Annotated in this window: 99 protein-coding genes and 4 tRNA genes (2 of these 103 cut by a window edge); 38 read left to right on the top strand and 65 right to left on the bottom strand. The window is 68.5% G+C overall.

All coding sequences use genetic code 11. The features are described from left to right. Window positions 1-812, bottom strand: partial view of a 3-isopropylmalate dehydratase large subunit gene (gene leuC, locus AB4Y91_RS05310; protein WP_441417449.1) — the 5' portion only. Its footprint begins 643 nt before the window's first position; only the first 812 of its 1,455 coding nucleotides appear in the window; its start codon is at window positions 810-812; its stop codon lies beyond the left edge, outside the window. Between the two features lie 159 nt (window positions 813-971). Here leuC and AB4Y91_RS05305 point away from each other — a divergent pair, with 159 nt between their 5' ends. Together AB4Y91_RS05305 and AB4Y91_RS05300 are read left to right on the top strand one after the other, a co-directional pair. After that, entirely contained in the window at window positions 972-1,691 is a 720-nt protein-coding gene (locus tag AB4Y91_RS05305; RefSeq protein ID WP_175322958.1) for an IclR family transcriptional regulator, read from the top strand. A 47-nt stretch (window positions 1,692-1,738) separates the two neighbouring features. After that, window positions 1,739-2,284 carry a DUF1697 domain-containing protein gene (locus tag AB4Y91_RS05300; protein WP_441417448.1) on the top strand — a complete coding sequence of 182 codons (546 nt, stop codon included), beginning with the start codon at window positions 1,739-1,741 and terminating at the stop codon, window positions 2,282-2,284. 9 nt (window positions 2,285-2,293) lie between these two features. On the opposite strand, the gene AB4Y91_RS05295 is transcribed toward AB4Y91_RS05300, so the two are convergent. From AB4Y91_RS05295 to AB4Y91_RS05275, 5 genes are all read right to left on the bottom strand, one after another. Next, entirely contained in the window at window positions 2,294-3,910 is a 1,617-nt protein-coding gene (locus AB4Y91_RS05295; protein ID WP_441417447.1) for a GTPase, read from the bottom strand. Further along, the gene (locus AB4Y91_RS05290; RefSeq protein WP_441417446.1) at window positions 3,907-5,688 is read right to left on the bottom strand and encodes a dynamin family protein; all 1,782 of its coding nucleotides are present in this window, start codon (window positions 5,686-5,688) and stop codon (window positions 3,907-3,909) included. Before AB4Y91_RS05290 ends, AB4Y91_RS05295 begins: the two co-directional genes overlap by 4 nt. A gap of 108 nt (window positions 5,689-5,796) precedes the next feature. After that, a complete protein-coding gene (locus tag AB4Y91_RS05285) occupies window positions 5,797-7,224 on the bottom strand; it encodes a glycosyltransferase (RefSeq protein ID WP_441417445.1) in 1,428 nt (475 codons plus the stop codon). A gap of 2,226 nt (window positions 7,225-9,450) precedes the next feature. Beyond that, window positions 9,451-9,526, bottom strand: a tRNA-Glu gene (locus AB4Y91_RS05280). Between the two features lie 130 nt (window positions 9,527-9,656). Continuing rightward, a tRNA-Gln gene (locus tag AB4Y91_RS05275) sits at window positions 9,657-9,728 on the bottom strand. 357 nt (window positions 9,729-10,085) lie between these two features. On the opposite strand from AB4Y91_RS05275, the gene AB4Y91_RS05270 reads away from it, so the two are divergent. Next, on the top strand, window positions 10,086-11,576 hold the full coding sequence (locus AB4Y91_RS05270; protein ID WP_441417444.1) for a hypothetical protein: 1,491 nt from the start codon (window positions 10,086-10,088) through the stop codon (window positions 11,574-11,576). A 79-nt stretch (window positions 11,577-11,655) separates the two neighbouring features. Here AB4Y91_RS05270 and AB4Y91_RS05265 read toward each other — a convergent pair whose 3' ends face one another. The 18 genes from AB4Y91_RS05265 to AB4Y91_RS05180 form a co-directional block, all read right to left on the bottom strand. Further along, window positions 11,656-12,393 carry an HAD family hydrolase gene (locus AB4Y91_RS05265; protein ID WP_441417443.1) on the bottom strand — a complete coding sequence of 246 codons (738 nt, stop codon included), beginning with the start codon at window positions 12,391-12,393 and terminating at the stop codon, window positions 11,656-11,658. After that, window positions 12,393-13,928, bottom strand: a complete 1,536-nt coding sequence (gene gltX, locus AB4Y91_RS05260; protein ID WP_441417442.1) for a glutamate--tRNA ligase — start codon at window positions 13,926-13,928, stop codon at window positions 12,393-12,395. Before gltX ends, AB4Y91_RS05265 begins: the two co-directional genes overlap by 1 nt. Window positions 13,929-14,047: 119 nt before the next feature. Continuing rightward, window positions 14,048-14,824 carry a fumarylacetoacetate hydrolase family protein gene (locus tag AB4Y91_RS05255; RefSeq protein ID WP_441417441.1) on the bottom strand — a complete coding sequence of 259 codons (777 nt, stop codon included), beginning with the start codon at window positions 14,822-14,824 and terminating at the stop codon, window positions 14,048-14,050. Window positions 14,825-14,870: 46 nt separating this feature from the next. Next, window positions 14,871-15,665, bottom strand: a complete 795-nt coding sequence (locus AB4Y91_RS05250; protein WP_441417440.1) for an MBL fold metallo-hydrolase — start codon at window positions 15,663-15,665, stop codon at window positions 14,871-14,873. A 25-nt stretch (window positions 15,666-15,690) separates the two neighbouring features. Then, entirely contained in the window at window positions 15,691-16,065 is a 375-nt protein-coding gene (locus AB4Y91_RS05245) for a DUF1304 family protein (protein ID WP_441417439.1), read from the bottom strand. A 132-nt stretch (window positions 16,066-16,197) separates the two neighbouring features. After that, window positions 16,198-17,310: a branched-chain amino acid aminotransferase gene (locus AB4Y91_RS05240; RefSeq protein ID WP_441417438.1), complete on the bottom strand. Its 1,113-nt coding sequence runs from the start codon at window positions 17,308-17,310 to the stop codon at window positions 16,198-16,200. A 95-nt stretch (window positions 17,311-17,405) separates the two neighbouring features. Beyond that, a complete protein-coding gene (locus AB4Y91_RS05235; RefSeq protein WP_441417437.1) occupies window positions 17,406-18,458 on the bottom strand; it encodes a 3-isopropylmalate dehydrogenase in 1,053 nt (350 codons plus the stop codon). A gap of 72 nt (window positions 18,459-18,530) precedes the next feature. Further along, window positions 18,531-19,286, bottom strand: coding sequence for a class F sortase (locus tag AB4Y91_RS05230; protein ID WP_441417436.1), 756 nt, complete (start codon window positions 19,284-19,286; stop codon window positions 18,531-18,533). Window positions 19,287-19,367: 81 nt separating this feature from the next. Continuing rightward, window positions 19,368-20,492: a hypothetical protein gene (locus AB4Y91_RS05225; RefSeq protein WP_441417435.1), complete on the bottom strand. Its 1,125-nt coding sequence runs from the start codon at window positions 20,490-20,492 to the stop codon at window positions 19,368-19,370. Window positions 20,493-20,846: 354 nt separating this feature from the next. Next, a complete protein-coding gene (gene metG / locus AB4Y91_RS05220) occupies window positions 20,847-22,406 on the bottom strand; it encodes a methionine--tRNA ligase (RefSeq protein ID WP_441417434.1) in 1,560 nt (519 codons plus the stop codon). A 9-nt stretch (window positions 22,407-22,415) separates the two neighbouring features. Beyond that, on the bottom strand, window positions 22,416-23,183 hold the full coding sequence (locus AB4Y91_RS05215) for an ABC transporter ATP-binding protein (RefSeq protein WP_346960862.1): 768 nt from the start codon (window positions 23,181-23,183) through the stop codon (window positions 22,416-22,418). Then, window positions 23,180-25,969, bottom strand: a complete 2,790-nt coding sequence (locus AB4Y91_RS05210; RefSeq protein WP_441417433.1) for an ABC transporter permease — start codon at window positions 25,967-25,969, stop codon at window positions 23,180-23,182. The genes AB4Y91_RS05215 and AB4Y91_RS05210 overlap by 4 nt, the downstream gene beginning before the upstream one ends. A gap of 202 nt (window positions 25,970-26,171) precedes the next feature. Further along, window positions 26,172-27,767: a phosphoglycerate dehydrogenase gene (gene serA, locus AB4Y91_RS05205; protein ID WP_441417432.1), complete on the bottom strand. Its 1,596-nt coding sequence runs from the start codon at window positions 27,765-27,767 to the stop codon at window positions 26,172-26,174. A gap of 137 nt (window positions 27,768-27,904) precedes the next feature. Further along, window positions 27,905-28,930: a ketol-acid reductoisomerase gene (gene ilvC / locus AB4Y91_RS05200; protein WP_441417431.1), complete on the bottom strand. Its 1,026-nt coding sequence runs from the start codon at window positions 28,928-28,930 to the stop codon at window positions 27,905-27,907. Window positions 28,931-29,016: 86 nt separating this feature from the next. Next, entirely contained in the window at window positions 29,017-29,529 is a 513-nt protein-coding gene (gene ilvN / locus AB4Y91_RS05195; RefSeq protein WP_138768975.1) for an acetolactate synthase small subunit, read from the bottom strand. Between the two features lie 2 nt (window positions 29,530-29,531). Beyond that, the gene (locus AB4Y91_RS05190; protein ID WP_441417430.1) at window positions 29,532-31,430 is read right to left on the bottom strand and encodes an acetolactate synthase large subunit; all 1,899 of its coding nucleotides are present in this window, start codon (window positions 31,428-31,430) and stop codon (window positions 29,532-29,534) included. Between the two features lie 352 nt (window positions 31,431-31,782). Continuing rightward, entirely contained in the window at window positions 31,783-33,504 is a 1,722-nt protein-coding gene (ilvD, locus tag AB4Y91_RS05185; protein ID WP_441417429.1) for a dihydroxy-acid dehydratase, read from the bottom strand. A gap of 128 nt (window positions 33,505-33,632) precedes the next feature. Continuing rightward, window positions 33,633-34,571 (bottom strand): LysR family transcriptional regulator, encoded by a 939-nt coding sequence (locus tag AB4Y91_RS05180; RefSeq protein ID WP_441417428.1) that lies wholly within the window; start codon window positions 34,569-34,571, stop codon window positions 33,633-33,635. Window positions 34,572-34,676: 105 nt separating this feature from the next. Here AB4Y91_RS05180 and AB4Y91_RS05175 point away from each other — a divergent pair, with 105 nt between their 5' ends. The 3 genes from AB4Y91_RS05175 (at window position 34,677) to AB4Y91_RS05165 (ending at window position 36,942) form a co-directional block, all read left to right on the top strand. Then, window positions 34,677-35,594, top strand: coding sequence for a sunset domain-containing protein (locus AB4Y91_RS05175; protein WP_441417427.1), 918 nt, complete (start codon window positions 34,677-34,679; stop codon window positions 35,592-35,594). A 2-nt stretch (window positions 35,595-35,596) separates the two neighbouring features. Continuing rightward, entirely contained in the window at window positions 35,597-36,751 is a 1,155-nt protein-coding gene (locus AB4Y91_RS05170; protein ID WP_441417426.1) for a PQQ-dependent sugar dehydrogenase, read from the top strand. A 118-nt stretch (window positions 36,752-36,869) separates the two neighbouring features. Further along, a tRNA-Lys gene (locus tag AB4Y91_RS05165) sits at window positions 36,870-36,942 on the top strand. A 150-nt stretch (window positions 36,943-37,092) separates the two neighbouring features. On the opposite strand, the gene AB4Y91_RS05160 is transcribed toward AB4Y91_RS05165, so the two are convergent. The 6 genes from AB4Y91_RS05160 to AB4Y91_RS05135 all read right to left on the bottom strand — a co-directional run bounded on the left by AB4Y91_RS05160 (window position 37,093) and on the right by AB4Y91_RS05135 (window position 43,403). Next, complete coding sequence (locus AB4Y91_RS05160) at window positions 37,093-37,974, bottom strand: ABC transporter permease (protein ID WP_441417425.1); 882 nt, start codon at window positions 37,972-37,974, stop codon at window positions 37,093-37,095. Further along, the gene (locus tag AB4Y91_RS05155; RefSeq protein ID WP_441417424.1) at window positions 37,971-38,900 is read right to left on the bottom strand and encodes an ABC transporter ATP-binding protein; all 930 of its coding nucleotides are present in this window, start codon (window positions 38,898-38,900) and stop codon (window positions 37,971-37,973) included. The genes AB4Y91_RS05160 and AB4Y91_RS05155 overlap by 4 nt, the downstream gene beginning before the upstream one ends. A gap of 166 nt (window positions 38,901-39,066) precedes the next feature. Then, window positions 39,067-41,532 (bottom strand): S8 family serine peptidase, encoded by a 2,466-nt coding sequence (locus AB4Y91_RS05150; RefSeq protein WP_441417423.1) that lies wholly within the window; start codon window positions 41,530-41,532, stop codon window positions 39,067-39,069. A gap of 317 nt (window positions 41,533-41,849) precedes the next feature. After that, the gene (locus AB4Y91_RS05145) at window positions 41,850-42,191 is read right to left on the bottom strand and encodes a hypothetical protein (RefSeq protein WP_441417422.1); all 342 of its coding nucleotides are present in this window, start codon (window positions 42,189-42,191) and stop codon (window positions 41,850-41,852) included. Window positions 42,192-42,405: 214 nt separating this feature from the next. Next, window positions 42,406-42,540, bottom strand: coding sequence for a hypothetical protein (locus AB4Y91_RS05140; RefSeq protein ID WP_441417421.1), 135 nt, complete (start codon window positions 42,538-42,540; stop codon window positions 42,406-42,408). A gap of 389 nt (window positions 42,541-42,929) precedes the next feature. Further along, window positions 42,930-43,403 carry a MarR family winged helix-turn-helix transcriptional regulator gene (locus AB4Y91_RS05135; protein WP_441417862.1) on the bottom strand — a complete coding sequence of 158 codons (474 nt, stop codon included), beginning with the start codon at window positions 43,401-43,403 and terminating at the stop codon, window positions 42,930-42,932. A gap of 95 nt (window positions 43,404-43,498) precedes the next feature. Between AB4Y91_RS05135 and bcp the strand changes: the two genes are divergently transcribed. The 7 genes from bcp to AB4Y91_RS05100 all read left to right on the top strand — a co-directional run bounded on the left by bcp (window position 43,499) and on the right by AB4Y91_RS05100 (window position 53,024). Beyond that, window positions 43,499-43,972, top strand: a complete 474-nt coding sequence (gene bcp, locus AB4Y91_RS05130) for a thioredoxin-dependent thiol peroxidase (protein ID WP_441417420.1) — start codon at window positions 43,499-43,501, stop codon at window positions 43,970-43,972. Window positions 43,973-44,082: 110 nt separating this feature from the next. Continuing rightward, a tRNA-Leu gene (locus AB4Y91_RS05125) sits at window positions 44,083-44,164 on the top strand. Between the two features lie 300 nt (window positions 44,165-44,464). Continuing rightward, a complete protein-coding gene (locus tag AB4Y91_RS05120) occupies window positions 44,465-45,151 on the top strand; it encodes a fasciclin domain-containing protein (RefSeq protein WP_441417419.1) in 687 nt (228 codons plus the stop codon). A 265-nt stretch (window positions 45,152-45,416) separates the two neighbouring features. Next, complete coding sequence (locus AB4Y91_RS05115; RefSeq protein WP_441417861.1) at window positions 45,417-47,021, top strand: ABC transporter substrate-binding protein; 1,605 nt, start codon at window positions 45,417-45,419, stop codon at window positions 47,019-47,021. 79 nt (window positions 47,022-47,100) lie between these two features. Beyond that, complete coding sequence (locus AB4Y91_RS05110) at window positions 47,101-48,603, top strand: malate:quinone oxidoreductase (RefSeq protein ID WP_441417418.1); 1,503 nt, start codon at window positions 47,101-47,103, stop codon at window positions 48,601-48,603. Window positions 48,604-48,685: 82 nt separating this feature from the next. Next, window positions 48,686-51,931, top strand: coding sequence for an efflux RND transporter permease subunit (locus AB4Y91_RS05105; RefSeq protein ID WP_441417417.1), 3,246 nt, complete (start codon window positions 48,686-48,688; stop codon window positions 51,929-51,931). Window positions 51,932-52,082: 151 nt separating this feature from the next. Next, window positions 52,083-53,024 (top strand): endonuclease domain-containing protein, encoded by a 942-nt coding sequence (locus AB4Y91_RS05100; RefSeq protein WP_441417416.1) that lies wholly within the window; start codon window positions 52,083-52,085, stop codon window positions 53,022-53,024. Window positions 53,025-53,085: 61 nt separating this feature from the next. On the opposite strand, the gene AB4Y91_RS05095 is transcribed toward AB4Y91_RS05100, so the two are convergent. Continuing rightward, window positions 53,086-54,543, bottom strand: coding sequence for an MFS transporter (locus AB4Y91_RS05095; RefSeq protein ID WP_441417415.1), 1,458 nt, complete (start codon window positions 54,541-54,543; stop codon window positions 53,086-53,088). 198 nt (window positions 54,544-54,741) lie between these two features. Between AB4Y91_RS05095 and AB4Y91_RS05090 the strand changes: the two genes are divergently transcribed. Further along, entirely contained in the window at window positions 54,742-55,845 is a 1,104-nt protein-coding gene (locus tag AB4Y91_RS05090) for an LLM class flavin-dependent oxidoreductase (protein WP_441417414.1), read from the top strand. Next, a complete protein-coding gene (locus AB4Y91_RS05085; protein ID WP_441417413.1) occupies window positions 55,845-56,357 on the top strand; it encodes a MarR family winged helix-turn-helix transcriptional regulator in 513 nt (170 codons plus the stop codon). Before AB4Y91_RS05090 ends, AB4Y91_RS05085 begins: the two co-directional genes overlap by 1 nt. Before the next feature lie 48 nt (window positions 56,358-56,405). Here AB4Y91_RS05085 and AB4Y91_RS05080 read toward each other — a convergent pair whose 3' ends face one another. The 3 genes from AB4Y91_RS05080 to AB4Y91_RS05070 all read right to left on the bottom strand — a co-directional run bounded on the left by AB4Y91_RS05080 (window position 56,406) and on the right by AB4Y91_RS05070 (window position 59,499). After that, window positions 56,406-57,212, bottom strand: a complete 807-nt coding sequence (locus tag AB4Y91_RS05080) for a transglutaminase-like domain-containing protein (RefSeq protein WP_441417412.1) — start codon at window positions 57,210-57,212, stop codon at window positions 56,406-56,408. A gap of 85 nt (window positions 57,213-57,297) precedes the next feature. Beyond that, window positions 57,298-58,116 (bottom strand): hypothetical protein, encoded by an 819-nt coding sequence (locus AB4Y91_RS05075; RefSeq protein WP_441417411.1) that lies wholly within the window; start codon window positions 58,114-58,116, stop codon window positions 57,298-57,300. A gap of 30 nt (window positions 58,117-58,146) precedes the next feature. Then, the gene (locus AB4Y91_RS05070) at window positions 58,147-59,499 is read right to left on the bottom strand and encodes a M20/M25/M40 family metallo-hydrolase (RefSeq protein ID WP_441417410.1); all 1,353 of its coding nucleotides are present in this window, start codon (window positions 59,497-59,499) and stop codon (window positions 58,147-58,149) included. Between the two features lie 84 nt (window positions 59,500-59,583). Here AB4Y91_RS05070 and AB4Y91_RS05065 point away from each other — a divergent pair, with 84 nt between their 5' ends. Together AB4Y91_RS05065 and AB4Y91_RS05060 are read left to right on the top strand one after the other, a co-directional pair. Next, a complete protein-coding gene (locus AB4Y91_RS05065; RefSeq protein WP_441417409.1) occupies window positions 59,584-60,258 on the top strand; it encodes a DUF1684 domain-containing protein in 675 nt (224 codons plus the stop codon). Window positions 60,259-60,262: 4 nt separating this feature from the next. After that, window positions 60,263-60,784, top strand: a complete 522-nt coding sequence (locus tag AB4Y91_RS05060; RefSeq protein ID WP_441417408.1) for a GtrA family protein — start codon at window positions 60,263-60,265, stop codon at window positions 60,782-60,784. 15 nt (window positions 60,785-60,799) lie between these two features. Here AB4Y91_RS05060 and AB4Y91_RS05055 read toward each other — a convergent pair whose 3' ends face one another. The 6 genes from AB4Y91_RS05055 to AB4Y91_RS05030 form a co-directional block, all read right to left on the bottom strand. Beyond that, window positions 60,800-61,951 (bottom strand): cysteine desulfurase family protein, encoded by a 1,152-nt coding sequence (locus tag AB4Y91_RS05055; RefSeq protein WP_441417407.1) that lies wholly within the window; start codon window positions 61,949-61,951, stop codon window positions 60,800-60,802. An 8-nt stretch (window positions 61,952-61,959) separates the two neighbouring features. Further along, window positions 61,960-62,916, bottom strand: coding sequence for a carboxylating nicotinate-nucleotide diphosphorylase (gene nadC, locus AB4Y91_RS05050; RefSeq protein ID WP_441417406.1), 957 nt, complete (start codon window positions 62,914-62,916; stop codon window positions 61,960-61,962). Next, window positions 62,913-64,724 carry an L-aspartate oxidase gene (locus AB4Y91_RS05045; RefSeq protein ID WP_441417405.1) on the bottom strand — a complete coding sequence of 604 codons (1,812 nt, stop codon included), beginning with the start codon at window positions 64,722-64,724 and terminating at the stop codon, window positions 62,913-62,915. Before AB4Y91_RS05045 ends, nadC begins: the two co-directional genes overlap by 4 nt. Further along, window positions 64,721-66,019: a quinolinate synthase NadA gene (nadA, locus tag AB4Y91_RS05040; RefSeq protein ID WP_441417404.1), complete on the bottom strand. Its 1,299-nt coding sequence runs from the start codon at window positions 66,017-66,019 to the stop codon at window positions 64,721-64,723. The genes AB4Y91_RS05045 and nadA overlap by 4 nt, the downstream gene beginning before the upstream one ends. Beyond that, window positions 66,016-66,744, bottom strand: a complete 729-nt coding sequence (locus tag AB4Y91_RS05035) for an NUDIX hydrolase (RefSeq protein WP_441417403.1) — start codon at window positions 66,742-66,744, stop codon at window positions 66,016-66,018. The genes nadA and AB4Y91_RS05035 overlap by 4 nt, the downstream gene beginning before the upstream one ends. 145 nt (window positions 66,745-66,889) lie before the next feature. Then, window positions 66,890-67,363: an Lrp/AsnC family transcriptional regulator gene (locus tag AB4Y91_RS05030; protein WP_441417402.1), complete on the bottom strand. Its 474-nt coding sequence runs from the start codon at window positions 67,361-67,363 to the stop codon at window positions 66,890-66,892. Window positions 67,364-67,536: 173 nt separating this feature from the next. On the opposite strand from AB4Y91_RS05030, the gene AB4Y91_RS05025 reads away from it, so the two are divergent. From AB4Y91_RS05025 to AB4Y91_RS04995, 7 genes are all read left to right on the top strand, one after another. Next, window positions 67,537-68,913 carry an amino acid permease gene (locus AB4Y91_RS05025; protein WP_441417401.1) on the top strand — a complete coding sequence of 459 codons (1,377 nt, stop codon included), beginning with the start codon at window positions 67,537-67,539 and terminating at the stop codon, window positions 68,911-68,913. Window positions 68,914-69,031: 118 nt separating this feature from the next. After that, entirely contained in the window at window positions 69,032-69,442 is a 411-nt protein-coding gene (locus AB4Y91_RS05020) for a YciI family protein (RefSeq protein WP_441417400.1), read from the top strand. A gap of 6 nt (window positions 69,443-69,448) precedes the next feature. After that, on the top strand, window positions 69,449-70,690 hold the full coding sequence (locus AB4Y91_RS05015) for an RNA polymerase sigma factor (RefSeq protein ID WP_441417399.1): 1,242 nt from the start codon (window positions 69,449-69,451) through the stop codon (window positions 70,688-70,690). Between the two features lie 63 nt (window positions 70,691-70,753). Continuing rightward, window positions 70,754-71,791 (top strand): thiamine pyrophosphate-dependent enzyme, encoded by a 1,038-nt coding sequence (locus tag AB4Y91_RS05010; RefSeq protein ID WP_441417398.1) that lies wholly within the window; start codon window positions 70,754-70,756, stop codon window positions 71,789-71,791. Beyond that, window positions 71,784-72,839: an alpha-ketoacid dehydrogenase subunit beta gene (locus tag AB4Y91_RS05005; protein WP_441417397.1), complete on the top strand. Its 1,056-nt coding sequence runs from the start codon at window positions 71,784-71,786 to the stop codon at window positions 72,837-72,839. Before AB4Y91_RS05010 ends, AB4Y91_RS05005 begins: the two co-directional genes overlap by 8 nt. Then, entirely contained in the window at window positions 72,832-73,161 is a 330-nt protein-coding gene (locus tag AB4Y91_RS05000; protein WP_018775751.1) for a biotin/lipoyl-containing protein, read from the top strand. Before AB4Y91_RS05005 ends, AB4Y91_RS05000 begins: the two co-directional genes overlap by 8 nt. Window positions 73,162-73,165: 4 nt before the next feature. Next, window positions 73,166-73,993 (top strand): alpha/beta fold hydrolase, encoded by an 828-nt coding sequence (locus AB4Y91_RS04995; protein WP_441417396.1) that lies wholly within the window; start codon window positions 73,166-73,168, stop codon window positions 73,991-73,993. 90 nt (window positions 73,994-74,083) lie between these two features. Here the strand turns inward: AB4Y91_RS04995 and AB4Y91_RS04990 are convergent, their stop codons facing one another. Continuing rightward, window positions 74,084-75,418 carry an MFS transporter gene (locus AB4Y91_RS04990; RefSeq protein ID WP_441417395.1) on the bottom strand — a complete coding sequence of 445 codons (1,335 nt, stop codon included), beginning with the start codon at window positions 75,416-75,418 and terminating at the stop codon, window positions 74,084-74,086. A gap of 352 nt (window positions 75,419-75,770) precedes the next feature. On the opposite strand from AB4Y91_RS04990, the gene AB4Y91_RS04985 reads away from it, so the two are divergent. From AB4Y91_RS04985 to hpaD, 6 genes are all read left to right on the top strand, one after another. Beyond that, window positions 75,771-76,487 (top strand): IclR family transcriptional regulator, encoded by a 717-nt coding sequence (locus tag AB4Y91_RS04985; protein WP_441417394.1) that lies wholly within the window; start codon window positions 75,771-75,773, stop codon window positions 76,485-76,487. 88 nt (window positions 76,488-76,575) lie between these two features. Then, window positions 76,576-78,072, top strand: coding sequence for a fumarylacetoacetate hydrolase family protein (locus tag AB4Y91_RS04980; RefSeq protein ID WP_441417393.1), 1,497 nt, complete (start codon window positions 76,576-76,578; stop codon window positions 78,070-78,072). Continuing rightward, window positions 78,069-78,755 (top strand): GntR family transcriptional regulator, encoded by a 687-nt coding sequence (locus tag AB4Y91_RS04975; protein ID WP_441417392.1) that lies wholly within the window; start codon window positions 78,069-78,071, stop codon window positions 78,753-78,755. Before AB4Y91_RS04980 ends, AB4Y91_RS04975 begins: the two co-directional genes overlap by 4 nt. A 52-nt stretch (window positions 78,756-78,807) precedes the next feature. Further along, a complete protein-coding gene (dapA, locus tag AB4Y91_RS04970; RefSeq protein WP_441417391.1) occupies window positions 78,808-79,752 on the top strand; it encodes a 4-hydroxy-tetrahydrodipicolinate synthase in 945 nt (314 codons plus the stop codon). A gap of 41 nt (window positions 79,753-79,793) precedes the next feature. After that, window positions 79,794-81,296, top strand: a complete 1,503-nt coding sequence (hpaE, locus tag AB4Y91_RS04965) for a 5-carboxymethyl-2-hydroxymuconate semialdehyde dehydrogenase (RefSeq protein WP_441417390.1) — start codon at window positions 79,794-79,796, stop codon at window positions 81,294-81,296. 60 nt (window positions 81,297-81,356) lie between these two features. Further along, on the top strand, window positions 81,357-82,430 hold the full coding sequence (hpaD, locus tag AB4Y91_RS04960; RefSeq protein ID WP_441417389.1) for a 3,4-dihydroxyphenylacetate 2,3-dioxygenase: 1,074 nt from the start codon (window positions 81,357-81,359) through the stop codon (window positions 82,428-82,430). 70 nt (window positions 82,431-82,500) lie between these two features. Here hpaD and AB4Y91_RS04955 read toward each other — a convergent pair whose 3' ends face one another. From AB4Y91_RS04955 to AB4Y91_RS04930, 6 genes are all read right to left on the bottom strand, one after another. Further along, window positions 82,501-83,826 (bottom strand): MFS transporter, encoded by a 1,326-nt coding sequence (locus tag AB4Y91_RS04955; RefSeq protein WP_441417388.1) that lies wholly within the window; start codon window positions 83,824-83,826, stop codon window positions 82,501-82,503. 89 nt (window positions 83,827-83,915) lie between these two features. After that, window positions 83,916-86,984, bottom strand: a complete 3,069-nt coding sequence (locus tag AB4Y91_RS04950; RefSeq protein WP_441417387.1) for an AAA family ATPase — start codon at window positions 86,982-86,984, stop codon at window positions 83,916-83,918. Beyond that, complete coding sequence (locus AB4Y91_RS04945) at window positions 86,981-88,183, bottom strand: exonuclease SbcCD subunit D (RefSeq protein WP_441417386.1); 1,203 nt, start codon at window positions 88,181-88,183, stop codon at window positions 86,981-86,983. Before AB4Y91_RS04945 ends, AB4Y91_RS04950 begins: the two co-directional genes overlap by 4 nt. A 65-nt stretch (window positions 88,184-88,248) precedes the next feature. Then, on the bottom strand, window positions 88,249-89,202 hold the full coding sequence (locus AB4Y91_RS04940; protein WP_441417385.1) for an MIP/aquaporin family protein: 954 nt from the start codon (window positions 89,200-89,202) through the stop codon (window positions 88,249-88,251). A gap of 94 nt (window positions 89,203-89,296) precedes the next feature. Beyond that, the gene (locus tag AB4Y91_RS04935; protein ID WP_441417384.1) at window positions 89,297-89,635 is read right to left on the bottom strand and encodes a DUF202 domain-containing protein; all 339 of its coding nucleotides are present in this window, start codon (window positions 89,633-89,635) and stop codon (window positions 89,297-89,299) included. After that, complete coding sequence (locus tag AB4Y91_RS04930; RefSeq protein ID WP_441417383.1) at window positions 89,632-89,988, bottom strand: YidH family protein; 357 nt, start codon at window positions 89,986-89,988, stop codon at window positions 89,632-89,634. Before AB4Y91_RS04930 ends, AB4Y91_RS04935 begins: the two co-directional genes overlap by 4 nt. 127 nt (window positions 89,989-90,115) lie before the next feature. Between AB4Y91_RS04930 and AB4Y91_RS04925 the strand changes: the two genes are divergently transcribed. Next, entirely contained in the window at window positions 90,116-91,261 is a 1,146-nt protein-coding gene (locus AB4Y91_RS04925; RefSeq protein WP_441417382.1) for an ADP-ribosylglycohydrolase family protein, read from the top strand. On the opposite strand, the gene AB4Y91_RS04920 is transcribed toward AB4Y91_RS04925, so the two are convergent. Beyond that, a complete protein-coding gene (locus AB4Y91_RS04920) occupies window positions 91,248-91,799 on the bottom strand; it encodes a DUF4395 domain-containing protein (protein WP_441417381.1) in 552 nt (183 codons plus the stop codon). The genes AB4Y91_RS04925 and AB4Y91_RS04920 overlap by 14 nt on opposite strands. A 63-nt stretch (window positions 91,800-91,862) precedes the next feature. After that, window positions 91,863-92,876, bottom strand: a complete 1,014-nt coding sequence (locus AB4Y91_RS04915) for an exonuclease domain-containing protein (protein WP_441417380.1) — start codon at window positions 92,874-92,876, stop codon at window positions 91,863-91,865. 67 nt (window positions 92,877-92,943) lie between these two features. Here AB4Y91_RS04915 and AB4Y91_RS04910 point away from each other — a divergent pair, with 67 nt between their 5' ends. After that, complete coding sequence (locus AB4Y91_RS04910) at window positions 92,944-93,711, top strand: VTT domain-containing protein (RefSeq protein ID WP_441417860.1); 768 nt, start codon at window positions 92,944-92,946, stop codon at window positions 93,709-93,711. A 118-nt stretch (window positions 93,712-93,829) separates the two neighbouring features. On the opposite strand, the gene rdgB is transcribed toward AB4Y91_RS04910, so the two are convergent. The 6 genes from rdgB to clpS are packed head-to-tail and all read right to left on the bottom strand — an operon-like array spanning window position 93,830 to window position 98,141. Next, a complete protein-coding gene (rdgB, locus tag AB4Y91_RS04905) occupies window positions 93,830-94,495 on the bottom strand; it encodes an RdgB/HAM1 family non-canonical purine NTP pyrophosphatase (RefSeq protein WP_441417379.1) in 666 nt (221 codons plus the stop codon). After that, window positions 94,492-95,250, bottom strand: coding sequence for a ribonuclease PH (rph, locus tag AB4Y91_RS04900; RefSeq protein WP_138768925.1), 759 nt, complete (start codon window positions 95,248-95,250; stop codon window positions 94,492-94,494). The genes rdgB and rph overlap by 4 nt, the downstream gene beginning before the upstream one ends. Window positions 95,251-95,298: 48 nt before the next feature. Beyond that, the gene (locus tag AB4Y91_RS04895; protein ID WP_441417378.1) at window positions 95,299-96,096 is read right to left on the bottom strand and encodes an MBL fold metallo-hydrolase; all 798 of its coding nucleotides are present in this window, start codon (window positions 96,094-96,096) and stop codon (window positions 95,299-95,301) included. After that, window positions 96,093-97,178, bottom strand: a complete 1,086-nt coding sequence (gene murI / locus AB4Y91_RS04890; protein WP_441417377.1) for a glutamate racemase — start codon at window positions 97,176-97,178, stop codon at window positions 96,093-96,095. Before murI ends, AB4Y91_RS04895 begins: the two co-directional genes overlap by 4 nt. A 41-nt stretch (window positions 97,179-97,219) precedes the next feature. Then, window positions 97,220-97,780: a DUF2017 domain-containing protein gene (locus AB4Y91_RS04885; protein WP_441417376.1), complete on the bottom strand. Its 561-nt coding sequence runs from the start codon at window positions 97,778-97,780 to the stop codon at window positions 97,220-97,222. Further along, complete coding sequence (clpS, locus tag AB4Y91_RS04880) at window positions 97,773-98,141, bottom strand: ATP-dependent Clp protease adapter ClpS (protein WP_175322893.1); 369 nt, start codon at window positions 98,139-98,141, stop codon at window positions 97,773-97,775. Before clpS ends, AB4Y91_RS04885 begins: the two co-directional genes overlap by 8 nt. Before the next feature lie 154 nt (window positions 98,142-98,295). Between clpS and AB4Y91_RS04875 the strand changes: the two genes are divergently transcribed. The 3 genes from AB4Y91_RS04875 (at window position 98,296) to AB4Y91_RS04865 (ending at window position 100,712) form a co-directional block, all read left to right on the top strand. Beyond that, window positions 98,296-99,624, top strand: coding sequence for a nicotinate phosphoribosyltransferase (locus AB4Y91_RS04875; protein ID WP_441417375.1), 1,329 nt, complete (start codon window positions 98,296-98,298; stop codon window positions 99,622-99,624). After that, a complete protein-coding gene (locus tag AB4Y91_RS04870) occupies window positions 99,625-100,284 on the top strand; it encodes an isochorismatase family protein (protein ID WP_441417374.1) in 660 nt (219 codons plus the stop codon). Between the two features lie 80 nt (window positions 100,285-100,364). Further along, a complete protein-coding gene (locus tag AB4Y91_RS04865) occupies window positions 100,365-100,712 on the top strand; it encodes a hypothetical protein (protein ID WP_441417373.1) in 348 nt (115 codons plus the stop codon). A gap of 96 nt (window positions 100,713-100,808) precedes the next feature. On the opposite strand, the gene AB4Y91_RS04860 is transcribed toward AB4Y91_RS04865, so the two are convergent. From AB4Y91_RS04860 to AB4Y91_RS04825, 8 genes are all read right to left on the bottom strand, one after another. After that, window positions 100,809-102,590 carry a DEAD/DEAH box helicase gene (locus AB4Y91_RS04860; RefSeq protein ID WP_441417372.1) on the bottom strand — a complete coding sequence of 594 codons (1,782 nt, stop codon included), beginning with the start codon at window positions 102,588-102,590 and terminating at the stop codon, window positions 100,809-100,811. 191 nt (window positions 102,591-102,781) lie between these two features. Further along, window positions 102,782-103,093, bottom strand: a complete 312-nt coding sequence (locus AB4Y91_RS04855; protein WP_441417371.1) for a DUF3039 domain-containing protein — start codon at window positions 103,091-103,093, stop codon at window positions 102,782-102,784. A 71-nt stretch (window positions 103,094-103,164) separates the two neighbouring features. Then, window positions 103,165-103,947: a glucosamine-6-phosphate deaminase gene (gene nagB, locus AB4Y91_RS04850; protein WP_441417370.1), complete on the bottom strand. Its 783-nt coding sequence runs from the start codon at window positions 103,945-103,947 to the stop codon at window positions 103,165-103,167. 52 nt (window positions 103,948-103,999) lie between these two features. Then, window positions 104,000-105,571, bottom strand: coding sequence for a transporter (locus AB4Y91_RS04845; RefSeq protein WP_441417369.1), 1,572 nt, complete (start codon window positions 105,569-105,571; stop codon window positions 104,000-104,002). After that, complete coding sequence (locus tag AB4Y91_RS04840) at window positions 105,553-106,326, bottom strand: ABC transporter ATP-binding protein (RefSeq protein ID WP_441417368.1); 774 nt, start codon at window positions 106,324-106,326, stop codon at window positions 105,553-105,555. The genes AB4Y91_RS04845 and AB4Y91_RS04840 overlap by 19 nt, the downstream gene beginning before the upstream one ends. 26 nt (window positions 106,327-106,352) lie before the next feature. Further along, the gene (locus AB4Y91_RS04835; protein WP_441417367.1) at window positions 106,353-107,453 is read right to left on the bottom strand and encodes an NADH:flavin oxidoreductase/NADH oxidase; all 1,101 of its coding nucleotides are present in this window, start codon (window positions 107,451-107,453) and stop codon (window positions 106,353-106,355) included. Beyond that, window positions 107,453-108,463, bottom strand: coding sequence for a co-chaperone YbbN (locus AB4Y91_RS04830; RefSeq protein WP_441417366.1), 1,011 nt, complete (start codon window positions 108,461-108,463; stop codon window positions 107,453-107,455). The genes AB4Y91_RS04835 and AB4Y91_RS04830 overlap by 1 nt, the downstream gene beginning before the upstream one ends. 113 nt (window positions 108,464-108,576) lie before the next feature. Next, on the bottom strand, window positions 108,577-110,400 hold the full coding sequence (locus tag AB4Y91_RS04825; protein ID WP_441417365.1) for a hypothetical protein: 1,824 nt from the start codon (window positions 110,398-110,400) through the stop codon (window positions 108,577-108,579). A gap of 337 nt (window positions 110,401-110,737) precedes the next feature. Here AB4Y91_RS04825 and AB4Y91_RS04820 point away from each other — a divergent pair, with 337 nt between their 5' ends. Next, window positions 110,738-111,913: an AI-2E family transporter gene (locus AB4Y91_RS04820; protein WP_441417859.1), complete on the top strand. Its 1,176-nt coding sequence runs from the start codon at window positions 110,738-110,740 to the stop codon at window positions 111,911-111,913. An 11-nt stretch (window positions 111,914-111,924) separates the two neighbouring features. Here the strand turns inward: AB4Y91_RS04820 and AB4Y91_RS04815 are convergent, their stop codons facing one another. Both AB4Y91_RS04815 and AB4Y91_RS04810 read right to left on the bottom strand, forming a co-directional pair. Next, complete coding sequence (locus AB4Y91_RS04815; RefSeq protein ID WP_441417364.1) at window positions 111,925-112,719, bottom strand: alpha/beta hydrolase; 795 nt, start codon at window positions 112,717-112,719, stop codon at window positions 111,925-111,927. A gap of 62 nt (window positions 112,720-112,781) precedes the next feature. Beyond that, entirely contained in the window at window positions 112,782-113,168 is a 387-nt protein-coding gene (locus AB4Y91_RS04810) for an ATP/GTP-binding protein (RefSeq protein WP_441417363.1), read from the bottom strand. 92 nt (window positions 113,169-113,260) lie between these two features. On the opposite strand from AB4Y91_RS04810, the gene nucS reads away from it, so the two are divergent. Further along, the gene (nucS, locus tag AB4Y91_RS04805) at window positions 113,261-113,956 is read left to right on the top strand and encodes an endonuclease NucS (protein ID WP_175322880.1); all 696 of its coding nucleotides are present in this window, start codon (window positions 113,261-113,263) and stop codon (window positions 113,954-113,956) included. Between the two features lie 34 nt (window positions 113,957-113,990). Continuing rightward, window positions 113,991-114,333 carry the beginning of an N-acetylglucosamine-6-phosphate deacetylase gene (locus AB4Y91_RS04800; RefSeq protein ID WP_441417362.1) on the top strand. It continues 887 nt past the right edge of the window, so 343 of the gene's 1,230 nt are visible here — the first part of the coding sequence; the start codon lies at window positions 113,991-113,993; the stop codon falls past the right edge of the window.

Raw genomic sequence — 114,333 nt, 5'->3', positions numbered from 1 at the left:
CGCAGCGTGTTCCAGTATTCGACGGCGGCGTCCCAGTCCGCGCCCTGGGGCGCGTGCGGGCGGCCGTGCATGTAGTCGTAGGTGGCCTGGTCCGGGGCGACCAGTCCGGCGCGGGCGCCGGCCTCGATGGACATGTTGCAGATGGTCATCCGGGCTTCCATGGACAGTGCCCGGATGGCCGAACCTCGGTATTCCAGGACGTAGCCCTGCCCGCCGCCGGTGCCGATCTTGGCGATGACGGCCAGGATGATGTCCTTGGCGCTCACACCGGGGCGCAGCGTGCCCTCAACGTTAATTGCCATGGTCTTGAAGGGCTTGAGCGAGAGCGTCTGGGTGGCCATGACGTGCTCCACCTCGGAGGTGCCGATGCCCATGGCGAGCGCCCCGAAAGCCCCATGGGTTGACGTGTGCGAGTCGCCGCAGACCACGGTCATGCCGGGCTGGGTGAGGCCCAGCTGCGGGCCGACCACGTGCACGATCCCCTGCTCGGCGTCACCCAGGGAGTGCAGGCGGACGCCGAACTCCTTGCAGTTGTTCCGCAGGGTCTCGATTTGGGTCCGGCTGGTGAGGTCCGCGATTGGCTTGTCGATGGCCAGCGTGGGAGTGTTGTGGTCCTCGGTGGCGATGGTGAGGTCCGGCCGGCGCAGCTTGCGGCCGGCGAGCCGCAGGCCCTCGAAAGCCTGCGGGGACGTCACCTCATGCACGAGGTGGAGGTCAATGAAGAGGAGATCCGGCTGGGCGTTGGCGCCTTCGCCGTCCCCCTTGCGCACCACGTGTGCGTCCCAGACTTTCTCGGCCAATGTCTTTGCCACGGCCTGCTCCCTTCACTGCTGTTTTGCCGCGTGACTGTCTCTATCGCTTCGCGACGGTCCCGTTCCGGCTGGTTGTTGATCTCCACTGAATCAGCACTGCCGTCAAATATGCCAGCGCAATGATTTGCATCTCAGATATTGAGACGGCAATATCATTACATGGACAATTCTAGTGGCGTCGGCGTCATCGATAAAGCGGCCCATGTACTCGACGCGCTCGAGGCCGGCCCCACCACCCTGGCGCAGCTCGTTGCGGCCACCGGGCTCGCGCGGCCCACGGTGCACCGCCTCGCGCTGGCGCTCGTCCACCACCGCCTGGTGAGCCGCGACATCCAGGGCCGTTTCGTCCTCGGCAGCCGCCTGGTCGAACTGGCCTCCGCAGCCGGCGAAGACCGGCTGATCGCCTCCGCCGGCCCGGTGCTGATGCAACTGCGCGACGCCACCGGCGAGAGCGCCCAGATCTTCCGCCGCCAGGGCGACTGGCGCGTCTGCGTCGCCTCCGCCGAGCGGCCGATCGGCCTCCGGGACACCATCCCGGTCGGCACCCAGCTCTCCATGAAGGCAGGCTCCGCCGCCCAGGTGCTGCTGGCGTGGGAAGACCACGACCGCCTACTCGAAGGCCTCCAGGCCGCCCGCTTCACGCCCACCGTCCTGGCCGGAGTACGACGCCGGGGCTGGGCACAGAGCCTCGGCGAACGCGAGCCGGGGGTCGCCTCCGTTTCCGCGCCGGTCCGGGGCCCGTCCGGACGCGTGATCGCCGCCGTCTCTATTTCCGGCCCGATCGAACGCCTGACCCGCCAGCCCGGCCGCCTGCACGCCGAGGTGGTCTGCAACGCCGCCCGGGTCCTGACCGAGGCGCTGCGCAAGACCAACGACTGACGCCCCCTGCGCGGGGGAACGCTGGACATCGCAGTTAGGCTGTGGCCATGAACAGCTATGCGGTCTTCCTCCGCGGCGTCAACGTGGGCGGAATCAATATCAAGATGGCCGAGCTCAAAGAGGCCCTCAAGTCACGTCCGTTTTCGGCCGTGAAAACGCTTTTGGCCAGCGGCAACGTGGTGCTGGCCAGCGAGCTTCCGGCGGCCGGCGTGAAAGCCGAGTTCGAGGCCTGCCTCCGGGAGACTTTCGGCTACGACGCCTGGGTGGTGGTGCTGGAAGCCTCCCGGGTTGCCGAACTCGTCGACGCCTGCCCCTACCCGGCGGACGACACCGCGACGCACAGCTATGTCACCCTCTCCTCTGATACCGGGATACTTTCCGAGCTGTTCGACGCCGGCAGCGCCCTCGAGGGGGTGGCGCTGTCGCGGCTGGGGCCTGAGGCCGTGGCCTGGATGGCTCCCGCCGGCGGCACCCTCGACAGCCCCTTCAGCAAGCTCTCCGCCAAGGCCAAGTACAAGGCCAGCACCACGACGCGCAACCTGCGGACCCTGGTCAAGGTCCGCGACGCCGCCGAATTCCTGGCGACAGGCTGAGCCCGGCCGTCAGCCTGCCGCCGACTTCAAGGCGGCGTTGAAAGACTTGAGCCTGCTGATCTCCAGTTCCACCGGGTCCACCACCAGCTCCTCCGCGACGGCGGCGACCGCGGCTTGGAGCCGCTTCCTGGCGGCCGCCGCACGGGCACGCGCCGCGGCGCCGGCAATGAATTTCGCCGCGAGGGCCAGCACGATGCCCAGCAGCACTCCCCCGGCCACCATGACGGTGGGGACCGGCCAGCCCTCGGTCCGCGGAATCTCCGGCACGGGCAGCTGGAAGTAGCCCAGCGCGGCCAGCACCCCCAGCCAGACCAGGCCACCGAGCGCGACGAGCAGCCCCAGCCACTGGACCACGTTGAAGGCGGTCCACCACCAGGAACTGCGCCCGGCTTTAAGATCAGTGCCGGCGATCGCCTGGTCCAGAGCGTCCGGTAGCTGCTCTCTCCCCTCGCGGGCGGCACCGCGGATGACCGCGCGCCAGGGCCCCGGCGCGCCGTCGGACGCGGCGTCGGCAAACTCCCGCACAGCGGCGTCGGTGCGGGCCCGCTCCGGGGCCCCGGCCGGCGGCAGCGAGGTACGATTCAGCTCCGGGCGCGCCTGGGTCCGTCGCAGGTTCAGCCGCCGCAGCGGATCGGGCCGGAACCGGACCAGCCAGCGCGTCACCGGCCAACCGGTGCGGCGCGTGGCTTCCTGCCGGTAGGACCGTGCCACGGCGTCTACCACCAGCGGCACGTTTGCGGCGACGGCCAACTCCCCGGCCAGCCGCTCCCGGGTGGACCCCTTGACGCCCGCAGCCTCGCCCGCACCGGAGGCCTCGGCAAGCCGCGCCGAGGCCCGGTCGACATCCGCGGCGAGCCGTTGCGAGAGCGCCAGCCGCTGCATGACCACCTGGCGGATGGCGGCCCGGACCTTGTCCACGCCGGTGCCGACCACGGCCGAAGCGCCCAGCACCTGCACCTTGCCCAGGCCGTCCCGCGCCAGGATGCCCTTCAGGGATTCCAGCACCGGCCGGACCTCATGTTCGGGCAGGCGGTCCACCTGGTTGAGCACCACGAGGGTGACGGCCGCGTGCGAGGCGAGCGGGGCCAGGAAGTCATTGTGCACCGCGGCGTCGGCGTACTTTTGCGGATCCAGCACCCACACCAGGACGTCCACGAGGCCCACCATGCGCTGCACGATCTCCCGGTTTTCGGCCCGGGTCGAGTCGAAGTCCGGCAGGTCCAGCAGAATCAGCCCGGTGGTCTCGTCGGCGAATCCGGGGACCGCCGCGGCGTGGTGCCGGGTGCGGACGTCCAGCCAGTCGAGCAGTCCGTCGCTGCCCTCGGCACCCCAGATGCCGGCCAACGGCTCGGAGGTGGTGGGGCGCCGTGCCGCTGCGGTCGCGATTTCCTCGCCGCTGACAGCGTTGAAGAGCGATGATTTGCCGCTGCCGGTCGCGCCGAAAAAGCCCACCACGGTGTGGTCAGCCGAGAGCGAGCGGCGGGAACTCGCCCGTTCCAGGACCCCGAGCACCTCGGCCAGGGTCTCCTCGGGCAGGGCGCCCGCGGCGAGTTCCCGGGCCTCGTTGAGGGCTTCCAGCCGGCGGTGCAGCTGCGAGGCCTGCTTGGCGGCGGTGTGGCGGTTCATGCCGAGGCCGCCAGCCGGCCGAGCGCAGCGGCCTGCTCCGCGAGGACCGCCGGTGGCACTCCGTCAGGCACTTCCAGCCGTGCCAGGAAACGCTGCTGTTCTGCCTGCAACAGCCGCCGGCAGCGCACCTGCAGGTCCTCGCGCGCCGTCTTGGCCAGCCGGCGCACGGCATCCTCGCCGAAGACGGCTTCGAGCACGCGCTGGCCCACGACGGCGGTTCCGCCAGCCACACCGATCTCCAGGCCGGTCAGGCCCGCGGTCATCGAGAAGACCACGATCATCAGTGCCGCGCCGAGACCGTTGATGCCAAAGGAGAGCCAGCGTGCCTGGCTCCGTTTGCCTTGGCCTTCGGTCCGGATCAGCTCCATCAGGCTGCCCTGCCACGCCCGGATCTCGGCGGCCACGGCGTCGGCGAAGCCCTCGCTGGTGCCGGAGAGGTCATCTGTGCCCAGAAGTTGCCGGCCGGCCGGGTCGGAGCGCCAGCGCTGGTCGGCGTCTTCGGCGGCGTTGGCGGCCTCGTCAAGGATGACAGCCTGCAGGCCTGTTTCGATCGCAGTTTCCACCCGCACGGCCGGGGTGGGTTCGCCCCGGAAGAAGGCGCCCATCCGGTCCCGCAGCCGGCCTATGTTCTGCTCCATGACGCGGAAGAACTCGCCCGTGCCCACAAAGTCCTGCCAGCGGGCAAGGACTTCACCGCGCAGCAGGGCGCCGTCCCGGGTTGCGTCGAGGATCCGGCCGACGGCGTCCTCGTAGGCGCTGCTGGCGTCCGTGGCCAGCAGCCCGGCAGCGCGGTGCTGGGCGGCCACAGCGTCCGCGACGGCCTCGACCCGGCCGCCCAGCGCCTTGACCGTGCCGTTGAGCGTCCGGCGGGCAATCGCCGCGCGGCCGGCCGCGTCGGCGGCAAGTTCCTGGAGCCAGCTGCGCAGCGGCGCGACGGCGTCGACGGGCAGCATCCCCATGGCGTCCAGCGCCACCTCGGGCACGACGAAGAGCCGCGCGGAACCCAGGCCTTCGCGGCTGAGCATGGCCTGGAGATCCGCGCTGACCTCCTCCTCTGCCGCCGCCGGCACGCGGTCAAGCACGATGGCCACCATGATGTCGCGAGAGGCGGCGTCCAGCAGCAGGCGCCAAGGGACGGCGTCGGCGTAGCGGTTGGCAGTGGTGACGAACACCCACAGGTCGGCGGCCGCGAGGAGCTGGCCGGCGAGCCGGCGGTTGTCATCCGAGATGGAGTCGACGTCGGGGGCATCCAGCAGAGCGATGCCTTGTGGCACGGCCGGGTCCGCGGCGAGCACCAGGGAGGTGATGGCGGCCGCGTCCGGGGTGGGGCCCGCCTGATGTGCGGGCAGCGGCGCGGCGACCACCGTTCCGCGGATTCGGCTCAGGCTCGGCAGCACGCGCTGGTCATCGAACCATTCGGCGTCGCCGGGGTGGTGCAACAAGATGGGCTGGCGGGTGGTCGGGCGGATCGCCCCTGCCCGGGTCACCGGGTGGCCCACCAGGCCGTTAACCAGCGTGGACTTGCCCGCGCCTGTTGAACCGCCGACGACGGCGAGCAACGGCGCATCCAGGCTGCGGTAGCGGGGCAGGATGTAGTCATCCAGCTGAGCCAGGACCTGGCGGATGTCGAGCCGCGCGGTATCGGCCCCGGGCAACGCCAGGGGCAACGACACCGTGGACAGTTCCCGCCGGAGCGCCTCAAGCAGCTCGACGGCGGCAGCCTGGCGTGCGGCGGGGGTCTGCGGTCCGGGGAGGCCGGTGCTTTCGTTGGAGCTCACTGCATCATCATGCCAGTTGGGCCGGGCGGGGCAGGTCTGCCACGGCTTCAAAGTCCAAGGCACTCCGAATCGTGATTCCAGTGCCGAGAGGTGGCAGCAAGATGCCAACTAGATGGACGGCACGGCTTCGACCAAGTCAGCCCACCGCTGAACGAAAGCGGCTTCACTGAACTTTTCCGCGGAACTGACAGCCTGTTTCGACAAGCGCTCGGCCAGTGCATCGTCCGTCAGCAGGTCACCGAGCCTCGAAGCCATCTCGCCAACACCCCCGTCCGGTATCAGATAGCCATTCCCACCATCTTCGATCATGTCGCTGGGGCCGTAGCGGACATCGAAGGCTAGAACAGGGCACCCGCGGGTAAGGGCTTCCAATATAGTTAGCCCGAAACCTTCCGACTTGCTCGTAAACAGGGCCAGCCGCGCGGTCGCGAACTCGGCGGCGGCGTTTACCAAATGACCGTGAAAAGTGACTTTATCGCCAATGCCCAGCGCGGAGACCAGTTCCTCCAACTTCTTCCGTGCCGGACCGTCCCCGTAGATGTCGAGGTATGCCTGAGGGGAGCGACTAAGCGCGACGTCGAAGGCTTTGATGCTCGCAGCCACGTTCTTACTGTCGTCGAGCCTGGAGACAATCACGCAACGAAGCCCCCGTGCGTCAGGTAGGTTCGCTGCCGCGTCAGCGTGAACCGAGTGCGGGATCACGGCGGTAAGTATGTCGGACGGAAGCTTGCGGACCCAGTCGTCCCGCTGGGCCTCCGTGAGGAACACTGCAGTATCGAAGGGCTCGTGACCGCGGGCGATTTCCTCCCAACGTTCCTTCACTGGACCTAACGGGTCAGCTCCCTTGGAGTGCGCAGAATGAATGACCTGCACCTTTCGGACGCCCGGGCGGGCACCCAGCCCAAGGAACAACGGGTGTTCGTAATCATTTACGATGACAGTAGGTTCGTTTCCTGCTGAGACTGCGCCAATCCAGTGCGCCCACCATGCTTGGTGAGAGCCAAAGGCGCCCACAAACGTGCCTTCGGTGTCGTAAAAACCCACGGGTCGCTCCGGCAACTCCCACTCAGTGACGCCAGGGTTTGACAAAGTGCGCATGAATACGGACCGATCCGGGCGTAAGTATTCCGTGAATCGGTGCTGCTTGGACCCTTCCGGATACCAGAAGCGTTTCATGTTTTTCCCGTCAACGGGGTTTTCGTAAGGACGGAAGCCCATGGGGATTTGCAGCACCTTCGGTTCACGACGCCTGACCGCTGCGCCGGTCAGTAGGTGATGAATGTCCCCCACCCGGTAATCCTCATGGATGTTAAGGATCGTCACACCCTCGGCTGTGACGCCTTCCTCTGCCCATTCCTCGCGGAGAGCTGGGTAACCATACCAGGAATCGACGGTCATTATCGCGACTGGCGTGCCCGCTTCTGCAAACAATTTCGCTCGGCGCATCATTGAAAGCGTTTGCCCGCCATAATTGGCCCTCACCTGCCCGGTGGTGAATAGGTACTGCGCAGCCGGAAGGGCTGTCTTGCTCGCCATCATCATTCCTTCCCCATTGCCCGCCATACCGGGCCCATCAGATTCTAGCCGAGTCCCGCGCGCCGATTTACACGCGCTGGCGGCCCTCATGGGTGTAGGGGCCATTTCCGGGGCTAGTAGGACGAAGTATGCGTACGAACTGAGTGTGCTCCCGCAGCTGCCGGCGAAGTGAGGGGTAGCTTTGCCTTTGCGAGCCTAGGGTGGCTGGGGTGCTTGAAAGTCTGCGGCATGTCCGCTTTGCGGACTGGCGCTGGTCTGGAGCGGGAAGACGGGCCTTGGGCAACTAGCGCTGGCGGCGCCTGGATTGCGGGCGAGTCGCTGCGTGGACGCCCGCATGAGAGCCAGCGTTGAGCTTCCACCGAGGACGGACACATAGCTAGGAAGTTCTTCATTTACTCGTGGTCATCGATCCAGCCAAAACGCAGGGCATTGCTGTCGTTACGCCGCACCTATACTTCCCGTACGGCGACCACACCGGCAATCTAGCATCCCCGTGTACGACTTCACCGCCAGGCGCATGCGGTCAAGGGACTGCGTCAAAGCCAACTTCCAATAAGCACTCAACGTCCTCAAGGGCGTCGGCGCGACGAACCTTGACGGGAAACTCGACAGGGCACCATCTCAATAACAACCCGTCCGTGACCGCGGGGTGGGAAGGCGCTGGTCCTGCAGCACAACCGGGTGGACGGGGCGCACATCGTATCCCGCCCGCTGTCCGGCTGTTTCCGGGACACCAGATGCATTCCGCTACCCCTCATCAATAGCTCCACTGGCGTCTATAGAACGACACCCGTTGCCACAGGATTTCTAGCGAGGTCATCCTCCGAAGCCCTGTCATCAGGAACGTTGCAACGAACAGCGAATCATGCGCGACGCACGCGCCGAGATAGTCACTAAGAGGACGAAGACGTGCGTGGGGACGGCGGACCGGCTCAACTCTAGGCTGAATGACTCGACGGGCAACGCGGAAATGTATTCAAGTGCGGCGAAGTCCGTATCGACGTCGTCGCCGGTGCCCGCTTCTTCATTGTCTAGAGAACCGGGACACGTTCGGGCTCGAAGCACGGGTCCATACTGTCGGCGATGTCGAGGCTGCCTTGTAGGTGTTCGCGGATCCAAACGACGTTTCGACGCTGCACGCCGACGGGCGAACGCACGGCCGGCGAGTTACCAGGGATGGAGCGGCACTCCGTGACTACGCTTCGGAGGCCAACGATGCTCCGGATCCCACCTCAGCGCCGGGCATGAGGATTACGTCAGCCCCGTTCCAGAGATGGTCGCAAACTATGATGGACTGGGTGGGTCGCGATGCTGTCTGATCGCGGTCTCGGGGATTTCGTGCTCCGCTGGCAGGGATGCAATACCGAGAAAAAGCTGCCTGGGCTGCTCTGATTCAACGGTTCCCCGCGCCGCGCGTTGTGATCACCGACCGTCGTTCCGGGATCGCAGCCGCCCTGCCTGACTGCTGGTCGGACACGGCCGTGCAGCGCCGCCTCGTCCATGTCCAAGGCAACGTGCGCACCCACTTGACCGGCGGGCCCAGAACCGAGGCAGGAAATGCCCTCCTGCGTCTTGGGCGGGCCCTGACACGGATCAGCACGCCAGCGCAGGGCGCGTCGTGGCTGGGCCGCCTCAACGACTGGCACCAGGACTACGGAACTGGTCCGGGCCCGCGCTTACCGCCGTACCACCGCCCATGCACTGGCCTGGGTGCACGCGAATCAGAATTGGTGGTTCTCCCACGACAGGCCCCGCAAGGCCTACCGCCTCCTGAAACGGCTCAGCCAGGCCGGGGCGCTGTTCACTTACCTCCGCAACGAGTTCGCCGGACTGGGCGTCGCCGCCACGACCAACGGGATTGAAGGCGGCAAGAACGCCCAGCTTCGCCTGATCCTGCGGGTCCACCTCGGGATGAGCGAAGAACACCGGATCTGGCCATCGAATGGTACCTCTATCTCCACAGCGAGAGCCCGGTCCCGCCCGCCCTGCTCATCCGCCCGGCACACCCCACGCCCACACGCCTCCCGGCTGAGACCGCACCCGACCAATACCAGGGACCCGAGGACTACGGCACAGCAACCACCCCCAGAACAAGCCTCTGGGCCCGCGCAGGATGGGCGGGACGACCCTGACACACCCGGCATTTATACGCGCTACGTTTATGACCCAGGAGGTTGGTCGCGGCAACGGAAAACGGTCCCGGGCTGATGCCCGGGACCGTTTCGATGGTGACCCCAGCGGGATTCGAACCCGCGTTACCGCCGTGAGAGGGCAGCGTACTAGGCCGCTATACGATGGGGCCAAGTACTTTCCAAACAGCATCTCTGCCATTCAAGCCAAGTCAGTATTTCATAAACTCGGCGCGTGTTCCAAATCGGCCAGGCCGCTTCGGAACCCCTGATTCACCGCGGAAACCCGCGGATTATTCAGAGCTGGGATACCAGGACTCGAACCTAGAATGACGGTACCAGAAACCGTAGTGTTGCCAATTACACCATATCCCAATGGAACTTTCGGGCCGGTTCCGCAGGTCGAAACCCGCGCTCCCAGCGCCTCAGCACGAGTAATTACTTTACCCGAGAGTTTTCCCTTGCACAAATCGGTGGCGCCGCCTCGGCCCGCACCGCCGCCAGCACCCCCTCCCGACCCTTCCAAGCGTCGCTTTTTGGGATTCATCCGCAAAAACCCTTGCCAATCCGGCTCCGCCAAGTTTACGCTCGGTAAGTTACCAATGAGTAACAAACCCCTCCCCCACTCAATTGCGGGCAGAATAACGGCCAATTTTGGATGTTAGCTGCATCACAGTTGCGGGGGGCCGGCAGCAGAGCCGTTGCCGGCGAGATCGTCGAGAGGAACAACCCGTGTCACAGAGTCGTGCCGCTACCGTCCCACCCCGCACCCGGGCGCAACAGATCGCCATCGCCATCCTGGCCCTCCTGCTGATCGCGCTACTGGGGTTCTACACCCTGGTAACCGGACGCATCACGGACGGATCCGCGAGGCTCAATGACGGGGCCGGACTGGCCTCTGCCGGGGCACAGCAGTTGAAGGATGGCGCAGGCAAACTTGCCACCGGCGCCGGACAGGCCGACGTTGGCGCCGGCAAACTCTCGGACGGCGCCGCGAAGATCCAGGCCGGGATCGCGGACAAGCTCGCCCCCGGCGCGGAGAAGCTGCAGGCCGGAGCCCAAAGCCTCGCCACCGGGGCCGTCAAGATCCAGACGGACGTCAACAACAAACTGGCACCCGGCGTCTACAAGGTGGACGACGGTGCGCAGAAGCTTGCCGCCGGGGCGGTGCAGCTCTCCGCCGCCCTGACGCCCACCGCTTCCGGCACGGCGCCGAACAACCTCGCCGACGGCGCCTCCCAGCTCGACGCCGGGGCGGCCAAACTGGCAGACGGGACCGGCCGCCTCGCTGCCGGCGCCACTCAGTTGAAAGCCGGGACCGACCAGCTGAAGGCGGGTACCAACCAGCTGAAGGGCTACCGCGGAGCGAACAACAATCCTGAAGCCGGCACCGGAACCGCCGCGCTGGCCCAGGCGCTTGAGCTGTTGCAGGCGGCCGCCAACGACCCGGTCCAGGGGCTCGTGCCGCTGGCTGTGGTCAAGGACAAGATTGCGAAGATCCTCGCCGGCGCCCAGCGGCTGGATGCCGGCGCGTCACAGCTCCAAGGCGGCGCGGGCCAGCTCCAGTCCGGCGCCGGCCAGCTGGAGGCCGGGAGCGCCCAGTTGAACACCGGCGCGGGCCAGCTCCACGCCGGAACCGGGAAGCTAACGGCCGGATTCGCCACCCTGGCCGGCAAACTCAACAGCCGCGATCCCAACAGCCCCGGCGTCGTCCTGGGCACCGAACTGCTGGCGGCCGGCACAGCCAAGATCCGGGTCGGCATGGACGGCGTTCCGGGCGATCCCGAACACCCCGGCCTGCTCAAGGCCACCGCCAGGATGACTGATGGAACCTCCCGGCTGGCGGACGGCACGCAGGCGCTGCACACCGGAATTGCCGGGGACCCCGCGGATCCGGCCAACCCCGGCCTGCTGAAGGGCTCCACGGCCCTCGCCAGCGGAGCATCGCAGCTCTCCGAGGGCAGCACCAAGCTGGCCTCGGGCTCCACCCAGCTGTCCACCGGCGCCGGCAAGCTCGCCGACGGGAACGCCCGGCTGGCGGCAGGCACTGGAACGCTGTACTCCAGCGCAGCTGCGGTGTCGCCGTCGAACATGATCAAGGCTGACGTGGCAGTGGCCCTGGGTCTCGTGGCGCTCCTCGGACTGGGCGCCGTGGGCGCCTACCTGGCGCTGCGGAACCGGCGACTGGCACAGGAACGGCGTCTCGCGCAGGAAGCGGCTTAGCGCGTCACGCAGACGGCCCCGCCGGAGGATTGGATCCTCCGGCGGGGCCGTTTTGTTGTGGCGACAGGCGCCGGCAAGCTCACGCCAGCAACTCCAGCAGCGAACCGATCTCGCGCCCGGAGAAGCCTGCGGCGGGCTCCCCGCCGCGGTTCAGCCACACGCCCAGCAGGCCCGCCGCCGTCGAGCCTTCCGCGTCGAGAAGCCGGTTGTCGCCGACGTACAGCGTTTCGCCGGCCCCGGTTCCGAGCCGGCGCACTCCTTCGAGGTAGATCGCGGGATCCGGCTTGGGCACGCCGACCGTGTCCGTGCCCACGAGGACGCCGATGCGCCCCAGCCCGGCGGCGTCAAGCTTCACCCGCTGGTAGTCGTGCACATTGTTGCTCACCGCCCCGTACGGAACGCCGGCGGCGTCGAGCGCGTCCAGCAGCGGCGCCACGTCGTCAAAGGCACGGATGTAGCTGTGCTGGCGGCTGGCGTAGGAGCTCACCCAGTGGTGGGCCTGCTCGCCCTCCTCGAGTTCGACGCCGAAGTGCCCCAGCGCGGCCCGGCCGCGCAGCAGCCGTTGTTCGTTGAAGCTCAGTTCGCCGGCCAGGTAGCGGTCGTAGAAATGGGTCGTCTCCCGCGTGAAGATCCGCCCGAACCGCTCCCAGCCGGCCTCGTCGAGACCGGGAAGGAGGTGCTCGCTGACATCCCGCAGGGCGGTCGTCATCGCGAACTCGAGGTCCACGAGGGTGTCGTCGATGTCGAATAGCACCCCGCGGATGCCGTCCAGACCGGCGGCGAGGATCCCGCTCCCGGACCCGGACCCGCCGTTCATCAGCCGCGGAACGCGCGCAGGCGGGCCAGGGACGAATCCTTGCCCAGGATGACCATGGACTCGAACAGCGGCGGCGAGATCCGGCGCCCGGAGATGGCCGTGCGGACCGGGCCGAACGCCAGGCGCGGTTTCACGCCCAGGCCTTCCACCAGGGCCTCCTTGAGGGCGGCCTGGATGTTGTCCGCGGTCCAGTCGGCCACGGGTTCCAGCGCTGCCAGGGCCGCGTCGAGCACCTCGGTCAGGTTCTCCGGGAGGCCCTTGCGGGCGTCGTCGGCGACGTCGATCGCGTCGTCGGCCTTGAACAGGAAGGCCAGCATCTCAGGCGCTTCGCCGAGCAGCGAGATGCGCTCCTGGATCAGCGGCGCTGCTTCCGCGAGGATCTCCTCCTCACGGGCGCTCAGCTGCTCCCCGACCAGGCCGGCGGACTGCAGGTAGGGAACCAGGCGGCCGCGGAAGTCCTCCGGGTCCAGCATGCGGATGTGCGTGCCGTTAATCGCTTCGGCCTTCTTGATGTCGAAGCGGGCCGGGTTGGCCAGCACGTCATTGACGTCGAAGTTTTCGATCAGCTGTCCAACGGTGAAGATGTCCTCGTCCGCGGAGAGGCTCCAGCCCAGCAGGGACAGGTAGTTCAGCAGGCCTTCGGGAATGAAGCCGCGGTCCCGGAGCAGGAAGAGGTTGGACTGTGGGTCGCGCTTGGAGAGCTTCTTGTTGCCCTCGCCCATGACGTACGGCAGGTGCCCGAAGACCGGCAGGTAGCTGGCGACGCCGATCTCCATGAGCGCGCGGATCAGGACGACCTGGCGGGGCGTGGAGGAGAGCAGGTCCTCGCCGCGCAGCACGTGCGTGATACCCATCAGGGCGTCGTCGACCGGGTTGACCAGGGTGTAGAGCGGCGAGCCGTCGGCACGGACGATCACGTAGTCGGGGATGCTGCCGGCCTTGAAGGTGATCTCGCCACGGACCATGTCGGTGAAGGTGACGTCCTCGTCGGGCATCCGCACGCGCAGTACGGGCTTGCGGCCCTCGGCCTTGAACGCAGCGAGCTGTTCCTCGGACAGGTTCCGGTCGAAGTTGTCGTAGCCCAGCTTGGGGTCGCGGCCGGCGGCGCGGTGGCGGGCTTCGACTTCCTCCGGGGACGAGTAGCACTCGTAGGCGTAGCCGGCCTCCAGGAGCTTGGCCACGACGTCCTTGTAGAGGTCCAGGCGCTGGGACTGGCGGTACGGCTCGTGCGGGCCGCCCACTTCCACGCCCTCTTCCCAGCTGATGCCGAGCCACTTGAGCGCCTCGAGCAGCTGCTGGTAGCTCTCCTCCGAGTCGCGTGCCGCGTCCGTGTCCTCGATGCGGAACACGAAGGTGCCCTTGGTGTGCTTCGCGTGAGCCCAGTTGAAGAGGGCCGTGCGGATCAAGCCGACGTGCGGGGTGCCGGTCGGCGACGGGCAGAACCGGACGCGGACCGGGGTTTCGGCGGTGACTTCACGGGTCATTTCCGTGGTGGCGGTGCTGGAGGCGGCGTCGGGCGCAGAAGGAGTAGTCATAGTGGTACCAACTTTACCGCGTGCCCGCCGTCGGATTCCGCTGCGGAAACGGACAGCCGCACCGTGGGTCCACGGTGCGGCTGTCCGAAATCGGCGCGGTTTTGTTCCGCGCTGGGCGGTTAGCGGCGGACCACCGGGTTGGAGAGGCGGCCGATGCCCTCGATCTCGACCTCGAACCGGTCTCCTGCCTTGACCAGGCCGACGCCGGCCGGGGTGCCGGTCATGATGACGTCGCCGGGGAGCAGGGTGAAGGCCTGCGAGACGATGGAAACGAGTTCGCGGACGCCGCGGATCATCTGGCTGGTGCTGCCGTCCTGGCGGAGCTCGCCGTTAAGCCGGCCCTGGATCTGCAGGTCCTCGGTGTCCAGTTCGGTCTCGATCCACGGCCCCAGCGGCGCCGAGGTGTCAAAGCCCTTCGCCCGTGCCCACTGCAGGTCGGTCTTCTGGACGTCCCGGGCGGTGAGGTCGTTGCCGCAGGTGTAGCCGAAGACGACGTCGTCGACGCGCTCCTCCGGGACGTCCTTGCAGATCCGGCCGATCACGACGCAGAGCTCGGCTTCGAAGGAGACCTCCTCGGAGAACTCCGGCAGGATGATTGGATCGTTGGGCCCGATCACCGAGGTGTTGGGCTTGAGGAAGAGCAGCGGCTGCGCCGGCACCTCGTTGCCGAGCTCGCGGGCGTGTTCCACAAAGTTGCGCCCGACGCCGATGACCTTGCTGCGCGGGATGATCGGGGCGAGGAGGCGGACGTCCTCCAGCTTGTGCTTGACGGCGGTCCGCTCCACACCGTGGAAGAAGGGGTCACCATTGATGACAGTGACTTCCTCACTGCCGGGCTGGCCCTCAACAATGCCGTACATGGGATCAGAATCGACTACAAACCGGGCGATACGCATGGTTCCTAGCGTACCGTCTCAGGCGGCAAGCCCCGGGCTGCGCGATTCAGGAGGGGCCACGTGAGCGCAGGTAATCGAGTTGGGCGGCGACGGACAGTTCCGCCGCGGGCCGGACAGCCGGGTCGACGGCGGCGTAGACGGCGTCGGCCACTTCTTCGACGCCCGCCTCCGCTCCGAGCCCGGCGAGGGCGGCGCGGATCTGGGCCAAGCGGTCCTGCCGGTGGTCCCGGTAGGCGCGGACGATGCTGTCCAGCGCCGGAAGCATGGGGCCGTGGGCGGGCAGGACGGTGGCCGGACCCAGGCTTTCCAGCCGGTCCAGGGACTCGAGGTAGTCCCCCAGCTTGCCGTCGGGGTAATCCAGGACGGTGGTGCCGACGCCTAAGATCGTGTCCCCGGTGAGGACGGCGCCGTGGGCTCCGTCCTGGGGCAGGTGGAAGCAAACCGAGTCGGAGGTGTGGCCAGGTGTCGCCAGCACACGGATTTCCACCCCGGCGGCATGCAGCACCTCGCCCTCCCGAAGCGGCTCTCCCCCGTGGCAGTGTGCGGGGTCTGCGGCGCGGACGGGGGCTCCGGTGAGTTCGGCGAAGCGTGCCGCGGCCGCGGTGTGGTCGGCGTGGCGGTGCGTAATGAGGATCAGTTCGACGGCGCCGTACTGGGTCAGTTCGCGCAGGTGGTCTTCGTCGAGGGGTCCCGGATCCACCACCACGACGCCGGCCGAGCCGGGGGCGGCCACGACGTAGGAGTTGGTGCCGTGCAGGCTCATCGGACCCGGGTTCGGGGCAAGGCGGAACCGCGTCAGCTCGGTGCTGCGGACCAGGGCGCGGGCATCATCGGGAATCACTCTTCCATCTTCCCACCGGGGACGCTCAAAGGAGCAGCAGGACGACAATGACGGCGGGCAGAAGGGCCTCGGCGAGGGCGCTGGCCCAGAGCCGGCGCTCGGACAGGACCAGAATGATGCCCAGCAGGACGTGGCCGACGGCGGTGAATAACAGGAGGGTTCGGCCGGCCGCCGGCTCCGCACCGGTCAGCATGAGCGCACCGATAATCGCGCCCACGCCCCAGATCATGTTGTAGAAGCCGAGGTTGAAGGTCCACATCCGCACCGCCGCGACGTCTTCCGGTTCGATCAGGAAGAGCCGGTAGAACCGCTGTTCACGGAAGAAAAACGACTCCAGGATGCCGACGGCGATCAGGACGATCCCGAAAACGATGCCCAGAACCTGTATCAGCCCAGTCATGGCTCCAGTGTGGCGCTGCGGCCGGCAGGAAAACAGGGACTTCCGGACCTTAAGGGTGTGTTGGCTGGCGGCCGCAAACTGCGGCGGCCCGCACCCGAAGGTGCGGACCGCCGTCGTACTTGTTGCTGCGGGCTACGCCAGGCGGGTCAGCCAGCCGTGCGTGTCCTCCACGGTCCCGGTCTGGATGCCGAGCAGCTGCTGGCGGATGGCCATGGTGGTCTCGCCGGCCTTGGCGTCCTCGGAGCCGATGAACTCGGTATCGTCCTTGAGCACGCCGATCGGGGTGATGACGGCTGCGGTGCCGCAGGCGAAGACCTCGGTGATCTCGCCGGAGGCGACGCCGTCGCGCCACTCATCCAGGGTGATCTTGCGCTCGGTGACCTCGCGGCCCATGTCCCGGGCGACCTGCATCACGGAGGAGCGGGTGACGCCCTCCAGGATGGTCCCGGACAGCGCGGGGGTCACCAGCGAGCCGTCCTTCATCACGAAGAAGACGTTCATTCCGCCGAGTTCCTCGACGGCGTTGTCGTTGAACTGGTCCAGGAACAGGACCTGCTTGCAGCCGTGCGCCTCGGCTTCCTGCTGCGCAATGAGGGAGGCTGCATAGTTGCCGCCGCACTTGGCGGCGCCGGTGCCGCCGCGGCCGGCACGGGCGTATTCGCGGGAGATCCAGATGGAAACCGGCTTCAGTTCGCCGCCGAAGTAGTTGCCGGCCGGAGAGGCGATGACGCGGAACGACACTTCGCGGGCAGCCCGGACGCCCAGGAAGGCCTCGGTAGCGATCATGAAGGGGCGCAGGTAGAGGGCCTCGCCGTCGCCGGAAGGGACCCATTCCCGGTCCACGGACACGAGCTCGCGGATGGCGGTAAGGAAGTATTCCTCCGGAAGCTCCGGGAGGGCGAGCCGGCGCGCAGACTTGTTCAGGCGCGCGGCGTTTGCTTCGGGCCGGAACGTCCAGATGGAGCCGTCGGCGTGGCGGTAGGCCTTGAGCCCTTCGAAGATCTCCTGGCCGTAGTGAAGGACCGCTGCGGAAGGATCAAGCATGATGGGACCGTAGGGTTCGATCCGCGGATCGTGCCAGCCGCCTTTGCCCTCGGCGTCGACGCTGTAGTCGACGATCGCGGTGTGGTCGGTGAAATGGTCGCCGAATCCCGGGTTGGCCAGGATGGCTGCACGCTCTTCAGCGGACTTCGGGGTTGCCGAGAGCCGCTGGCTGAATTCGACGCCATGGGCAGTCTGGGTCATGGTTCCTCCACGGTCGGCTGCCTGGTGTATGAACGCGGTTCATCCTCGGACCACGGCAGCATTTTGGTGATTCGCAACAAGCTTACGCCCGGGTGTCAGAGGGCGGCGGCGATCGCGTCGCCGATGGCGGCGGTGCTCCGGTAACTGCCGTCCCGGCTTTCGACGTCGGCGGCCACGGCCGCCTCGATCTTCCGTGCCGCAGTTGCGTAGCCCAGGTGGTCCAGCAACAGCGCTGCGGACAGGATGGCCGCGCTGGGGTCGGCCTTCTGCTGGCCGGCAATGTCCGGCGCCGATCCGTGGACCGGCTCGAACATGGACGGCGCGGTGCGGTCCATGTTGATGTTGCCCGAGGCTGCGAGGCCGATGCCGCCGGTGATAGCGGCGGCAAGGTCGGTGAGGATGTCACCGAAGAGGTTGTCCGTGACGATGACGTCGAAGCGCGCCGGGTCGGTGACCATGAAGATCGTGGCAGCATCCACGTGCAGGTAATCGTGGCTGACCTCGGGGAATTCCTGCGCCACTGCTTCCACGGTCCGCTTCCAGAGGTGCCCGGCGAAGACCAGGACGTTGTGCTTGTGCACCAGGGTCAGCTTCTTGCGCGGGCGCTCGTTGGCGCGGCGGAAGGCATCCCGGACCACACGCTCCACACCGTGGGCGGTGTTCAGCGAGACTTCGGTGGCCACCTCGTGCGGGGTGCCGGCCCGCAGCGTCCCGCCGTTGCCGACGTACGGCCCCTCGGTGCCTTCACGGACCACGATGAAGTCGATGTTGCCCGGGTTCGCGAGCGGGCTGCCGACGCCTGCGTACAGCCGGGAGGGGCGCAGATTCACGAAGTGGTCCAGGCTAAAGCGCAGCTTGAGCAGCAGTTCGCGTTCGATGATCCCGGAGGGGATCCGGGTGTCGCCGGGGGCGGCTCCCACCGCGCCAAAGAGAATGGCGTCCCGGGTACGGAGGTCGGCGAGGGTTTCTGCCGGCAGCGTCTCCCCCGTCTCCAGCCAGTGCTGGGCGCCGAGCTTGTAGTGGGTCTGCTTCAGGTCGATGCCTTCGGCGGCGGCGGCCTTCTCCAGGACCTTTAGCGCCTCGGCGGTAACTTCCGGGCCGATGCCGTCGCCGGGGATGACTGCGAGATCAATCGTGGATGCGCTCATGTTTTCAGGGTAGCCAAGGCATCCACATGCTGGTCAAATTGTCTCAATATTCGGAAGGGCGGCGGGGGATCCTCAGCCGGCCGCAACCGGGGACGCGACCACGGTCACGTTCTTTCCCCAGAGGTCCCCGGTATAGCAGGAAATCAGCACCAGTCGATTGGGGACGACGGACCAGATGGGGCTGTCCTTCAGGCCCGACTTGAGGTAGGTGGTCACGGAATCCACCTTGTAGGTGATGACGCCGGTGGCCGTCTGTACAGTCAATTTGTCGCCGGGTGCGGCCATGGTGCTCAGGTGGTTGAAAGGCGCGTCGACGCCCTGCCAGCTGTGGCCGACGACGTAGGTGGTGTTTGTCGACCCGACACCTGGCACGCCGAAGGGGGTGAGCCAGTAGCCGTCCATGGTTTCGGGAGGAACGATGCTCTGGCTTGCAGCTTCACTCTGGCTTGGCTGCAGGGGATGAATCACGACGTCCATCCGTGCTGCGGGATAGGAAATGCGCTGAGGAGCGGCCGCAGCCGGGCCCGGCACCGGCGGGGCGGTGCGTCGGACGGCCGCCTTGGGGGCTGCTTTTTGTGGAGCAGACGAGGTGGGTCCAGGGGCGGACGGAACCGGGCTTTGCGCTGCTGCGGTGGCCGTAGGAATGGGTCCCGCTGCGGGCCCGGCGGCGCCGCTACCTCCGGCATTGAGACCGAAGGCCGCGTAGACCAGCCACGCCGCCAGCAGCCCAACGATGCAGGCGAACAGCACCAGTTTGTCCCGGCCACCCAGCAGCAGTCCACGCGGTGCCGTCTCGACGGAATGATCGGCATTACGGCGAAGGGCCATGAGAGCTCCTGGTGCAGTGCTTGCTCGAGGGCAGTAGCTGTGCGGGCCGGCTGCACAACGGCAACCGGCCCGCATCTTTCCTTAGCTGTTGGCGTTACCGCTCCGGACCATGCCCCGGAGCAGGGCCGTTGCGGCCCCCGCTGTCAGGAGTCCGGTCAGCACGGAGAGCCAAAGCGGAATTCCGGCACTGGGAGTGCCGGCCACCGCCGTCTGGACGTTGAAGCCCATGTTGACCACGGGAGCACCCTGGGCCGCGCCGGTCGGCGGTGCCACAGGCTTCGCTGCGGGCGGCGCTGCGGGCTTCACAGCCGGCGGGTTCTTGGGCTCGTGTGCCGGCGGATCCTCACACTCGTCCTTGTCCCACTTGCCCGGCCAGTCGCAGTCATCGCCGTGGTGATGACCCTTGTCGCCCTTGTCCCACTTGTTCGGCCAGTCGGCGCGGTCTCCCCTGTCTCCATGGTCGCTCTTGTCACCGCGGTCGCCCTTGTCCCACTTGTTCTGCCAGTCGGCGCGGTCGGCCGTGTCGCCATGGTCGCCCCTATCCCACCTGCCCGGCCAGCCGGCGTGGTTTCCCTTGTCGCCACGGTCACCCGGCTCGCACTTATCGTCCTTGCCGGGCCAGTTTGCGTGGTCGCCATGGTCGCCCTTGTCGCCGTGGTCGCCGTGCTCGCCATGGTCGCCCTTGTCGCCCGGCTTGTGCGAGCCGTCCGGCTTGTCACCCGGCTTGTCACCCGGCTTGTGCGAGCCGTCCGGCTTGTCACCCGGCTTGTCACCCGGCTGGTGCGAGCCGTCCGGCTTGTCACCCGGCTGGTGCGAATTGTCTGGCGTTCCGCCGTTTGCCGGCGGGTTGGTCACCGGAACGGTCGGAGTCTCTGGAGTCCCGCCGTTGGCCGGCGGATCGGCCACTGGCGGGATCGTCACGGGCCCCGGCAGGGGGTCCGGCTTCTCCGAGTTGTCCGGCGTACCCGAGGCCACGGGCGGGATGGTCACCGGACCCGGCAGCGCATCCGGCGCCCCCGCGATGTCCGGTGCCCCCGCGATGTCCGGTGCGCCCGGGTTGTCGGGCTGGCCGGCGCCAGGCGCCTGGCCAGGGCCGCCCGTGCCGGGCGAGGATGTCACTTCCCCGCTCCCGGTGTCACCGCCGCCGACAGCAGCGGCGTTGGCCGTGCCCGCTGAACCCAGCAGTGCCAGACCTAAAATCCCCATTGTTGCGATAGTTCGTCTCATTTTTGGTTGCTCCATCACGAGTCGACTTTCGACCTGACGGCACCCAGCGGAGCAACATCGGCGACCGGGTGTGCGAGTCCCGGTCTGGAACATTGAGGGTGAGTGATGAGTTACTCCCCCAAGGGCTTCATCAGACCGCTAACGCCGTAACCGTATGCCGGGGCAACTCGGAGAGTCCCGAGTAATCTCTGCCCGCTTTCACTCCCGGAGCACCCGTTACGAAAGGGAAACTACTTGGGCGCAAGAAAGCGAGGTGACAGTTCACGGCGGTGTTCCGGGCGAACACTGCCGTGAACTGTCACCTCGCGGGGTGGTGCGGGGGATCAGCTGGGGCTACGCCTCTGCGGGCTCCTCGTACTTGGGAAACACCGGGGCCGGGGCGGGCAACGGCGTCCCGGCCTCGATCGGGGTCTCCAGGGCAGCGAAGTCGCGGGCTTCCCCTTCGGACTGGCCCAGGCTGTCAAGGATGGCCGCGGCCGCCGTCGGCATGACCGGCTGGGCGAGGATGGCGACGATCCGCAACACTTCGAGGGTGACGTACAGAACGGTGTTCATGCGTTCGACGTCGGTCTTCCGAAGCACCCACGGAGCCTGCTCGGCGAAGTAGGCATTGGTGTCGCCGAGCACGTTCCAGATGGCTTCGAGCGCGCGGCTGAATTCCTGCTTCTCGAACGCTGCGCGGGCGATGCCCAGCAGGCCCATGGCCTGGCCCAGCAGTGCGGCGTCCTCTGCGCTGAAGCCGGCCGGGACCGGGACGCGGCCCTCGCAGTTCTTCGCCACCATGGACAGGGAACGCTGCGCCAGGTTGCCGAAGTTGTTCGCCAGGTCCGAGTTCATCCGACCGACAATCGCGTCGTGGCTGTAGTTGCCGTCAGCGCCGAACGGCACCTCTCGGAGCAGGAAGAAGCGGACCTGGTCCAGTCCGTACTGCGCCACCCAGTCAGCCGGCGCCACCACGTTGCCCAGCGACTTGGACATCTTGATGCCCTGGTTGTGCAGGTGGCCATGGATCATCACACGCTTGGGCAGTTCCAGCCCGGCGGACATCAGGAATGCCGGCCAGTACACAGCGTGGAACCGGGAGATGTCCTTGCCGATCACGTGGACGTCGGCGGGCCAGTACTTCCGGAAGCTCTCCGAACCCGTGTCCGGGAAGCCGACGCCGGTCAGGTAATTGGTCAGCGCGTCGACCCAGACGTACATGACGTGGTCCGGGTTGCCCGGCACCGGCACACCCCATTTGAAGGACGTCCGGCTGATCGAGAGGTCCTCGAGGCCGCCCTTGACGAAACTGATGACCTCGTTGAAGCGGCTGTGCGGGGCGCCGAAGTCCGGGTGGTCCGCGTAGAGGGCCAGCAGCCTGTCCTGATAGGCCGAGAGCTTGAAGAAGTAGCTCTCCTCCTCGGTCCAGGTCACCTCGGTGCCGGTTTCGGAGGCGTAGCGGAGGCCGTCTTCACGGACCTCGGTCTCGTCCTCGACGAAGTAGCGCTCGTCGCGGACCGAGTACCAGCCGGCGTACTTGGAGAGGTAGATGTCTCCGTTGGCTTCCATCCGCTGCCAGAGCGCCTTGGCCGCCTCGTAGTGGTCCGGGTCCGTGGTACGGATGAAGCGGCTGAGCGAGATGCCCAGATCATCGCTCATCTGGCGGAACGCGGCCGAGTTGCGGTCGGCAAGCTCCTTGACCGGGATGCCTTCCTTTTCCGCCGTCTGCTGCATCTTCAGGCCGTGCTCGTCGGTGCCGGTCATGAAGAACACGTCATAGCCGTCCAGCCGCTTGAACCGCGCCATCGCGTCGGTGGCGATGACCTCGTAGGCGTGGCCGATGTGCGGCACGCCGTTGGGGTAGCTGATGGCCGTGGTGATGTAGAACGGGGTTTTTTCGGAAGGCGTCACGTTATTAACCTAGATCAGTTCGGTCAGGGTATCGCTCTGGCGGACAAGTTCGTGGTCGTGTGAAGCGACCAGGACGGCGATGCCGTCCGACGTCGTGTCCTTGAGGATGCTGATGATGCGGTTGGCCGAGGTGCGGTCCAGGCTCGCGGTGGGCTCGTCGACCACCAGCACGCGGGTGCCGAGGATCAAGGCCCGGGCGATTGCGACGCGCTGGCGTTCGCCGCCGGAGAGCTGGGCGGGACGGTGGCGCATGCGCCGGCCCAGGCCGACGAGGTCCAGGAGGTCCTTGGCCATGTCGCGGCGCTGTTCCACTTCGCCGTCGGGGACGGCCGGAAGCAGCACGTTCTCCAGCGCGCTCATGCCGTCAATCAGGGCGCCGCCCTGGTCGACGTACCCGATCAGCGCACGGCGGCGGTCGGCGATTTCGTCGTCGCCCATGGTTTCGAGCGAGTCGCCTTCCCAGAACACCCGGCCCGACGTCGGCAGGGTCAGGCCCGCGCCGACGGTCAGGATGCTGGTCTTGCCCGAGCCGGAGCGGCCGGCGACACAGTGCATTTCGCCGGCGTGCAGCGTCATGTTGAAGTCGTCGACGACGTTGACCGCCTCCGCGCCGCCCTTGCCGCCGCCGTAGTGGATGGTGATGTTGCTCAGTTCCAGCGGTGTGGCGTGGTCCGTGGCCTTCACGATCGTGTTGGCGCGGGTCTGGTGGCCGCCGTTCCCGGTGCTCTCCGGCATCCGGTTCCGGGCCGCCCTGGTCAGGTTCAGCTCGTTAGTCATTGGACCACTTTCGTTGCAATCGGAATCCAGCAAAGTACAGCCACGAGTCCGGCGATTCCGGCCCAGAGTGCGGCATAGGGGGCGAGGAGCAAGCCAATGCCCAGGGCGCCAAGGACACCCAGCGGCACGGCGATGGCTCCCACCATGGCATTTTCGAAGAAGCGGACCTGGCCCAGCATGTCCGGGTTCCAGCCCATCGCCTGCAGGATCCCGAGATACTGGCGCTTGGCCCCCAGTTCGAAGCGTCCGGTGACCATGGTCAACAGCAGGCCCACGGCGACGCCGGACACGCCCAGGATGATGCTCGGCATCGCGATACTGGCCGCGGCCAGTCCGCTGAGGGCGCTGGCGCCCGCGGCACGCGGAATGTCGATCAGCAGCGCGGCGAGTCCGCCCACCGCGGCACCGAAGACGCCGACGGCGACGGCGAGGGAGCCGGTGTTGAACTTGTTGGTGCTCAGCTGCCGGCTGGCGAAGGTCAGCGGCGAATCGACGGGGATGAGCCGTTCATCGTGCTGCGGTTCCTGGTCGATGACCTCCCGGTGCCGCAGCTGCTGCGCCGCGAAGTAGGCGGCGCCGCAGTAGAGGACCAGGACCGAAGCGGAGACGACCGCGGTGGCAGGGTTCCAGCTGAGCAGGCTCAGGGCGATCCCGGCGACGGCCAGCAGTGCCGCGCCGACGCCGAACTCGGCGAGCACCCAGGACCGGATCTTGCGTTGCGTCCAGCCCATGGCCCGGAGCGTTCCGGCCTCGCGGCGGCGCTTGCGGACATAGCTGACGGTGGAGGCGCCGGTGAGCAGGGCGGCCCCGCACAGGGTCAGGAAGAGCAGGGTGAGGTTGGTGCCGGTCAGCGAGCCGGAGACCGCGTCGGCGGCGTCCTGGCGAACCCAGGACTGCTGCACGGTGCCCAGCGGCGACTCCTTGCCGGCGTCGTCCTTGGAGTAGCCGGGCACGAAGATGCTGGCGTCCTCGCGGGCCGAGCCTGCAACCACGGTCGCCTGCAGGCCCATGTCGCGGATCTCGCTGGCAAGCTTCTCGACCTCGGGCTGGGCCTGCTTCCAGCTGCCGTCGACCTTGGCACGGACGCGCACGGCGTCGATCACGGAGGCGTTCTTCTCGTAGCCGCGGGCCGCGGCCAGGCCGTAGTAGTCGGTGATGGCGCCGGCCGACTGGCTGACCAGGCCGGTACCGCTGAGTGAAGGCTTGAGGGCGGTCTTTTCGACGTCCTTGCCGTCGGCGTCCTTGGTCAGGGTGAACGGGGTCGGGTCATAGCCGCCGAGCGGAAGCCGGTTGACGTCGCCGGCCGCTTCCTGGACCTTGGCTGGATCGAAGGTGCCGTAGACCATGGCCAGCGGGGTGGCGGGCTTCTTCCCGGTCGCAAGGTTTTCGCGGTAGGAGCGCTCGTCGACCGGGGTGCGCTGCGTCTGGTCCACCGGGGCGTCGTTGGCGCCCTTCTCCGGCAGCCGGTTGACGGTGACCCAGTCGCCCGGGACCGCGGACTTGTCGACGGCGCCGTTGCCGGCCGTCTTTCCGTCCTTGTACTTGGGCGCGGCGGCGAAGTCGGTGCTCCAGGTCGCGGGGTTGTAGAGGCCCTGGCCGAAGCTGCCGGTGTCGCCGAGCAGCTTGGAGAGGTCCTTGGATCCGGGCCACTCCAGGGCGAACGGGGACTTGGAGACGAAGGGAAGGTAGTCCTTGTCCAGTGAGCGGGTCACGGTGCCGACGTCCTTGGTGACGTTGCCGGCGTCGTCGATTTCCTCGATCTTGACGGAGTACTTGAGGTCAAGGGAGGTGCCGGACCGGACGATCAGCGGAATCGCCTGCGAATCGTCGGTCAGCTGACCGGCGCGCTTGGCCTGCTGGTACTGCGTCATCAGCGGGGCCCAGTACTTCAGCTTGACGCCAAGGAAGTCGGGGCCTTCCTTGAGCTGTTCCATGCTGATGCCGCTGGTGAAGAGGCTTTCGAAGTGGCGGCCGATCGCGCCGGCATTGCGGGCGTCGGCCGGGGGCGCCTTCTCCAGCGGCGCGAGGAAGTCGCCGGAGCCGCCCAGGAGCGCGCGCTCCGAGACCGGATCGACGGCGACGACGGACTCGGTCACCTGCGGGGCCAGCGGCAGCGAAACCGAGAGGTTGAACAGGTTGTGCTCCGAGCCGCCGGCCGGGGCGGGGAACTTGATTCCGGTCTCGCCTTCCGGGCCCGCGATCCGGACGTTCTTGCCGCCGGCCACTTCCTCTTCGATGAGCTTGGCCTTGCCGAGGGAGCCCTCGGCGGTCGTCTTGAACAGGGTCTGATCGGACGTGCCGTCCGACTTCACGGCACTGGCGGTGAGGCGGTATTTCTTGGCCGTGTCGCTCAGGACAGACTCGGCGGCGGGCCACTTGGACGGATCGGTGGCGCTGGGGTCACCGGCGGTGCCGGCCAGTCCGGCGTTGTAGCCGAGGTAGTCGGTAGCGTCGAGGCGCGGGGTTTCGAGGTTCTGCGAGACCCGGGAAACGAGGCTGATCGGAGCCGCGACCGAGGTGCCGGAAAGCTTGCGGATGGAGTCCAGCTGTTCGAAGCTGATGCCGCCCTGGCCGGTGGCGATTTCGGGCTGCATGAGCCCGCCGTTGTCGTCGGCCTTGGCCTGGACGAGGACGTCGTAGAGCCCCCGGGAGTTCTGGTCAACGGTGCGGTTCAGCGCGGCCTGCGACTGGCCCTGCACCAGCACGGACAGGCACATGGCCACGATCAAAATGGACGCGGTCAGCAAAAGCACTCTGCTTCTGATGAACCTCTGGACGGCGTTCATTGGGCTCCTGAAAGCTGGATTGCGTGCGCACACCGCTGTTCATTCCGCGCGGAAATGAAGGCGTCCCCGGCCGGGTGTGCAAAAGTAAAGGCCGGTCTGCCGGCCAAATCCGAAATTCGGACCTAGCCATTGTACGCAGACCGGCCGCTCATTCGTGGCCGCCTGCGACGGTGTTGCCGCCGCAGGCGCCCACGCTGGGGACCTAGTCCTCGAGGTCGACCTCGCGGACCATATCGGCGCCGATTCCGGCCTTGATCGCTTCCAGCACCTGCTGCGGCACGGAGCTGTCGATGGTCAGGAGCGCAAGCACCTGGCCGCCCTCCGCCTGCCGCGCCACCTGCATGCCGGCGATGTTGATGTTGTTCATGCCGAGGATGTGCCCGATCGTGCCGATCACGCCCGGACGGTCCGAATAAGCCACCACCACGAGGTGTTCGCTGATCGGGATTTCGACCTCGAAACCGTTGATTCCGACGAGCTTCTGGATCTGCTTGGGCCCGGTCAGCGTGCCGGCCACCGAGATCTGGCTGCCGTCGCTCAGGGCCCCCCGCAGGGTCAGGACGTTGCGGTAGGACTCCGTGTCCGGGGTGGTGATGAGCCGGACGTTGATCCCCCGCTGCTCGGCGATCACGGGCGCGTTGACGTACGAGACCTGTTCGGTCACGACGTCGGCGAAGATGCCCTTGAGGGCCGCGAGTTCGAGGACCTTGACGTCCAGCGAGGAGATTTCGCCGGCCACCTCCACGTCGAACTGGGTCAGCGAAGCGTGGGTCATTGCGGTGAAGATCCGGCCCAGCTTCTCGATCAGCGGGATCCCGGGGCGCACGTCCGGGGCAATGACGCCGCCGGCTACGTTCACGGCGTCTGGCACCAATTCGCCGGCGAGGGCCTGGCGGACGGACTTGGCAACGGAGACGCCTGCCTTTTCCTGGGCCTCGTCGGTGGACGCGCCCAGGTGCGGGGTCACCACGACGTTGTCGAGCTTGAAGAACGGCAGGTCGGTGCTGGGCTCCTTGACGAACACGTCGACGCCGGCGCCGGCGATCTCGCCGGACTCCAGTGCCGCGTACAGGGCTTCCTCATCCACCAGGCCGCCGCGGGCGACGTTGACGACGTACGCGCTGCTCTTCATCTTCTTGAAGGCCTCCGCGCCGAGCATGCCGACGGTCTCGGGCGTCTTGGGCATGTGGATGGTGATGAAGTCCGACTGGGCCAGGAGCTCGTCCAGGGTCACCAGCTGCACGCCGAGCTGGGCGGCGCGGGCGGAGGTGATGTAGGGGTCGTACGCGAGGATCTTGGTGTCGAAGCCCTTCAGGCGGGCCGCGACGAGGGCGCCGATCCGGCCGAGGCCGATGATGCCAATCTTCTTCTCGAAGAGCTCCGTGCCGGTGTACTTGGAGCGCTTCCACTCGCCGTCCTTGAGCGCGGCGGAGGCCTGCGGGATGTGGCGGGCGAGGCTGAGGATGTGGCCGACGGTGAGTTCGGCGGCAGAGACGATGTTCGACGTCGGGGCGTTGACCACCATGACGCCGGCCTGGGTGGCGGCCTTGATGTCGACGTTGTCCAGGCCCACGCCGGCGCGGGCGATCACCTTGAGGTTCTTCGCGGCGGCGATGGCCTCGGCGTCCACCTGGGTGGCGGAGCGGATCAGGATCGCGTCGACGTCGGCGATCGCGGAGAGCAGCTGGGAACGGTCGGCTCCGTCGGTCTGGCGGATTTCAAAGTCCGGGCCGAGGGCCTCGACTGTGGCGGGCGAAAGTTCCTCAGCGAGGAGTACGACAGGTTTGGTGCTTGTCACCGGTGACCTCTTTAGCTCTCTTGTATTCAGGTGGGGATTTTGGTGAAACGTCGGTGGTGCAGATGTTGCGGGTGGTGCTGAACGCAGGGGAGCCGGACCCCGGTGCGGGTGTCCGGCTCCCCTGCCGGCCAGTTGCCTTAGCGGGCCACTGATCCTTCGGTGTAGTCGTCTTCGTTCTTGATCCAGGAGAACAGCTTGCGCAGTTCGCGGCCGGTGGCCTCGATCGGGTGGTCTTCACCCTTCTTGCGCAGGGCCTTGAACTCGGGGGCTCCGGCGTCCTGGTCGTCGATGAAGCGCTTGGCGAAGGTGCCGTCCTGGATGTCCTTGAGGACGGCCTTCATGTTTTCCTTCACCTCGGGGGTGATAACGCGCGGGCCGGAGACGTAGTCGCCGTATTCCGCGGTGTCAGAGACGCTCCAGCGCTGCTTGGCGATGCCGCCCTCGACCATCAGGTCGACGATCAGCTTGAGCTCGTGCAGCACCTCGAAGTAGGCAACCTCGGGCTTGTAGCCGGCCTCGGTGAGGGTCTCGAAGCCGTACATGATCAGCTGCGAGGCGCCGCCGCAGAGCACAGCCTGCTCGCCGAAGAGATCGGTTTCGGTCTCTTCGGTGAAGGTGGTCTCGATGACGCCGGCGCGGGTGCCGCCGATCGCCTTGGCGTAGGACAGGGCCAGTTCCTTGGCCTTGCCGGACGCGTTCTGCTCGACGGCGATCAGGTCCGGCACGCCGCGGCCGGCTTCGAACTCGCGGCGCACGATGTGGCCCGGTCCCTTGGGTGCGACGAGGGCGACGTCGACGTCGGCCGGCGGCTTGATGTAGCCGTAGCGGATGTTGAAGCCGTGTCCGAAGAACAGGGCGTCGCCGGCCTGCAGGTTCGGGGCGATGTCCTCGGCGTAGACGTGGCGCTGGACCTGGTCCGGGGTGAGGATCATGATGAGGTCTGCTTCGGCGACGGCGTCGGCGACGTTGAGAACGCGCAGGCCCTCGGCCTCGGCCTTGGCGCGGGACTTGGAGTCTTCCTTCAGGCCGACGCGGACGTCAACACCGGAATCGCGCAGGCTAAGGGCGTGGGCGTGGCCCTGGGAGCCGTAACCGATAACGGCGACGGTGCGGCCCTGGATGATCGACAGGTCGGCGTCGTCGTCGTAGAACATTTCAGTCACTGGGGTGTCTCCTTTGAATGGATTCTTTGGTGTTGTCTGGGGAAATTCAGGGTATTGCTGTGTTGCTGCAGGCTTGGCACGGCCGCCTAGGCGGAGCGCAGGGCCCGGTCGCTCATGGAACGGGACCCTCGGCCGACGGCCAGGGTGCCGGACTGCACGATTTCGCGGACGCCGAAGGGCTCCAGCACCGAAAGCAGTGCGGTGAGCTTGTCGGGGTGGCCCGTCGCCTCAATGACCACCGACTCTGTGGAGACGTCGACCACTGAGGCACGGAACAAGTCGGCTGCCTGGGTTACCTGCAGCCGGGTTGCGGCATCCGCACGTACCTTGACCAGGATGTGGTCGCGCTGTACGGAAGATTCGGGGGTGAGCTCGACGATCTTGATCACGTTGATCAGCTTGTTCAGCTGCTTGGTGACCTGTTCGATCAGCTCGCCGTCGGCGTCGACGACGACCGTCATCCGGGAGATGCCCGGAACCTCGGTCGGGCCGACGGCCAGGGAGTTGATGTTGAAGGCGCGCCGGGCGAAGAGGCTGGCGACGCGGGTCAGCACACCGGGTTTGTCTTCGACCAGAACGGAGAGTGTGTGGCGGGTCATGTTCAGTCCTCTTCTTCCCAGTCCGGGGTCATGTTGCGGGCAACCTGGATCTGGTCGTTGCTGACTCCGGCGGGAACCATCGGCCACACCATGGAGTTGGGGCTGACGACGAAGTCGATCACGACCGGGCGGTCATTGATTGCCAGTGCCTTCTGGATGGTGGCGTCGATGTCCTCGTCCCGTTCGCAGCGGAAGGAGGCGCAGCCGTAGGCGTCCGCCAGCTTGACGAAGTCCGGGATCCGGACGGTGTCATGGCCGGTGTTCAGGTCGGTGTTGGAGTAGCGGCCCTCGTAAAAGAGGGTCTGCCACTGGCGCACCATGCCCAGCGAGGAGTTGTTGATGACCGCCACCTTGATCGGGATCTTGTTGATGGCGCAGGTGGCGAGTTCCTGGTTGGTCATCTGGAAGCAGCCGTCGCCGTCGATCGCCCAGACCACGCGGTCCGGCTCCCCCACCTTGGCGCCCATCGCGGCCGGCACGGCGTAGCCCATGGTGCCGGCGCCGCCGGAGTTCAGCCAGGCGTGCGGGCGTTCGTACTTGATGAACTGCGAGGCCCACATCTGGTGCTGGCCGACGCCGGCGACATAGACGCCCTCGGGGCCGGTGAGGGCACCGATCCGCTCGATCACGCGCTGCGGTGCGCTGAGGCCGTCCTCGGGTTCGGTCCAGCCGAGCGGGTAGGTCTCCTTGAGGTTGTTCAGGAAGGCCCACCAGTTGCCGAGGTCCGGGGTGCCGGAGGCTTCGAACTGGAGGCGCAGGGCATCACTGAGCTCCGGGATGATCTCCTTGACTGAGCCCACGATCGGCACGTCGGCGGTGCGGTTCTTGGAGATCTCCGCCGGGTCGATGTCCGCGTGGATGACCTTGGCGTTCGGGGCGAAGGACTTCAGGATGCCGGTGACCCGGTCATCGAAGCGCGCACCGAGCGTGATCAGCAGATCGGATTGCTGCAGCGCGGTCACGGCGGACACCGTGCCGTGCATGCCTGGCATGCCGACGTGCTGCGGGTGTGAGTCCGGGAAGACGCCTCTGGCCATCAGCGTCGTAACCACCGGGGCGCCGGAGAGTTCGGCGAGTTCCCGCAGTTCCGCGGACGCGTGGGCCTTGACCACGCCGCCGCCGACGTACAGCACCGGCTTTTTGGCGGCCGCGATCAGCCTGGCCGCTTCACGGACCTGCTTGCTGTGGCCGCGGACCACCGGCCGGTAGCCGGGCAGGTCGATCTTGGGCGGCCAGGAGAAGGTCATCTGGCCCTGCTGGGCGTCCTTGGCCACGTCCACGAGGACGGGGCCGGGACGGCCGGTCGAGGCGAGGTGGAACGCCTCGGCCATCACGTGCGGGATGTCGTTGGGGTCGGTCACCAGGAAGGAGTGCTTGGTGATCGGCATGGTGATGCCGACGATGTCCGCCTCCTGAAAGGCATCGGTGCCGATGACTCCGCTGGAGACCTGCCCGGTGATGGCCACCATCGGCACGGAGTCCATGTGGGCGTCCATGATGGCGGTAACGAGGTTGGTGGCACCGGGGCCCGAGGTGGCGATGCAGACGCCAACCCGCCCGGTGACCATGGCATAGCCTTGCGCGGCGTGGCCGGCTCCCTGTTCGTGACGGACCAGAATGTGGTTCATTTTGGAGGCCATCAAGGGGTCATAGGTGGGCAGGATCGCGCCACCGGGCAAACCGAAAATGTCCTGGACGCCGAGTTCTTCGAGCGAGCGGACGATTGCTTGCGAGCCGGTCATCACCGTCGGGGGTACGACGTTGTTCGGCCCAAGGACGGGAGAGGCAGCAGCATGCTCGACGCCGGCGTCTGCCGGGCGTTCGATGCGTTCCGGAGCCTTGTGGGCTCCAGCGGACTTCGTGGCCATCAGCGAGGGGCTGATCGGCGATCCTTTGCTCATCGGACTCTTCCTTTGGTGGATCTACTGTGATCGTGGAACTACGGGTAATAAAAAAACCCCTCAGCCTTGGCGGCTCTTCGAGGGGTTTGCGCGTGACGGTTCGTTACCAGTCGGGCTATGGAGCCACGCGCTTGGTAAGTACGACGGAGACACCTGAAGTGACGCCAGCGGTAACGATCTCGATCATGAGTTCAGTTTTCCCTCTGAGCAAGACAGGTGTCAACGAGCCAAGCCCCTGTCTCACGATGTGGACTCCATTGTCCACTTTTTGAACGCCTCTCCCAAGTAGCTCGCATTAGTTGTCGTTATGGGGCCCCATAACGACAACTAATGCGAGCCAGTTGGGCAGGTATTACCCGCAGTAGGCGCCCGTGGAGGCGCTGTGGACGAGCTTGGCGTACTTGGCAAGCACGCCCTTGGTGAACTTGGCCGGCAGCGGCTCCCAGCCCACCTTGCGCGCTTCGAGCTCGGCGTCGTCCACCAGGAGGTCGAACGTCCGGGCCCCGATGTCCACCCGGATCCGGTCGCCGTCCTTGACGAAGGCGATGGGGCCGCCGTCGACCGCTTCCGGTGCGACGTGGCCGATGCACAGGCCCGTGGTTCCGCCGGAGAAGCGGCCGTCCGTGAGCAGCAGGACATCCTTGCCGAGGCCTGCGCCCTTGATCGCGCCCGTGATGGCGAGCATCTCGCGCATGCCCGGGCCGCCCTTGGGGCCCTCGTAGCGGATCACGACGACGTCGCCGGCCTTGATCTGGCCCTTGTCCAGTGCGTCCAGGGCGCCCTGTTCGCGCTCGAAAACGCGGGCGGTGCCTTCGAAGACGTCGGCGTCGAAGCCGGCGCTCTTCACGACGGCGCCTTCCGGAGCCATCGAACCGTGCAGGATGGTGATGCCGCCGGTCTTGTGGATCGGGTTGTCCATGGCGCGGAGCACCTTGCCGTCCGGGTCCGGCGGGTTGATCGAGGCGAGGTTCTCGGCGACGGTCTTGCCGGTCACGGTGAGGCAGTCGCCGTGCAGCAGGCCGGCGTCGAGCAGGGCCTTCATGATGACCGGGACGCCGCCGATCTTGTCGACGTCGGTCATCACGTAGCGGCCAAAGGGCTTGAGGTCGCCCAGGTGCGGGATCCTGTCGCCGATCCGGTTGAAGTCCTCAAGGCTCAGCTCGACCTCGGCCTCGCGGGCGATGGCCAGCAGGTGCAGCACCGCGTTTGTGGAGCCGCCGAAGGCCATGGTCACGGCGATCGCGTTCTCGAACGCCTTCTTGGTCATGATGTCGCGGGCGGTGATGCCAAGGCGCAACAGGTTGACGACGGCCTCGCCGGACTTGTGCGCGAAGACGTCGCGGCGGCGGTCGGCCGAGGGCGGGGCGGCGGAACCCGGAAGAGACATGCCCAGGGCCTCGCCGATGCAGGCCATGGTGTTGGCGGTGTACATGCCGCCACAGGCGCCTTCGCCCGGGCAGATGGCCCTTTCGATGCGGTCGAGGTCCTCGCGGCTCATCTTGCCCGCGGCGCAGGCGCCCACAGCCTCGAAGGCGTCAATCAGCGTGACTTCCTTCTCGGAGCCGTCTTCGAGCTTGACCCAGCCGGGCATGATCGAGCCTGCGTACAGGAAGACGCTGGACAGGTCCAGGCGGGCGGCCGCCATCAGCATGCCCGGCAGGGACTTGTCGCAGCCGGCCAGCAGTACCGAGCCGTCGATCCGTTCGGCCTGCATGACGGTCTCGACCGAGTCCGCAATGACTTCGCGGGACACCAAGGAGAAGTGCATGCCCTCATGGCCCATGGAGATGCCGTCGGAGACGGAGATGGTGCCGAACTGCATCGGGAACCCGCCGCCAGCGAAGACGCCTTCCTTGGCGCCCTGGGCGAGCCGGTTCAGAGAAAGGTTGCAGGGAGTGATTTCGTTCCACGAACTCGCCACGCCCACCTGGGGCTTTGCGAAGTCGTCGTCGCCCATGCCGACCGCCCGGAACATGCCGCGCGCGGGCGCGGCGTGGATTCCGTCGGTAACGACCCGGCTGCGGGGCTTGATGTCCGGCTTGGTCTCTGTCGCTGTTTGGCTGTCCTCACTCATGGCTCAAAGTCTAGGGCTCCGCCGTCGGCAGCAACGAGCCGGACTGGCTCATTAAGCGTAAAACCGGGAATATTTCGCCCAAATAGTGGACGGTTGTCTCACCCCTTGGACTCCGCGGCTCGTTCGGCTCAGATGCTGTGAGCCGCGTCACGCAGCTCGGGGGCTTCGGCGACCGCCTGGGCCTCCGCCTTCAGCAGCATAAGTACCTGCTGGATGGTGGTCCGGGCGGCGGCCTCGGGACGAGCCAGGGCCACGATGCTTCGGCTGGCCTTGACGCCGCGGAGCGGGCGGAGCACAAAGCCTCGCCCCTGGTTCTTCAGGGCGGTGTAGCGCGGCAGGAGGCTCAGCCCGTGCCCGGCACTGACCAGCGCCTCCAGCACCCGCAGGTCCGGGAAGAGCTGCGCCCGCAGGGCCGGGGAATCGGCCTGCATCTCGATTTGCCGCAGGACGGTATCAAAGGGGAAACCGTCGGGCACGCCCATCCAGGGGAACCCGACGACGTCCTCGGCGCTGAGCGTCGCCTTGCCGGCCAGTTCGTGGTCCGCCGGCACCGCCACGTCCAGCGGTTCCTCTATCAGGGGGATCACCTGGAGGCCCTGGCGGGCGAAGACCTCGGGTCCGTCCACGCTGTGGGCCAGGACAATGTCGTAGTCCGCGGCCAGCGCGGCGAAGCCGGCGACGCCGGGGTCCTCGAAATGCGCCTCGAAGCGCAGTCCGTCGATCTCCTTCACGCGGTGCAACAGTCCCGGCAGGAACATTTCCGCGGCACTCGGAAAGAACGCCGCCTTGATGTGCGTCTGCCAGCCGAGGCGGTAGGTGTCTATGGTTGCCTCGGCGCGGGCCATGGCCGTGGAGACCTCCGCAGCGGCGCCGGCCATGGCCAGCCCTGCCTCAGTCAGCCGCACTCCCCTGCCGGACTTCTCCACAAGCACTACACCGAGTTCGTCCTGCAGGGTCTTGAGCTGTTGTGAGACTGCGGAAGGCGTTACCCGCATGGCCTCGGCGGTGGCCCCCACGGTGCCGCGGTCCGCCAGCTCGCGAAGAATCCGCAGTCGCTTGAAGTCCATGATGCGAGGCTACACGGGGCCGGTCCGGAACGCTGGACAGCCGCGTCGGGCCGGACGTAACGTCAAACAGCGGCAACCTTGCCGCCTGGACAGAAGGATTCGGCTATGGATTGGATTATCTGGCTCATCGTCATCGTGGTGATTGTCGGCGTCGTGTGGTGGCAGCTGAACCGCAACAATGCCCGCAGTGGCGCTGGAACCCCGACGCCCACCGGGTCCGGAGCCTCGTCGAGGGCTGCCGGGGACCGGGCAAGCCACGACGGCGCCCTGTCCGGCGGGACCGCCGCCGCGTCGGCCGCCGCGGCCGCGACCACGGGGATGCCTTCCTCCGCCGGATTTGGCAACGCCGAGCCGCAGCCGCCAACCACCGCCGACGACGACGCGGCGGGTGCACAGGCGGGGAGCACCACAGCCGAGGGAGCTCCCAAGGAGGACGCGCCCGCCGAGGGCGGCACCGCAGCGGGCGTCGCTGCAACGGCCAGCACCGCAACGGGCGGCACCGCAGCGGGCGGCTCCGAGTGGGAGACCCAGTGGTCGGAGACGCCGCCGGCCGAGGCACATGCCGCCACGCACCACGACCTTCCGCACGGGGGCCACGGCGAACACCTGGCCCACGGCGCCCACGCCGAAGCGCCGGAAGCACACACCCCCGTGCACCACGCCGAATACACCGAGCCACACGCCCCCACCCTCCCCGGCGCGGAGTCCGCCGCGGCCGAGGCTGCGGAACTGGAGACGGCGCAGGCAGCATCATCGGCCGCACTCACCGAAGGCTCAGCCAGCCACACCGCGGCGCCCTCCGGGCATCTGGCCGTTGAGCAGCCGTACGGCGAGGGATCTGCCGCGCCGGCCGCGGATGGAAGCGGCCCGGAGGGCTTCACCGTCAAGGGCAACGCCTCCTCGATGATCTACCACGACGAGACCAGCCCCTCCTACGAGGAGACCCGGGCAGAAGTCTGGTTCCTTTCCGCCGCCCATGCGGAAGCAGCGGGCTTCCGGCCGCCCCGCCGCTCCCGGCTGTAGCAATGCAGCGGCGGTCGCCGCGGCGAGCGGCGCGGGCAGCGGCGCGGGCAGCGGCGGTGGCGGTACTGGCTGCGTCCCTGGCCGCGGCCGGCTGCACCGGCAGTCCACCCGCTCCCCCGCCGCCCGCCAGCAGCCCGCCCGCCAGCAGCGAGCCGGCTGCCAGCAGCCCACCCGCCAGCAGCGAGCCGGCTGCGGGCGTCCTGAGAGTTGCCGGCCGCATCGACGCCGGGCTGACGCTGCCCTGGTCTGTGGTCTTCCTGCCGGACGGCACTGCCCTTATCTCGGAACGGGACAGCGCGCTGCTAAAGTCCGTGCCGCCAGGCGGCGGTCCCGCAGCGACGGTCGGCAAAGTGCCCGGCGTCATCCCCGGCGGCGAGGGCGGACTGCTGGGGCTGGCCCTTTCTCCTCAGCTTGCGGCCGGCCGGTATCTATACGCGTATTTCACGGCCGGGCCGGACAACCGGATCGCCCGCTTCCGGCTCGCTGGGAACGGCCTCCCGGATCTGGGCGCCCCCGAAACCATCTTCACTGGAATTCCCAAGGCCTCCACACACAACGGAGGCCGCATCCGGTTCGGCCCCGACGGGTACCTCTACGTCGGAACCGGCGACTCCCAGCGCCGCGACCAACCCCAGGACCGCAACGCCCTCGGCGGCAAGATCCTGCGCCTCACCCCGGACGGGAGACCCGCTCCCGGCAACCCCTTCGGCTCGAACCCCGTCTACAGCCTCGGGCACCGGAACGTCCAAGGGCTCGACTGGGACAGCGCGGGCCGGCTGTGGGCGAGCGAATTCGGTCCGGACAGAGACGACGAACTGAACCTGATCGTCCCCGGCGGCAACTACGGCTGGCCCGAGGTGACGGGAGCCCCGCACCGCGAAGGGTTCCTTGACGCCAAAGTGGTGTGGCCCTCGACGGCGGATTCCTCGCCCAGCGGGCTCGAAATCGTTGGCGACACGGCCTACCTCGGCGCCCTGCGTGGCCAGCGGCTTTGGGCGGTACCGCTGCGCGGTGAATTTGCCGGCGATCCTGTGGCCTATTTCACAGGCAAATATGGTCGGATCCGCGACGTTTCGCTCGCCCCGGACGGACGCCTCTGGGCGCTCAGCAACGGCCAAAACCCTGATTTTGTGCTGGTTTTGGGGCTATCCAACTAGCCGGGGAGCCCCGTCGGCCGCTCGATTTCACACTGCACTAAAACTCGTGTAGAGTTTCATGTCGTTGCGGAGAACACCGCGGGAAATAAAAAGCCCGGGGCGAACGAAAACAACAGCTGCACCTCTAGCTCAACTGGCAGAGCAATTGACTCTTAATCAATGGGTTCCGGGTTCGAGTCCCGGGGGGTGCACAAGCCAAAACCCCGTCTTTTCGGTCTGACCGGAAAGACGGGGTTTTTTGTTTTGCATGGATCGGCGGCCCTGGATCCAGGGCCGCCGGGAGCGTACACACATGCGACGCCGGCGGCGACCCGGTCAGGCGTTGCTGTCAGACGTTGCTGTCAGGCATCGCGGTACTTCACCGACGCGAGTCCGCCGCCCACTGCGGCTGCCGTCCAGGCAAGCACAACAAGGCCGCCCTGGACCGGGGTTAGCCGCTCGGGCGAGGTCCGGATGGCGACCATGTCGCCCCCGGCGGACGCGGGCAGGAACAAGCCGACGTCCTGGAAGGCGTCCCCCAGGCCCGACAAGATGGCAACGATGACCGGAAGAATCATGAGGATGCCCAGCGTGGCGACAAGGCCGCCGGCGCTGTTGCGCAGCATGGCACCAATGCCAAGGCCCAGGACGGCGATCAGAGCCAGGAAGACGGCGGCGTTGAGAATGCTCCGGACCACACCGTCGGCGGTAAGTGCGTAGCCCAGACCCTGCGGCTGCAGTATCGGCTGGGCCACAGCGTACGAGATGAGAGCTCCGAGGATGCCGGTGGCGAAGGCGGTTGCGGCGATGACGAGCGTTTTCGACAGCACGGCGGTCATCCGGCGTGGCACGGCGGTGAGCGTCGTGGTGATCATGCCGGTGCTGTATTCGGAGCCGATCTGGATGACGGCCAAGGAGGCGATCAGGAACTGGGCGACCATGATCCCGGTTGCGGGGACCTCGCGGGCAAATATGCTGAATTCCTTCAGGATGCCCTCCCGCTCAGCTCCAGCGGGCCCGCCGTAGACGGCGAACGAGGCAGCCATGTCTGCCACCGAGAACGCTTTGAGCATGCCGACCCCGACCATGCCGAGCAGCGCGACGGCGAGGATGACGTAGCTGGAACGCAGCGAGGTCAGCTTGATCCACTCGGCGTGCACGGCCCGGAGGAAGGTGAGCCTGGTCCCGCTGTCCCGGCGAGGGACGGCAGTGGCACCGTTGCTCGAGGTTACTGTGGTGCTCATCGGTTTCCCTCTCCGGCCCCGGCCAATGCGGCGGAGCGGTATTCGACGTCGTCGCGGGTCAGTTCCATGAAGGCCTCTTCGAGCGTCGCCCGGACCGGGGTCAACTCGTGAATCAGTGCATCGCATTCCCGCGCTATCCAGGCGATCTTCCGCGGTTCGGCACCGGAGACTTCCAGGAGGCCCGGTTCAAGTTCGCGAAAGAGGATCCCGCTGGCTGCCAGCCCCGCCTGCAACCGGGTTGATTGGTCGCTGCGCACCAGCGCCCTGTCCTGCCCCTGGGCAAGGATCTCGGCTACGGGCGCGTCCGCGATGATCCGGCCCCGTCCGATGACGATCAGGTGGTCGGCAGTCTGCGCCATCTCGCTCATCAGGTGCGAGGAAAGGAAGACCGTCCGGCCCTCGGCGGCGAGGCCTTTGGCCAGGTTGCGGACCCACTGGACGCCTTCCGGATCGAGTCCGTTGACAGGCTCGTCGAAGATGACCGTCCGGGGATCCCCCAGCAGTGCGGCAGCAATGCCGAGGCGCTGGCCCATGCCGAGCGAGAACCCTTTGACGCGCTTGCGGGCCGTCTCCGAGATCCCGGTCATCGCCATGATTTCCTCGACGCGGCTGCGGCTTATGCCGTGTGTGGCTGCCAGAACGGACAGGTGTTTGAAAGCGCTGCGGGCCGGGTGAACAGACTTGGCATCCAGGAGGGCACCGACTTCGTGCAGCGGCGCCGCGTGCCCGGCATACGGCCGTCCGTTCACCAGCACCCGCCCCGCGGTGGGCCGGTCCAGTCCCAGGATCATGCGCATGGTGGTGGTCTTGCCGGCCCCGTTCGGGCCCAGGAAGCCGGTCACCTGCCCTGGCCGGACGGTGAACGTGACGCCGTCAACGGCGGTGCGCTTCCCGTAGGTCTTGGTAAGGCCGAATGCCTCGATCATGGTCCAGCTTTCTTCTCGGCGAGTCTGGCGGCTGACGTTCCGTTCGGAGCCAGCACACAACTCACCGCCCCCGCTACCAGTAAACATGCGGGGGTGCCGCCTGCGCGGGATTCAGGCGCCGTTTTCTGCATTTCTTCTGCCGCGGGTTCTTGCGGCACGCGGGGGTTTACGGGACGCGGGCGCTGTACCCCGAGTACCGGGCCAGGCTGGTGTAGCCGGCCTTCGAGCCCACAACGCGCACACTCATGACGTCGTAGCGGTCGGCCCAGATGATCCGGTAGTAGCGGCCGGTGGCACCGGAGATTGCCGCGCCGGACCGGTACCACTGGTAGCGGAAAGCAGTGCCGGCGGTCCAAGTGCCGGTGTTGGCGGTCAGCGTGTACCCGTAGCGGGCGGAACCGGAGATCCATGGCCGCGTGGAAACAAGTGTTCCCGCCGCGATGGCACTGGTCGTGGCGGAATCCTTCACGATGGTGGTGTACCCCGCCTTGATCCCGCCGACCCGCAGCCGCATGATTTTCCCCTGATCGGCGCCCCCGAGGGTGTACTTGGGCCCGGTGGCCCGGCTGATGGGAAGACCGGAGCGGTACCACTGGTACTTCAGGAACGTGCCGGCAGTCCAGGTGCCCGGTACCGCTGTGAGCGTGTAGCCCACCTTGCGGGTGCCGCTGATCATTGGTGTCGGGCCGGTAAGGGTACCGCGCGCCACGGCAGCCGACGAAGGCGAGTCAAGGGTAGCCGATCTCTGGTCGGGCCACGATGCCGTCACCCGGACCTTCAGGGTCTGGCCAAGGTCGCCGGCTCCGAGGGTGTAATGGGTCCCGGTAGCCCCGCTGACCGCTACGCCGGACCGGACCCATTGGTACTGGCGTGCCACGTCGGCCGGCCAGTCCTGGGGGCCGGCCGCCAGCGTCGAGCCGACCCTGGCCGTCCCCGAGAGGGAGGGCTGCGGGACCACTGCGACGGGACTGGTGGTGGCCGCACTCGGGTTGTAGCCGTCGGCGGAGCCGGTCACCGTGACGCTCAACAGGGCGCCTGCGTCCGTGGTCGCGGCCGGGTAGGTCACGGCCGTGGCGCCGGGGATCGCGACGCCGTCGCGCCTCCACTGGTAGCTCAGTGAGGCTCCTTCGGGCGACCACGTTCCCGCCGAAACCGTAAGCGCGTGTCCGACGACGGCGTCCCCGTCGATCCGCGGCACGCCGGCCGTGATGTAGGGGACGGCACTTGGCAGTACGGAGCCGACGGCGGCGGCCGCGTCCACTAGACCGTTGCCGCAGCCTCCTGTGCTGCAGGTGCCCGGCAGCGGCCTGGCCGTCTCCTTGAGGATTGTCTCGACCTGGGCCGGGGTGAGGGCCGGGTCCGCGGACAGCATGAGGGCCGCGACGCCGGCAACGTGTGGGGCGGCCATCGACGTGCCCTGCATGTAGCCGTACGTTTCGGAGCCCTGCACGGTGGTGCCATTGTTCCAGGTCGAGAGGATGGTGTTGGCCCGGCCGGTGGAGCTGTCGCCGCCGGGGGCGCTGACGTCGACCTCGGGACCGTAGTTGGAGTAGTAGGCCTTGTTGCCTTCACGTCCGGTCGCGCCGACGGTGATGATGTTGTTGCAGTTGGCCGGGGTGGAGCCGGAGGCGGGTGAATTCTCGTTGCCGGCGGCGGCGACGACGGTGACGCCCTGCGCGGCGGCGTAGTCGAGTGCGGACTGGAAGTAGCTGCCGCACTGGCCGGATCCGCCCAGGGACATGTTGATGACCCTGGCGGGGTTCGCGTTGGCCGGGACTCCCGTAACGGTTCCCCCGGCGGCCCAGACGACGGCGTCGGCGATGTCGCTAAGGTAGCCGCCACAAGTGCCGAGGGCCCGGACCGGGAGGATCTTGGCGGAGTAGGCGACGCCGGCGATGCCGATGCCGTTGTTGGCCGCCGCGCCGATCGTCCCGGCGACGTGGGTTCCGTGCCAGGACGACGATGAGCCGTTGCAGGAGTCCCCTGCGTCGCTGGCATCGCCGTCGCGGCCGTCCCCGTCGTTCGACTTAGTGCTGTCGGAGATGAAGTCGTAGCCCGGGAGGACGCTCGTCAGGTCGCTGTGGGGCGTGATGCCGGTATCGATGACGGCCACAACGGCGCCCAGGCCGGAAGTGGTGTCCCAGGCCGCGGGCACGCGCATCCCTGCAGTGTCTTCGGACAGGTCCCATTGCTGCGGGTACAGCGGATCGTTCGGGGTTGATGCCGGGCGGACGAAGGTGTCTGGCTCGGCGTATTCGACGTTGGACTGGACGCGCAGGGAGGCGAGGACTTTGTCGCTCCCCCGAGGGGTCAGCGCGCCGTCGGCCTGGACGACGGCCGCCCCGCGCGCCGTGGCGTGCAGCTCCTTGACGGAGACGCCCGAGCTCCTGGCCGCCTGGCCGTAAGCCTTGGCCCGGGCGTTGGCCGTACCGGCGGTTCCGGTCTTGAACTTCACGACGAAGCGGCCGCTGGCCCCCGCGGGGGGCGCCGAGGCAGTCAAGGGGGAGGCGACCGGGCGTGAATCGATGGCTGGATCCGTAGCCGCTGCGGCCGGGAAGGCGAAGAGGGTGCCGAGCAGGACAGCGCCCGCGCCCAGTGATGCGACGGCCGTGGAAAGACGCCTTGTGGTCATGCGGGTCCTCAGGGCATGGCCGGCGTCGGCCGGCGGACGGGCGAGAGCGGGAAACGTACGCGCTCAACCAGCCCCGGGTCTCCGAAAGAACTTTAACCCAGAAGCATCGGGTCTCGCCGCAAATTGCGGGAGCCCTTGGTCTTTCCTGCGCGTTTCCTGCCGGTGCAGACAGCAACGTCCTAACCTGTGAGCGGGGCGCGCGACGCTGTCCGGGGCCTTCTTAGGGAGCCCGGTCCCCGCGGCGCCTGAGCCCCAAAACTGCCCAGGCTGACAGGAGCAGGCCTCCGGCCGCCAGCAGGAACGCCCCCGCGCGTAGTTCAGGACCGCGGCCCTGTGAAACCTGCGCAACGACCGCGGGGGCCTCCGAAACGGCGGATTGCGGCGACGATGGCGTTCCCTCCGCCGCAGAGGGCGTAGCAGTGGCCCCGGCCGGGACCGAGGCCGCGCCCGATCCCTGGACCGGGGCCTTGGAGGGCGCCGCCCGGACGGCGGTTTTCGCGGAGGGGGCCGGTGCCGGGCTGGAGGGTGCGGCGGACGATGGTGCCGGAGCGGCCGGAGCGGCCGGAGCGGCCGGCGGTGCCGACGGTGCTGCCGGAGCCGTAGCCGGGGGCTTGACGGTGCTCGACGGCGTCGGGGTGGGGGTGGCCGAGGGCTCGCATCGGCCCAGGGGGATCAACACGACCGGACCGCAGGGTTCGGCGTCGGCCGGGGCGGCGATAGCGAGGGTAGTGGAGGCAACCAAGGCAAGGACGGCCAGGGCCGTGACAGCCCAAGAGGCACTCTTACGCGTTCGCATCCTAGACATCCTACGTTCCACGGATCGGCGCCTCGGGATTTCCGGACAGCTCGCGCCCTTACGGCGCTGGCCCGGGCCTAGCGCCGACCGGCTGCCGCCAGCTGGAAATGGATGGGCAACGCGAGCTGGATCGGTTCAGTGCCCAGCGGCTCGTCGAGCAGCTCGTTGATCGAGGTCTGCCCTTCCAGCTCAGGCGGTGGCACCGTTTCCATAGGAAAACCTTATGCGAGCCTCCACCCGGGGAGGGGTCAGGACACGGGGTGGGCTGGATCAGGGAACAGCCCTATGCAGCCCCGCGTCAAACGCGGGACTCACGTTGCGACGGGACCGGCTGCCGGCGAACAGCGGCTAGGATTTCGCCGGCGCCTCTTCGTGAGGGTCGCAGCCCTCACAGAAAACAGTTGTGGCGTATTCGCCGCAGCACTGGCAGTGATGTTCCAGGGACCTGGCTTCGAGGACGTACCTTGTCATGACCTCATGCTCGCCCAGCAGGGCTGGCTTGAACCCAGTAGTAGCTACTTGTTTCCCGCGCCGGGCTATCGGGGTCCGGAGCAAGCGCCGGCAGTGCCCTAACTTGTCGGCGCCAGTGGGCGACCGCGGCCTAGTTGGCTTCGGCGGACACAGTAGGCTCCACCGCTGTGACGATCGCCTTCGCTTCCGTCGTGGACATGCGGTTGGCCAGTTCCCGGACCACGGACTGCAGCTCGTGCCGCAGGGAGTCGGGATCGATCGAAGCGGCGGCGAGCACCGAGCGCTCCATGTCCGCGGCCGCAACGACGGCTTCGCGGCCGCGGTCCGTCAGGGTGACGACGTGGCTGCGGCGGTCCGAGGCGCTGCGCTCCCTGGAGATGTGACCGTGGGCTTCAAGCCGGCTCAGGGTTTTGCCCATGGTCTGGGCTTGGACGCGGACCAATTGCGCCAATTGCGCTTGGGTCATGGGTCCTTGAGCGGAGAGCACTTCCATCGCAATGACCCCGGCATGGGTCAGGCCAATGGCCCCCAGCTTCTCGTTCCAGGAGTGTTCTACAAGGCGTGCTGCCGTGGACAATAGGCGGCCCGTGGGCCAGCGATCCATATCAGGCATACCAAAGAGTATAGCGATTGTGCGATTCGTGGGCCGCGCCCGGGCTCACTAGGCTGGAATTCCCTAAAATTGTCAAGGAGATAAACATGCCTGAACGACTCGTTCCCGGAGACGACGCGCCGGACTTCCAGCTGTTGGACTCGGCCGGACGCGAGGTCGGCCTGCAGGACTTCCGCGGCCGGAACACGGTGGTCTACTTCTATCCGGCGGCTGCCACGCCGGGCTGCACCAAGCAGGCCTGCGACTTCCGAGACTCACTGGCGGCCCTGCAGGGTGCGGGCTATGACGTCGTCGGCATCTCCCCCGATCCGGTCGCGAAGCTCGCGGGCTTCGCGGCGGCCGAAGGACTCAGCTTCCCGCTGCTCTCCGATCCGGACCACGCGGTGGCCGAGGCGTACGCGGCATGGGGTGAGAAGAAAAACTACGGCCGCACCTATGAGGGCCTGATCCGTTCCACCGTGGTGGTCGGTCCGGACGGCAAAGTCACCCTGGCGCAGTACAACGTGCGCGCTACCGGCCACGTCGCCAAGCTGCTCCGCGACCTGAAGCTGGACGCCTAGCTGCCCTGCCCCGCAGTTCGGCCCCGGCGCCGGGCTGCGGGGCAGAACTGTAGACTGGTGCCTGGCATCCGCCGTCGAGGGTCTTTCGGGCCCGCGAACGACGGCGCCGCGCGCGAGTGGTGAAATTGGCAGACACGCAGGATTTAGGTTCCTGTGCCTTCGGGCGTGGGGGTTCAAGTCCCCCCTTGCGCACAATGCAAAACCCCGGTCTTCGGACCGGGGTTTTGCTGTTTAACTCTCTGGAACTAAACCGGGGACCGCCCCTCCCGCACCCGCCAAAAAGCCCGGAATCCCGGCGAAGCCGCCCGCCCGCCCCGCCGCCCTGAACCGGTTCCGAAAAAGAATTTCGATTCCCACCCATCTCTTTCCGCCCAGCCCGCGAATACCCATTGAGACACCAACCAAGGGTCGGTGCCCGACAGTCGGAGAAAGGCCACAGCGGCAAAAACGTCGCTGCAGGCAATGAAATCGGCACAACAAAGGAGAATCGAAATGCAGACCATCAAGCGCACGACTTTCGCCGTTGCAGGTATCGCTGCTGCAGCCATGCTCAGCCTCACTGCCTGCGGCGGTTCCAGCACGGGATCCAGCTCCTCGGCTCCCGCTTCCACGCCGTCGGAGTCCGCCATGTCTTCCAGCATGGCCCCGTCACCGTCCATGAGCTCCTCCGCCGCAGCGATGGACCCGGCAGCGGACCTCGTCGGCTCCGGTTGCGCCGCCTACGCCTCGCAGGTTCCCGACGGTAAGGGTTCCGTCGCCGGCATGGCGCTGGACCCGGTGGCCGTAGCCGCCTCCAACAACCCGATTCTGACCACCCTGACGGCCGCCGTCTCGGGCAAGCTCAACCCCAAGGTCAACCTGGTGGACACCCTGAACGGCAGCGAATTCACTGTCTTCGCTCCGACGGATGACGCGTTCAAGAAGATCGACGCCGCCACCATCAACAAGCTCAAGACGGACGATGCCCTGCTGAGCAAGATCCTCACCTACCACGTAGTTCCCGGCAAGATCAGCCCGTCTGAAATCGTGGGCACCCACAAGACCGTCCAGGGCGGTTCCGTGACCGTCACCGGCAGCAAGGACGCTCTCAAGGTCGACGGCGCCAACGTGGTCTGCGGTGGCGTCAAGACCGCCAACGCCACGGTCTACATGGTCGACTCGGTCCTGATGCCCAAGTAGGCATCACCAAGACCTCCTGACCCGGATCCAGCCTGACTCCCTGGATCCACCTGGAGAAACGAAGGCCCGCGCCGGACGGTGCGGGCCTTCGCCTGTTCCCTCCGGGCGGGTCAACTAGACTGGGGCTGTTCCGCAGCCGGCGGCCAACAAGTTCCCAGAGGTGATTCCTTCAGTGCCCAGCAGCACCGCGCCCATCAGTACCGGCCCCCGCAGGGCGTTGCGCCGCATCGCGGCCGGCTTCGGCGCCGTCCTGCTCCTGCTGCCGCTGGCCTCGTGCACCGGAGCGCCGGGCCCCGCACCCTCGCCCACCTCCGCCAGCGCGTCCGACGCCGGGCCCACCGCCACTTTCACCTTTGGCACCGCCTCGCGCCCGCTCGGCCTGGATCCGGCCCTGGTGTCCGACGTCGACTCCTACCGCATCACCCGCCAGATCCTCGAGGGCCTGATCGGCGTCGACCAGACCAGCGGCAAGCCAACACCCCTGCTGGCTACCGAATGGACGACCAGCGACGACGGCCGCGCCTACACCTTCAAGCTCCGCGAGAACGTGAAGTTCCAGGACGGCACGGCCTTTAATGCGGCGGCCGTGTGCACCAATTTCAAGCGCTGGTTCAACTTCCCCGCCGCCCTCCGCAAGCAGGCACCCGGCAGCACCTTCAAGGGTGTGTTTATGGCGCACGCGGACCAGGCGTCGCTGTCCATCTACAAGGGCTGCACCTTGCTGGGGGCAAACAGCGTCCGGATCGATCTCACCCAGCCCTTCACCGGGTTCCTCCAGGCGCTCACCCTGCCCGCCTTCGCGATCTCCTCGCCGCACGCCCTGGCCGCACAGTCGGCCGACGTGCTGAACCAGAAGCGCGAAGGCCAGCCGGTGTCGGCCTACGCCCTGCACCCTGTGGGCACCGGCCCCTACGTCTTCGACTCCTGGGACAACAACACCGTCACCCTGAACAGCAACAAGCACTACTGGGGCGACAAGGGCCAGATCGGGACCATCAACTTCGTCACCTACGACCACCCGCAGGCCCGGCTTCAGGCCCTGCTTGACGGGAAAATCGATGCCTACGATTCCGTGACCGTGGGCAACTTCGACCAGCTGGTCAAACGCGGCAAACAGATCATCCAGCGCGATCCCTTCTCCGTCATGTACCTGGGCATGAACCAGGAAGTCCCGGTGCTGCGGAAGCTCAAGGTCCGCCAGGCGATCGAGATGGCCCTGGACAAGGACACCTTGATCCGGAAGTTCTTCATTGACAACACCGCCGCGGCCTCGCAATTCGTCCCGCCGAAGCTGAGCGGCTTCAACAACAACGCACCCTCCCTGGGCTACGACCAGAACAAGGCCAAGGAGCTCCTCGCCGAGTCCGGCTACAAGGGTGAGGAACTGAAGTTCTACTACCCGCTCAACGTCACCCGGCCCTACCTGCCGACCCCGGAAAAGGTCTACGCGGAGATCAGCCGCCAGCTCACCGCCGTCGGGCTCAACATCAAACCCGTTCCGGTCGAATGGTCCGACGGCTACCTCCAGAAGGTGACCTCCCCCGGCGACCACGCACTGCATCTGCTCGGCTGGAACGGGTCCTACGCGGATCCCGATAACTTCGTGGGCCCGCTTTTTGGTGAAAATACCGGTGAGTTCGGCTACCAGGACCCCCAGGTGTTCTCGAAAATCTCCCGCGCCCGGGGCCTGCCGGACGGCAAGGACCGGACAGAGCAGTACCAGACCATCAATGCGCAGATTGCCGCGACCGTGCCCGCCGTGCCGATTGCGTTCCCAATCTCGGCACTGGCTCTGTCAGACCGGGTGCTGAAGTACCCAGCGTCGCCGGTCCTGAACGAAGTTTTCACGAACGTCGAACTAAAGCCTTGACGGGACGGCCCAATTTCAGTTAGTGGGCCGTGCGGGGATATTCTGTGACAGCCAGAGCCGCTGCTATCGGAGACTGATTGTGACTTTCATTTCCAAGACCCAACATGCCGACGTCGTCCTGATTGGCGGCGGCATCATGAGCGCCACGCTGGGCGCCTTCCTGAAGCAGCTTGAGCCGAACTGGACCATTTCGCTCTTCGAGCGCCTGGACCAGCCGGGGCTTGAAAGCTCCGATCCGTGGAACAACGCCGGCACCGGCCACGCCGCCCTGTGTGAGCTTAACTACTCCCCCGCAGCCAAAGACGGCTCGGTGGACCCGGCGAAGGCCCTGCACATCAACGAGCAGTTCCAGCTTTCCCGCCAGTTCTGGTCCCACCTGGTCACCAACAACCTGATCGGTTCCCCCAAGGGCTTCATCAATACCGTGCCGCACATGAGCTTCGTGGTCGGCGACGCCAACGTCAAGTTCCTGCGCACCCGCTACGAGGCGCTCAAGCCGAACCCCCTGTTCCGCTCGATGGAGTACTCCGAGGACCACGCCCAGATCGCCAAGTGGGCACCGTTGATCGTCAAGGGCCGCGATCCGAAGCAGCACATCGCCGCCACCCGCGCCGCCGAAGGCACCGACGTCGATTTCGGCGCCCTGACCCGCGAACTGACCGGCTACCTCGCCAACAACGGTGTGGAAACCAACTACGGCCACGACGTCACCGGCATCAAGCGTGCCTCCGACGGCGGCTGGGACCTTGCACTCAAGCACCCGCGCTCCGGCGAGCACGGCTCGATCCACGCGAAGTTCGTCTTTGTCGGCGCCGGCGGCGGTGCGCTGCACCTGTTGCAGGCCTCCGGCATCCCGGAAAGCAAGGGCTTCGGCGGCTTCCCGGTCTCGGGCCAGTTCTTCCGCTGCACGGACGAGACCCTCGCCGGCCAGCACAGCGCCAAGGTTTACGGCCAGGCCTCCGTCGGCGCCCCGCCCATGTCCGTCCCGCACTTGGACACCCGGTTCGTCAACGGCAAGCGCTCACTGCTGTTCGGCCCGTACGCCGGTTTCTCCACGAACTTCCTGAAGAACGGCTCCTACCTGGACCTGCCGCTGTCCATCCGGCCCTCCAACATCATTCCGATGCTGGCCGTGGCCAAGGACAACATGGATCTCACCGCATACCTGGTTAAGGAAGTCGCCAAGCGGCACGGAGCGAAGGTCGAGGCCCTGCGGGAGTACTACCCGGAGGCCAAGGACGGCGACTGGGAGCTCATCACCGCCGGCCAGCGGGTGCAGATCATCAAGAAGGATCCGAAGAAGGGCGGCGTGCTGCAGTTCGGCACCGAGGTCATCGCCGGCCGCGACGGCACCATCGGCGCCCTGCTTGGCGCCTCCCCGGGTGCCTCCACGGCCGTGCCGATCATGATCGAGCTGCTCCAGAAGTCCTTCCCCAAGAACTTCAAGGGCTGGCAGTCCAAGCTCAAGGAGATGATGCCGGGCTACGGCATCAAGCTCAACGAGAACCCGGACCTCGCCGCCAAGCTCGAGGCCGAGACGGCCGCGGCACTCCAGCTGGAGCCGGTCAGCGCCACCCGCTGAAACTCTTCCGGGTTGCGGCACGTTCAATCCCTGTGACGTCACGCTGTGACGTACCTCCGTCGACCCATCAGGAGACCATGAGATGTTCCGGCTGGCCAAGCTTTCGCTAGGAAACCGGGCGCTGATCGCGCTGATCACCGTCTTCGCGTCGGTCTTCGGCGTAATCACGATGACCTCGCTCAAGCAGGAGCTCATCCCGTCCATCGAGTTCCCGCAGATCACGGTCATCACCTCGATGCCCGGGGCCTCTCCGGAAGTCGTAGACAAGCAGGTCAGCGGGCCGCTGGAGACGGCGCTCAACGGCGTCGAGGGGCTGGAGTCGACGTCGTCGACGTCGCGCAACGGCGTTTCGCAGATCACCCTGGCGTTCACCTACGGCTCCAACCTGGACCGCGCCCGGAACCAGATCGACCGCGCCATCTCCAACGCGAAGCAGGCGCTGCCGAAGGACGTCCAGCCGCAGGCGATCGCCGGCAGCATCAGTGACTTCCCGATCGTCTATCTTGCGGTCTCCTCGGACAAACCGTTGAGCGAACTCAACGCGGACCTGGCCCGCCTGAGTGTGCCGCGGCTGCAGAAGCTCGACGGCGTGCGCGGCGCCGAAGTGACCGGCGGGGCCACCCAGCACATCAAGATCCTGCCGCGGCCGGCGGCCATGGCCGCCTCCGGCACCACCATCGCGTCCATCTCCGAGGCTCTGAAGAACAACGGCAGCCTGGTTCCGGCCGGCAGCATCGAGGAGCAGGGCAAGACGCTCTCGCTTCAGATCGGCAGCCCGGTGGATTCCCTTGACGCGATCAAGGCCCTGCCGCTGGGGGGCGCCCGCGACGCCGCGACAATCGGCAGCGTTGCGGACGTCAGCATCACCGAGGACGCCCGCACCTCGATCACCCGCACCAACGGCAAGGAAACGCTGGCCGTCTCGGTCACCAAGAAGCCCGAGGGCGACACGGTGGGCATCTCCCACGCGGTCAAGGACGCCATCCCGCAGCTTGAGGCCGAACTGGGGTCCAACGCCAAGTTCACCCCGGTGTTCGACCAGGCGCCGTTCATCGAGAAGTCCATCAAGGACCTCACCACGGAGGGCCTGCTGGGTCTGGGCTTCGCCGTCGCCGTCATCTTGCTGTTCCTGCTCTCGGTGCGCTCCACGCTGGTCACGGCCGTGTCCATCCCGCTGTCCCTGCTGATCACCTTCATCGGGCTCTCCGCGACCGGCTACTCGCTGAACATCCTGACCCTCGGCGCGCTGACGATCGCGATCGGCCGCGTGGTGGACGACTCGATCGTGGTGATCGAGAACATCAAGCGGCACCTCAGTTACGGCGAGCAGAAAATCACCGCCATCCTGACCTCCATCCGCGAGGTCGCCGGCGCAATCACCGCGTCCACCCTCACCACGGTGGCGGTCTTCCTGCCGATCGCGTTCGTCGCCGGACTCGCCGGTGAGCTGTTCCGGCCCTTCGCCCTCACCGTCACGATTGCTTTGGTCTCCTCGCTGCTGGTCTCGCTGACCATCGTTCCGGTGCTGGCTTACTGGTTCCTGCGGACCCCGGCGGACAAGGCCGGCGCGTACGTTTCCGAAGCCTCAGCCCGCGAGACCGCCGCGAAGGCCCACGAGGCCGAGCAGCGCAGCTTCCTGCAGCGCGGCTACCTCCCGATCCTGACCAAGACCCAGCGGCACCCCGTCATCACCCTGGTGGCGGCCGTTTTGGTCCTCGGCGGCACCGCAGCGATGTCGCCGCTGCTCGCAACCGACCTGCTGGGCCGTTCCGGCGAAAACAGCATGACCGTCCGGCAGGCCCTTCCGGCCGGCACCAGCCTGGCGGAGGGCAGCGCCGCGGCCGTCAAGGTCGAGAAGACCCTGCGCGGCATCGACGGAATCAAGGACGTCCAGGTCACCACCGGCAACGCCCAGTCCGGCTTCTCAGCCCTGCAGTCCACCGGGGCGGCGAATTCCAGCTTCACCGTCGTGACCGAGGAGAAGGCCAACCAGGGCAAGCTGCAGGACATTGTCCGCAAGGAGCTCGCCAAGATCTCCGACGCCGGCAAGATCATGGTGGGTTCGCAGCAGGGCGGATTCGGCACGACGTCGACTGTCGACATCACGCTCAAGGCCGCCAGTTCCGCCGACCTCAAGACCGCCAGCGACGCCATGGTTAAGGCCATGGACGGGGTCCCCGGCTCGTCCGAGGTCAGCACCAACCTGGCCGCTAGCCAGCCCGTGGTCCAGGTCAAGGTGGACCGCGCCAAGGCCGTTGCGGCGGGCCTGAACGAACAGCAGGTCGCTGGCGTCCTGGCCGCCACGATCAGTCCGGTCCCGGCCGGCACCGTCCGCATCGGCACAAACGACTTCCCGGTCCGGATCGGCGAAGGCACCCGTTTCACCAGCATCGGCGCCGTGCGCGACCTCCCACTGCCGACGGCGCGGGGCCCGGTCCCGCTGTCCTCGATCGCTTCCGTGGAACAGGTGGAGGTTCCGGTCTCGATTACGGCCAGCAACGGCCAGCGGACCGCTCGCGTCTCGGTCACGCCGTCGGGCGGAAACCTGGGTGCGGTAAGCACCGAGGTGCAGGCCCGGCTCAAGTCGGTCCAGCTGCCGCCGGGCGTCACGGCAGAGATCGGCGGCGCCACCACGCAGCAGGCTGAGTCCTTCGGCCAACTGGGGCTGGCACTGCTGGCGGCCATCGCGATCGTTTACGTGATCATGGTCGCCGCGTTCAAATCCCTCGTGCAGCCGTTGATCCTGCTGGTCTCCATCCCGTTCGCAGCCACCGGCGCCATCGCGCTGCTGCTGGTGACGGGCGTCCCGCTGGGGCTGCCTTCGCTGATCGGCATGCTGATGCTGGTGGGAATTGTGGTGACCAACGCGATTGTGCTGATCGACCTGATCAACCAGTACCGCCAGCCGCGCAACGGCGAGCCCGGCATGATCGTGGCGGACGCGATCACGCACGGCGCACGCCAGCGCCTCCGGCCGATCCTGATGACCGCGCTGGCCACCGTGTTCGCGCTGACCCCGATGGCTCTGGGACTGACCGGCGGCGGGGGCTTCATCTCGCAGCCGCTGGCCATTGTGGTGATCGGCGGCCTCATTTCCTCCACCGCCCTGACGCTGGTCCTGGTGCCCGTGCTGTACCGCTTGGTGGAGGGCCGGCGCGAACGGAAGGCGCTGCAGAAGGCCAACGGCGGCAAGGCCACGCACGGGCGCCGGGCCCAGCCCGCGCCGTCGGACGCCGCGGACGCCGTCGACCGGCTCGATGAGCAGGACGAGGCGGACGAGCCGGACGAGGCCGACGAACCGGACGAGGCACCGGCGCTCCGCAACTAAATTCCGCCCCGCCCCTCCCCTCCCCAACTAGCTCGCAATAGTTGTCGTTTTGCCCGCTCAAAACGACAACTACTGCGAGCTAGTTGGGTTCGTGCGAACCGGGTCTGTGGATAACCGCCTGGGTGCCGCCGGAATTTGCCAGCATGGGGCCATGAAGACGCCGCAGCCCCTGCCGGACCCGGTTGCCCGTGCGCCCTTCACCTTCCAGGAGGCGCTCGACGCCGGGGTCAGCTACCGCCGGCTCCGGCACCGCGGGCTAGCATCGCCGAGCCGTGGCATCCGGATTCCTTGCGCCGCGGAAACGCCGCCCGACCTGGAGCCGCTGGTACGGCCCTTCACCCGGATTACGGAATTCACGGCCGCCTCGCACGCCACGGCATTCCGGCTCTGGGAGATGCCTGGATTCCTACCGGGGGCGGATGATCCGGGCATCCACCTGTCGCGGCCTGACTCCATGGCCATCCCCCGGCGGACTGGCGTAATCGGCCACGTCGGTCAGTTCTTCCCCGATGAGATCGTGAGTATCGGCGGCGGCCTCCTCGTGACGACGCGGGTCCGTACCTGGCTCGATGTGTCCCGGTTGATGGGGGTGGACGAACTCACCGTGGTGGCCGACCATCTGATCCGTGTGCCGCGGGCTGACCTGGAGGGCCGCAGTGACCCCCACGCCAGCATCGCGGACCTGGCCGAGATGCTGGACCGGCACAAGGGCACTCCCGGAATCCGGAAGGCCCGGCTCGCCTTGGAGCAGGCCCGGGTCGGCGCGGACTCGGCTCCAGAGACTCGGCTGCGGCTTGCACTGACGCGGGCCGGTCTGCCCGAACCCGAGGTGAACCCGCGCACGGAGTTGCTCAACGGCGTCGTGCGTCAACCCGATCTGGCGTATCCGGAATTTCTGGTGGCGGTGGAATACGAAGGCGACGGGCACTCCGAGGCCGGGCAGGTGATCCGGGACATCACCCGCGAGGAAGACTTCAGCCGGGGCGGCTGGACGCTGGTCCGGTTGTCCAAACGCCACATGGCCAACAACGCCCGCTCTGCGGTGTCGAAGGTCCGCGCCGCGCTCCTGGACCGGGGCTGGAGGCCGCGTTGACCTTCCCAACCGGCTGGCAGTTGTTGTCGTTTTGGGCCCTCAAAACGACAACAGCTGCGAGCTAGTTGGGGGCGGAAGCCGATTCGGCGGTGTGTGCGGGGGCGGGGTCCGGGTCGGAGAATGCCAGCTTGGGTACCAGCATCAGGGCTGCGGCCGCAGCCAGTCCGGTGACCCCGCAGATGGTCCACACCGTAAGGTAGCCCGCCAGCGGCGCTGCGGTCTGCCCGGCGGCGGCAGAACCAGCGTCGGCCAGGACGTGGTTGAGCAGGGCAATGCCGAACACCGCCGAAGCGAAGGCCCCGCCGATGGTCTTGGTCGTGTTGGTCAGGCCCGTGGCCATCGCCGTCCGGTTCAGCGGCGCCGCAGCGGCCGCCGCCGAGGGCAGCGCCGCCACGAGCGCCCCGGAGCCGACGCCGGCCACCGCCATGTTGACCAGGGCCTCGGCCAGGCTGCCGTGGAAGGGCAGGAAGAGCAGGTAGCCCAGCCCCACCAAGGTCGCGGCGCCCACCAGGGTCCAGCGCGGGGTCAGCCGGCGCGTCACCACGGGGTACAGCAAAGCCCCCACCAGCAACGCCAGCACGTACACGCCGATGATGATCGAGACCTGGCCGGCGCGCAGCCCCAGCCCGTAGCTGTGTAGTGCAGGATCGGTCCGGGCGAAGGTGGAAAGCGGGGCCTGGGCGCCCAGCACGGATACCCCGAACAGCCCCGCGGTCAGCTGCACCGGCCACATGGACTTGGACCGCAGCATCCGGATGTCCACCAGCGGATCCCCGCGGCCCAGCTCGACGCGGGTGAACGGAACGAAGACCAGCAGGCCGGCCGCGACCAGCGCCCAGGCCCACCAGGCCCCGGGGCCGCCCAGCCGCATGAAGGTCAGTCCGGACGTGATCAGCAGGAGCCCGACGGCGAGCAACGCGAAGCCGCGGGTATCCACCCGGCCGCCGCTGCGCTCGGTGGATTCCGGCACCCCGAAGCGGATCGCGAACCAGCACGCCGTCACTGCCAGGGCAGGAAGCATCAGCACCAACTGCAGTTGCCCTGCGAAGGCTTCCACGAGGGCACCGGCCGCGAGGGCACCGGCGATGACGCCGAATTCCAGCGCGCCGACAAGGGCCCCGGCCGCGCGGCGGGTGCGGGCGGCGCCGTCGGGCAGCCCGTGCACCCGGCTGAAGACGAGGGCGATTTCCAGCGGCAGCCAGACCACATAGAAGCCCTGCAGCGACCACGCCGCGAGGAACGTCCAGAAATCCGGCGCCAGCGCCACGCCCCAAGAAGCGGCGGCGGTGAGCACGGTGGAGACGAGCAGGATCCTGCGATGTCCGTACAGGTCTCCCAGTTTCGCGAGCACCGGCACGGCCAGGGCACTGACCGTCAGCTGGGCGGCCTCGAACCAGTTGACGTCGGCGTCGTGGATCCCCAGGTGCCGGGCGATGTCGGTGAGGATGGGGGTGTAGTAGCCCTGCAGGATCCCGCTGGTGAGTTCCACCAGGCACAAAAAAGCGACAACGCGGCGCATGGCGCGACCTTCCGGGCGGGCTGGGCATCTGGCGGCCAGCCGATTGACTGCATCCTAGGGCCGGGCCCCGCGCGCTCCCCGCAGGACGTGGAATATCCCGGCGTGGCGGACGTTATAGGGGGTGATAGATGCAAATGCATGTAAATCGGTTATAGTAGAAACAGCTCCCGGAAGTCTCCGGTCACGGAAAGGCACATCATGCAGATCGGCGTATTCAGCGTCAGCGATATCACCACCGACCCCACCACGGGGCGCACCCCCACGGAACACGAGCGCATCAAGGCCTCGGTTGCGATCGCCAAGAAGGTCGAAGAAATCGGCATGGATGTCTACGCCATCGGCGAGCACCACAACCGGCCGTTCTTCTCCTCCTCCCCCACCACCACGCTCGCCTACATCGCGGCGCAGACCGAGCGGATCATCCTCTCCACGGCCACCACGCTGATCACCACCAATGACCCGGTGAAGATCGCCGAGGACTTCGCGATGCTCCAGCACCTCGCCGACGGCCGGGTGGACCTGGTCCTGGGCCGCGGCAACACCGCCCCGGTCTACCCCTGGTTCGGCAAGAACATCCAGGACGGGATCGAACTCGCGATCGAGAACTACTCCCTGCTGCACCGGCTCTGGGACGAGGACACGGTCAACTGGTCCGGCAAGCACCGCACCCCGCTGCAGAACTTCACGTCCACGCCGCGCCCGCTCGATGGCGTTGCCCCCTTCGTCTGGCACGGCTCCATCCGCACGCCGCAGATCGCTGAGGTGGCGGCGTACTACGGCGACGGCTTCTTCGCCAACAACATCTTCTGGCCCAAGGAGCACTACCAGCAGCTGATCGGCCTCTACCGCGAACGCTACGAGCACTACGGCCACGGCAAGGCGGACCAGGCGATTGTGGGCCTCGGCGGCCAGTTCTTCATGCGGAAGAACTCGCAGGACGCCGTGAAGGAGTTCCGCCCGTACTTCGACAACGCCCCCGTCTACGGCCACGGCCCCTCGCTCGAAGACTTCACCTCGCAGACCCCGCTGACGGTCGGCAGCCCACAGGAAGTCATCGAGAAGACCCTGACCTTCCGCGAGTACTTCGGCGACTACCAGCGCCAGCTGTTCCTGATCGACCACGCCGGCCTGCCGCTGAAGACCGTCCTGGAGCAACTGGACCTGTTCGGCGAGGAAGTCCTGCCGGTGCTCCGCAAGGAATACGCCGAGAAGACTCCGGCCCACGTTCCCGAGCCGCCCACCCACGCCGGTCGCGTGGCCGCCTCGCTGGCGGTCCGTGAGGCCGCCCCGCAGGACGCCTGATGTCCGCGAAGGCTGCGCCGGCGGAAGCTGGCCGGGCGGGGGTACCGGCGGAACCGGGCACCAGCCCGGCCTCCCCGGTGCGGCTCGCCGCGCAGACCTGGGAGTCCCTGTTCCGGGCCCAGGTCGCGGTGATGCGCCGGCTGCAGGCAGGACCTGCCTTCAAGTCCCTGGCCCTCAACGAGTACGACGTGCTGTTCACGCTCTCACGCTGCCCGTCCGGCTGGCTCCGCCAGAATGAGCTCAACGACCATGTGCTGCTGAGCCAGTCGAGCCTGAGCCGGCTGGTGGAGCGGCTGGAAAAGCGCGGGCTCGTGGAGCGCAGGCCCGCCCCCGACGACGGCCGCGGCGTCCTTATCCGGCTCACCGAAGCCGGGCGGGAACTGCAAAAGACGATCGGGCGGGAGCATGTCCGCGACATCGCCTCCCTGGTGGGCCCGGCGCTCACCGCCGAGGAACAGCGCGAGCTGCTGCGCCTGACGGAGAAGCTGCGGGCCTCGGTGGCGTCGCGCTAGCTGTCCTGCTCCGCCGTCGGCCCCTGGGCGAGCCCAGCGGAACGGCTGCTAGCGGATGGCGAGCAGCGCCGCCGGGTCCTCAACCGGCAGCTCGCCGGTGACGGTGGCGGTGACCTTCAGTTCCTTCAGCAGGAGGCTGCCGCCCACCGTGGACAGGAAGGCCGTGTCCGAGGAGTCCCGGCCGGCCGTAATCCGGAGCATGCTCTCCCGCGGCGCCAGGCCGGTCGGATCGATGACGTGCCAGGCGCCGTTGACGTGGGCTTCGGCCACGGCATGGAAATCCATCGGGCTCAGCCCCGGAGCATAGACCGCGGCCAGCCGCGCCGGGACGTTCTTGGACCGCAGCAGCGAGATGGCCAGGTGGGCGAAGTCCCGGCAAACACCGCGCCGGTGCAGCAGGGTCTCGACGGCGCCGTCCGTCCCGCGCGAGGACCCGCTGACATAGCGCAGTTCGCTGAAGACCCAGTTCCGCACGGCGTGCAGGAGCTCCCCGCCGTCGAGGCCGCCAAACTCGGCGTACGCCGTCGGGAGGAGCCGGTCGGATTCGGCGTAGCGGCTGGGCCGGACGTAGCGGATGAGCTCCATCAGTCCGGGTTCCTCCGGAACGGCGGATCCGGTGACGGTGGCGCCGTACTCCACCAGCACCTCGGTGGGTTCGGCGAACTCCATGTAGTGGAAGCGACCGCCGTGGTGGTCCGAGAGCTCGGTCAGGGGCACGTCTTCGCCTCCGGCCGTCACGGACAGCGACTCCTCGAATCCGCTGTAGCCGGGGTTGCGGGCTACAGCGACCGCCATCGCGACCTTGGTATCGGCCACGGTCTTGAAGGCCAGGCGTGCGGACACGATGCGTTCCATGAATCTCCGGAGGGTGCGAGCGAAGCCGCTGGATTGTCAGCGGGAGGGCAATGTCCCCGGGCCGCCATGGTGCCGGCGGGCGGGACTAGTTTTTGATCTTCAGCGACATTAGCATCCGCTGGACATTGGCGAATTCCGAGCCCTCGTTGACGTATTTGTCCGCCTCGCCCAGAGTGTCAAAGGACTGGGCCGGGGCGACTTTCTGGTCCGGAGCGAACGCCTTGAGCTCAAGCAGGTCGCCGAAGGAGTAATCGCCCTTGCCTTCGGGGCCGCGCACGACGTTCCGCAGGGCGCAGGCTTTGCCACCCGCCCCGCCGACCACGTTGGTGATGCCGTACGAGCCGAAGTACTTGTAGCCCTGGATCACGCGGAACACCACATGCGGGTCGATGGTTCCTTCCCCGCCGAGGTGCGGCAGTTCCACCGGAACGCTGCTGACCACCACGTACGGCTTGGCCGTGCCCGGCTTGCAGACGGCCGCCGCCTGCGGCCGGAGTCCGGTCTGCAGCGTGGCCAGGTACCGGCCGTCCGCGTCCTTGACCTCGATCTTGAGCGCCCCCGGCAGTGAGCCCTGCGCCGGGGTGACGGACTGGGCAATCCACTCCTGCGGCAGGTCGAAACTCACGTTCTTGCCGGGATCGGAGTACGTTTTCCAGGCCGCCGCCGTGGCACCAGCCGTCGCGGAGGCGGTTGCGGAACCAGAGGCGCCCGCGGAGGCCGAGCCGCCTGACGCGGCGGCCGGGGACGACGCACCGGTGGAGGAAGCCGTCGAGCCGGCACCCGGACTCCCTGCCGTCCAGGCCGGCGTGCCCTTGCCTTCGCTGCTGCAGCCGGCGAGCGCCCCGGCGGTGAGCGCCAGCGCGGCGGCAATCCGGAGTCCGCGGGTAAGAACCGTGCCAGTCATGCTGCCAGCGTAGCCGGGCACCCGCGCGGTTCAGAGCCTCCGGAGCAGCGTTTCGTAGAAGCGGACGCCGTGGCCCAGGGTCGTGAGCGAGATTTTTTCGTCGACGGCGTGGATCGAGCCGCGGTCCGCGGCGTCCATGACGAAGGGCGCGAACCGGTACACGGAGTCGCAGATCCGGGTGAAGCGGCGCGAGTCCGTGCCACCCATCATGATGTACGGCGTGATGATCGCCTCCGGGAAGGTCTCTGAGATGCAGTCCTCCAGCAGCTGCCACTGCGGACCGGTGGAGGCGGACACCGGCGTGGGCTCGTTGCCCTCCACCACCCGCAGTTCCACCTTCGGATCCCGGATGACTTTCCGCAGCCGCTCCACGGTTCCGGCCACGGTATCTCCCACGGCCACCCGGATGTTGGCGTTCGCCTTGGCCGTGGCGGCGAGCACGTTGGCGCCCGCGCTACCTTCCAGGGTGGTGATGGCCACGGTGGTGCGGGTCATCGCGTTGGTTTCGTTCCCCAGCCGGCTGAAGAGCCACGTCATCGGGACCCTGAGCAGGGACAGGTTCGCGAAAGCTACCCGCAGCGGGGCCGGGGCGTGCGGTCCGAAGCGCCGGAGCATCTCCGCGGTCACCTCCGGGAGTCGCTGCGGGAAGGGATTTTGCTCGATCCGGGTGATCGCCCGCGCCAGCCGCGCCGTCGCTCCCATCCGGGGCGGCGTCGAGGCGTGTCCCCCCGGATCCCGGGTCAGCAGCTCCACGTCCAGGATCCCCTTTTCGGCCACGCCGACGACGGCGGCCGGCCGGCTCACGCCGGGGAACGCCCCGCCCGCCACGGCTCCGCCCTCGTCCAGCACAAGCCAGGGCCGCACCCCACGGCCGGCCAGCAGCTCCACGGCCGCTGCGGCACTGTCTCCGGCAGTCTCCTCGTTGTTGCCGAAGGAGAAGTAGACGTCGTGCGCCGGGGCAAAACCCTCGCCCAGCAGGGCCTCCGCGGCCTCCAGGATGGCGACCAGCTGGCCCTTGTCGTCCAGCGTGCCGCGGCCCCAGAGATGGGTTGCGTCGCTGTGGCCGGAGAACGGCGGATGGGTCCACGCCTGTTCGTCCCCCGCCGGCACAACGTCGTAGTGGGCCATCAGCACCGTAGGGCGGCTGCCGGGATCCTCCGAGGTACCGGGCCAGCGGAACAGCAGGGCCGCCCCGTTGACGCGTTCCACCTCGAGGGCTGCGTGGACCGAGGGGTAGAGCCGGGGCAGGGCCGCCAAGAAGGCCTCGAACTCTTCGGCGTCCACCTCTGCCGGAACCCGGGAGGAGACGGTGCGGAACCGGACGAGTTCGGCCAGCGAGGCGGCGGCGCGGTTGGCGGACCCGGCGGGGGCGGAGTTGTGCATGCGCGAAGTCTACGGGCCCCCAGCGGCGCTCCGAGGGCACGGCCCGCCGCGTTTCCGGCGGCGAAACAAGGCTAGGCTGGGGGGATGGCTGAACAGCATTTTGATGGAGCGGACGTTGACGGCCCGGACGGCGTCTCGCGAATGTCCGCCGTCGACATCGCGGACTGGCGGCTTCGGACCTTTGCGCTCTACGCCGCCGTGCGTAAGATCGCCGCGGATAACCCGGCCGAAGCCCACTCCTACTGGCGGCAGGAGCGCGACCGGATGTTCGGCACGCACCCCGCCTCGCCGCTGACCGACGACGCCAAGGCGAACTTCGGCGGCCTGAAGACCGCGGACTACGATCCGATCTATCGCTTCCACGTCCCCATCACGAAAGAAGGCGCCGGACGGGAGATGAACGTCGAAACCGGTACCGACGGCCTCGTTCGTTTTGTCCGGCTGGGTACCTTCGACCTGCCGGAGATGGGCCAGCTCGCCGTCTGGAAGCTCAACGGCTACGGCGGCGGCATCTTCGTGCCGTTCCGCGACGCCACCGCCGGCCAGCCCGGCGGCAGCTACGGCGCGGGCCGCTACCTGCTGGATACCATCAAGGGCGCCTTCCACGGCGTGACGGGCTCGGGGCCGGACGCCGAGTTCGTGCTGGACTTCAACTTCGCCTACAACCCGTCCTGCGCCTACAACGAGGCGTGGGCCTGCCCGCTGGCCGGGCCGTCGAACCGCCTCGCCGTGGACATCCCGGTCGGCGAGCTGTACTAGACGGATGGAGTCGCAGCTACAACAAGCGCAGCCCTTCCGGCAGTACCCGCCGGACCCCACCGCGGCCTCCCCAACTTCGTCCCCCTCTGCTTCACCGCGCCGCCGCCACCGGGGCGTGCTCCGCTATCCGTTGGTCCGCCAGCTGCTGCGCTTCACCGGCGTCGGCGTCGTTTGCACCGTGTCTTCGCTGGCACTGTATGCCTTCCTGCGGCCGTGGATCGGACCCCAGCCGGCCAACGCGGCCGCGTTGATCCTCACGTCACTGATGAACACCGCGCTGAACCGGCGGCTGACGTTCAAGATCACCGAGCGCCACCGGATGAAGCGCGACCATCTCAACGGGCTGATCGTAATCGCCGTCGCCCTGCTGATCACGGGCGGCAGCCTCGGCATCCTGCACTGGATCAACCCGGACGCCACCGTGGCCGATGAGCTCTGGACCACCACCCTGTCCGGCTTCCTGGCCACGGCCGTAAGGTTCACGATGCTTCGGCACTGGATCTTCCGCCGCGCCCGGCACCGCTAGCATCCAGCGGGCCGCCTAGCCGAGGGCGCGGATGCTGCCGACGGCGGTGCGCACCGCGGCTGCTGCTTCCCGCAGCTCGTTGGCGGTAATGGACGAATCGAAGCTGAAGCGCACGGCGGTCTGGGCCACTTCGGCGCTGATTCCCATCGCCAGCAACACGGGCGACGGCTCGTCGGAGCCCGCGGCGCAGGCCGAACCGCTGGAGCAGACCACACCCTGCCGCTCGAGTTCCAGCAGCACAGACTCGCCGCTGGTTCCCGGGAAGCAGAACGAGGCCACCGAGGGCAGCCGCTCGACCGGATGGCCGGTCAGCACAGCGCCGGGCACTCCAGCCAGGACGCCGCCGATGAAGTCATCACGCAGGGCAGCAACCCGCGAGGAGGCGTCCTGCTGCGAGGTCCCGGCCAGGCTCAGCGCCGTTGCGAGGGCCACCGCGCCGGCAACGTTCTCGGTGCCCGAGCGGCGGCCGCGTTCCTGGCCGCCACCGTGGACCAGCGGTTCCAGCCGGGTCCGGCCGCGCACGAACAAAGCTCCGCAGCCCTTCGGGGCGCCCAGCTTGTGGCCGGAAAGGCTCAGGGCATCGACGCCCAGGCCACGAGTGTCGAGCGGCAGCCAGCCCGCGGCCTGCACGGCGTCGCTGTGGAACGGGATGCCGCGACCGCGGGCCAGCGCCGCCAGCCGGGCTACGGGCTGGATGGTGCCGACCTCGTTGTTGGCGTACATGACGCTGGCCAGCGCGGTTTCCGGCCGGAGCACGGCCGCGAACGCTTCCTCGGTCACCTGCCCGTAGCGGTCCACCGGGACCACGTCGACCGCGAAGCCGTGGACACGTTCGAGGTACCTGGCGGATTCCTCCACCGCGGGATGTTCGACGGCGCTGATCGCCACCCGGTCCAGGCGCGGGTCCGCAGCGCGGCGGGCCAGGGCGATGCCCTTGACGGCGAGGTTGTCCGCTTCCGTGCCGCCGGAGGTAAAGACGACCTCGCCGGTCCGGCAGCCCAGGGCCTTGGCCGTCGTTTCCCGGGCTCCCGCGAGCGCCGCGGCGGCGGCGTCGCCGAGCGAATGGTGGCTTGAGGGGTTGCCGAACTCGCCGCTGAGATACGGCCACATGGCCTCGAGCACCTCGCGGCGGACCGGCGTGGTGGCGGCGGCATCCAGGAAGATCACGGCATTCCTCAGTCGAGCGCCGGCCCGGCGGCCTGGGCCATAGCCCCGGCGGCAGGTTCCAATTCGATGTCGAGGCCCAGGTCAAGGGCGGTGACACTGTGGGTGAGCGCACCGATCGAGATGACGTCCACCCCGGTGGCGGCGATGCCGGCCACGGTCGCGAGGCTGACGTTGCCGCTGGCCTCGACCCGTGCCCGCCCCGCGACGAGTTCAACGCCGTCGGCGAGTTCGATCAGTGAGAAGTTGTCCAGCATGATGGTGTCCACGCCGGCGGCCAGCACGGGCTCGATCTGCTCCATGCTGTCCACCTCCACCTCGAAATGCGTGGTGTGCCCCAGCCGCGCCTTGGCGTCGCGCAGCACCGCGGTGAGCTTTGCCGGGTCACCACCGGTGAGCACCGCCAGGTGGTTGTCCTTGGCCAGGACCGCGTCCGAGAGGCTGAAGCGGTGGTTTGCTCCGCCGCCGCAGCGCACCGCGTAGCGCTCCAGCACGCGAAGCCCCGGCGTCGTCTTCCGGGTGTCGGTGATCCGAGCGCGGGTGCCGGCAACCAACGCGACGAACTCCGCGGTCCGGGTGGCGATCGCGCTCATCCGCTGCACCAGGTTCAGCGCCACCCGTTCGGCCAGCAGCACGCCGCGGGCGTTGCCGGTCACCCTGGCCAGCGCCGCGCCGGCCTCGAAGGCATCGCCGTCGGCCACGAGCAGTTCGACGACGGCGGCCGGGTCCGCCAGCTTCATCGCCGCGGCGAACACCTCCCCGCCGCTGAGCACCCCCGGCACCCGGGCTGCCAGCACCGCAGTGGCGCGGGCGTCGGCGGGGATGAGGGTCTGCGAGGTGATGTCGCCGTACGGAGAGTCCTCCTGCAGGGCGGCGCGCAGCACGGCCTCCACGGCGGCCGCGGGGAGGGTGCCGGCGAGGGCAGTCACCGGGAGGGCGCCCGGTCGGGCTGTGGCGGGTGCTGTCATGACGAAATCCTTTGTTTCGGGCGGGATACGGCGGCATACCGGTGGCCGTGGGTTGGGGCGGCCGGGGCGGAACGGACCGGGGCTGCGAGCATTGCGGGGACGACGGCGTCGCCGTCACGGGAGGCGGGATCTGCGTCCGCCCGGAAGTGGGCGCCCACCGAGCCGGTCCTGGCCCGCGCGGCTTCCACCAGCAGGCGTGCGGCCAGCAGCAGATTCCGATCCTCGTGCCCGGACTGATCCAGGCCCGCGTCCGTCACCCTCTCGGGCCGGACCACGCCAGCCCAGGCGGCAAGCTGCGCAGCCGCAGCATCGAGGTCGGCCCCCGTACGCAGCACCCCGGCAGCCCCAGTCATCAACCGCCCCAAAGCCTGCCGCGAAAACAACCCCGGACCAGGCCCAGACCCGGTTTTCACAACACCCTCGGGCAGGCCGGCCGGGGGTGTTACTTTCCCAGTCGTGTCGCGCGAGGGTACTGCGGAAGCGTGCGTCAAAGGGAGGCCGCCCGCGGCCGAGCTAGCACGCGGAGCAGTGCCGTCGTGCGACGGCCCCGCACCAAGGAAGTCCTCCACGGCCCGTCGCCCGAACACCAGCCCTTCGAGCAGCGAATTGCTGGCAAGCCGGTTGGCGCCCTGGGCCCCCGTGCACGCGACCTCCCCTGCGGCGTAGAGCCCCGGTACCGAGGTGCGCCCGCGCAGGTCGGTGGCGACCCCGCCCATCCAGTAGTGCGCCGCCGGGGACACGGGCAGCGGTTCGGCGGTCCAGTCGTACCCGGCGGCGCGTGTCGCTGCCGTGATGGAGGGGAACCGCCGGGCCAGGAAGCCCGGCCCGCGGCTGGCTTCAATTCCCCGGGCATCCAGGTAGACCGGGCTGTCCGCCGGGAGCCCGGCGGCCGCAAGGTGCAGCGCGATACTGCGGGAGACGACGTCGCGCGGGGCCAGCTCCGCGTCCGGGTGGTAGTCGGGCATGAAGCGGTAGCCGGCGGCATCCAGCAGCACGGCCCCCTCGCCGCGCACCGCCTCCGAGATCAGCAGTGCGGGCGGCCCGCCCGGCACCTCGGCTGCGGCCAGCGTGGTCGGGTGGAACTGGAAGAACTCCAGATCGCGGACCGCGGCCCCCGCGCGCCAGGCCAGGGCGAGGCCGTCGGCGGTGGCGACGGATGGGTTGCTGGTGCGGGCGAACAGCCGCCCGGCGCCGCCGGTGGCGAGCAGCACGGCGTCGGCGTCGAGTCGCTTCGGCTCCGCGCCGGCCAGGTAGGCGACACCTGTGACGGCGCCCGGATTTGCTCCTGACGGACCGCCGCCTCCGGTGAGGAGCTCGGTCACCAAGGCGCCGGTTTCGACCCGGACTCCACCCTGGACGGCGCGCTCGAGCACAGCGGCCACGAGCGCACGCGCAATGCGGGCCCCGGTCGCATCGCCGCCGGCGTGAAGGATGCGGGCGGCCGAATGCGCAGCCTCGAGCCCCAGCGCCGGACCGCCGTCGGCACGGACGTCGAAGTCCACACCGAAGCGGCGCAGCCCGGCGATGTCCCGGACGGCCTCCGTGCACAGGATCCGCACCGCCTCGGGATTGTTCAGCCCGGCCCCGGCGGCGAGGGTATCGGCGATATGCGCCGCCACGGAGTCACCCGGTGCGGCCTCCCCCGGCGCCAGCACGGCGGACACGCCGCCCTGGGCGTAAAAGGTGTTGCTCTCCTCGAGCGCGCCCTTGGTCAGGAGCACCACCTCAGCCTCGGACGCTTCCGAGGCGAGCAGCGCCGCGTACAGCCCGGCGATCCCGCTGCCGACGACGATGAGCCGCCTGGTCACGGCCGGGCCGCCAGCATCCGTTCGAGCGCCACGCGGGCCGGAGCCGCGACGTCGTCCGCCACCGTGATGCGGTTGACCACCTCGCCGCGGACCAGGGACTCCAGCACCCAGGCCAGGTAGCCCGGGTGGATGCGGTACATGGTGGAGCAGGGGCAGATCACCGGGTCCAGGCAGAAAATGGTGTGCTGCGGGTTTTCGGCGGCCAGCCGGTTGACCAGGTTGATCTCGGTGCCGACCGCGAAGACGGTGGGCTCGGTGGCGGCGGCAATGGCCTTGCGGATGAAGTCGGTGGATCCGGCAGCATCGGCAGCGTCGACCACCTCCATGGGGCACTCCGGGTGCACAATGACCTGCACGCCCGGGAACTCGGCGCGCGCCTTCTCGATCTGGGCCACGTTGAAGCGCTTGTGGACGGAGCAGAAGCCGTGCCAGAGGATCACGCGGGAATCCTGCAGGGACTGTTCGTCGTTGCCACCGAGCTCCTTGCGCGGATTCCACATCGGCATCTGCTCCAGCGGCACACCCATGGCCTTGGCGGTGTTGCGGCCCAGGTGCTGGTCCGGGAAGAACAGCACGCGCTGGCCCCGCTCGAACGCCCACTCCAGCACGGTGGCGGCGTTCGAGGAAGTGCAGACAATGCCGCCGTGCTCGCCGCAGAAGCCCTTGAGCGCTGCCGAGGAGTTCATGTAGGTGACCGGGATGACGGGCACCCGGCCGTCGACGTCGGGGTCGGTGCCGAACAGCTCCTCCAGCTGTTCCCAGCACTCGGTGACCGAGTCGATGTCCGCCATGTCCGCCATCGAGCAGCCCGCGGCGAGGTTGGGCAGGATCACGGCCTGCTCCGGCCGGGACAGGATGTCCGCGGTTTCGGCCATGAAGTGCACACCGCAGAAAATGATCGCCTCGGCGTCGGGCCGGGTCAGGGCCGCATTGGCGAGCTGGAAGGAGTCGCCCACGAAGTCGGCGTATTCCACCACCTCGTCGCGCTGGTAGAAGTGCCCCAGGATGACGGCCCGGTCCCCCAGCGCTGCCTTGGCGGCCCTGATGCGGGCGTCCAGTTCGGCGTCGCCGGCCAGGCGGTACTCCTCCGGGAGCTGGCCCTGGCGGGGGGTGGACGGCGGGGCCACGTCGGCCACAGAAGCTCCGGGGCCGTAGGCGGGCACACCGGCAAGGGCCTCGGCGAGGTCGTAGTCCCAGGGACCCCGGGCGAGCGCGGGGCTGCAGGTGGACCCCGCGGTGCTGCCTTCAGCCTGTTCGCGCGTGATCAGCTGGATCGCCGTGTTGACGCTGCTCATGGTGTGCTCCTGTTGTCTGGATCGAGGCCTGGGCGGCCGGTAAAGCGGTAGAGGCGGGGCGGGCGGTGCTTGCCGCCTTGGAGGTATTCGTCGGTTTCTTCGATTTCGGGGGCGGCTTTGATCTGGCGGCGGAAGTTGGCCGGATCCAGCTCGCGGTCCAGGACTGCCTCGTAGACTTCCCGGACCTGGGCGAGGGTGAAGTACTCGCCCAGCAGGTGGTAGGCGATGGAGCCGTAGGCCATCTTGTTCCGCAGCCGCCAGAGCGCGTACTCGATGATGGTGTTGTGGTCGAACGCCAGTTCGCCGAGCCGGTCGGCCCGGAACCAGCGGACGTTTTCGGATTCGTCCGCGAGCGCGGCCTCGGTCGGCTGGACCAGGGCCCAGTAGACGATCGAGACCACCCGCTGGGTGGGCGAGCGGTGCAGGCCGCCAAAGGCGTAAAGCTGCTCGAGGTAGCTTGGCGCCAGTCCGGTGGTTTCGCGCAGGTTCCGGGAGGCGGCGTCCTGCAGCGACTCAGCATGCGTCAGCGGCCCGCCCGGCAGCGCCCACAGCCCCTTGAATGGCTCCCTGATCCGGCGCACCAGCGGGATCCACAGCGTGGGGCGGCCCGAGCGCTCACTCGGGCGCAAGGCGAAGATTACCGTGGAGATGGCCAGCGACGGCGGCGCGAGCTGGCGCTCCGAGACGTTGGCTGGAGAGGTGTAGACGGTGATCAACCCCCGCATTCCGGGGTCCGGACCGGTCCCGTGGAGACTGCCCGGACGGTTCCGGCCCTACCGCCGGAATAGTTATAGTCAAAGTGACTAGAACTAATTCTACGACGACGCCGGTCCGGCGCAAAATGTTGCGGTCCCCGGGCTGGCCGCGCGGCTACTCCCGCTGCGCGGCGGCTTCCAGCAGCGGCAGGGTCCGGCCCTCGAAGTGGGTGTTGAGCACGATCACCGAGGAGGAACGGAGCACAGTCCGGGTAGCGATCATCGCATCCAGCACCCGCTGCAGGTCCGGGTTGGAGCGGGCCGCAATCCGGGCCATCAGGTCCGAGCTGCCGGACACGGTGTGGATCTCGATCAGCTCCGGAATGCGCGCCAGGGCCTCCACGACGGCGTCATGGCCCAGGTCCTGGTTGATGGTCAGGGAGCAGAAGGCGACCACCGGGTAGCCGAAGCGGGCGGGATCCGGTTGCGGCACCCAGGAGCCGATGACGCCGCTGTCCTGCATCCGGTCCAGCCGCGACTGCACGGTGGCCCGGGCGACCTTCAGCACCCGGGACGCCTCCAGCACGGAGGCCCGAGGGGCGTCCGTGAAGAATCGGACAATCTTGGCGTCCAGCGGGTCCACGTTCACGTCAGTTTCCTTGCCTGCAGGGATTCAACCGCACAAATCGTCGTGATTCGGGCCGGCTATTCAACAAACTGCAACCATGCTCTCACGCCGCCTGCGCGCGAGGGCACCCCGGGGACGGTAAATTCGAATGGTCCCAAAAGGACGCATCCACCACCGTAAGAAGGTTCGCCAGCATGACAACGAAGTCCACCGCGGAGCGCCCGGCCGTGAAGCTCGGCCACAGCATGAAGCCCCGCCAGCTCACCATGATGGGACTCGGCAGCGCCATCGGCGCCGGTTTGTTCCTCGGATCGGGGGCCGGAATCCAGGCCGCCGGTCCGGCCGTCCTGATCTCCTACCTGGTCGCGGGCGCCCTGATCATCATCGTGATGTGGGCCCTCGGCGAGATGGCCGCCGCAAACCCGAACAGCGGCGCGTTCTCCGTCTACGCCGAGAAAGCCATGGGAAAGACTGCCGGCGCCACCGTGGGCTGGCTCTGGTGGCTGCAGCTCGTCGTCGTCATCGCGGCCGAGGCGCTCGGTGCGGCCGGGCTGCTCTTCACGATCTGGCCTGTTGTTCCGGTTTGGGGACTCGCCCTGATTTTCATGGCCGTCTTCACGGCCATCAACCTCGCCGGGGTGAAAAACTTCGGCGAGTTCGAATTCTGGTTCGCGATCCTCAAGGTCGCCGCCATCCTGCTGTTCCTGGCCATCGGCGCCGCCCTGCTGTTCGGCTGGCTGCCGGAGGTTGCCAGCCCGGGACTGAGCAACATCACCTCCAACTTCGCCCCGGCGGGCCTGGGCGGAATCGCGGCGGCCTTGTTCGTGGTCATCTTCGCCTTCGGCGGCACGGAAATCGTGAGCGTCGCCGCGGCAGAGACGGAGAACCCCGAACGCAGCGTGGGCCACGCGATCCGCACCGTCGTCTGGCGCATCCTGGTGTTCTACATCGGCTCCGTGTTCGTCATCGCCGCCGTGCTGCCTTCGACGTCGGCAGCGCTGAAGTCGCCGTTCGCGGGCGTCCTGGACCTGGCCCGCATCCCCGGCGCCGGCGCGGCAATCACCCTGGTCGCCGTCGTCGCCCTGCTCTCGGCCCTCAACGCCAACCTTTACGGCGCCTCCCGGATGGCCTACTCGCTGTCCGTGCGCGGCGAAGCTCCCGCCTTCCTTTCGCGGCTCAACACGGCCCGCGTCCCGGTCATCGCCGTCAGCATCTCGGTGGCCTTCGGCTTCCTGGCCGCCGTGCTCGAACTGCTGTTCCCGGAAAAGATCCTCCCGGCGCTCTTCCAGCTGGTGGGCTCGACCTGCCTCGTGGTGTGGGGCTCGGCCCTGGTATCCCAGCTGATCCTGCGGCGCCGGGCGGACCGTGCGGGCACCGTCCTTCCGCTGCGCATGAAGGGCTTCCCGGGGCTCACGGTGTTCGGCCTGGTACTCCTGGCCCTGATCTTCGCCGTCGGCTTCAGCAGCCCGGAGAGCAGCAAACAGCTCTTCAGCACCATGGCGCTGATCGCCGGCATCGCCTCCGCCTGCTGGATCGGCGCCCGGCTCGGCCGTGCACGCCGCGCCGACTGAGGCTCCCCGCTGCAGCCTTTCGGGACTAAATTTGGGGATGCATGTCGAGAAGTCTTGACCGGCTCCGCTCACTAAGTGGAAGACCACGACAGGCGTGGCCCCAACATAGGAGATCATCATGCCGAAGTATCTGCTCCTCAAGCATTACCGCGGCGGCCCCGTGCCGCACCGTCCAGTGCCCCCGATGGACCAGTGGGCCCCGGCGGACGTAGAGGCACATATGGCTTTCCTCAGGCGGGTCAGCGAGGTGCTTGAGGAGAACGGCGAGTACGTCGATGCGCAGGCGCTCACCCCTGAGCGCACCTGGGTTCGCTACGGAGGCCCGGGCGCCGCACCCGTCACCACAGATGGCCCGCTTCCTGAGACCAGGGATCTGGTTGCCGGGTGGTACATGATCGACGTCGAGTCACGCGAACGGGCAGTCGAACTCGCAGCCTTCGTCTCCTCCGAGCCGGGCCCGGGCGGCGAGCCCCTCTACGAGTGGATCGACATCCGTGAAGTCATGTCCGGGGCACCCTCGCACGACTAACCGGGCGTGATCATCGATCCGATGCGAACACTGGACGAGGGCGCCCTGCGTGCCCTCGTCCGGCGGGTGCTCGCAGGTCTGGTCCGGCGGGGCGAGGACTTCGACGAAGCTGAGGATGCGGTCCAGGAGGCGCTGCTCGAAGCGCTGCGGGTCTGGCCGGAACACCCACCGCGCGAACCGCATGCCTGGCTGACCACTGTCGCCATCCGCCGGCTTGTCGACGCCCGACGCAGCCAGGCAGCCCGTCACAGACGAGAAGAGGCCACTCGCGACGAGCCGCAGTCCCCTCTGACAGACGAGGGCGATGACACGCTCTTTCTACTTTTCTGCTGCTGCCACCGTAGCCTTGCACCTGCCTCCCAAGTGGCTCTGACCCTCCGCTCTGTCTGCGGCCTCACTACCCGCGAGATCGCCGACGCCTTCTTCGTTCCGGAAGCGACAATGGCGCAACGGATCAGCCGCGCCAAGCGCTCCCTGCAGGGGCGCCGCCTGAACCAGCCCGGCGACCTCAGCGTCGTACTGCATGTGCTCTACCTGGTCTACACGCGCGGCCACGCTGGCCGCCTCGACCTGGCACAGGAAGCCATCCGACTCGCTCGCCAGCTCACCCTCGTGACTGAAGAACCGGAGGCGCGCGGGTTGCTGGCCCTCATGCCCCTCAACCACGCTCGGCTCCCGGCACGGTTCGATCCCGAGGGCCGGATTGTCACCCTCGACCGGCAGGACCGCGGCCGGTGGGACGGACGAGAGATCGCGGAGGGCGTTCGCGTCCTGCAATCAGCGCTGGCCGCTCAGCGCTTCGGCAGATACCAGATAGAGGCTGCGATCGCAGCACTTCATGACGATGCCGCGACCGCCGAAGAGACCGATTGGCCGCAAATTCTTGCCTGGTACGACGACCTCGTCGCGCTCACCGACGACCCGGTGCGTCATAACCCGGCCGCAGCACTCGGGCGCGCGGTCGCAGTCGGCCACGTTCACGGCGCCTCTGCAGGGCTGCAAGAGACCTACCTGCTACGGGACGTGATCGGCGACCGGCACCGCTGGCATGCAGTCCTGGGCTATCTGCACGAGTGGGCGGCTGTTTCTCCGCCGCTGCTGCCGCCTACGCCGAAGCTGCCCGCCGGGCGACGAACGTCGCCGAACGCGACCACCTTGTCCGGCAGGCCTCCCGCGCACGGACCAGGGCCGAGTAAATACACTGTACAAACTGCCAAGCGGGATGAGGCCGGGAACGGCAGCTCTTGACAGAATGGTCAGTGTTACCTGATCTGATTGCCTAGAGCTTGGCCCGTGACTAGGGTCACAGGCATGGACACACTCCCCCTCGCGGTCGCCGGCGACGACGCCGGTCCGCTGACCCCCGCCCAGCTGCGCGAGCTCTACTCGCTGATGGTCGCGGTCCGGCACCTCGACACCTCCGCGATCGCCTGGCAGCGGCAGGGCATCATCCCCGGCTACGCCCCGGAGCTCGGCCAGGAGGCTGCCCAGGTGGGCAGCGGCTACGCCGTCGACACCAGCCGCGACTTCGTCTTCCCCACCTACCGCGAGATGGGCGTCGCCCGGACCATGGGCGTGGACATGGTGGGCTACATGTCCACCCACAAGGCGACCTGGCACGGCGGCCTCTACGACCCGATGGCGTCCCGGCTCGCCCCGATCCAGGCCGTCGTCGCCGGATCCGTGCTGCACGCCGTCGGCTGGGCCCACGGCCAGACCCTGGACCAAAAAGACGGCGTGGCGCTGACGTACTTCGGCGACGGAGCCTCCTCGCAGGGCGACGTCCACGAGGCGATGAACTTCGCCGCCGTGATGAAGGCACCCGTGGTCTTTTTCGTGCAGAACAACGGCTGGGCCATCTCGGTCCCGACCGACCGCCAGGTGGCCGGCGGCTCCGTCGCCGCCCGCGCGGCCGGCTACGGCATGCCGGCGCTGCAGATCGACGGCAACGACGTCGTCGCCGTCGTCGAGGCGACCCGCCGCGCCTTCGCGCACGCCCGCTCCGGCAACGGCCCCGTGCTGATCGAGGCGATGACCTACCGTCGCGGGCCGCACTCGACCTCCGATGACCCGGGCCGCTACCGCTCCCTTGACGAGGAGCGCGACGGCGCCGGCGAGGATCCGCTGGAGCGGCTCAAGCAGCGGCTGCTGGCGGACGGATCCGCGGACGCGGCGTTCTTCGCCGAGGCGCTGGCCGCCGCCAAGGCCGAAGAGGAGCAGATCCGGACCGGCATCCAGGCCCTTGGCCCGCGCCCCGGAAACGAAATGTTTGACCTGGTCTTCCAGGAAACCACCCCTGCCCTGCAGGCCCAGGCCGCCAACTGGCGCGAGGAGTCCGAACATGTCTAACTCGATTCTCGAAAGCAGTGCCGCTGCAAGCACGAGCGCAGATGCCCCCGCCTCCACCACGGTGATGTCCATGCAGCAGGCGCTCAACCGCGCCCTCGACGAGGTGCTCGCGGAAAACCCCAAGGCTGTGATCTTCGGCGAGGACTGCGGCCGGCTTGGCGGCGTCTTCCGGATCACCGACGGACTGCAGGCCAAGCACGGCGCGCAGCGGGTCTTCGACACCCCGCTGGCGGAGTCCGGCATCCTCGGCATGTCCGTGGGCCTGGCGATGGCCGGCTTCCACCCCATCCCCGAGGTCCAGTTCGACGGCTTCGCCTACCCGGCCATCAACCAGATCGTCTGCCAGATCGCCCGGATGAACTACCGCAGCCGCGGCACCATGCCGATGCCGATCACCCTGCGGGTGCCCAGCTTCGGCGGCATCCGGGCCCCCGAACACCACGGCGAAAGCCTCGAGGCGCTCTTCGCCCACGTGCCCGGGCTCAAGGTGGTTTCGCCGTCGAACCCGCACGAGGCCTACCACCTGCTCAAATACGCCGCCACGCGGCCGGATCCGGTGATCTTCATGGAGCCGAAGTCCCGCTACTGGCAGAAGGGCGAGGTCGATCCCGGCAACGCCGATCCCTCCGGCGGCGCGCCCGAAGGCGCCAAGGTCATGCGCGAGGGCAGGCACCTGACGCTCGTGGCCTGGGGCGCCATGGTGGCCCGCTGCCTGCAGGTGGCCGAACTCGCCGCCGAGGACGGAATCGACGTCGAGGTCCTGGATCTGCGCTGGCTCAAGCCGATCGACGCCGCGGCGCTGGCCGCCTCCGTGCGCAAGACGCGCCGCGCCGTCGTCGTCCACGAAGCGCCGCTGACCTCCGGGCTGGGCGCCGAGGTGGCGCAGCTGATTACGCAAAGCTGCTTCGACACCCTCAAGGCACCGGTGGAGCGCGTGACCGGCTTCGACGTCCCGTACCCCTCCGGCGACCTCGAAGATGAATACATCCCGAACATTGACCGGATCCTCTTCGGCATCCAGCGAGTATTGGAGTACAAACGTGGCTGAAATTTCCTTCCCACTGCCGGATCTTGGCGAGGGCCTGATCGAGGCGACCGTGCTGGAATGGCTGGTCTCGCCGGGCGAGCAGGTGGAGCGGAACCAGCCGCTGGTGGAGGTCGAAACCACCAAGTCGGCCGTCGAATTGCCCAGCCCACAGGCAGGTAAGGTAGTGCGTATCTACGGCGGGCCCGGCGACAAGATCAATGTCGGCGAGCCCCTGATCGTGTTCGAGGTGCCGGACAACACCGCCGGCATCGTGGGCACGGTCCCGAAGGAAGAGGCACCGAAGCGCCGGGTTCGCCTGAGCGCCGTACTTGATGAGGACTGACACCATGAGCGGCAGGCACACCGGCGAGCAGCATTCCCACACGGTCGAGGGCACCGACCCCCAGCTTTACGTCGGGGTGCACGATCCGAAGGACGACGCCGGGCTGCGTCCGGTCCTGCTGCTGCACGGCTTCTCCTCCTCCTCCAAGCTCAACTGGGAGGACACCGGCTGGATCACCGCCCTCACCGACGCCGGCCGCCGCGTCATCACCGTGGACCTGCCCGGCCACGGCCGCAGCGGCGCCCCGGAGGACCGGGATTCCTACTCCCCCAGCAAGATCCGCGCGGATCTGCTCCAGATTGCGTTCGACGCCGGCGCACGTCCGCTGCGCGACGGCGATCCGGCCAGCGGCCTGGACGTGATCGGCTACTCGCTGGGGTCCCGGCTGGCCTGGGAATTCGGCGCCACCCAGCACGAACTGGTCCACCGGCTGGTGCTCGGCGGGCCCAACGTGGCGGACCCGCTGGCGGAGTTCGACCTGGTCGCCGCGCAGCGCTACCTGGCGGACGGAACGCCGATCGCGGACGCTTCCACCGCCGGGCTGCTGAAGATGGCGCAACTGCTGCCCAGCAACAACATCTTTGCCCTGCTGTCCCTGATCGAGGCGATCAAGGACGAGCCGTTCGACCCCGCCGAGGCGGTCCCGCAAATGCCGGTGCTGCTGGTGGCCGGGGAGAAGGACGAACGGGCCGCGTCCATGCCCGAGCTCGCCGCTCTCGGCGCCAAGGCCGGGGCGATGGTGGAACAGCTCATCCTGCCGGCGCGGAACCACACGAACGCCGTGACCAGCCGGGCCTTCAAGCAGGGTGCCATCAGCTTCCTGGGCGTCTAAGCACTCGCTTAAACAGCAACGCGGGGTCACTTACGGCCCATCCGGGGGTTCCGGATGGGCCGTAAGTGACCCCGCGTTGTTTTTGGCTGCCTAGTGGTGGCGGCTGACGCCCAGCGGACGGCCGCGGGTTTCCTTGGCCAGGATGACGCCGACGGCGGAGATGACGCAGAGGATCATGATGTAGATGCCGATGGAGCCGGTCCAGTGCGTGCCCTGCAGCAGGGCCTCGGCGATGGTCGCCGCGAAGGCGCCGCCCAGGATGGCGCCGAAGGCGTAGCCGATGGAGATGCCCGAGTAGCGTACGTTCGCCGGGAACATCTCGGCGTACATCGCGGACATCGGGCCGTAGGACAAGCCCAGGCCGATGGTCAGGACGAACAGCGCCGTGCCGTAGAGAACGATGTCCTTGGTGTCGATCAGGGCGAACATCGGGATCATCCAGGCAAAGACGATGCCGTAGCCGATCAGGAAGGTCTTGACGCGGCCAATCTTGTCCGAGAGCCAGCCGCCGACCAGGGTGAAGATGAGCCAGCCGAAGGACGCCAGTGTGGTGGCCAGCAGGATCTGCGGGGTGGGCATCTTCAGCGTCTTGGTGGCGTAGGAGATGAAGAAGGCGATCAGCAGGTAGCCGGCAGCGTTGTTGCCAATGAAGATCATCGTCGAGTAGAGGACAGCCTTCTTGTGCTTGCGGATCAGCTCGCCCAGGGGCGCCCTGCTTTCTTCCTTGCGCTCCTGCATTTCCTTGAAGACCGGGCTCTCAGCCACGGCGCGCCGGATGAGGTAACCGACCACGATCAGGACGATCGAGAGCAGGAACGGCACCCGCCAGCCCCAGCTGCCGAAGTCTTCCTTGGACATCGACGTGTTGAGGAAGTAGAGCAGGCCGGTGGCGAGGATCATGCCCACCGGGACGCCGATCTGCGGGTAGGCGCCAAACAGGCCGCGCTTGCTCATCGGTGCGTGCTCGACGGCCATCAGGGCAGCGCCGCCCCATTCACCGCCGGCGGAGAAGCCCTGGATGATGCGGAGCAGGATCAGGAGGATCGGGGCCCAGACGCCGATCTGCGCGTAGGTCGGCAGCATGCCGATCAGTGCCGTCGCGGCGCCCATCATGACCAGGGTGAAGACAAGCATGGCCTTGCGGCCCAGGCGGTCGCCGAGGTGGCCGGCAACGATGGCGCCCAGCGGGCGGAACAAGAAGCTGATGCCGATCAGGGCGAAGGACAGGATCTGCGCCAGGCCCGGGTTGGAGGCATTCAGCGGCGCGAGGAAGAGCGGGGACAGCAGCGTTGCTGTCAGTTGGGCGAAGATGAAGAAGTCGTACCACTCGATCGTGGTACCGACCAGCGTCCCGGCGAGGACCTTGCGTTCCTCATGCTTGCTGCTGGGGCCCGTCTCTGAATCGACGGTTGAAGTTGCGGTCATTGGAACTCCGTTGCTGGGGGCAGAGGTGCTGCCCGGGTGGGTGCAAGTGAAAAACTAAATGCCTACAGAATTACTGATCGAACGGTCAGTTAGTAACTGTGATACTACTATGAAATGTGTGATCAGGCACACATTTCCGCCAAAAAGCTTCGCCGCCCAGGAAAGCGACGGGGAAACCCGCTGGCAGAACTCCCGGTCGGCGTCGGCCGGCGACTCCCGGCCGCGGGCCCGGGAAGGCGCTTGTTAGCCCTCACCGCGTGTTCTATAATCGAACAAGCAGTTCACATATAGAACGCTACTTCACTGTGAGCCGGAACACAAGACTCCCCCGCCCGCCTCTAGGATGGACTCCATGACCCCGAACGCCGGCAGCACCCAGGCCCCGCCGTCCCAGACGCTGTCCCGGGGCATCCGGGCCCTGGAGATCCTGGCCGACGCCCCGGAGCCGCTCACCATCGCCGAGCTCGCCGACGCCATGGGTGTCCACCGTTCGGTCGCCTACCGCATCCTGCGCACCCTCGAGGACCACTCGCTGCTGGTCCGGGACGACGCGGGCAGGGTCCAGCCCGGCCCCGGCCTGGCCGTCCTCGCCCGCGGCGTCGCCCGCAATCTCCAGACCGCCGCGCTGCCTGAGCTGACCCAACTGGCCAACGCCCTGACCATGAGCGCCTTCGTGGCCGTCTGGGACCGCGAGGACTGCGTCACCCTCGTCACCGTCGATCCGCGCCACACGGGGGCGGCCGTGGTCCAGCACCCGGGCTCCCGGCACCCGGTCAGTGCCGGAGCGCCCGGCATCGCAATCCAGTCGGCGCTTTCGGAGCAGGAATGGCACCGCCTCGCCCCGGGCATCCCCTACCGGTCGGAGGCGGCCGAGGCGCGCCGCCGCGGCTTCGCGGCCAGCCATGACGAGGTCATCCCCGGCGTCTCCTCGCTGGCCGTGCCGGTCAGGGTTCCCGGCGGGCGCCCGGCCGCCCTGGCGGTGGTCTACATCCGCGCCGCACAGGACCCGGATGAAGTTGCGGCCGCCCTGTCGGCGAGCGCCGCGCGGATCGAGGCGCAGCTGGCCTGAGGCCCCGGCCCGGGTTCTCTCTTGACAAGCCGGTCCAGTTCGGGCAGTTTTGTATCGTATACGATTTCATACTCAATGAGGAGATGCGATGGAGCAGCTTTCGCAGGACGCCCTGGCCGCCACCGGCAAGGTCATCGCGGTGCACATCAACTACCCGAGCCGCGCCGCCCAGCGAGGCCGCACCCCGGAGCAGCCCTCCTACTTCCTGAAGCCGTCCTCCTCGCTGAGCCTCTCCGGCGGCACCGTCGAACGCCCCGCCGGCTGCGAACTCCTGGCCTTTGAGGGCGAGGTGGCGCTGGTGATCGGCAGCCGGGCCCGCCGCGTTGCCCCGGACGAGGCCTGGCGCCACGTCGGCTTCGTCACCGCCTCCAACGACCTCGGCGTCTACGACCTGCGCTATGCGGACAAGGGCTCCAACCTGCGTTCCAAGGGCGGGGACGGTTTCACCCCCGTGGGCCCGGGCCTCCTCCCGGCCGCCGAGGTCGACCCGGCAGGCCTCCGCATCCGCACCTGGCTCAACGGCGAACTGGTGCAGGAGGACACGACCGGCACGCTGCTGTTCCCCTTCGCCCGGCTCGTCGCGGACCTCTCCCAGCTCCTCACCCTGGAGCCGGGCGACATCATCCTGACCGGGACGCCCGCCGGCGCCTCCGTGGCCCAGCCGGGCGACGTGATGGAGGTCGAGGTGGACGCCCCGGCGTCGGGGCTCACCACCGGCCGGCTGACGACGACGGCGGCCCAGGGCACCGTGCCGCTCGCCGACTACGGCGCGCAGCCGCGCAGCGACGAGGCCCAGCGCGCCGAGGCCTACGGCACGCCGGCGGCAGCCGCCGCCGAACCTACGGCAGCAGCCGAACCGGCCGCGCCGAAGAGTGCGCTGACCCCCGAGCTGAAGGCGAAGCTCGAGTCCGTCGCCACCGCCACCTTGAGCTCCCAGCTGCGCAAGCGCGGCCTGAACAACGTCAGCATCGACGGCCTGCATTCGACCCGGCCGGACCGCACCGTAGTCGGGGTGGCCCGGACCCTGCGCTACGTGCCCAACCGCGAGGACCTCTTCAAGACCCACGGCGGCGGCTTCAACGCCCAGAAACGCGCCATCGACTCGCTCCGGGAAGGCGAGGTCCTCGTTATGGAGGCCCGCGGCGAAAAGGGCACCGGGACGGTCGGGGACATCCTGGCCCTGCGCGCCCAGGTCAACGGTGCCGTGGCCGTCATCACCGACGGCGGCGTCCGCGACGTCACCGCCGTCGGCGCCCTGGAGATGCCCACGTTCTTCGCGAACGCGCACCCCGCAGTCCTGGGCCGGCGCCATATCCCGTGGGACGTGGACCTCACCATTTCCTGCGGCGGCGCCACGGTTCAGCCCGGGGACATCATCGTGGGCGACGCGGACGGCATCCTTGTGATCCCGCCGGCACTCGCCGAGGAAGTGGCCGACGACGCCCTGGTCCAGGAGTCTGAAGAGACGTTCATCGCCGAGATGGTCGCCGCCGGGCACAGCGTGGACGGCCTGTACCCGATGAACGCCCAGTGGCAGGAAAAGTACAAGGCGTGGGCCGCGGACCGCGGGCAGTCCCGGCCATGACCAGCACCGTGAGCACGGCCGGCCCGGCTGGCGCCACCTCGAGCAAGTCGGAGCAGGCGTACGCGGCGGTCAAGGCCAGCATCCTCAGCGGCGAATACTCCCCCGGCTACCGGCTCGTGCTGGCCAAGATCGCCGAGGAGCTGGGCTTCAGCGTCGTCCCGGTCCGCGAAGCCATCCGCCGGCTCGAGGCGGAAAACCTCGTGGTGTTCGAACGCAACGTCGGCGCCACCGTGGCCGGCATCGATCCCACCGAATACCTCTACACGATGCAGACCCTGGGGATCGTCGAAGGCGCCGCGACGGCGTTGTCCGCGCCGCTGATCTCCGCCGCGGACATCGCCCGGGCCCGCGCGGTGAACGAACTGATGCGCGAGTGCCTGGACAACTTCGACCCGGTCCGTTTCACCAGCCTGAACCGCGACTTCCACAGCGTCCTGTTCGAGCACTGCCCCAACCCGCACATCCTCGACCTGGTGCACCGCGGCTGGAACCGGCTGCAGGCGCTGCGTTCCTCCACCTTCAGCTACGTGCCCGGCCGGGCCCGGCAGTCCGTCGAGGAACACGAGGCGCTGCTAGGGCTGCTGGAGGCGGGCGCCCCGGCGGACGACGTCGAACGCGCGGCCCGCGCGCACCGCGCCGCCACCCTCGATGCCTACCTCGCCCACCGGGCTCCGTCCCCCTGACCCCAGCGGGCCGGCCCCGGCCGCCCCTCCCCCGAACGATAAGGAAAAAACAATGAAGTTCCGTTCCGATCCCCAGCAGCACCTCAAAGGCTCCCTCGCCGCGATGTTCACCCCGTTCACGGCGTCCGGCGACGTCGACCACGACAGCCTGCGGAACATGGTCCAGTGGCAGATCGCCAGCGGATCCTCCGGCATCACGATCGGCGGGTCCACCGGCGAGCCCAGCGCCCAGTCCGTCGAGGAACGCGCCGCCGCCATCCGCGCGACCGCCGAGGCGATCGGCGACCGCGTGCCGTTCATGGCCGGCACCGGCACCGCAAAACTGCAGGAGACGCTGGAGCTGACCCAGGCCGCCGTCGACGCCGGCGCGGACGCGTCGATGATCATCACGCCCTACTACTCCCGGCCCACGCAGGAGGCCCTCTACCGCTGGTACGCCACGATCGCCACCGAGTTCCCGCAGATGCCGTTCGTGATCTACAACGTGCCGTCCCGCACCGCGGTGGACATGGCCCCCGAAACCGTGGCGCGGCTGTTCCGTGACTTCGACAACATCGTCGGGATCAAGGAGACCACGAAGGACTTCGAGCACTTCTCCCGTGTCATGCACCTGGCCGGCAAGGACCTGCTGGTCTGGTCCGGCATCGAACTGCTGTGCCTGCCGCTGATGGCGATCGGCGGCGTCGGTTTCATCTCGGCGCTGGCAAACATCGCCCCGAAGGCCTCCGCGGACATGTACAACGCCTGGGTCGAGGGTGACTTCGAGACCGCCCGGAAGATCCACTACGGCGTCCACCCGCTCGTGGACCTGTTGTTCGTCGAGACCAACCCGGCGCCCAGCAAGTGGCTGATGGCCGAGGCGGGGCTGATCTCCTCCGACTACGTCCGCCCGCCGCTGATTACGCCCACCGACGCCGGGCTGAAGAAAATCACCGAACTGATGGAGGCCGGCCGGGAGTACCTCACCCCGGTGGACGGCTTCCGGATCGCCAAATAACACCTCCCCGCCACTTCAACGCCGAAGCAAAGGATTGACCCATGGCTGAGCACTACATCCCGGACGATTTGCCCACCCGCATCCAGCACTACATCAACGGCGAGTTCGTCGACTCCGTCAGCGGCAAGACCTTCGATGTCCTGGACCCGGTGTCGAACGAAACCTACGCCACCGCGGCCGCCGGGCAGAAGGAGGACGTCGACCTCGCCGTCGCCGCCGCCCGCACGGCCTTCACCCAGGGTCCCTGGCCCCGGATGAAGCCGCGCGAACGCGCCCGCGTCCTGAACAAGATCGCCGACGCCGTCGAAGCCCAGGAGACCCGGCTGGCGCAGCTGGAGACCTTCGACACCGGCCTGCCGATCACCCAGGCCAAGGGCCAGGCGCTGCGGGCCGCGGAGAACTTCCGCTTCTTCGCCGACCTGATCGTGGCCCAGTTCGACGACGCCATGAAGGTCCCGGGCGCGCAGATCAACTACGTCAACCGCAAGCCGATCGGCGTCGCCGGCCTGATCACGCCGTGGAACACGCCGTTCATGCTCGAGTCCTGGAAGCTCGCACCGGCGCTGGCCACCGGCAACTGCGTGGTGCTCAAGCCGGCCGAATTCACACCGCTCTCCGCCTCGCTCTGGGCAAAGATCTTCAAGGACGCAGGCCTGCCCGACGGCGTCTTCAACCTGGTGAACGGCCTCGGCGAGGAAGCCGGCGACGCCCTGGTCAAGCACCCGGACGTGCCGCTGATTTCCTTTACCGGCGAAACCACCACCGGCAAGACGATCTTCCGCAACGCCGCGGAGAACCTCAAGGGCCTGTCGATGGAACTCGGCGGCAAGAGCCCGGCGATCATCTTCGACGACGCCGACCTCGACGCCGCGATCGACTCCACCCTCTTCGGCGTCTTCTCGCTCAACGGCGAGCGCTGCACGGCCGGCTCCCGGATCCTGGTCCAGCGCGGCATCTACGAGGAGTTCTGCGAGAAGTACGCCGCCCGCGCGAAGAACATCGTGGTCGGTGACCCGCACGACCCGAAAACCGAGGTCGGCGCGCTGGTGCACCCGGAGCACTACGAGAAGGTCGCCCGGTACGTGGAAATCGGCAAGTCCGAGGGCCGGCTGCTGGCCGGCGGCGGGCGTCCGGAGGGACTTCCGACCGGCAACTACATTGCCCCGACGGTGTTCGCCGACGTCGCCGCGGACGCCAGGATCTTCCAGGAGGAGATCTTCGGCCCGGTCGTGGCAATCACCCCGTTCGAGGACGACGCCGAGGCGCTGGCCCTGGCGAACAACACGAAGTACGGGCTGGCCGGCTACGTCTGGACCAACAACCTGACCCGGGCGCACAACTTCTCGCAGAACCTGGAGGCCGGCATGGTCTGGCTCAACAGCCACAACGTCCGGGACCTGCGCACCCCCTTCGGCGGCGTCAAGGCCTCCGGCCTGGGCCACGAGGGCGGCTACCGCTCCATCGATTTCTACACCGACCAGCAGGCCGTCCACATCACCCTGGGCAGCGTCCACACCCCGAAGTTTGGTGCCACGGCCCGCTGACGGCCCACCGCCTGTCTGCCACCCGCCACCGCACCCGCCAGCTCAAAGAGGAGTCACATCATGGCCAACGACATCATCACCCCCACGGTCCCCGCGCCGGACATTGTCCGCTGCGCCTACATGGACCTCGTGATCACCGACCTGGAAAAATCCCGGGCGTTCTACGTGGACCTGCTGGGCCTGCACGTCACCTATGAGGACGAGGACGCGATCTACCTTCGTTCCTTCGAGGAGTTCATCCACCACAACCTGGTGCTGCGCAAGGGCCCCGTGGCCGCCGCCGCCGCATTCGCCTACCGGGTCCGCACCCCCGAGGATGTGGACAAGGCCGAGGCCTACTTCGCCGAAATGGGCTGCCGCACGGAACGCCGCAAGGACGGCTTCGCCCGCGGGATCGGCGACGCGGTCCGGGTGGAGGACCCGCTGGGCTTCCCCTATGAGTTCTTCTACGAGGTGGAGCACGTGGAACGCCTCACCCAGCGCTACGACCTCTACAGCGCCGGCGAACTGGTCCGGCTGGACCACTTCAACCAGGTCACCCCCGACGTCCCGCGCGGCCGGAAGTACCTGGAGGACCTGGGCTTCCGGGTCTCCGAGGACATCAAGGACTCCGACGGCGTCACCTACGCGGCCTGGATGCACCGCAAGCAGACCGTGCACGACACCGCCCTCACCGGCGGCGACGGGCCGCGGATGCACCACATCGCCTTCTCCACCCACGAGAAGCACAACATCATCCAGATCTGCGACAAGATGGGCGCGCTGCGGATCTCGGACCGGATCGAGCGCGGACCCGGGCGGCACGGCGTGTCCAACGCCTTCTACCTCTACATCCTGGACCCCGACGGCCACCGCGTGGAGATCTACACCCAGGACTACTACACCGGCGATCCGGACAACCCCACGGTGACCTGGGACGTGCACGACAACCAGCGCCGCGACTGGTGGGGCAACCCCGTGGTCCCGAGCTGGTACACCGAGGCCTCCCTGGTCCTGGACCTCGACGGCAAGCCGCAGCCGCTCATGATCCGCACCGACAGCAGCGAAATGGCCGTCACCGTTGGCGCCGACGGTTTCGCCTACACCCGTGAACCAGGCGAGGAGCGCGGCTTCAAACTCGGCTCCCAGCTCTAGATCACCCAACTGACTCGCAGTCGTTGTCGTTTCAGCCCGCGAAACGACCACCCCTGCGAGTCAGTTGGGGTTATGCGGCCGCCCGGTTTCGGCGCTGGAGGACGACGGCGGCTGCCGCGCCGAGCAGGAACAGCGCCGCCGCGGCGCAGACCGGAACGAGGAACGCGGCCGAATAGCCGGAGTTCTGTGCCAGCTGGCCGGCGATGGAGGAGCCCAGCGCTGTGCCGGCGACAATGCCGCTGGCCAGCGCCGTCATCACCGTGCCAAGTTTCCCCTCCGGGGCCACGACGCCGCCGATCGCGAATACGGTGACCATCAGCGGACCCACCGGCAGGCCCAGGACCAGCAGCACCAGGATCATCGGCAGCGCCGTCGAGGGCAGGAGCAACAGGGCCGCGAGCCCGGTCATCAGCGCCGCGCAGGCCAGCCAGCGGGCGTTGACGCTGAACCGCCGCGGCCAGTACGCCACGGAGAGCGCCGCGGCAGCGGAGCTCAGGCCCATCACCGCGTAGAGCAGTCCGGCCAGCTCGGACGTGGCGAAGCTCGCCGAGAAGGAACTGAGGGAGGTCTGGGTCGAGCCGAAGAAGGTGCCCATGCAGACCATGGCCAGGACCGGCAGCCCGACGGCGGCGAAGGTTGCCGCGCGCTGCCCGGTGGTGAGGGCTCTCCGTTGCTGCCGGGCGGCGGCAGCGGCCGCGCGGCTCCGTGCCGGGGTGCGCGGCACCGCGCGGTGCGTCGGGTGCACGGCGAACGCGGGAACCAGGGTGAGGGTGAGCGCGGCGGCCAGCGCGAGCGGCAACCAGGGGCTGAGGAGGCTGGCGAGGATGCCCACCAGCGCCGGGCCCAGCACAAAGGTCAGCTCGTCGGCGGTGCTCTCATAGGACAGGGCCGTGTCCAGGTCTTCCGCGTGTCCGCCGCCGCGGGAGCTCAGCGCCATCCAGCGGACCCGTGCCAGCGGGCCGACCTGCGGGCAGCTGGCGCCCGCCACGAAAGCCGCGGCAAGCACCGGCACGGCGGCGGCCAGCTCCCGGCCGCCCGGGACCAGGTATGCGGCGAGGATCAGGGCGGTCACGGCGACCGCGTTGAAGACGGCGGAGAAGAGCAGGACGGGGCGCTGGCCCAGCCGGTCGGCGAGGGCGCCCAGCACCGGGGCCCCGAGTGCCGAGCCGATGCCGACGGCGCCGGCCGCGGCGCCGCCCACGGCATAGGAGTCGGTGACTGCGGTGACGAGGGTGAGGGCGCCGACGGTCAGCATGGCCAGCGGGAGACGGGCGAAAAGCCCAAGCGGGATGAAACTCCGGCCGGCGAGCAGGGGCAGCCGGGCAAAGCGGCCGCCGCTGCGGGCTGCCGCGGGCGCAGCGGAAAGGGACGTCGTGGAAGACGGTGAAGGGTTCATGATTCCGGGTTCGTTCGATAGTGCGCATCGTCCCTCCTCCCGATGCGCGCGACCCGGTAACCCTCCGATTATACCCGAGCCGGCGGGCCTCAGGCCGGGGTGTCGTCGGAGATGTGCAGGGTGGATCCGTTCCGGCCCTTGACCACCTGGAGCTGGGTGGTGATCCGCTGCTTCATTTCCGCGACGTGGCTCACGAGGCCCACGACCCGGCCGCCGTCGCGGAGCCCTTCGAGCGCGTCCATGACCTGTTCGAGGGACTGTTCGTCGAGGCTGCCGAAGCCCTCGTCCACGAAGAGGGTCTCAATGTCCACCCCGCCGGATTCCATTTGCACCACGTCCGCGAGGCCGAGGGCCAGGGCGAGCGACGCCATAAAGGACTCGCCGCCGGAGAGCGTGGCGGTGTCGCGGCGCTGGCCGGTCCACTGGTCCACGACTTCGAGGCCCAAACCGGATTTTTGCCCGCGGGCTGCCTTGGCGTCGGTGTGTTGCAGGGTGTAGCGGCCGTCGCTCATGCCGATCAGCCGCTCCGAGGCCGCAGCCGCCACCTGTTCCAACCTGGCCGCGAGCACGTAGCTGTTCAGGCTCATCCGGTAGTTGTTGTCTCCGCCGCCGCGGGCCGCCTCGGCCACGGCGGTCCACAGCGCTGCCCGATCCCGGGGCTCCCGGCCGGCAGCCGCGTGCTCCGCATACTCGGCGGAGATCCGGCCCAGGGTCTGCACCGACTTCCCGGCGAGCCCGGAGGCCAGTACAGCCTCCCGGGCCTTGCGTTCCGCCGACGCACACTCGGCCCGGAGCTGATCGAGAACGGCGCCGTCCACGGGGCCGTCCGCGGCCAGCTCCCGGGCGGCCAAGGCGAGTTCCTCACCGGCAAAGAGTTCCGTAAGCCGGGCGGCTTCGTCCTGCCCGGCACGGACGGCGGCCTCCAACCCGGCCGCATCCGGTGCCGGCAGGAGCACCGAACGGGCCGCGTCCGCCGACTCGAAGCCGGCGTCCGGGAGGGCCCGCTCAAGCTGGGCACGCGCATCGGTAGTCCGCGCGCGGGCCTGTTCAAGGCTGCCGGCGGCCGCGTCGGCGCGTTCGAGCAGGGCCGTCGTTCCGCGAACGGAGACGAGGCGCCTGCCGAGGCTCGCGTGCCCGGCGCGCAGGCCCGCCAAGGCGGTCTCAAGGCCCTCGACCTGTCCGAGGACCTCGCTGATGGTGGATTCGGTCTGGGCGATCCCGGAAGCGGCCGCCGTCCGGGCCTGTCCCGCGGCCAGGATCTCCTCGTCCAGCTCCGAACGCCGGGCCCGGTTGGCCGCCAGCTCTGCGGCGGCGCGGGTGGCTTCGGCCGACAGCTCTTTCGCCAGTGTGGCCTCTCTGCGGGCCACGTCAGGCTCGGTGTCGCCGCCCTGGGCTGCCAGCACGGCGAGGTCCTGCTGGGCTTCGCCGAGTTCACGCTCCAGCGCCGACAGCACAGCCTCGGCCGCCTCGGCGTCCTCCTGCGCGGTCTTTTCAGCCTCGGCGATGGCCAAGGCGGACGCCGCGGCCGGGGCGGGGGCGGGGTGCTCGGCGCTGCCGCAGACCGGGCACGGCTGGTCCGGGAGCAGCTGGGCCGCGAGTTCCGCGGCGGCATTGGCGAGCCGCTCTTCCCGGAGGTCCAGCCAGCGCTGCCGTCGGTCCTGGTGGCTGTCGCGGGCCACGCGGTGGCGGTCGGTGATCCGTGCGCAGTTCTCCGCGGCGGAAGCGTGGCGGGCCACGATGGCGACCAGCTCTTCCGCGGCGGCGGCTTCCTTGGTGCGCAACTGGACTTCGGCGGCAAGTTCTTCGAGCGGAGCCAGGGCAGCAAGGAGTTCGGCGGATTCGGCGCGCAGGGCGTCGAGGGTTGCGGCGCCGGATCGGCTGGCCGTGTGCAGTCCGTCCAGGGTGAGCTGCAGTTCGGCGCGGCGGCCGATCAGGACGGCAAGACGGTCCTCGTCCGGCAGCCGTTCCTCCAGGACGGCACGGAGGGAGCGCAGCCGGCCGAGCTCGCTCCGCAGCACTGATCCTTCGAGAAGCGGCTCGCCGGCCGGTCCGTCGGAACCCGGAGGCGCGGCAGGCAGCGCGGCCAGCTCCGGGTCGGTGAGCGCCGCGGCCCGCAGTTCCGCAGCCGCGCCGGCGGCGGCCGCGGCCGCGCGTTCCTCGGCCATCTCGGCACTGTCTACCGCCTGCAGCTGGCCGCCAAGCACTTCGGCTTTCCGGTGCTGTTCCAGTAATGCGGTCTTCTTCCGCAGCTCCGGGACTGCCGCTTCGGCGGCGGCGCGGCGGCGCTCGGCCGCCGCAAGCTTTGCCTGCCGCGCGGCGCGCGCCGCCGTGCCCTCGAGAAGGGCGGCCAACTCGGCGCCGACCCGCTCGGACTCGACCGCGGCGGCCTGGCGTTCCCCGGCGGCCGAGCCGGCGCTGGCCTCAAGCCAGGCCAGCAGCTGGTCGGCGTCGTCGCGGCGGGGTGCCCCGTCCAGCTCGACGCCCAGGCCCGCGGTTTCCGCTTCGGCCTGGGCCAGCAGCAGTTCGAGCTTGTTGTTGAGGCTTTCCACTTCGGTGCGGGCCGCGGCGGCGCGCCGCCCCAGTTCCTGTTCCACCGCTTCGAAGCGCTGGGTGCCGAAGAGGCTTTGGAGCAGCACCAGCCGGTCGGAGGCCTTGGAGCGCAGGAAGGCAGCGAAGTCGCCCTGGGGCAGCATCACCACCCGGGTGAACTGCTCCCGGTCCATGCCCAGCAGGGCGGTGATTTCCGCACCTGCCTCGTCGTTGCGGCCGGACTTTTCCAGCCACTCGCCGTCGATCCGTTCCCGCAGCAGGGTGTTGGCCTTCTGCTCGGTGAACCCGTTCTTGCCCCGGGCGCTGGGCTTGTTCCAGGCGGGCGTCCGGGAAACTTCGAAGTGCCTGCCCTGGGCGGAGAACTCGCAGGTGACTCGCGGCTCGGCGGCGGGGTCCGCGTGGTCGCTGCGCAGCCGCTTGCCCTCCTGCCGGGCGCCGGGCACGGAGCCGTAGAGGGCAAAGCAGATGGCGTCCAGGACGCTGGTCTTTCCCGCGCCGGTGGCGCCGTTGAGCAGGAAGAGACCGTGCGTGCTGAGCCGGTCGAAGTCGATGTGCTCCGTGCCGGCGAAGGGGCCGAACGCGGAAATTTCCAAGCGGTGGATCCTCACCGGGAAACCCCTTCCAGTCGGACGGCTTCGAGGGCTTCGGCCAGGACTCCGGACTCGGCCTCGTCGGCGGCGCGGCCGCGGACATGTTCCAGGAACCCGCAGCAGATCGAGAGGTCGTCCCCGGCCTGGGCCAGCCGGCTGCTGTAGCTGGTCTTGGCCGAGGCTTCGGCGCCCTCGGGGTCGAAGCCCAGGACGAGGGTGTCGGGAAAACGCGCCCGCAGCCGTTCCATGGCCTGGTTCGGGCGCTGCGCGTCGGTCAGCGTGATCTGGCAGTAGGCGCCTTCGGCCCAGGCGAACGCCTCGTCGGTGAGCAGCTCGTCCAGTTTGCCGCGCAACGTGGCGAGGCGGCGGGGCGCTTCCCACAGGACTTCCGTGACGGCGGTGACGCCGGTGGCGTCGACGTCGATCAGCCAGCCGCCCTTCTGGTGCTTCGCTTCGGAGAACGAGTAGGCCAGCGGTGAGCCCGAATAGCGGACGGCGGACGAGAGTGACTGCCGGCCGTGCAGGTGGCCCAGCGCGGTGTAGCTGAAGCCGTCGAAGAGGTCCAGCGGCACCGCGCCCACCCCGCCGATGCTCAGGTCCCGTTCACTGTCGGAGCTGATGCCGCCGCTGGCGAAGGTGTGGGCGAGCACCACCGAATGGACGGTCCGGGTCTTGGACCGGGCCGCGATGTCGGCGCGGACCAGCCCGGTGGCGGCGCGGGTCACCTCGAAGTGGCTGGCGGTCTCGACGCCCAGCTGCGCGGCGACCAGCCGCGGCTCCAGCCAGGGGATGCCGTAGATCGCCAGCACCGCCCCGTTGTCCTCGTCCGCGCCGGCGCCATTCGCCCCGGCGTCGTTCGAGAGCGGGAGCAGCAGCGGGGTGTCCAGCTCGGCAAGCCGGGTGCGCAGGTGCACTCCCCCGCGTTCGAGCAGGCGGGAGGCAAAGCCGAGCCGGATGGCCGAGTCGTGGTTGCCGCTGGTCAAAACCACCTTCGCCCCGGCGCCGCTCAGCCGCACCAGTGCGTCGTCGAGCAGGCCCACGACGTCGACGCCGGGCAGCGCACGGTCGTACACATCGCCCGCGATGAGGACGACGTCGACCGACTCTTCGCGGACGACGCCGACGAGTTGGTCGATAAAGGCGCGCTGGGCGTCAAGCATCCCGACGCCGTGGAACGACCGGCCCAGGTGCCAGTCCGAGGTGTGCAATAACCGCATGCCACTACGCTATCGGCTGCCACCGACACTATTGCGCACCGGCCCGGCGCCAGGGGTGACAGACGTTACAGGGTGCGCTTGTCGAAGAAGTCGCGGGCCTCATCCGCGGGCGTCGCGGAAGTCGCCGGCGCTGCCGGTACGGCGTCCCCCGCGTCGGCCGCGTTGTTGGGCTCGCCGGGCTCGTCAAGACTGTCGTCGTCGACGTCGGCATACCCGCTGGTCCGCTCCGGGCCGCCGGAAGCCGCGCCGGCCCGCACCGAGGTGCTCGCGAACCCCCGGAACACCAGCCCGGCAACCGCGGCGCCGACCAGCGGGGCCACCCAGAAGAGCCACAGCTGGCCCAGGGCGTCCGGGCTGCTGAAGAGCGCGGAAGCCGTGGCACGCGCCGGGTTGAAAGGGGCGTTCCCGATGCTCTGGCCCAGCTGCAGCAGCACGGCCATGCTCAGGCCGACGGCGAAAGGCGCAGCGGCCTTTGCCGGGTTGCGTCCCGCGGTGGTGCCGAGATAGACCGCCACCAGCAGGGCGGCACCGAGCACCTCGACCAGCAGTACACCGGCCATCGGAGCCTGGATGACCGAGCGGCTGTCAAAACCCGCCGCGACCGTGTCGAAGGCCGTCTGCGTGCCGTTGAGTTTGGGAACCGTGCGCAGCACGCCGAACAGCGTCAGCGCCCCGAGCACGGCGCCCACCAGCTGCGCGCCAAGGTAGGCGGCGGCGTCGAGCGGCCTGGTCCGGCCGGCGATCGCGTTGCCCACCGTGACCGCGGGGTTGAAATGGCCGCCGGACAGGTAGCCGAAGGCCAGCATGGCCGCCGTGAGGGCCAGGCCCGCCGCCAGCGAGGCGGACATCGGGTTGTACTGCGGAACGGCGAACAGCGGCACGCCCAGGCCCACCACCACGACGAACAGGGTCCCCAGTGCCTCGGCGGACAGCCGGGCGATGAGGCCCGGCTGTCGGTCATCGGGTACGAGGGCCGGCTGGGCGACGTCCGGCTCGGAGGCGTGCACTGGCTTGGTCATGGCGCGGAGTTCCTTTGGCTGGGGGTCATGGTCTGCTTGGAGTCTGCCAGCGGGGGCTGGGTGTTCGCTGGAGCCCCGCCGTGCCGGGCGGCGGCTACATCCCGAGCGCAATCGCCGCCACCGTACTCGCGGCGAGCGCCAGGACAGCCGCCGTCGCGCTGATCATCAGCGCCGCCGGGGCCGCGTCGGTGGAGCTGCGCAGCTGCCGGGAGCGCACCCGGACGCAGACAAAGAGGACCACCGTGGACCCGAGCGCCGCTGCGGCACACAGGCCGAGGGAGTCGAAGCGGCCGGCGGCCTGGTCCCCCGGGCCGGACAGCGCCCAGGTGCGCCAGATGAACAAATCCGCGACGACGAGGGCCAGCAGCGTCCGGCCCCAGGCCAAAGTCGTGCGTTCCGGCTGCAGCCCGGGGCCCTGCGGCGGAACGGTCACCGTGCGATCAAGATCAGGATGGCGATGGTGAGCGCGGCGATGGCGACGCCGACGGTCATGACCAGCATCAGCCCGGAGTAGGGCAACTCCCGGTTGTTGCGCATCGCGGCTTCCATTCGGCCCCAGCGGTGGTAGGCCAGCGCGGCCAGTCCGGCGCCGAGGACCGCCAGCACGACGCAGATGGCGATGCGCACCGGCCCCGGGGCGATGTTGGGCGCCAGCTGATCGATGGCGAGCGCGCCGGCGATCAGGGCCAGCGAGGTCCGGACCCAGGCCAGGAAGGTCCGCTCGTTGGCCAGCGTAAACCTGTAGTCGGGCGTGCTGCCGGTCTTCCGCCACGCTGGTTCGCGCATCACTCTCCCTTGTCCGTCCTTTGTCCGGGGCCGCGGCCATGACGAACCTGGCACCACCAGCACCCTACCCGGCTCAGCCGGGCGCCGCGTTCCCGTGCGGGCCGGGCACCGGGGTAAATTTGGAGGTATGAGCATTGAGCCCGGCAGCACCCCGGCGGCCGCCCCGGCGCCGTCCCATGAGTCCCGCATCCACGGCTGCCTGCTGGGCGGCGCGCTCGGGGATTCGCTGGGCTACGCCGTCGAATTCGCGAAAATCGACGAGATCCGCGCCACCTACGGCCCGGAAGGACTGCGGGACTTCACCGGGCTCGACGGCGTCAGCCACTTCTCCGACGACACCCAGATGACGCTGTACACGGTGGACGGCCTGCTGGAGGCACTCGAGTGGGCCAACTCGGGCGTTGCGGCGGACACGAATGCCTGCCTCTGGCTTGCCTACCTGCGCTGGCTCGGCAGCCAGGGCGAGGCACTCCCGGACTCCGCCCCCTTCCAGCCGCCGCGCTGGATAGACAGCCACGCTGTGCTCCGGCACCGCCGCGCCCCGGGCAATGCCTGCCTCAGCGGCCTCGCCACCGGGGAAATGGGCACCGTGTACCGGCCGGTCAACCCGGAGTCCAAGGGTTGCGGCACGGTGATGCGCTCGGCGCCGTTCGGACTCATCCCCTACGTCCCGGCGGACGCGGTCTACAAGATGAGTGCGGACGCGGCGTCGCTGACCCACGGGCACCCCGCGGCCCGGCAGAGCGCCGGCGTGTTCAGCCTGCTGATCCATGCGCTGGTCAGCGGCAAGGACCTGCATGAGGCGGCTGGCGCCGCGCTCTCGCAGCTCCAGGACGGCCCGCTGCCGAAGGGTGAGGAGCCCGATCCGGCCCTGGTCGACCGCTTGACGGCGTCCCTGCGCCTGGCCGCGGCGGCAGCGCCCGGGGCCGGACGCGGAGGTTCCGGGGGCCTGCTCGGCGCGGAGGAACTGGTGCGGGAACTGGGCGAAGGCTGGGTTGCCGAGGAGGCACTCGCCGTCGGCCTGTATGCCGTGCTGGCCACCGCACCGGCGACGACGGCGGCGGCCGCCAGCCCCGAGGAGCACTTCCGGGCAGCGATCGCTGTGGCGGTGAACCACAGCGGCGACAGCGATTCGACCGCCTCGATCGCCGGGAACATCCTGGGCGCGCACTACGGCGAGGAATGCCTGCCGGCGGACTGGCTGGCGGCCCTCGAGGCCCCCGACGTCATTCGGGGCATGGCCGCACGGCTGGCGGCGGTTACGGGCGCCTGAGCGAAATGTTGTTGCAGGCTTCGCAGACATCCTCGGGGATGAGTCCGCGGCGCTGCAGCAGCCCGAAGATCGCACAGCCGAGGCAGAAGCCGGCGAAGGCCTCCAGCGAGGCGGCGGCGATCAGGGCCACGAGCAGGACCCAGGCCACCGGCGCCAGGCCCGCGGCGAAAAGGATGGCAGCCGCCGTGGACAGGGCCGCTCCGATGCCTTGGGCGAAGCGCTTCGGTGGCCCGGGAACCAGCCGCTTCTTCCCCAGCAGCGGAGTCAGGACCTTCACCGAGAGCACGCCCAAGGGCGAAATCCGCGGCCCGAACAGCACCCGCAGCCAGAATCCGGCGGCGATGACCGCCAGCCCCCAGCCGGAGCCGGTCAGGAGCGTCACGAGGGACAGCAGCACCACGAGAGCCGCGGTAATCCGCGCGGAGTACTCGTTCACCGGATTGGGGAAGGCAAAGACCTTGGCCCAGTCGATTCCGCCGTGCCGGTCAGCGGCGGGAGCCTCTGCTGCGCGGGCGGGTGAAGAGATCAGTTTGCTCATCGTTCAAGGCTAGGAGCGGACCGATCCCGGGCGAAATGATTGTTGCGCCGTATGACCTAGCGCCTACGTCAGGGAGTGAACGTGGCCGCCCACCATCTGCAGGAACTCCCCCTCCGAGAGGACCTCGATCCGCTGGCCGCGGTCATGCAGTTCCAGGACCCGACGCGCCTTGCCGGTCAGCCGGCCCGAACGCAGGTCGGCCGCGACGAAGCCGTCCCCTACCACCAGCACCGTGGTGCGGGCGGTGACGCGGCTCTCGGGCCGGGCCCCCAGTTCGGCGGAGCGCAGTTTTGCCTCAGGCCGCGGAATCGCGAGTTCTCCGGTGAACACCACGGTCTGTCCGAACAGCGGGTGGTCCGGTTCGGCCCCGGCGTTGGGCACGGGGTTGGCGCCCTCGTCCGGCCAGCCGGGACGGAACGGCCGGGTGGCCGGAGCCGCGCCCTGTCCGGCGGCGAGCGCCTCGAGGGCGGACCTGGTGGCCTTGGAGAGCGGGTCGCGCCGCGGATCGAAGGCAGGCTGGCGGGACACGGCCAGCCCCAGCGAGAGGTACAGTTCCGCGATGCTGGCGGCGCCGTTGCGGGCCGCGATGTCGATCAGGATGCCGGCGCAGGCCCGGGCGTCCTCGGCGGCGTCGTGGTGGTTGAGCAACGGCACGCCGGCCTCCTCGGCGGCGTACGGCAGCGAGTTCGACACCAGCGAGTAGCAGCGCCGGGACAGCATCACGGTGCAGACGTAGTCGTAGGCGGGGCCGGGCAGCCCGGAGACCTCCAGCCCGGAACGGATCACGCCCAGGTCGAAGGCGGCGTTGTGGGCGGCCAGCACGTCGTCGCCAATGAAGGCACCGATCTCGGGGAACAGTTCACCGAAGCGCGGCAGGCCGGCGACCTGCTCGGGCCGGATGCCGTGGATGCGGACGTTGTGGTGGTCGAAGGCGTCGTGGTTCGCGGGCGGCCGCATCAGCCAGGAGGCCTCTTCGACGACGACGCCGCCGCGCACCTTGCTCAGGCCGACGGCGCACGGCGAACCGCGGAAGCCGTTCGCAGTCTCGAAGTCGATCGCTGTAAAGTCCAAACCCACGCTCCAACTTTAGCGCCGGAACCGGCTGCACCCGGTCAAGTACCCTAGATAGGTGAACCCTTACACCCTGCACGACTTCGCCGTGACCACCTTCGCAGGCGCCGGACCGGTCCAGCCGCACCTGGCCTCGTTCCTGCCCGACTGGCTTAACCCCCAGGTTTTCCTGGCCGACCCTGCCCTCGCGCCGTGGGTCGTGGTCCTGGTCTGCGGCATCATTTTCGCCGAAACCGGGCTGCTGATCGGCTTCTTCCTGCCCGGTGACTCGATGTTGTTCACCGCCGGGCTGCTCGTCGCGACGGACACCATCAAGTTCAACATCTGGGCGTTTGCCGCGCTGATCGTCGTTGCCGCGATCATCGGCAACCAGGCCGGCTACCTGATCGGTTCCAAAGCCGGTCCGGCCATCTTCAACAAGCCAGATTCCAAGCTGTTCAAGCGCGAGAACGTCGAGAGCGCCCACGCATTCTTCGAGAAGCACGGCGGCAAGGCGCTCATCCTGGCCCGTTTCGTCCCCATCATCCGGACCTTTGTCCCGGTGATCGTCGGCGTGGCCCAGATGAGCAAGCGCAAGTTCTTCATCTACAACGTGATCGGCGCCGTGCTGTGGGGCGGCGGCGTGACCCTGCTGGGCTACCTGCTGGGCGACAAGGTGCCGTGGGTCCGGGACAACTTGGACATCATCTTCATCGCGATCGTGCTGCTCTCGGTCATCCCGATCGGCATTGAAGTGATCCGTGGCCTCATCGCCAAGCGCCAGGCCGAAAAGTACGGCACCGGGCTGGTCGAGGAATTCATCGAGGAGCACGAACCCGAGGAAGAGCGCAAGACCCCGTAGCCCCCGGTTCTCCCCGGCCGCTGCGCTCCCCCGCCGCGGCCCAAAAGGATGGCGCCCCACAGTGTGGGGCGCCATCCTTTTACGTTGTCCAGCGCAGACGCTATCCAGCGCAGAGACGCTACCGGCCGGCCAGGGCCTCCACGATCGCCGGCAGCAGCGCCCGGAACGCATGGCCGCGGTGGCTGATCGCGTTTTTCTCCGCCGGGCTGAGTTCGGCGCAGCTGCGGTCCAGGCCGCTTGGCTGGAGCACCGGATCGTAGCCGAAGCCGCCCGCCCCGCGCGGTTCCCGCAGCAGCGTGCCTTCCAGCTGGCCGTACTCCACCACTTCGCGCGCTTCCTCGCCGGCCAGGCCAGGCACGGCGAGTGCCGCCGCGCAGACAAAGGCCGCGCCGCGGTATTCGTCAGGCACGTCGGAAAGCTGGTCCAGCAGCAGCTGCAGGTTCGCGGCGTCGTCCCCGTGCCGGCCTGCCCAGCGGGCGGAGAAGATGCCCGGGGCGCCGCCCAGGACGTCGACCGCCAGGCCTGAGTCATCGGCGATCGCGACGAGGCCCGTGGCCTCCGCCACCGCCCGGGCCTTGAGCAGCGAATTCTCCGCGAAGGTCACGCCGGTCTCGACGACGTCGGGGGCACCGACGGCGCCCGCGTCCACCACCTGCGTGTCGACGTCGAGTCCGGGCAGCTGGCCGCGCAGCAGTTCGCGCAGTTCCCGCAGTTTGCCCTGGTTGTGGGTCGCGAGTACCAGGACCGGCGGGTTCGGCTGGTTGCCTGACGGGGCGCCGCTCACGGGGCCTCGGCCAGGGTTTCGCGCTGGATGGCGGCGAGCTGCTCCGTGCCGAGCAGGGCCAGGTCCAGCAGCTTGTTGAGCTCGTCGCGGTCGAATGGCGCGCCCTCGGCGGTGCCTTGGACCTCGACGAACTTGCCCGATCCCGTGACCACGACGTTCATGTCGGTCTCGGCGCGGACATCCTCCACGTACGGCAGGTCCAGCATCGGCACGCCGTCGATGATGCCCACCGAGACGGCCGCGATGGTGTCCACCAGCGGCTGGGCGTTGCGGGCGATCAGCTTGTTCTCGCGTGCATAGCGGATGGCTTCGGCGAGGGCGACGTATGCGCCGGTGATGGCGGCCGTGCGGGTGCCGCCGTCCGCCTGCAGGACATCGCAGTCCAGCACGATGGTGTTTTCGCCGAGGGCCTTGGTGTCGATGATGGAGCGCAGCGAGCGGCCGATCAGGCGGGAAATCTCGTGCGTGCGGCCGCCGATCTTGCCCTTGACGGACTCGCGGGCGGAGCGGGTGTTGGTGGCCCGCGGCAGCATGGCGTATTCGGCGGTGACCCAGCCGCGGCCCTCGCCCTTGAGCCAGCGCGGCACGCCCTCGGTCAGCGACGCCGTGCAGAGCACCCGGGTGTTGCCGAACTCGATCAGGGCGGAACCTTCGGCCTGCTTGGACCAGCCACGGGTGATGCTGATCGGGCGGAGCTGGTCGGGCGTGCGGCCATCGGCGCGGATGACGGGGGCAGTAAGGGCTTCGGAAGTCATGCCTTCCAGCATATCGACTTGGCGGTGCGCGCCGCCCACGGCGTCAGTTCAGACGGTGTAGTGCACGCCCGCGACGGCGACGGCCACGTGCTGGCCGAAGACCTCCTTGGCCTCCGCCATCACCTTTGTCGGGGAGGTCCAGACCGGGATGTGGGTCAGCAGTAGCCTGCGCGCCCCGGCAGCCACGGCCGCTTCGCCGGCTCGCTTGCCGGTCAGGTGCACATCCTTGATGCCGTCGTCGCGGCCTTCCTCGAACGCTGCCTCACAGAGGAACAGGTCCGCGTCCCGGGCCGCGTCCTCGAGGCCGCCGCAGGAGTCGGTGTCCCCCGAGTAGCCCAGCACCCGGGTAACCGGGGTGCCGTCCTTGTCCGGTTCGGTGACCTCCACCCGCAGGGCGTAGGCCTCCTCGACCGGGTGGTTCACCGCGAACGGGGTCACGGTGAACGGGCCCATGGTCACGGGCTTGCGCTCGGACCAGTTGCTGAAGTCGAACTCCTCGTGCATGCCCGGGTCCAGATCCAGGCCGTAGGCCGTGGCCATCCGGTCCGCAGTGGCGGCGGGCCCCCAGACGGGGATCCGGCCGCGTCCCCAGCCGCCCGGCTTCCAGCGAACCGCGACGTGCAGCCCGCACAGGTCCATGCAGTGGTCCGGGTGCAGGTGCGTCAGGAAGATCCCGTCGATGTCCTCAAGGTCGGTGTACCGCTGGATGGCGCCAAGTGCTCCGCTGCCCAGGTCCAGCACAATCTTCCAGCTCCGCTCGCCGTCGTGCGCGGTCAGCAGGTAGCACGACGCCGGCGAGCCGGGTCCGGGAAAGGACCCGGTGCAGCCCACGATGGTCAGCTTCACAGGCCGGACCTCCGGAGGCCGGTCAGCGGCGGCGCGTCGGAGGCGACAAAATCGGTGGAGACGAAGTTGGAGATCCGTGGCCGGCCGGCGCCGGCCTGCGCGGCGGCGATCATTTCCGGGGTGATCCGGGCGAGGCTGCCGGTGGGGTACTGCGCGGCCACGTGGTCCACGTGGCGGACGCTGAGGACCTCGGGGCCGAGGAAACGGCGGGCGAGGTGCTCGAACTGCGCGGCGTCGCCGGTGGCGATGAAGTTGTACTCCGGGGCGGTCGTGCCGGTGCGCTCGAGGCCGCGCGAAGCGAGCGCACGGTACACGTCTTTGGCGGTTTCTTCCGCGCTGGAGACGAGCGTGACGTCCTCACCGAGGACGAAGGAGATCACACCGGTAAGCAGCGGGTAGTGGGTGCAGCCCAGCACCACGGTGTCCACGCCTGCCGCCGTGAGCGGGGCCAGGTATTCGCGGGCGACGGCGAGCAGTTCCGGCCCGGTGGTGATGCCGGCCTCCACGTAGGAGACGAAGGCCGGGCAGGCCACCGAGGTGATGTCCAGGTCCGGTGCTGCCGCAAAGGTGTCCTCGTAGGCGCGGGAGCCCACCGTGGCCGAGGTGCCGATCACGCCGATCCGGCCGTTGCGGGTGGCCGCGACCGCACGACGGACGGCCGGCTGGATCACTTCGATCACCGGGATCCCGTAGCGGGCGGTGTACCGTTCTCGCGCGTCGCGGAGCACGGCGGCGGACGCCGAGTTGCAGGCGATGGTGAGCAGCTTGACGCCGGAATCGACCAGTTCGTCCATCACGCCGAGCGCATTGGCGCGGACCTCGGCGATGGGCAGCGGACCGTACGGCCCGTGGGCGGTGTCACCGACGTACAGGATGGATTCGTTGGGCAGCTGGTCGATGATGGACCGTGCCACCGTGAGGCCGCCGACGCCGGAATCGAAGACGCCGATCGGGCGCTCCCCCGGCCGGGCATCCCCGGTGCTGCCCGCTGCGGTCTCCGCCGCAGCTTCCGCTGCCGGATCCGTGCTCGATGCTGAAGTCATGATTATTCGAGGATAGGGCTTTGCCATAGGCGCGGCCATCACATTGTGTCGAGCGACTCGTGTCTAATGGGTCACAGGGCCTAGGCTTCGAGCGAGGCCAGCATCGCCTGGACCAGGGACTCCTGCAGCCAGGTAGTGAAGTTGTAGACCAGGGCCAGGTAGCTTTCGACGTCCTCAGCCTGCGACCAGTCCTGCATCCGGTGGACGTGCTCGGCGTCAGCGTCGTCCCGGATGTCGAGCCGCTCGGCGAGCACCAGCCGGACGTCGTTGAGCGCGGTGGACCAGTGCCGGGCGTCCGCGGGCGTCAGCACCAGCTCGTCCTTGTCCAGGCCAAGGGCTGCAGCCTTCAACGCGCCGATCTTGCTCTCCCGCAGCGAACGCTCGGTGTACCGGCGGAACTCCAGGGAGGCCTTGTCATCGTCCTTCATGACATTGGGCAGCAGCCGGCGCAGGGCGCGGTCCGACGGCTCGCGGGCTTCTGTGTCCAGCCCGACGAGCGCCGCCAGCGGATCCTGGTTGGCCCGTTCCTCCGGCTCCAGCATGGAAACGACGTCGTCGAAAAGACTGCGCAGCAGGTCCCGCTCGGCCGGCTCCAGGTAGCCCGTGATGCCCTTGAGTCCGTACTTGAACGCCTTAGCCACGTTTTCCCTTGCCCTTGCCTGATCCGTTGCCGCCGTGGCCGCTGCTGGCCTTCTCCACGGTGGCCCACAGGCCGTAGCCGTGCATCGCCACCGCGTGCTGCTCGACCTGCTCCTTGCTGCCGTGCGCCACGATGGAGCGGCCCTTTTTATGGACCTCCAGCATGAGTTTGTTGGCCTTCGCCTCGGAATAGCCGAAGTAGCTGCGGAAGACGTAGCTCACGTAGCTCATCAGGTTTACCGGATCATTCCAGATCACGAGGTTCCAAGGGATGTCCGGGGCGGTCAGGACGTCGGTCGACGACGCCGTTCCGGTCTGGGTGCTCTCCTGGGTGTCAGGGCCGAGCGCAACACTGAGGGTCATCTGTCCATTCTATGGGGAGGCTGGGCCCACACCGGCGAGGGCCCCGCGGCGAAGCGAAGCGAGACGTGGGAGCCGGTGGCTGGGCCCACACCGGCGAGGGCCCCGCGGCGAAGCGAAGCGAGACGTGGGAGCCGGTGGGGACTAGAGTGAATTTGTGAGCACCTCAGCTGGCTGGGACCATCCCCGCACGTCCCTGTACACCGACCACTACGAGCTGACCATGCTGCAGGCCGCCCTGCATTCCGGCGCCGCCCACCGCAAGTCGGTGTTCGAAGCCTTCGCGCGGCGACTGCCGGACGGCCGGCGCTACGGGATCGTGGCGGGCACCGGCCGGCTGCTGGAGGGGATCGCGGACTTCCGCTTCGGCGACGCCGAGATCGACTTCCTGCGCCGGACCAAGGTGGTCAACGAGGAAACCCTGGAGTACCTGGCCAATTTCTCCTTCTCGGGCGACATCTGGGGCTACGCCGAGGGCGAAGCATATTTCCCCAACTCCCCCATTCTGATCGTCGAATCCACCTTCGCCGAGGCCTGCATCCTCGAAACGTACATCCTCTCGATCCTCAACCACGACAGCGCCATCGCGTCCGCGGCCTCCCGCATGATCACGGCCGCTGGCACCCGGCCCTGCGTCGAAATGGGCTCCCGCCGGACGCAGGAGGAATCCGCCGTCGCGGCCGCACGCGCCGCCGTGATCGCCGGCTTCGACAGCACCTCAAACCTCGAGGCCGGCCGGCGCTACGGGATCAAGACGGTGGGCACCGCCGCCCACTCCTTCACCCTGCTGCACGACACCGAGCGCGAGGCTTTTGAGGCGCAGATCGCCTCGATGGGTGCCGGCACCGCGCTGCTCGTGGACACCTACGACGTCGAAGCGGCCGTCCGGACCGCCGTCGAACTGGCCGGCGACAAGCTGGGCGCGGTCCGGCTGGATTCCGGCGACCTCGTGGCGCAGGCGCAGTGGGTCCGGCAGCTGCTCGACCAGCTGGGCAACGAGAACACCCGGATCATCGTCACCTCGGACCTCGACGAATTCGCCATTGCCGCACTCCAGTCCGCCCCGGTGGACTCCTACGGCGTCGGCACCTCGCTGGTGACCGGCTCCGGCGCTCCGACGGCGAGCATGGTCTACAAGCTGGTCAGCCGCACCGACGACTCCGGCGCGTTCGTTCCGGTAGCCAAGGCGGCCAAGAACAAGACCAGCAAGGGCGGGCGCAAATACGCGCTGCGCAGGCTCAACGAGCGCGGCACCGCCAGCCAGGAAATCGTCGGCATCGGGCACCACCCGGACGACGACGGCAACGACCGGCAGCTGTTGCAGCAGTTCATCAAGAACGGCGAGCTGCTGCCCGGCTGGACCGGGCCCGAGGGCGTCGTTCGGGCGCGGCAGCGCCACGCCGACAGCATGAAGGAGCTCCCGGCCGTGGTCAACCGGCTCCAGCGCGGCGAAGCAGCCATCCCCACCATCTACGAGGAGGACTGAATGTCACGTGCCTTGATCATCGTTGACGTGCAGAACGATTTCTGCGAGGGCGGGGCGCTCCCGGTCGAGGGCGGAGCGGCCCTGGCGGCCGAGATCAGCGAATACGTCGACGCCCACCACGGGCAGTTCGACCACGTCGTGGCCACCCAGGACTGGCACATCGAGCCGGGCGCGCACTTCTCGGAGCAGCCCGACTTTGTCGACAGCTGGCCGCCGCACTGTGTCGCGGGCACCCGCGGCGCGGAGCTGCACCCGGACCTGGACACCGAATACATCCAGGCCTACTTCCGCAAGGGACAGTTCACCGCGGCCTACTCGGGCTTCGAGGGGCTGCTGGCCCCGGACGACGCCGTCCCCACCGGCGACCGTGCGCCCGGTTCGCTGCCGATGGGCGGCGCCGTCGACGCCGGTGCCGCAGCCGGCAGTGATCTCGCCGCTGGCGAGGATGCCATCGGCCTGGACGACTGGCTGCAGAGCCACGACGTCGAGGAAGTGGTGGTCGTGGGCATCGCCACCGACCACTGTGTGAAGGCCACCGCCCTGGACGCCGTCCAGGCCGGCTACTCCGTCACCGTGCCGCGCGGGCTCACGGTGGGGATCGCCGAGGATCTCGACGACGCCTTCGCCGAGATGGAGTTCGGCGGCGTCGACATCGCCTGAGCTCGTCGCCGCCTCGAGCCGCACAGTAGACTCGAAATCCTTGCCAGTAACGTCGGACCCGTAAATTCCCGGAGTACACCATGAAGAAGACCCTGACCGTCCTGATCGCTGCCGGTACCCTGCTCGGTGCAGCCGCCTGCACTGCCACCCCGCAGATGACCAGTGAGGAAACCTGCGCCCGCATCAAGACCATCACCTCGTCGCCGACGTCCAGTTCGGACAAGTTCGGTATGACGCGGCTGGCCAACCAGATCCGGCCCATCGAGGCGAAGGCCTCCGAGGAGCTGCAGGCCCCGCTGCAGTCGATCCTGGACTACCTGGATGAGGCCGCGAAGAAGGACACCGACTCGGCCAAGCTTGAGGAGCTGAAGGCCGAGTACACCGCGGCCGGCCAGAAATTCTCCCAGACCTGCGGCGCCGCCCAGTAAGGCAGGGCCAGCGGCATTAAAAGGGACCGGTTACCCCGGTCCCTTTTTTGTGGCGTGTTTTGCCCTGCGGGCCGGCGCGGCCGCAGCTTCCGGCGGCTACTTCCGGCCGATGAACCAGTCCTGAAGCTTCCGCAGCCGCGTCTGCAGCTGCTCTTCGTTGGCCTGGGCGACGGCCGGGCCGCCGCACACGGTCCGGAGCTTGGTGTGGATGACGCCGTGCGGGGTTCCGGTCCGGGCGGACCAGGCCGCGACGTTCTTGGCCAGCTCGGTGCGCAGGTCCATCAGCATTCGGTGGTCCGGCACGGCCGGCACGGCCTCGGCGGCGGCTTGGGGTGCCCGCTTGTTCTTGCGGTTGAGCTGTTCGTGCTGGCGCTGGCGCAGCAGGGTACCGACCTGTTCGGCGTCGAGCAGGCCGGGAATGCCGAGGAAGTCCAGCTCGTCCTCCGAGCCCACCTCGCCGCCGGTCCCGAACTCGCCGCCGTCGAACAGCACGCGGTCGAAGGAGGCCTGCGAGTCGAGCGCCTCGAACTTGCCCTTCATCAGGGTGTCGGAGGCTTTCTCCTCGCGGTTCGCCTCGTCCATCAGCGAGTCCTCGGGATTGAACAGCCCGTCGGCGTCTTCCTTCTCCGGCCGGTCCAGGGCATGGTCGCGCTCGGCTTCCATGGAGTTCGCCAGCGCCATCAGCTGCGGCACGGAGGGCAGGAACACCGACGCCGTCTCGCCGCGCTTGCGGGCACGCACGAAGCGGCCCACGGCCTGGGCGAAGAACAATGGGGTCGACGTAGAGGTCGCGTAGACGCCGACGGAAAGCCGCGGGACGTCCACGCCTTCGGAGACCATACGGACCGCAACCATCCAACGCTTGTCGCCGGCGGAGAACTCCTCGATCTTGCTGGAGGCCTTCGCGTCGTCGGAGAGGATGACGGTGGGTGATTCGCCGGTGATTTTCTTCAACTGGCCGGCGTAGGCCCGCGCGTCGTCGTGGTCGGTGGCAATCACCAGGCCGCCGGCGTCGGGCACGGTGCGCCGCACCTCGCTGAGGCGCTTGTCCGCCCCGGCCAGCACGGCCGGGATCCATTCGCCGGCCGGGTTCAATGCCGTCCGCCAGGCCTGGGACGTGATGTCTTTGGTGACCGCGGCTTCGCCCAGGGAGGCGGCCATCTCGTCCCCGGCGCTGGTCCGCCAGCGCATCTGGCCGGAGTAGGCCATGAACATCACCGGGCGGACCACATGGTCGCGGAGGGCCTTGCCGTAGCCGTAGGTGTAGTCGGCCTTGGAGCGGCGGATGCCGTCGCGGTCCTCGGCGTACTCGACAAACGGGATCGGCGAGGTGTCCGAACGGAACGGGGTACCCGTCAGGGACAGGCGCCGGGCCGCGGGATCGAAGGCCTCGCGCAGGCCGTCACCCCAGGACAGCGCTTCGCCGCCGTGGTGGATTTCGTCGAGGATCACCAGCGTGCGCGCCGCCTCGGTCTTGGCCCGGTGCAGCATCGGCTTGCTGGCCACCTGGGCGTAGGTGACCGCGACGCCGATGAAGCCGCGGCCGTGCTGGCCGTCAGCGTTCTTGAAGTTCGGGTCGATCGCGATGCCGACCTTCGCGGCAGCGTCGGCCCACTGGCGCTTGAGGTGGTCTGTCGGGGCCACAATCGTCACCCGGTTCACCACGCCGGCCTCGATCAGCATCGAGGCCACGCGCAAAGCGAACGTGGTCTTGCCGGCTCCGGGGGTGGCGACCGCCAGGAAGTCCTTGGGGTGGCCGCCGAAGTAGCTGTCCAGTGCTTCCTGCTGCCAGGCGCGCAGCTTCGGGGCGGTACCCCACGCGGCCCGCTCGGGATACGCGGGCGGCAGCACGGGTCCGCCAAAGAGTGTCTCTGTCACTTAGGAGTCCTCCCCTCCGCGCACGTCAGCCGGTTCCGGAGAAACCCAATTAAGCACAAAAACACCAATCTTTTTCGGATGAACCGGACAGCAGGAACGCGGCGGATCCCGCAGCGCGGGGCGGCAGCGCCGGCACGGCGCCGGCAGCCCCAACGGACCCAGCCCGCTGCGGGTGGCCTAATTCGATGGCCCTATTTCCCGGAGTCTCCGCCGTCGCCGCCCGGGCGGAGGCCCTCGTAGACCTCTTTGCACTCCGGGCAGACCGGGAACTTCTTCGGATCCCGGCCCGGCGTCCACACCTTGCCGCAAAGGGCTATGACGGGTTCGCCCGACAGCGCGGATTCCATGATCTTTTCCTTGCGCACGTAGTGCGAGAAGCGCTCCCGGTCGCCCGGCTCCACTTCCTGGCGCAGTTCCTCGCGCTCAATCGTAGCCGTCGACGTCCCGGCTCCGGAGAGCTCACGCATCGGGTCGTTTTCGAGGGGATCCGTCATGCTGGTCATGACATCCATCTTAGCCGCTGGTACGGACGGAATCTCGACGGCGGATTCCGGCGTGGGACGGATTGCCGTCGTTACAGGCCCTGCCAGCGCGGCTTGCCGTCGAAGCTGTGCCGGTAGTAATCGGCGAGTCGGAGCGAGGAGGCCGCCGCCTCGTCCAGGAGGACGGAGACGTGGGGATGCAACTGCAGGACCGACGCCGGGCAGATGGCGGCCACCGGTCCCTCGGCGAAGTCGCGGACGGCCTGTGCCTTCTGCGCGCCGGTGGCGAGGAGGATCACATGCCGGGCGTCCAGGATGGTCCCGAGGCCCTGGGTGAGGACGTGGTGCGGCACCTCAGCCAGGCTCCCGAAAAAGCGGGCGTTGTCCCGCCGCGTCTGCTCGACCAGGGTTTTGATCCGGGTCCGGGACGCGAGCGAGGACCCCGGTTCGTTAAAGCCGATGTGGCCGTCCGTGCCCACCCCGAGGAGCTGGAGGTCCACTCCCCCGGCGGCCCTGATCGCGTCCTCGTACGTCCGGCAGGCCGCGGGAATGTCGCCGGCCTCCCCCTCGGGTCCGCGGACGTTGTCCGGGCTGATGTTCACGCGGCCGGTGAATTCGCGCCGGATGACTTCGCGGTAGGACTCGGGGTGCCCCGCCGGGAGCCCGACGTACTCGTCCAGGATGAAGGCCCGGGCACGGCTGAAGTCGAGGCCGCCGCGCTCATGCCGCTGTGCGAGCTCCTCGTACACCGGCAGCGGCGACGATCCGGTGGCCAGGCCCAGGACGGCGTCGGGCTTGCGCCGCAGCAGGGCCTCGATCGCGTCGGCGGCGAGCGCGGCAATCGGCCTGCTGCCGGCAAGGATCACGACTTCCATGACGGCAGGCTATCCCACTCCGGCCCGCACGGGCCCGGGCCGTCAGACCCGGTCAGCGGTTGACGGCCAGCTGCGCCAGCAGTTCCGGGGTGCGCGAATCAAACCATTTGCCGCCCAGCCGCACCCCGGCGATGAACAGCGCGAAGCCCAGCACCGGGCCGAGGAGCAGGCAGATCCAGCCCGGCACGGCGCTGCCGCCCGCGAGCTGCAGCGCCACCAGCGCCAGCTCCGGGCTCACCAGCAGCAGCAGCACCGCCATGCCGCCGAACTGCACGGCAAGGGTCTGTGCCACGTTGCCCGGCGGCTTCTTGAACGGGCTGTCGCCGGGCAGCGGCACGGGCACGGTGTAGCGCGCCGAGACCACGGAGGACAGACCCAGCCCGGTGAACAGCACCCCCAGGGCCAGGCCCAGGATGCCGGGCAACAGCGACCAGTCGCCGGTGAAGAACATCGGCAGGACGCTGAAGGCCAACACGACGGGCAAAGCGAAGACCAGGCACGCCACGGCCCTTCCGAGTCTGTCGTGCAGGCCGCGCACGCCGGCCGAGACGTGCAGGGCAAAGGCCGTGCTGTCGTAGGAGACATCCGAGGCGATGGACCAGGCGAGCAGGAAGGCGGTCAGCGGACCGACGAACAGCAGGATCCCGTAGAACCCTGTCTGGCTGGCCTGGAAGAAAAGCAGCACCGGCAGCAGCGGCACCACCACCAGGGCGCCGGCGTAGCGTGGATCGCGCAGCCAGTAGCTCAGCGAGCGCGCAACAATGGCCCCCGTGGGGGTGGCCGGAACCAGGGCGAACAGCCCCAGCCCTGATGCTTTCTTTTTGGCGGTCCCGGCGTAGGGCGGTGTGACGAGCGCGCGCTGCAGCAGGAACTTCCAGCACAAGGCAAGGGCCGCCAGGGTGGCGGCGGCGATGAGCAGCTTGAGCGCGGCCGGACCAAAGTGGCCGGCGGCAAGCTCTCCACCGAGGGCCCAGGCTGCCCCGGCGGGCGTCCATTCGAGGACCCGCGCCAGCTCAGTCACAAACTCGGCGTTGCCGGCGATTCCGCGGGCGACGCCGGCCACAATTGGCCCCATCAACACCAACGGGATCAGGAACGCCACCGCGCTGACGTCCTTGAAGCGCCGGGAACTGGCCAGGCTCACCGTGCCGGCAGTGACCACCTTGGAGAGCACGACGCACGTGAGCACGCCGAGGACCGCGCCGGCCAGGGCACCGGCCGCGGCCAGGAAGCCACGGGACCAGGTGCCCACGGTGGCCAGCGCCACGAGCGTCGTCGCCGCCCCCGGAATGCCGATCAGCCCGGCCAGCGCCAGTCCTGCCAGCAGTTGCGGCATCGGCACGGCAAAGGTCGTGAACCTGGCCGGGTCCAGCGTCATGTCCGCGGCGGACGCCACAATCGGAATGACCGCCCAGCCCAGGACCGCGGCGGCGCCGCCCAGCACCACCACCGTCTGCGCCGTCGCGACGTCGGCCTGGCGCAGGAGCAACAGCCCGGCGACGCCGAGCCCCACAATGCCCAGGGCGTACAGCGCCCCGATGCCCAGGCCCACCAACTGCCAGGGGCTGCGCCGGAGGCTGTTGCGCAGCAGGGTGAGCTTGAGCCTCAGAAGGTGCGCAACCATTCCAGCCCTTCCGTATGGCTGCGGCCGCCCACCAGCTGGACAAAGCGGTCCTCAAGCGACTCGCCCGCGCGCACCTCGTCCACGCTGCCGGCGGCCAGCACCCGGCCGGCGGCCACGACGGCGACGTGGTCGCACATCCGCTGCACGAGGTCCATGACGTGGCTGGAAACGATCACCGTGCCCCCGGACGCGACGTAGCGGTCCAGGATGTCACGGATGTTGGCGGCGGAGACCGGGTCCACCGATTCGAACGGCTCGTCCAGCACCAGCAGCCGGGGCGCGTGGATCAGCGCCGAGGCGAGGGCGATCTTCTTGGTCATGCCGGCGGAGTAGTCCACCACCAGCGTGCCGGCGTCCTGGCTGAGGTCCAGTGCGGCGAGCAGCTCCGCCACCCGCGACGCCACCACCTCCCGGTCCATGCCGCGCAACAGGCCCGCGTAGGTCACCAGCTGCTCGCCGGTCAGCCGGTCGAAGAGCCGGACCCCGTCCGGCAGCACCCCCATCAGCTTCTTGGCCTCCAACGGGTGCTGCCAGACATCCACCCCGTGGACCAGTGCGGTGCCGAAATCCGGCCGCAGCAGCCCGGTGGCCATCGACAGCGTTGTGGTCTTGCCGGCGCCGTTGGGGCCGACGATCCCGTAAAAGGAGCCGGCCGGGACGTCGAGGCTGATGCCGTCGACGGCGATCTTGGTGCCGAAGCGTTTGGCCAGCCCGCGCAGGGCCAGCGCCGGGACGTGCGGTTGTTCGAAAGTCATGACGTTAGACTAACCGCCGCGGCCGCCTAAAACGTGTGCCGCGGGATGGCCCGTTCGTACTGCGGCGGCCAAGCCAGCTCGTGGCCCAGTTCGAAGGCGGCACGCAGCCACCAGTGCGGGTCCCGCAGCGCGGCACGGGCGATGAACACGCCATCGGCCTGCCCCGTGGCGACGGCGTGCTCGGCCTGTCCTGCCGAGGTCAGCAGCCCCACAGTCCCGGTCCGGACACCGGCTTCGCGCCGGATCCGGGCGCTGAATCCGGTCTGGTAGCCGGGGCCGACCGGGATCGACTGGTGCGCCACGGCCCCACCGCTGGAGACGTCCACGAGGTCCACCCCGTGTTCGCCGGCTGCGCGGGCCAACCGCACCGAGGCTTCGGCGTCGATGCCGCCGTCGGCCCAGTCGGAGGCGGAGATCCGCAGCAGCAGCGGCATCGAGTCCGGGATGACGTCCCGGACGGCGTCGATCACTGCCAGGGTCAACCGGTTGCGCCCGGTCTCGTCCCCGCCCCAGCTGTCGGTCCGGTCGTTGACCAGCGGGCTCTGGAACTGGTGCAGCAGGTAGCCGTGGGCGCCGTGGATCTCGATCGTGTCGAAGCCGGCGCCGACAGCCCGGACGGCGGCGGCGGTGAAGTCGGCGATCACGCCGTCGATCTCTTGCTCTGTCATGGCCGACGGCGGGGCGTAGCCGTCGAAGGCGCCGGTGCCCGGGCCCAGGGTGTTCCAGCCGCCTTCGGAGGCGGGCACGGTGCCGGATTTGCCGGAGAACGGCCAGTAGGAGGAGGCCTTGCGCCCGGCGTGCGCCAGCTGGGTCCCGATCTTGGCGTTCGCGGACCCGTGGCGGTGCACGAAGGAGACGATCCGCTCCCATGCCTCGGCCTGGGCGTCGTTGTAGAGCCCGGCGTCCCGGGGGCTGATCCGCCCGGCCGCGTTAACGGCGGCCGCCTCGGTCAGGATGAGGGCGGCTCCGCCGGTGGCGAAGGAGCCGAGGTGCATCAGGTGCCAGTCGTTGGGCACGCCTTCGCCGGTGTCGGGTTCGCAGCTGTACTGGCACATCGGCGAGACCCAGCCGCGGTGCTCCAGCCGCAGCGAGCGCAGCTCCAGCGGGGTAAACAGCGCGGAGCCCACTAGAACAGCACCCGCGCGAGGTTCTGCCGGGCCTTGGCGACGCGGTCATCGGATGTTCCCACCACGTCGAAAAGCTCCAGCAGGCGCACCCGGGCGGTTTCCCGTTCAGGGCCGAAGTTCCGGCCGATGAACGTCACGATCCGGCCCAGGCCGTCCTCGACGTGGCCGCCGGCAATGTCCAGGTCGGCGACGGCGAGCTGGGCCTCCAGGCTGTCCGGCTCCTGGGCGGCACGGCCGCGGAGTGCGTCCGTTTCCGCGGCGGACAGTGCCTGCAGGCGGCCCATTAGCTCGACCTGCGCCAGGCCGGCCTTGGCCTCAGCGTCGGCGGGCATCTCGGTCAACGCCTGCCGGTAAGCCGCGGCAGCGCCGGCGTAGTCGCCGGCCTCGATGGCGTCGAACGCCTTCTGGTGCAGCGGCGGCAGCGGCGGAGCCTCGGGCTCGGCGGCCCCGGGTCCGCCGGCTCCGATCCGGCCGGTCACGCCGTTGGCCCCCGCAACCTTGAGGAGTTCGTCAAAGAGGCTGCGCACCTGCTGCTCCTCGGCGCCGCCCTGGAACAGCGGCACGGGCTGGCCCTTGACCAGCGCGACGGCGGTCGGAACAGCCTGCACCTGGAACGCCTGCGCGAGCTGCGGGAAGGCTTCAATGTCGGCGGCGCCGAGGACCAGCCGGCCCTCGTAGCTTTCGACGATCTGCTCCAGCACATCCACGAGCTGCGCGGACCCGGGCGAGTAGCTGGCCCACAGCGCAATCACCACCGGAACCTGGGCGGAAAGGTCCACGAGCTCCTGGAAGTTGGCCTCGGTGACGTCCACGCGCAGCGGCGTACCGGTGGAACCGCCCCCGGGTTCACCGGGGGCCGTGCCGGCAGCCCCCGGGGCCGGCGGCCGGCCCGCCCCGGCGCCCGCCGGCGGCGCGGGGCGCTGCTTCAGCGAGGAGAGGTCGACGGCGCCCCGCAGATTGAGCGGGTTGGCTGCAGCTGGAGGGACCGGGCGGGAAGCTGGCGAAGTCATAGCTCCACTCTATCCACTACGCCCCACGCAGCAACGACCGGGCCGCGATTGCGGCCCGGTCGTTGCGGTGTGGCTCCGGCCGGGGTGCCGGCCGGACAGTGTCCTGCTGGAGGCTACTTGATTTTTGCCCCGACCAGGCCGCGGGTGGCGGCAACCAGTTTCATCGGATCCTTGGAGCCGGTCGGCGGGACGTAGACGGCCACGGCTTCGGCGAAGCTCAGGACCATACCCGTGCTCGTCTCCTTGCCTCCGGCCAGGGCCGCGGCGTCGTTCCCGATCGTCAGCTTGTCGCCGGAGTTCTTCGGCGTCCCGTCGAAGGCGAAGTCCAGCCGGCCCAGGACCAGGGCGCCGCCGTCGGCAGTGCGGAACACCACGGTGTCCTCAGGAACAACCTTGTGGCTGAAGCTGAACTTGCCGTTCGTGCCCGACTTCACCACGTCCTTCTGGTACGCCAGGGTGTCAGCAATGTACGGCGAGGACTGCCCCTCGGTGAGCTTGTCCTTGAAGCTGGAGTCAGCCTTGGTCAGCCGGTCGGCCAGCCCGGACAGCGCCTCCTGGCCGCTGTACAGCAGCCCGGACTTGTCCGAGGCCGCCAGGGTTTCGGTTCCCCCGCGGTTGATACCCGGGAAGGTGGTGCCCGGCTGCAGCGGGGTAGCCCCGACCAGCTTGTAGTTCTCCCGCGGGGAGGCCTGCACGAGGGTCAGCAGCTGCGGGACAACGTTGCCGTCGCCCTGCGTCACCGCCATGACGGACCTCGGCCAGTCGCGCTTGTTGCTGACTACTGTGGTGAGGAGCTTCGTGGCGCGCACCGGCATCCGGGGCTCATAGCTCCCCACCTTGGAACGGATCTTGTAGTTCTGCTTGCGCACCTCAAGCTCGGTCGCCCCTACCCGGGGCGTGAGCTTGGCGGCGTCCTTGGCCGCGTCGCCGGCGTCGACGGCGCTGGCGACCTGCTCAAGGATGCGCCGGAACTGCGCGTCCAGCAGGACCGGAGCATCGGCATCCTGGCCTGCAGCCGAGGGCGAGGAACTGCTCGGCGAGGGCGAGGGAGCCTGGCTGGCCTGCGCCGCGACGCCCGTGCCCGCTACCGCGGCGGCGGTCAGCAACGCTACCGCAACGCCGGAGCGGCGGCGGAAGGCTGACGGGGCACCAAGGCGTTCAACACTGCTGTCGCGGGCCGGGGCGGCGCCCGGGGCACCGCCGGCGTCCGTGGCGGCGACCTTTGCCTTGGCCTTGGCCCGCGCGCGTTGTGCAAACAAGCTGCCCTTCGGAGTGCCCCCGCCGGAGCCGCCGGCTGCACCGCCGTCGCCGGCGTTGCCCTTGTTGTCCCGCGCCGGCTTGATCAGCAGCAAGGCAGCGCCGGCCAGGATCAGCAGGCCGCCCAGGACCATGAACGGAACGGCCCAGGGAGTGGACGTGTCGTTCGGGAACGTCATCGAAATCGACGAGGGGGCGGGCTTGGAGCCGTCCGAGGCGAGCAGCAGCGCCCAGTCCCCGTCCGCCGGCGCCGTCCAGGAGTAGTCCAGCTCGCCATTGGCGTTCTCCGTCGTGACCCACAGGTCGGAGCCTGCCGGGGACGGCGCCTTGGCGTCGCCGTCGGCGTGGTCAAGCTTCAGCGACTTGCCGTCGTCCGAGACACCGGAAACGGTGTTGTGGGCGGTCTTCCCAACCCACGCATCGACGTCGTCCGGCCGGCCGGCGGCGAGGATGAAGTTGCCCTCCCCCTTGACGTGGATCTTCACCGTGCCGCCGTGCAGGGTTCGCAGTTTCTCGTCGAAGACGGTCAACGGAGCGGCGGTGCCGCCCGTGGGTGCGGTGGCGGTGACGGTCTCGGCCGGAGCCCAAACCGTGTTCTGGCCGATTCCGGCCAGCAGTGTCAGGAGGCCGAGCAGCACAAGTGCGACTGCAGTCTTGAAACGCAAAATATTACCTATCATCAGCGGACACGTAGCTTTAAGAGTAACCGTTTTGTTACCTGAGAGTCAGATCGGGGTCTTTGTCAAGCCCCTCAGCGGCCTCATCAGGCGCTGCTGGCCCGCCAGTTCGCAAGGCTGCTGATAGTGTTTGCGGTGATCATCACACCCGGCCCGCAACCGCGGTTTTGCAGGGAATTTTCGGAGAAAAAGGGCCTTCAACGCAGTGACTGAACCCACGGATGTGTCCCCCGCAGGACACCCCGCAAGCCAGGAATCCGCCAGCCAGCCACACGGCCCGCACGAGCCGGCCCCGCAGCCCTCGACGCCGCGCGCGGCCGCGGCGGGCTTCCTGATTTCGATGGCGCGCCGCCTGCGGCAGCCGCTGCCCGGCGCCCAGCCGCGCCTGCGTTTCGAGATGCCGCCCGAACACGACGAGGAAGCCGCACCCGCCCCGGACAGCGAGAGCACCGCAAAGTTCGGCGCTCCCGGTCCGCGGATGTCGTCCCAGCACCCGCTGTACGTCGGCTTCATGGGGACGGTCGGCGTGGGCGCGGCCCTGCTGGTTTACTGGATCGGCTCCAACACCACCCAGCTGCTGCTCTGGATCGTCACCGCACTGTTCATTGCGCTCGGCCTGGATCCCGTGGTGCGCTGGCTGGAAAGCAAAAAGGTGCCTCGGCCGGCCGGAATCCTGGTCTCCGTCGCCGTGCTGGCGCTGGCCGTCACCGGTTTCTTCGCCACGTTGATCCCCACAATCGTCCAGCAGGTGACGCAGGTCGTCCAGGAAGCGCCGCACTGGATCCAGGACTTCATCGACTCTGACTTCTTCCGCACGGTGGACAGCCAGTTCGGCGTGCGCGACCGGATCAGCCAGGAACTCGAGAAGTTCGTCAACAACCCGGAGGCCATGAGCGGCATCTTCGGCGGCGTCGTCGGGTTCGGCTCCACCGTGGCGAACGGCCTGTTCGGCGCCCTGATCGTCCTGGTCCTCAGCCTTTACTTCCTCTCGGCCATGCCGGCCATGAAGAAGTGGGGCTACCGGCTCGCCCCGCGGTCCCGCCGCGCGCGCGTCGAGGCGCTGTCCGAGGAGATCACCGGATCGGTCGGCAACTACGTGATCGGCCAGGTCTGCGTGGCGCTGCTGAACGCCACCTTTGCCTTCATCGTGATGTCGATTGTGGGGGTGCCGTTCGCCCTGCTGCTCGCGTTCGTTGTGGCACTGCTCGCCTTCATCCCCCTGGTCGGCGGCATGATCGCCGGCGTCCTGGTCACCCTGATCGCCCTCACCGCGGGCTGGCAGACGGCCGTCGTCTTCGCGATCTGCTACTTCGCCTACCTGCAGTTCGAGGCGTACTTCATCTCGCCGCGCATCATGCAGAAGGCAGTCGCAGTCCCCGGCGCGGTCGCCGTGATCTCGGTGATCGCCGGCGGCAGCGTCCTAGGCGTGCTTGGCGCCCTGATCGCCATCCCCACGGCCGCGGCGATCATGCTGCTGGTCAAGGAAATCTTCATCGTCCGCCAGGACAAGCACTAGCGTTTACCGGCTCAGGTGTGGGCGGTGGCCACCGGCCCTGCCCACTCCTCGGGCAGGGCACTGCTGCCGCCCGGGAGCACCTCGGCCACGATCTCGTTGAGCACCCGGCCGGCGTACTTCTCCCCCACCCACAGGTGCTTCGCGCCGTCGACGCCCACGACGTCGGCGTGCGGCACCAGGCTGAAACGCTCGGCGGCGGCCACCGGCTGCAGGTAGTCGTCGTGCTCCGGAACCAGGACCTTCAGTGGCCTGCCGGAGGCGGCCCACTCCTTGAGATCGACGTCCGTGGCGCGGTGCAGCGGGGGCGAGAGCAGGATGGCGCCCTCGATTTCGGAGGCCACAGGTTCGGTGGCGCCGTACATCAGTGCGAGTTCGGTGCCAAAGGACCAGCCGACCAGCCAGCGGTTGGGCAGCCCGCGCTCGACGGCGAAGCGCACCGCCGCCTCCACGTCGAGCCGTTCGCCGATGCCTTCCTCAAAGGAACCCTGGCTGGTTCCGCGCGGTGAAGAGGTCCCGCGGGTGTTGAACCGCAGCACCGCGATGCCGGCGAGGGCCGGAAGGCGGTAGGACGCCTTCCGGTAGACGTGCGAGTCCATGAAGCCGCCGTGGGTCGGCAGCGGGTGCAGCGTAATCAGGGTTGCCTTGATCTCCCCCGACTCGGGAAGCGCCAGTTCGCCAACCAGCCGGTGTCCGTCCGCGGTGCGAAGTTCCACGTTTTCGCGGTGCGCCGGCAGCACGGTCGATGCACGGATTGCGGTGGGCGCGGTGGGCTGGCTGAACACATAGGACGCCGGGTCGAAAGTCATGCCCTCCAGCTTAGCGAAACCGGGCACGGTTGGCCGTTTCAGTTGGCCCCCTGCGAAGCTGCTCAGCGGTACCGGTAGCTGCGCGAGGTCCAGCAGTTCGAGTGCCAGTGCCGGCGCTCGGCCAGGCCGGCGGCCGCGCCAAAGATGTGGTCCTCGGACCAGACGACGAGGTGCGCGGTGCCCGGCGGCACGGCGGTGAAGCATCCGGGGCAGATGTAGGTCTTTCCGGCCCGACTGGCGGAGATCGAGCGGACTATCCATTCGCCGTCGGGGGCGCTCTCCCGCCTTGCGATCCCGGTCCGGGCGCGCTCCAGGTCCAGTTCCGGCGCGGGTCCGGCGGCGTGCTTGCCGGCGCCCTTCCCTCCGCCCTTCCCTGCGCCTTTCCCTGCGCCCTTCCCTCCGGGGGTGTGGCCCGACGCGGCTCGGCGGGGTCGGTTGGAACGGGGCATGACTCCATTCTGCCCCAGCCCGGCCGCTCCCCCGCCACCAGGCGGCCGCCACGGCGCCCGGGAGCACCGCATCAGGCGGTAGTGTTGACCGGGTGCGTTTAGTCATAGCCCGTTGCTCCGTTGATTATGTCGGCCGGCTCAAAGCCCATCTTCCGCTCGCCACCCGGCTTCTGTTGGTCAAAGCCGACGGTTCGGTCCTGGTCCACTCGGACGGCGGATCCTACAAGCCGCTGAACTGGATGAGTCCTCCGGCCAGCCTGCGCGTCTCCACGCCGGACGAGGTCGACGTCGAAGTCGGCGTCATCGAGCAGTGGACCGTGCAGTCCGCGAAGACCGATGACCGGCTCATCATCAACATCCACGAACAGCTGCATGACACCTCCCATGAGCTGGGCCAGGACCCCGGACTGATCAAGGACGGGGTTGAGGCGGACCTGCAGCGGCTGCTCGCGGAGCAGATCGAGACCCTCGGCGCCGGCTTCTCACTGATCCGCCGCGAATACTTCACCGCGATCGGCCCGGTGGATATCCTGGCCCGCGACGCCAACGGCGCCACGGTGGCGATCGAACTCAAGCGCCGCGGCGACATCGACGGGGTCGAGCAGCTCACCCGCTACCTTGAGCTGCTGAACCGCGATCCGCTGCTGGCGCCGGTGCGCGGCATCTTTGCCGCCCAGCAGATCAAGCCGCAGGCCAAGGTGCTGGCGAACGACCGCGGCATCGACTGCGTCACCCTGGACTACGACGCCATGCGCGGCGTCGACGACAGCGAGTCCCGCCTCTTCTAGGGCCCTCCCGGCTGACCCGCCCTAGACTCTGAGCATGAACCTCACCCCGGCCGGCCGCCACCTGCTCTACGGCACGCTGGTCAGCGATGGTGCCGTGCAGCACGACGCCGTCCTGGCCGTGGCGGGCGGGCGGATCGCGTACGCCGGCCCCGCCGCCGGATTCAGCCCCGGGACCGCCGGGTTCGGTGACGCGCCGGCCCCGGAGCTGCCGCCCGGCGCCCTCATCCTTCCGGGACTGGTGGACCTGCACTGCCACGGCGCGTACGGCGGCGACTTCCCCGGCGGCGCGGAGGCCCCGGCGCGGCGTGCCATCGACTTCCTGCACCGTTCCGGGACCACCACCCTGCTCGCCAGCCTCGTGACCGCCTCCCGGGAGT

The sequence above is a fragment of the Arthrobacter sp. YAF16 genome (genome assembly GCF_052113385.1).
Classification (GTDB): domain Bacteria; phylum Actinomycetota; class Actinomycetes; order Actinomycetales; family Micrococcaceae; genus Arthrobacter.
This window is presented reverse-complemented; position numbering and strand designations above follow the sequence as displayed.

Bases quoted from the DNA above. Each gene is read 5' to 3' on its own strand.
- AB4Y91_RS05305 (WP_175322958.1), top strand. From the start codon at position 972: ATGGACAATTCTAGTGGCGTCGGCGTCATCGATAAAGCGGCCCATGTA.
- AB4Y91_RS05300 (WP_441417448.1), top strand. From the start codon at position 1,739: ATGAACAGCTATGCGGTCTTCCTCCGCGGCGTCAACGTGGGCGGAATC.
- AB4Y91_RS05295 (WP_441417447.1), bottom strand. From the start codon at position 3,910: ATGAACCGCCACACCGCCGCCAAGCAGGCCTCGCAGCTGCACCGCCGG.
- AB4Y91_RS05285 (WP_441417445.1), bottom strand. From the start codon at position 7,224: ATGGCGAGCAAGACAGCCCTTCCGGCTGCGCAGTACCTATTCACCACC.
- AB4Y91_RS05265 (WP_441417443.1), bottom strand. From the start codon at position 12,393: ATGAACGGCGGGTCCGGGTCCGGGAGCGGGATCCTCGCCGCCGGTCTG.
- gltX (WP_441417442.1), bottom strand. From the start codon at position 13,928: ATGACTACTCCTTCTGCGCCCGACGCCGCCTCCAGCACCGCCACCACG.
- AB4Y91_RS05255 (WP_441417441.1), bottom strand. From the start codon at position 14,824: ATGCGTATCGCCCGGTTTGTAGTCGATTCTGATCCCATGTACGGCATT.
- AB4Y91_RS05245 (WP_441417439.1), bottom strand. From the start codon at position 16,065: ATGACTGGGCTGATACAGGTTCTGGGCATCGTTTTCGGGATCGTCCTG.
- AB4Y91_RS05240 (WP_441417438.1), bottom strand. From the start codon at position 17,310: ATGACCCAGACTGCCCATGGCGTCGAATTCAGCCAGCGGCTCTCGGCA.
- AB4Y91_RS05235 (WP_441417437.1), bottom strand. From the start codon at position 18,458: ATGAGCGCATCCACGATTGATCTCGCAGTCATCCCCGGCGACGGCATC.
- AB4Y91_RS05230 (WP_441417436.1), bottom strand. From the start codon at position 19,286: ATGGCCCTTCGCCGTAATGCCGATCATTCCGTCGAGACGGCACCGCGT.
- AB4Y91_RS05225 (WP_441417435.1), bottom strand. From the start codon at position 20,492: ATGGGGATTTTAGGTCTGGCACTGCTGGGTTCAGCGGGCACGGCCAAC.
- AB4Y91_RS05215 (WP_346960862.1), bottom strand. From the start codon at position 23,183: ATGACTAACGAGCTGAACCTGACCAGGGCGGCCCGGAACCGGATGCCG.
- AB4Y91_RS05210 (WP_441417433.1), bottom strand. From the start codon at position 25,969: ATGAACGCCGTCCAGAGGTTCATCAGAAGCAGAGTGCTTTTGCTGACC.
- ilvN (WP_138768975.1), bottom strand. From the start codon at position 29,529: ATGACCCGCCACACACTCTCCGTTCTGGTCGAAGACAAACCCGGTGTG.
- AB4Y91_RS05190 (WP_441417430.1), bottom strand. From the start codon at position 31,430: ATGAGCAAAGGATCGCCGATCAGCCCCTCGCTGATGGCCACGAAGTCC.
- ilvD (WP_441417429.1), bottom strand. From the start codon at position 33,504: ATGAGTGAGGACAGCCAAACAGCGACAGAGACCAAGCCGGACATCAAG.
- AB4Y91_RS05180 (WP_441417428.1), bottom strand. From the start codon at position 34,571: ATGGACTTCAAGCGACTGCGGATTCTTCGCGAGCTGGCGGACCGCGGC.
- AB4Y91_RS05175 (WP_441417427.1), top strand. From the start codon at position 34,677: ATGGATTGGATTATCTGGCTCATCGTCATCGTGGTGATTGTCGGCGTC.
- AB4Y91_RS05170 (WP_441417426.1), top strand. From the start codon at position 35,597: ATGCAGCGGCGGTCGCCGCGGCGAGCGGCGCGGGCAGCGGCGCGGGCA.
- AB4Y91_RS05160 (WP_441417425.1), bottom strand. From the start codon at position 37,974: ATGAGCACCACAGTAACCTCGAGCAACGGTGCCACTGCCGTCCCTCGC.
- AB4Y91_RS05155 (WP_441417424.1), bottom strand. From the start codon at position 38,900: ATGATCGAGGCATTCGGCCTTACCAAGACCTACGGGAAGCGCACCGCC.
- AB4Y91_RS05150 (WP_441417423.1), bottom strand. From the start codon at position 41,532: ATGACCACAAGGCGTCTTTCCACGGCCGTCGCATCACTGGGCGCGGGC.
- AB4Y91_RS05145 (WP_441417422.1), bottom strand. From the start codon at position 42,191: ATGCGAGCCCTCGGCCACCCCCACCCCGACGCCGTCGAGCACCGTCAA.
- AB4Y91_RS05140 (WP_441417421.1), bottom strand. From the start codon at position 42,540: ATGGAAACGGTGCCACCGCCTGAGCTGGAAGGGCAGACCTCGATCAAC.
- AB4Y91_RS05135 (WP_441417862.1), bottom strand. From the start codon at position 43,403: ATGGATCGCTGGCCCACGGGCCGCCTATTGTCCACGGCAGCACGCCTT.
- bcp (WP_441417420.1), top strand. From the start codon at position 43,499: ATGCCTGAACGACTCGTTCCCGGAGACGACGCGCCGGACTTCCAGCTG.
- AB4Y91_RS05120 (WP_441417419.1), top strand. From the start codon at position 44,465: ATGCAGACCATCAAGCGCACGACTTTCGCCGTTGCAGGTATCGCTGCT.
- AB4Y91_RS05105 (WP_441417417.1), top strand. From the start codon at position 48,686: ATGTTCCGGCTGGCCAAGCTTTCGCTAGGAAACCGGGCGCTGATCGCG.
- AB4Y91_RS05100 (WP_441417416.1), top strand. From the start codon at position 52,083: ATGAAGACGCCGCAGCCCCTGCCGGACCCGGTTGCCCGTGCGCCCTTC.
- AB4Y91_RS05095 (WP_441417415.1), bottom strand. From the start codon at position 54,543: ATGCGCCGCGTTGTCGCTTTTTTGTGCCTGGTGGAACTCACCAGCGGG.
- AB4Y91_RS05090 (WP_441417414.1), top strand. From the start codon at position 54,742: ATGCAGATCGGCGTATTCAGCGTCAGCGATATCACCACCGACCCCACC.
- AB4Y91_RS05085 (WP_441417413.1), top strand. From the start codon at position 55,845: ATGTCCGCGAAGGCTGCGCCGGCGGAAGCTGGCCGGGCGGGGGTACCG.
- AB4Y91_RS05080 (WP_441417412.1), bottom strand. From the start codon at position 57,212: ATGGAACGCATCGTGTCCGCACGCCTGGCCTTCAAGACCGTGGCCGAT.
- AB4Y91_RS05075 (WP_441417411.1), bottom strand. From the start codon at position 58,116: ATGACTGGCACGGTTCTTACCCGCGGACTCCGGATTGCCGCCGCGCTG.
- AB4Y91_RS05070 (WP_441417410.1), bottom strand. From the start codon at position 59,499: ATGCACAACTCCGCCCCCGCCGGGTCCGCCAACCGCGCCGCCGCCTCG.
- AB4Y91_RS05065 (WP_441417409.1), top strand. From the start codon at position 59,584: ATGGCTGAACAGCATTTTGATGGAGCGGACGTTGACGGCCCGGACGGC.
- AB4Y91_RS05060 (WP_441417408.1), top strand. From the start codon at position 60,263: ATGGAGTCGCAGCTACAACAAGCGCAGCCCTTCCGGCAGTACCCGCCG.
- nadC (WP_441417406.1), bottom strand. From the start codon at position 62,916: ATGACAGCACCCGCCACAGCCCGACCGGGCGCCCTCCCGGTGACTGCC.
- nadA (WP_441417404.1), bottom strand. From the start codon at position 66,019: ATGAGCAGCGTCAACACGGCGATCCAGCTGATCACGCGCGAACAGGCT.
- AB4Y91_RS05035 (WP_441417403.1), bottom strand. From the start codon at position 66,744: ATGCGGGGGTTGATCACCGTCTACACCTCTCCAGCCAACGTCTCGGAG.
- AB4Y91_RS05025 (WP_441417401.1), top strand. From the start codon at position 67,537: ATGACAACGAAGTCCACCGCGGAGCGCCCGGCCGTGAAGCTCGGCCAC.
- AB4Y91_RS05020 (WP_441417400.1), top strand. From the start codon at position 69,032: ATGCCGAAGTATCTGCTCCTCAAGCATTACCGCGGCGGCCCCGTGCCG.
- AB4Y91_RS05010 (WP_441417398.1), top strand. From the start codon at position 70,754: ATGGACACACTCCCCCTCGCGGTCGCCGGCGACGACGCCGGTCCGCTG.
- AB4Y91_RS05005 (WP_441417397.1), top strand. From the start codon at position 71,784: ATGTCTAACTCGATTCTCGAAAGCAGTGCCGCTGCAAGCACGAGCGCA.
- AB4Y91_RS04995 (WP_441417396.1), top strand. From the start codon at position 73,166: ATGAGCGGCAGGCACACCGGCGAGCAGCATTCCCACACGGTCGAGGGC.
- AB4Y91_RS04990 (WP_441417395.1), bottom strand. From the start codon at position 75,418: ATGACCGCAACTTCAACCGTCGATTCAGAGACGGGCCCCAGCAGCAAG.
- AB4Y91_RS04985 (WP_441417394.1), top strand. From the start codon at position 75,771: ATGACCCCGAACGCCGGCAGCACCCAGGCCCCGCCGTCCCAGACGCTG.
- AB4Y91_RS04980 (WP_441417393.1), top strand. From the start codon at position 76,576: ATGGAGCAGCTTTCGCAGGACGCCCTGGCCGCCACCGGCAAGGTCATC.
- AB4Y91_RS04975 (WP_441417392.1), top strand. From the start codon at position 78,069: ATGACCAGCACCGTGAGCACGGCCGGCCCGGCTGGCGCCACCTCGAGC.
- dapA (WP_441417391.1), top strand. From the start codon at position 78,808: ATGAAGTTCCGTTCCGATCCCCAGCAGCACCTCAAAGGCTCCCTCGCC.
- hpaE (WP_441417390.1), top strand. From the start codon at position 79,794: ATGGCTGAGCACTACATCCCGGACGATTTGCCCACCCGCATCCAGCAC.
- hpaD (WP_441417389.1), top strand. From the start codon at position 81,357: ATGGCCAACGACATCATCACCCCCACGGTCCCCGCGCCGGACATTGTC.
- AB4Y91_RS04955 (WP_441417388.1), bottom strand. From the start codon at position 83,826: ATGAACCCTTCACCGTCTTCCACGACGTCCCTTTCCGCTGCGCCCGCG.
- AB4Y91_RS04945 (WP_441417386.1), bottom strand. From the start codon at position 88,183: ATGCGGTTATTGCACACCTCGGACTGGCACCTGGGCCGGTCGTTCCAC.
- AB4Y91_RS04940 (WP_441417385.1), bottom strand. From the start codon at position 89,202: ATGACCAAGCCAGTGCACGCCTCCGAGCCGGACGTCGCCCAGCCGGCC.
- AB4Y91_RS04930 (WP_441417383.1), bottom strand. From the start codon at position 89,988: ATGCGCGAACCAGCGTGGCGGAAGACCGGCAGCACGCCCGACTACAGG.
- AB4Y91_RS04925 (WP_441417382.1), top strand. From the start codon at position 90,116: ATGAGCATTGAGCCCGGCAGCACCCCGGCGGCCGCCCCGGCGCCGTCC.
- AB4Y91_RS04920 (WP_441417381.1), bottom strand. From the start codon at position 91,799: ATGAGCAAACTGATCTCTTCACCCGCCCGCGCAGCAGAGGCTCCCGCC.
- rph (WP_138768925.1), bottom strand. From the start codon at position 95,250: ATGACTTCCGAAGCCCTTACTGCCCCCGTCATCCGCGCCGATGGCCGC.
- murI (WP_441417377.1), bottom strand. From the start codon at position 97,178: ATGGCCGCGCCTATGGCAAAGCCCTATCCTCGAATAATCATGACTTCA.
- clpS (WP_175322893.1), bottom strand. From the start codon at position 98,141: ATGACCCTCAGTGTTGCGCTCGGCCCTGACACCCAGGAGAGCACCCAG.
- AB4Y91_RS04870 (WP_441417374.1), top strand. From the start codon at position 99,625: ATGTCACGTGCCTTGATCATCGTTGACGTGCAGAACGATTTCTGCGAG.
- AB4Y91_RS04865 (WP_441417373.1), top strand. From the start codon at position 100,365: ATGAAGAAGACCCTGACCGTCCTGATCGCTGCCGGTACCCTGCTCGGT.
- AB4Y91_RS04855 (WP_441417371.1), bottom strand. From the start codon at position 103,093: ATGACCAGCATGACGGATCCCCTCGAAAACGACCCGATGCGTGAGCTC.
- nagB (WP_441417370.1), bottom strand. From the start codon at position 103,947: ATGGAAGTCGTGATCCTTGCCGGCAGCAGGCCGATTGCCGCGCTCGCC.
- AB4Y91_RS04845 (WP_441417369.1), bottom strand. From the start codon at position 105,571: ATGGTTGCGCACCTTCTGAGGCTCAAGCTCACCCTGCTGCGCAACAGC.
- AB4Y91_RS04840 (WP_441417368.1), bottom strand. From the start codon at position 106,326: ATGACTTTCGAACAACCGCACGTCCCGGCGCTGGCCCTGCGCGGGCTG.
- AB4Y91_RS04830 (WP_441417366.1), bottom strand. From the start codon at position 108,463: ATGACTTCGCCAGCTTCCCGCCCGGTCCCTCCAGCTGCAGCCAACCCG.
- AB4Y91_RS04825 (WP_441417365.1), bottom strand. From the start codon at position 110,400: ATGATAGGTAATATTTTGCGTTTCAAGACTGCAGTCGCACTTGTGCTG.
- AB4Y91_RS04820 (WP_441417859.1), top strand. From the start codon at position 110,738: ATGGCGCGCCGCCTGCGGCAGCCGCTGCCCGGCGCCCAGCCGCGCCTG.
- AB4Y91_RS04815 (WP_441417364.1), bottom strand. From the start codon at position 112,719: ATGACTTTCGACCCGGCGTCCTATGTGTTCAGCCAGCCCACCGCGCCC.
- AB4Y91_RS04810 (WP_441417363.1), bottom strand. From the start codon at position 113,168: ATGCCCCGTTCCAACCGACCCCGCCGAGCCGCGTCGGGCCACACCCCC.